The sequence below is a fragment of the Microbacterium sp. Leaf288 genome, assembly GCF_001422925.1.
In the GTDB taxonomy this organism is placed as follows: Bacteria; Actinomycetota; Actinomycetes; order Actinomycetales; family Microbacteriaceae; genus Microbacterium.
Genome location: NZ_LMNI01000013.1, coordinates 115343 through 230685, shown reverse-complemented (window position 1 = coordinate 230685; position 115343 = coordinate 115343). Strand labels below are relative to the sequence as shown.

The 115343-nt window shown below is 70.8% G+C and carries 90 protein-coding genes (1 of these 90 cut by a window edge); 53 read left to right on the top strand and 37 right to left on the bottom strand.

The genetic code is table 11. From position 1 onward, the window contains the following. On the top strand, nucleotides 1-283 hold the 3' portion of the coding sequence (locus ASF40_RS18735; protein ID WP_045298384.1) for a TetR/AcrR family transcriptional regulator. It extends 329 nt beyond the left edge of the window; the window shows 283 of its 612 coding nt (coding positions 330-612); the start codon falls outside the window, past its left edge; its stop codon occupies nucleotides 281-283. A 235-nt stretch (nucleotides 284-518) separates the two neighbouring features. Here the strand turns inward: ASF40_RS18735 and ASF40_RS18730 are convergent, their stop codons facing one another. Genes ASF40_RS18730 through ASF40_RS18715 form a run of 4 tightly spaced genes read right to left on the bottom strand, consistent with a single transcriptional unit; the run spans nucleotide 519 to nucleotide 6102 of the window. Continuing rightward, nucleotides 519-1514: an NAD(P)H-dependent flavin oxidoreductase gene (locus ASF40_RS18730; RefSeq protein ID WP_056371941.1), complete on the bottom strand. Its 996-nt coding sequence runs from the start codon at nucleotides 1512-1514 to the stop codon at nucleotides 519-521. Beyond that, nucleotides 1507-3696, bottom strand: coding sequence for a 3-hydroxyacyl-CoA dehydrogenase NAD-binding domain-containing protein (locus ASF40_RS18725; protein WP_056371940.1), 2190 nt, complete (start codon nucleotides 3694-3696; stop codon nucleotides 1507-1509). The genes ASF40_RS18730 and ASF40_RS18725 overlap by 8 nt, the downstream gene beginning before the upstream one ends. A 40-nt stretch (nucleotides 3697-3736) precedes the next feature. Next, nucleotides 3737-4939 (bottom strand): acetyl-CoA C-acetyltransferase, encoded by a 1203-nt coding sequence (locus tag ASF40_RS18720; RefSeq protein ID WP_056371937.1) that lies wholly within the window; start codon nucleotides 4937-4939, stop codon nucleotides 3737-3739. 11 nt (nucleotides 4940-4950) lie between these two features. Then, on the bottom strand, nucleotides 4951-6102 hold the full coding sequence (locus ASF40_RS18715) for an acyl-CoA dehydrogenase family protein (protein ID WP_056371934.1): 1152 nt from the start codon (nucleotides 6100-6102) through the stop codon (nucleotides 4951-4953). 193 nt (nucleotides 6103-6295) lie between these two features. On the opposite strand from ASF40_RS18715, the gene ASF40_RS18710 reads away from it, so the two are divergent. The 4 genes from ASF40_RS18710 (at nucleotide 6296) to ASF40_RS18695 (ending at nucleotide 10608) form a co-directional block, all read left to right on the top strand. Next, a complete protein-coding gene (locus ASF40_RS18710) occupies nucleotides 6296-7057 on the top strand; it encodes an SDR family oxidoreductase (protein WP_056371932.1) in 762 nt (253 codons plus the stop codon). Further along, nucleotides 7054-8262 (top strand): acyl-CoA dehydrogenase family protein, encoded by a 1209-nt coding sequence (locus ASF40_RS18705; protein ID WP_056371929.1) that lies wholly within the window; start codon nucleotides 7054-7056, stop codon nucleotides 8260-8262. The genes ASF40_RS18710 and ASF40_RS18705 overlap by 4 nt, the downstream gene beginning before the upstream one ends. After that, a complete protein-coding gene (locus ASF40_RS18700) occupies nucleotides 8259-9347 on the top strand; it encodes a phosphotransferase family protein (RefSeq protein ID WP_056371927.1) in 1089 nt (362 codons plus the stop codon). Before ASF40_RS18705 ends, ASF40_RS18700 begins: the two co-directional genes overlap by 4 nt. Before the next feature lie 82 nt (nucleotides 9348-9429). Continuing rightward, entirely contained in the window at nucleotides 9430-10608 is a 1179-nt protein-coding gene (locus tag ASF40_RS18695; protein WP_056371925.1) for a thiolase family protein, read from the top strand. Between the two features lie 41 nt (nucleotides 10609-10649). On the opposite strand, the gene ASF40_RS18690 is transcribed toward ASF40_RS18695, so the two are convergent. Continuing rightward, nucleotides 10650-10880, bottom strand: a complete 231-nt coding sequence (locus ASF40_RS18690; RefSeq protein ID WP_056371923.1) for a DUF1232 domain-containing protein — start codon at nucleotides 10878-10880, stop codon at nucleotides 10650-10652. Nucleotides 10881-11135: 255 nt separating this feature from the next. On the opposite strand from ASF40_RS18690, the gene pulA reads away from it, so the two are divergent. Further along, the gene (gene pulA / locus ASF40_RS18685) at nucleotides 11136-17138 is read left to right on the top strand and encodes a pullulanase-type alpha-1,6-glucosidase (protein WP_082497199.1); all 6003 of its coding nucleotides are present in this window, start codon (nucleotides 11136-11138) and stop codon (nucleotides 17136-17138) included. A gap of 61 nt (nucleotides 17139-17199) precedes the next feature. Here the strand turns inward: pulA and ASF40_RS18680 are convergent, their stop codons facing one another. Continuing rightward, nucleotides 17200-17571 carry a bleomycin resistance protein gene (locus ASF40_RS18680; protein ID WP_056371921.1) on the bottom strand — a complete coding sequence of 124 codons (372 nt, stop codon included), beginning with the start codon at nucleotides 17569-17571 and terminating at the stop codon, nucleotides 17200-17202. A gap of 38 nt (nucleotides 17572-17609) precedes the next feature. Continuing rightward, a complete protein-coding gene (locus tag ASF40_RS18675) occupies nucleotides 17610-17789 on the bottom strand; it encodes a hypothetical protein (RefSeq protein WP_056371919.1) in 180 nt (59 codons plus the stop codon). Nucleotides 17790-17911: 122 nt separating this feature from the next. Here ASF40_RS18675 and ASF40_RS18670 point away from each other — a divergent pair, with 122 nt between their 5' ends. From ASF40_RS18670 to ASF40_RS18660, 3 genes are all read left to right on the top strand, one after another. Continuing rightward, nucleotides 17912-18379 (top strand): winged helix-turn-helix transcriptional regulator, encoded by a 468-nt coding sequence (locus ASF40_RS18670; RefSeq protein WP_056371917.1) that lies wholly within the window; start codon nucleotides 17912-17914, stop codon nucleotides 18377-18379. Beyond that, on the top strand, nucleotides 18376-19758 hold the full coding sequence (locus ASF40_RS18665) for an MFS transporter (RefSeq protein ID WP_082497198.1): 1383 nt from the start codon (nucleotides 18376-18378) through the stop codon (nucleotides 19756-19758). The genes ASF40_RS18670 and ASF40_RS18665 overlap by 4 nt, the downstream gene beginning before the upstream one ends. 106 nt (nucleotides 19759-19864) lie before the next feature. Then, nucleotides 19865-20197, top strand: a complete 333-nt coding sequence (locus ASF40_RS18660) for a YciI family protein (protein WP_056371914.1) — start codon at nucleotides 19865-19867, stop codon at nucleotides 20195-20197. Nucleotides 20198-20249: 52 nt separating this feature from the next. Here ASF40_RS18660 and ASF40_RS20970 read toward each other — a convergent pair whose 3' ends face one another. Beyond that, complete coding sequence (locus ASF40_RS20970) at nucleotides 20250-24086, bottom strand: choice-of-anchor I family protein (RefSeq protein WP_082497197.1); 3837 nt, start codon at nucleotides 24084-24086, stop codon at nucleotides 20250-20252. A 207-nt stretch (nucleotides 24087-24293) separates the two neighbouring features. Between ASF40_RS20970 and ASF40_RS18650 the strand changes: the two genes are divergently transcribed. The 3 genes from ASF40_RS18650 (at nucleotide 24294) to ASF40_RS18640 (ending at nucleotide 27370) form a co-directional block, all read left to right on the top strand. After that, nucleotides 24294-25466, top strand: a complete 1173-nt coding sequence (locus ASF40_RS18650) for an acyl-CoA dehydrogenase family protein (RefSeq protein ID WP_056371912.1) — start codon at nucleotides 24294-24296, stop codon at nucleotides 25464-25466. Nucleotides 25467-25491: 25 nt separating this feature from the next. Beyond that, on the top strand, nucleotides 25492-26391 hold the full coding sequence (gene mmsB / locus ASF40_RS18645) for a 3-hydroxyisobutyrate dehydrogenase (protein WP_056371910.1): 900 nt from the start codon (nucleotides 25492-25494) through the stop codon (nucleotides 26389-26391). Nucleotides 26392-26578: 187 nt separating this feature from the next. Beyond that, nucleotides 26579-27370: an enoyl-CoA hydratase-related protein gene (locus tag ASF40_RS18640; protein ID WP_056371908.1), complete on the top strand. Its 792-nt coding sequence runs from the start codon at nucleotides 26579-26581 to the stop codon at nucleotides 27368-27370. A gap of 141 nt (nucleotides 27371-27511) precedes the next feature. On the opposite strand, the gene ASF40_RS18635 is transcribed toward ASF40_RS18640, so the two are convergent. Continuing rightward, nucleotides 27512-28048 carry a MarR family winged helix-turn-helix transcriptional regulator gene (locus ASF40_RS18635; protein WP_056371906.1) on the bottom strand — a complete coding sequence of 179 codons (537 nt, stop codon included), beginning with the start codon at nucleotides 28046-28048 and terminating at the stop codon, nucleotides 27512-27514. A 180-nt stretch (nucleotides 28049-28228) separates the two neighbouring features. On the opposite strand from ASF40_RS18635, the gene ASF40_RS18630 reads away from it, so the two are divergent. The 3 genes from ASF40_RS18630 to ASF40_RS18620 are packed head-to-tail and all read left to right on the top strand — an operon-like array spanning nucleotide 28229 to nucleotide 31706. Beyond that, nucleotides 28229-29005 (top strand): electron transfer flavoprotein subunit beta/FixA family protein, encoded by a 777-nt coding sequence (locus ASF40_RS18630; protein ID WP_056371904.1) that lies wholly within the window; start codon nucleotides 28229-28231, stop codon nucleotides 29003-29005. Between the two features lie 10 nt (nucleotides 29006-29015). Continuing rightward, entirely contained in the window at nucleotides 29016-29981 is a 966-nt protein-coding gene (locus ASF40_RS18625) for an electron transfer flavoprotein subunit alpha/FixB family protein (protein WP_056372068.1), read from the top strand. A gap of 6 nt (nucleotides 29982-29987) precedes the next feature. Further along, entirely contained in the window at nucleotides 29988-31706 is a 1719-nt protein-coding gene (locus tag ASF40_RS18620; RefSeq protein ID WP_056371902.1) for a cytochrome b/b6 domain-containing protein, read from the top strand. Between the two features lie 10 nt (nucleotides 31707-31716). Here the strand turns inward: ASF40_RS18620 and ASF40_RS18615 are convergent, their stop codons facing one another. Further along, nucleotides 31717-32397, bottom strand: coding sequence for a pentapeptide repeat-containing protein (locus tag ASF40_RS18615; RefSeq protein WP_056371900.1), 681 nt, complete (start codon nucleotides 32395-32397; stop codon nucleotides 31717-31719). A 233-nt stretch (nucleotides 32398-32630) separates the two neighbouring features. On the opposite strand from ASF40_RS18615, the gene ASF40_RS18610 reads away from it, so the two are divergent. The 3 genes from ASF40_RS18610 to ASF40_RS18600 are packed head-to-tail and all read left to right on the top strand — an operon-like array spanning nucleotide 32631 to nucleotide 35445. Continuing rightward, the gene (locus ASF40_RS18610; protein WP_056371898.1) at nucleotides 32631-33896 is read left to right on the top strand and encodes a sensor histidine kinase; all 1266 of its coding nucleotides are present in this window, start codon (nucleotides 32631-32633) and stop codon (nucleotides 33894-33896) included. Continuing rightward, nucleotides 33884-34594: a response regulator gene (locus tag ASF40_RS18605; RefSeq protein ID WP_056371896.1), complete on the top strand. Its 711-nt coding sequence runs from the start codon at nucleotides 33884-33886 to the stop codon at nucleotides 34592-34594. The genes ASF40_RS18610 and ASF40_RS18605 overlap by 13 nt, the downstream gene beginning before the upstream one ends. After that, complete coding sequence (locus ASF40_RS18600) at nucleotides 34591-35445, top strand: DUF4097 family beta strand repeat-containing protein (protein ID WP_056371894.1); 855 nt, start codon at nucleotides 34591-34593, stop codon at nucleotides 35443-35445. The genes ASF40_RS18605 and ASF40_RS18600 overlap by 4 nt, the downstream gene beginning before the upstream one ends. A 151-nt stretch (nucleotides 35446-35596) precedes the next feature. On the opposite strand, the gene cofE is transcribed toward ASF40_RS18600, so the two are convergent. Both cofE and ASF40_RS18590 read right to left on the bottom strand, forming a co-directional pair. Further along, a complete protein-coding gene (gene cofE, locus ASF40_RS18595) occupies nucleotides 35597-36373 on the bottom strand; it encodes a coenzyme F420-0:L-glutamate ligase (RefSeq protein ID WP_056371893.1) in 777 nt (258 codons plus the stop codon). 102 nt (nucleotides 36374-36475) lie between these two features. Further along, nucleotides 36476-36982 (bottom strand): GNAT family N-acetyltransferase, encoded by a 507-nt coding sequence (locus ASF40_RS18590; protein WP_056371891.1) that lies wholly within the window; start codon nucleotides 36980-36982, stop codon nucleotides 36476-36478. A 197-nt stretch (nucleotides 36983-37179) separates the two neighbouring features. Here ASF40_RS18590 and ASF40_RS18585 point away from each other — a divergent pair, with 197 nt between their 5' ends. Beyond that, nucleotides 37180-37740, top strand: coding sequence for a thioesterase family protein (locus tag ASF40_RS18585; RefSeq protein WP_056371889.1), 561 nt, complete (start codon nucleotides 37180-37182; stop codon nucleotides 37738-37740). Between the two features lie 4 nt (nucleotides 37741-37744). Here the strand turns inward: ASF40_RS18585 and ASF40_RS18580 are convergent, their stop codons facing one another. Both ASF40_RS18580 and ASF40_RS18575 read right to left on the bottom strand, forming a co-directional pair. After that, the gene (locus ASF40_RS18580; RefSeq protein WP_056371887.1) at nucleotides 37745-38050 is read right to left on the bottom strand and encodes a hypothetical protein; all 306 of its coding nucleotides are present in this window, start codon (nucleotides 38048-38050) and stop codon (nucleotides 37745-37747) included. A gap of 65 nt (nucleotides 38051-38115) precedes the next feature. Continuing rightward, on the bottom strand, nucleotides 38116-38427 hold the full coding sequence (locus tag ASF40_RS18575; protein ID WP_056371885.1) for a DUF7882 family protein: 312 nt from the start codon (nucleotides 38425-38427) through the stop codon (nucleotides 38116-38118). A 135-nt stretch (nucleotides 38428-38562) separates the two neighbouring features. On the opposite strand from ASF40_RS18575, the gene ASF40_RS18570 reads away from it, so the two are divergent. Next, nucleotides 38563-39348, top strand: coding sequence for an EAL domain-containing protein (locus ASF40_RS18570; protein WP_056371884.1), 786 nt, complete (start codon nucleotides 38563-38565; stop codon nucleotides 39346-39348). Between the two features lie 25 nt (nucleotides 39349-39373). Here ASF40_RS18570 and ASF40_RS18565 read toward each other — a convergent pair whose 3' ends face one another. Next, nucleotides 39374-39631, bottom strand: a complete 258-nt coding sequence (locus ASF40_RS18565) for a hypothetical protein (protein ID WP_056371882.1) — start codon at nucleotides 39629-39631, stop codon at nucleotides 39374-39376. A gap of 41 nt (nucleotides 39632-39672) precedes the next feature. Between ASF40_RS18565 and ASF40_RS18560 the strand changes: the two genes are divergently transcribed. Then, nucleotides 39673-39975, top strand: a complete 303-nt coding sequence (locus ASF40_RS18560; protein ID WP_056371880.1) for a DUF7882 family protein — start codon at nucleotides 39673-39675, stop codon at nucleotides 39973-39975. On the opposite strand, the gene ASF40_RS18555 is transcribed toward ASF40_RS18560, so the two are convergent. Continuing rightward, complete coding sequence (locus ASF40_RS18555) at nucleotides 39967-41919, bottom strand: sensor domain-containing diguanylate cyclase (protein ID WP_082497209.1); 1953 nt, start codon at nucleotides 41917-41919, stop codon at nucleotides 39967-39969. The genes ASF40_RS18560 and ASF40_RS18555 overlap by 9 nt on opposite strands. Before the next feature lie 223 nt (nucleotides 41920-42142). Here ASF40_RS18555 and ASF40_RS18550 point away from each other — a divergent pair, with 223 nt between their 5' ends. Then, nucleotides 42143-42691 carry a hypothetical protein gene (locus ASF40_RS18550; protein WP_235560285.1) on the top strand — a complete coding sequence of 183 codons (549 nt, stop codon included), beginning with the start codon at nucleotides 42143-42145 and terminating at the stop codon, nucleotides 42689-42691. Between the two features lie 49 nt (nucleotides 42692-42740). Here the strand turns inward: ASF40_RS18550 and ASF40_RS18545 are convergent, their stop codons facing one another. Further along, complete coding sequence (locus ASF40_RS18545) at nucleotides 42741-43649, bottom strand: LysR family transcriptional regulator (protein WP_056372064.1); 909 nt, start codon at nucleotides 43647-43649, stop codon at nucleotides 42741-42743. Nucleotides 43650-43813: 164 nt separating this feature from the next. Between ASF40_RS18545 and ASF40_RS18540 the strand changes: the two genes are divergently transcribed. The 8 genes from ASF40_RS18540 to ASF40_RS18505 all read left to right on the top strand — a co-directional run bounded on the left by ASF40_RS18540 (nucleotide 43814) and on the right by ASF40_RS18505 (nucleotide 55713). Next, nucleotides 43814-47569, top strand: a complete 3756-nt coding sequence (locus ASF40_RS18540) for a proline dehydrogenase family protein (RefSeq protein WP_056372062.1) — start codon at nucleotides 43814-43816, stop codon at nucleotides 47567-47569. A gap of 231 nt (nucleotides 47570-47800) precedes the next feature. Then, a complete protein-coding gene (locus ASF40_RS18535) occupies nucleotides 47801-49135 on the top strand; it encodes an ABC transporter substrate-binding protein (RefSeq protein ID WP_056371877.1) in 1335 nt (444 codons plus the stop codon). A gap of 101 nt (nucleotides 49136-49236) precedes the next feature. Beyond that, the gene (locus tag ASF40_RS18530) at nucleotides 49237-50142 is read left to right on the top strand and encodes a carbohydrate ABC transporter permease (RefSeq protein WP_056371876.1); all 906 of its coding nucleotides are present in this window, start codon (nucleotides 49237-49239) and stop codon (nucleotides 50140-50142) included. 7 nt (nucleotides 50143-50149) lie between these two features. Further along, a complete protein-coding gene (locus tag ASF40_RS18525; RefSeq protein WP_082497195.1) occupies nucleotides 50150-51109 on the top strand; it encodes a carbohydrate ABC transporter permease in 960 nt (319 codons plus the stop codon). A 1-nt stretch (nucleotide 51110) separates the two neighbouring features. Further along, nucleotides 51111-52415 (top strand): arabinan endo-1,5-alpha-L-arabinosidase, encoded by a 1305-nt coding sequence (locus tag ASF40_RS18520; RefSeq protein ID WP_056371874.1) that lies wholly within the window; start codon nucleotides 51111-51113, stop codon nucleotides 52413-52415. Beyond that, entirely contained in the window at nucleotides 52412-53092 is a 681-nt protein-coding gene (locus tag ASF40_RS18515; RefSeq protein WP_157549799.1) for a YesL family protein, read from the top strand. The genes ASF40_RS18520 and ASF40_RS18515 overlap by 4 nt, the downstream gene beginning before the upstream one ends. Before the next feature lie 93 nt (nucleotides 53093-53185). After that, entirely contained in the window at nucleotides 53186-54715 is a 1530-nt protein-coding gene (gene arfA, locus ASF40_RS18510) for an arabinosylfuranosidase ArfA (RefSeq protein ID WP_056371870.1), read from the top strand. Then, nucleotides 54712-55713, top strand: coding sequence for an arabinan endo-1,5-alpha-L-arabinosidase (locus ASF40_RS18505; RefSeq protein ID WP_056372058.1), 1002 nt, complete (start codon nucleotides 54712-54714; stop codon nucleotides 55711-55713). Before arfA ends, ASF40_RS18505 begins: the two co-directional genes overlap by 4 nt. 27 nt (nucleotides 55714-55740) lie before the next feature. Here ASF40_RS18505 and ASF40_RS18500 read toward each other — a convergent pair whose 3' ends face one another. Beyond that, on the bottom strand, nucleotides 55741-56757 hold the full coding sequence (locus tag ASF40_RS18500) for a LacI family DNA-binding transcriptional regulator (RefSeq protein ID WP_056372056.1): 1017 nt from the start codon (nucleotides 56755-56757) through the stop codon (nucleotides 55741-55743). Between the two features lie 213 nt (nucleotides 56758-56970). Between ASF40_RS18500 and ASF40_RS18495 the strand changes: the two genes are divergently transcribed. The 5 genes from ASF40_RS18495 (at nucleotide 56971) to rocD (ending at nucleotide 60973) form a co-directional block, all read left to right on the top strand. Next, nucleotides 56971-57405, top strand: a complete 435-nt coding sequence (locus ASF40_RS18495) for a hypothetical protein (protein WP_056371867.1) — start codon at nucleotides 56971-56973, stop codon at nucleotides 57403-57405. Next, nucleotides 57405-57620 carry a helix-turn-helix transcriptional regulator gene (locus tag ASF40_RS18490; RefSeq protein WP_056371865.1) on the top strand — a complete coding sequence of 72 codons (216 nt, stop codon included), beginning with the start codon at nucleotides 57405-57407 and terminating at the stop codon, nucleotides 57618-57620. Before ASF40_RS18495 ends, ASF40_RS18490 begins: the two co-directional genes overlap by 1 nt. Before the next feature lies 1 nt (nucleotide 57621). Continuing rightward, a complete protein-coding gene (locus ASF40_RS18485; protein ID WP_056371863.1) occupies nucleotides 57622-58668 on the top strand; it encodes an NAD(P)-dependent alcohol dehydrogenase in 1047 nt (348 codons plus the stop codon). Nucleotides 58669-58838: 170 nt separating this feature from the next. Then, on the top strand, nucleotides 58839-59723 hold the full coding sequence (ddaH, locus tag ASF40_RS18480; protein WP_056371861.1) for a dimethylargininase: 885 nt from the start codon (nucleotides 58839-58841) through the stop codon (nucleotides 59721-59723). 23 nt (nucleotides 59724-59746) lie between these two features. Further along, nucleotides 59747-60973, top strand: a complete 1227-nt coding sequence (gene rocD / locus ASF40_RS18475) for an ornithine--oxo-acid transaminase (protein WP_056371859.1) — start codon at nucleotides 59747-59749, stop codon at nucleotides 60971-60973. A gap of 28 nt (nucleotides 60974-61001) precedes the next feature. Here rocD and ASF40_RS18470 read toward each other — a convergent pair whose 3' ends face one another. Further along, nucleotides 61002-62639 carry a molybdopterin-dependent oxidoreductase gene (locus tag ASF40_RS18470; RefSeq protein WP_056371857.1) on the bottom strand — a complete coding sequence of 546 codons (1638 nt, stop codon included), beginning with the start codon at nucleotides 62637-62639 and terminating at the stop codon, nucleotides 61002-61004. An 89-nt stretch (nucleotides 62640-62728) separates the two neighbouring features. Here ASF40_RS18470 and ASF40_RS18465 point away from each other — a divergent pair, with 89 nt between their 5' ends. From ASF40_RS18465 to ASF40_RS18455, 3 genes are read left to right on the top strand one after another with little or no spacing between them, the layout of a single operon-like run. Beyond that, complete coding sequence (locus ASF40_RS18465) at nucleotides 62729-64474, top strand: circularly permuted type 2 ATP-grasp protein (RefSeq protein ID WP_235560284.1); 1746 nt, start codon at nucleotides 62729-62731, stop codon at nucleotides 64472-64474. Then, nucleotides 64468-65400: an alpha-E domain-containing protein gene (locus ASF40_RS18460; RefSeq protein WP_056371856.1), complete on the top strand. Its 933-nt coding sequence runs from the start codon at nucleotides 64468-64470 to the stop codon at nucleotides 65398-65400. Before ASF40_RS18465 ends, ASF40_RS18460 begins: the two co-directional genes overlap by 7 nt. After that, nucleotides 65397-66242 (top strand): transglutaminase family protein, encoded by an 846-nt coding sequence (locus ASF40_RS18455; RefSeq protein WP_056371854.1) that lies wholly within the window; start codon nucleotides 65397-65399, stop codon nucleotides 66240-66242. The genes ASF40_RS18460 and ASF40_RS18455 overlap by 4 nt, the downstream gene beginning before the upstream one ends. Before the next feature lie 105 nt (nucleotides 66243-66347). On the opposite strand, the gene ASF40_RS18450 is transcribed toward ASF40_RS18455, so the two are convergent. Together ASF40_RS18450 and ASF40_RS21370 are read right to left on the bottom strand one after the other, a co-directional pair. Further along, nucleotides 66348-67955 carry a DHA2 family efflux MFS transporter permease subunit gene (locus ASF40_RS18450; RefSeq protein WP_056371852.1) on the bottom strand — a complete coding sequence of 536 codons (1608 nt, stop codon included), beginning with the start codon at nucleotides 67953-67955 and terminating at the stop codon, nucleotides 66348-66350. Between the two features lie 49 nt (nucleotides 67956-68004). Then, on the bottom strand, nucleotides 68005-68151 hold the full coding sequence (locus ASF40_RS21370) for a hypothetical protein (protein WP_200919532.1): 147 nt from the start codon (nucleotides 68149-68151) through the stop codon (nucleotides 68005-68007). A 177-nt stretch (nucleotides 68152-68328) separates the two neighbouring features. On the opposite strand from ASF40_RS21370, the gene ASF40_RS18445 reads away from it, so the two are divergent. Then, nucleotides 68329-70848, top strand: a complete 2520-nt coding sequence (locus ASF40_RS18445) for a beta-glucosidase family protein (protein ID WP_200919531.1) — start codon at nucleotides 68329-68331, stop codon at nucleotides 70846-70848. A 134-nt stretch (nucleotides 70849-70982) separates the two neighbouring features. After that, a complete protein-coding gene (locus ASF40_RS18440; protein ID WP_056371850.1) occupies nucleotides 70983-71999 on the top strand; it encodes a LacI family DNA-binding transcriptional regulator in 1017 nt (338 codons plus the stop codon). Nucleotides 72000-72005: 6 nt separating this feature from the next. Here the strand turns inward: ASF40_RS18440 and ASF40_RS18435 are convergent, their stop codons facing one another. The 6 genes from ASF40_RS18435 to ASF40_RS18410 all read right to left on the bottom strand — a co-directional run bounded on the left by ASF40_RS18435 (nucleotide 72006) and on the right by ASF40_RS18410 (nucleotide 79169). After that, a complete protein-coding gene (locus ASF40_RS18435; protein ID WP_056371848.1) occupies nucleotides 72006-72995 on the bottom strand; it encodes a serine hydrolase domain-containing protein in 990 nt (329 codons plus the stop codon). Then, nucleotides 72992-74467 carry a rhamnulokinase gene (locus tag ASF40_RS18430; protein WP_056371846.1) on the bottom strand — a complete coding sequence of 492 codons (1476 nt, stop codon included), beginning with the start codon at nucleotides 74465-74467 and terminating at the stop codon, nucleotides 72992-72994. The genes ASF40_RS18435 and ASF40_RS18430 overlap by 4 nt, the downstream gene beginning before the upstream one ends. Then, nucleotides 74464-76500: a bifunctional rhamnulose-1-phosphate aldolase/short-chain dehydrogenase gene (locus tag ASF40_RS18425; RefSeq protein WP_056371844.1), complete on the bottom strand. Its 2037-nt coding sequence runs from the start codon at nucleotides 76498-76500 to the stop codon at nucleotides 74464-74466. The genes ASF40_RS18430 and ASF40_RS18425 overlap by 4 nt, the downstream gene beginning before the upstream one ends. Before the next feature lie 93 nt (nucleotides 76501-76593). After that, entirely contained in the window at nucleotides 76594-77454 is an 861-nt protein-coding gene (locus ASF40_RS18420) for an alpha/beta hydrolase fold domain-containing protein (protein ID WP_056371841.1), read from the bottom strand. 156 nt (nucleotides 77455-77610) lie between these two features. Then, nucleotides 77611-78777 carry an L-rhamnose isomerase gene (rhaI, locus tag ASF40_RS18415; RefSeq protein ID WP_056371839.1) on the bottom strand — a complete coding sequence of 389 codons (1167 nt, stop codon included), beginning with the start codon at nucleotides 78775-78777 and terminating at the stop codon, nucleotides 77611-77613. Continuing rightward, a complete protein-coding gene (locus ASF40_RS18410) occupies nucleotides 78774-79169 on the bottom strand; it encodes an L-rhamnose mutarotase (protein WP_056371837.1) in 396 nt (131 codons plus the stop codon). Before ASF40_RS18410 ends, rhaI begins: the two co-directional genes overlap by 4 nt. 182 nt (nucleotides 79170-79351) lie before the next feature. Between ASF40_RS18410 and ASF40_RS18405 the strand changes: the two genes are divergently transcribed. After that, nucleotides 79352-80134 (top strand): nucleotidyltransferase domain-containing protein, encoded by a 783-nt coding sequence (locus tag ASF40_RS18405; RefSeq protein WP_056371835.1) that lies wholly within the window; start codon nucleotides 79352-79354, stop codon nucleotides 80132-80134. A 12-nt stretch (nucleotides 80135-80146) separates the two neighbouring features. Here ASF40_RS18405 and ASF40_RS18400 read toward each other — a convergent pair whose 3' ends face one another. The 3 genes from ASF40_RS18400 to ASF40_RS18390 form a co-directional block, all read right to left on the bottom strand. Continuing rightward, complete coding sequence (locus ASF40_RS18400) at nucleotides 80147-80983, bottom strand: carbohydrate ABC transporter permease (protein WP_056372054.1); 837 nt, start codon at nucleotides 80981-80983, stop codon at nucleotides 80147-80149. Nucleotides 80984-81060: 77 nt separating this feature from the next. Then, nucleotides 81061-81993 (bottom strand): carbohydrate ABC transporter permease, encoded by a 933-nt coding sequence (locus tag ASF40_RS18395; RefSeq protein WP_056371833.1) that lies wholly within the window; start codon nucleotides 81991-81993, stop codon nucleotides 81061-81063. 84 nt (nucleotides 81994-82077) lie between these two features. Further along, entirely contained in the window at nucleotides 82078-83400 is a 1323-nt protein-coding gene (locus ASF40_RS18390; protein WP_056371831.1) for an ABC transporter substrate-binding protein, read from the bottom strand. Nucleotides 83401-83665: 265 nt separating this feature from the next. On the opposite strand from ASF40_RS18390, the gene ASF40_RS18385 reads away from it, so the two are divergent. From ASF40_RS18385 to ASF40_RS18375, 3 genes are all read left to right on the top strand, one after another. Continuing rightward, nucleotides 83666-86353 carry an alpha-L-rhamnosidase gene (locus ASF40_RS18385; protein WP_162239875.1) on the top strand — a complete coding sequence of 896 codons (2688 nt, stop codon included), beginning with the start codon at nucleotides 83666-83668 and terminating at the stop codon, nucleotides 86351-86353. A gap of 55 nt (nucleotides 86354-86408) precedes the next feature. Then, nucleotides 86409-89234: a family 78 glycoside hydrolase catalytic domain gene (locus tag ASF40_RS18380; RefSeq protein ID WP_056371826.1), complete on the top strand. Its 2826-nt coding sequence runs from the start codon at nucleotides 86409-86411 to the stop codon at nucleotides 89232-89234. 78 nt (nucleotides 89235-89312) lie between these two features. Continuing rightward, nucleotides 89313-90320: a LacI family DNA-binding transcriptional regulator gene (locus tag ASF40_RS18375; protein WP_056371824.1), complete on the top strand. Its 1008-nt coding sequence runs from the start codon at nucleotides 89313-89315 to the stop codon at nucleotides 90318-90320. 2 nt (nucleotides 90321-90322) lie between these two features. Here ASF40_RS18375 and ASF40_RS18370 read toward each other — a convergent pair whose 3' ends face one another. Then, nucleotides 90323-93181 (bottom strand): FAD-binding and (Fe-S)-binding domain-containing protein, encoded by a 2859-nt coding sequence (locus tag ASF40_RS18370; RefSeq protein WP_082497193.1) that lies wholly within the window; start codon nucleotides 93179-93181, stop codon nucleotides 90323-90325. Nucleotides 93182-93243: 62 nt separating this feature from the next. Between ASF40_RS18370 and ASF40_RS18365 the strand changes: the two genes are divergently transcribed. Continuing rightward, nucleotides 93244-96357: a glycoside hydrolase family 2 TIM barrel-domain containing protein gene (locus ASF40_RS18365; RefSeq protein WP_082497192.1), complete on the top strand. Its 3114-nt coding sequence runs from the start codon at nucleotides 93244-93246 to the stop codon at nucleotides 96355-96357. 112 nt (nucleotides 96358-96469) lie between these two features. Here ASF40_RS18365 and ASF40_RS18360 read toward each other — a convergent pair whose 3' ends face one another. From ASF40_RS18360 to ASF40_RS18345, 4 genes are read right to left on the bottom strand one after another with little or no spacing between them, the layout of a single operon-like run. Continuing rightward, nucleotides 96470-96922 carry an NUDIX hydrolase gene (locus ASF40_RS18360; protein ID WP_082497191.1) on the bottom strand — a complete coding sequence of 151 codons (453 nt, stop codon included), beginning with the start codon at nucleotides 96920-96922 and terminating at the stop codon, nucleotides 96470-96472. Nucleotides 96923-96939: 17 nt separating this feature from the next. Next, nucleotides 96940-98205 (bottom strand): four-carbon acid sugar kinase family protein, encoded by a 1266-nt coding sequence (locus ASF40_RS18355; RefSeq protein ID WP_056371818.1) that lies wholly within the window; start codon nucleotides 98203-98205, stop codon nucleotides 96940-96942. Continuing rightward, nucleotides 98198-99469, bottom strand: a complete 1272-nt coding sequence (locus ASF40_RS18350) for a RuBisCO large subunit C-terminal-like domain-containing protein (RefSeq protein WP_056372050.1) — start codon at nucleotides 99467-99469, stop codon at nucleotides 98198-98200. Before ASF40_RS18350 ends, ASF40_RS18355 begins: the two co-directional genes overlap by 8 nt. Nucleotides 99470-99474: 5 nt before the next feature. Then, nucleotides 99475-101466: a glycoside hydrolase family 127 protein gene (locus ASF40_RS18345; RefSeq protein ID WP_056371816.1), complete on the bottom strand. Its 1992-nt coding sequence runs from the start codon at nucleotides 101464-101466 to the stop codon at nucleotides 99475-99477. Nucleotides 101467-101709: 243 nt separating this feature from the next. Here ASF40_RS18345 and ASF40_RS18340 point away from each other — a divergent pair, with 243 nt between their 5' ends. The 4 genes from ASF40_RS18340 to ASF40_RS18325 all read left to right on the top strand — a co-directional run bounded on the left by ASF40_RS18340 (nucleotide 101710) and on the right by ASF40_RS18325 (nucleotide 105605). After that, nucleotides 101710-103053, top strand: coding sequence for an ABC transporter substrate-binding protein (locus ASF40_RS18340; protein WP_056371814.1), 1344 nt, complete (start codon nucleotides 101710-101712; stop codon nucleotides 103051-103053). A 68-nt stretch (nucleotides 103054-103121) separates the two neighbouring features. Then, on the top strand, nucleotides 103122-104003 hold the full coding sequence (locus ASF40_RS18335; RefSeq protein ID WP_056371812.1) for a carbohydrate ABC transporter permease: 882 nt from the start codon (nucleotides 103122-103124) through the stop codon (nucleotides 104001-104003). Nucleotide 104004: 1 nt separating this feature from the next. Further along, a complete protein-coding gene (locus ASF40_RS18330) occupies nucleotides 104005-104922 on the top strand; it encodes a carbohydrate ABC transporter permease (protein WP_056371805.1) in 918 nt (305 codons plus the stop codon). 20 nt (nucleotides 104923-104942) lie between these two features. Continuing rightward, a complete protein-coding gene (locus ASF40_RS18325) occupies nucleotides 104943-105605 on the top strand; it encodes an aspartate/glutamate racemase family protein (RefSeq protein ID WP_056371803.1) in 663 nt (220 codons plus the stop codon). A 232-nt stretch (nucleotides 105606-105837) separates the two neighbouring features. On the opposite strand, the gene ASF40_RS18320 is transcribed toward ASF40_RS18325, so the two are convergent. Together ASF40_RS18320 and ASF40_RS18315 are read right to left on the bottom strand one after the other, a co-directional pair. After that, nucleotides 105838-106815, bottom strand: a complete 978-nt coding sequence (locus ASF40_RS18320; RefSeq protein ID WP_082497189.1) for a sugar-binding transcriptional regulator — start codon at nucleotides 106813-106815, stop codon at nucleotides 105838-105840. A 179-nt stretch (nucleotides 106816-106994) separates the two neighbouring features. Further along, on the bottom strand, nucleotides 106995-109607 hold the full coding sequence (locus ASF40_RS18315; RefSeq protein ID WP_056371801.1) for an alpha-L-rhamnosidase: 2613 nt from the start codon (nucleotides 109605-109607) through the stop codon (nucleotides 106995-106997). 115 nt (nucleotides 109608-109722) lie between these two features. Between ASF40_RS18315 and ASF40_RS18310 the strand changes: the two genes are divergently transcribed. From ASF40_RS18310 to ASF40_RS18295, 4 genes are read left to right on the top strand one after another with little or no spacing between them, the layout of a single operon-like run. Continuing rightward, a complete protein-coding gene (locus ASF40_RS18310; protein ID WP_056371799.1) occupies nucleotides 109723-110553 on the top strand; it encodes an NAD-dependent epimerase/dehydratase family protein in 831 nt (276 codons plus the stop codon). Between the two features lies 1 nt (nucleotide 110554). Beyond that, a complete protein-coding gene (locus ASF40_RS18305; protein WP_056371798.1) occupies nucleotides 110555-111580 on the top strand; it encodes a LacI family DNA-binding transcriptional regulator in 1026 nt (341 codons plus the stop codon). A 44-nt stretch (nucleotides 111581-111624) separates the two neighbouring features. Further along, on the top strand, nucleotides 111625-113151 hold the full coding sequence (locus ASF40_RS18300; RefSeq protein WP_235560283.1) for an apiosidase-like domain-containing protein: 1527 nt from the start codon (nucleotides 111625-111627) through the stop codon (nucleotides 113149-113151). A gap of 3 nt (nucleotides 113152-113154) precedes the next feature. Next, the gene (locus tag ASF40_RS18295) at nucleotides 113155-115233 is read left to right on the top strand and encodes a beta-galactosidase (RefSeq protein WP_082497188.1); all 2079 of its coding nucleotides are present in this window, start codon (nucleotides 113155-113157) and stop codon (nucleotides 115231-115233) included. The last annotated feature ends 110 nt before the right edge of the window (nucleotides 115234-115343 follow it).

Sequence of the window (115343 nt, the reverse complement as noted above, 5' to 3'; positions counted from 1 at the left end):
GGACTACACGACGGCGTCCGTCCGCAACGCGGGGCAGGTGCCCGAGCACCTGCGCGTGCGCCCCGCCGCCGAAGAGGCGTCCTACAGCCGCATCTGGCGCGACCTCTTCCACGCCGCCCAGGATGCCGGCCAGCTCCGGCCCGACCTCGACATCAACATCTTCCGCCTGCTGCTCCTGGGGTCCATGAACTGGGCCGTGGAGTGGTGGAACCCCCGCACCCGCAGCCTCGACGACCTCGTCCGCCAGACCCAGGACCTCGTCCGCCACGGCGCCGGCGCCTGACCCCGCCCCGTCGACCCCGCAGCCTCCGCTGTTCCGCAGTCACTTTGTGAGGGTCGCGCGCCGTCTGGCCCGCACAAGGTGACTGCGGAACAGTTCCGTCCTCTGTTCCGCAGTCGCTTTGTGAGGGTCGCGACGCCGTGTGGGCCGCACTTTGTGACTGCGGAGCGGGGCTCGGGACAGCGAGGGGGACGGATGCCTCGGGACGAGGCATCCGTCCCGCGGGGGGAGTCCGCCGTCAGGTGAACAGCGACAGGCGCTGCGACAGCACCGCGTGGGCCTGCGACACCGTGTGGCGGACGACCTCGCCGGCGGGCGGGATGTCGTGGATCAGGCCCTGCACCTGGCCCACGGTCCAGATGCCGGCGTCGAGGTCGCCGTTCTCGAAGACCTTGCGGCCGCGGGCGCCGGCGACGAGGTCGCGCACATCGGGGAACTGCCCGCCCTCGGCGAGGATGCGCACCACTTCGTCCGACACGGCGTTCTTCGCGACGCGCGCGGTGTTGCGCAGCGACCGGAAGATGAGGTTCGTGTCGAGCTCGCTCGCCTGGACGATGCGCTCCTTCACCGCCTGTGACACGGGCGACTCCTCGGTGCACATGAACCGCGAGCCCATGTTCACGCCGTCCGCACCGAGCACGAGGGCCGCCGCGAGACCGCGGCCGTCGGCGAACCCTCCGGAGGCGATGAACGGGATGCTGAGGGCATCGGCCGCGGCCGGGATCAGGACGAGCCCCGGCACGTCGTCCTCGCCCGGGTGCCCGGCGCACTCGAACCCGTCGATCGACACCGCCGTGACGCCGACCTTCTCCGCCTTGACGGCGTGCCGCACCGACGTGCACTTGTGGATGACCCGCACGCCATGCTCGCGGAACATCTCCATGTGCGGCTCGGGGTTGGCGCCGGCCGTCTCGACGATCGTCACGCCCGCGTCGACGATGGCGCGGCGGTACTCGTCGTACGGCGGTGGGCTGATCGACGGCAGGATCGTGAGGTTCACGCCGAACGGCTTGTCGGTCAGCGTCCGCGCGCGCTCGATCTCGTTCACGAGATCGGCCGGTGTCGGCTGGGTCAGGGCGGTGATCATGCCGAGGCCGCCGGCCTCCGAGACGGCTGCGGCGAGCTCGGCCCGGCCGACCCACATCATGCCGCCCTGCACCACGGGGTGCTCGATGCCGAGCGCCTCGGTGAAGCGGGTCTTGAGTCGCGGCTCGGCGAGCGTCGTGTCACTCATAGATCTCACCCGCCTCGGCCTTGGCGATCAGCGAGGCCGGCGGAAGGAACCGGTCGCCGTAGCGCTCGGCGAGCTCGCGAGACCGGGCGATGAAGCCGTCCAGCCCGCCCTCGTACTGGTTGATGTACTGGAGCACCCCACCGGTCCACGCCGGGAAGCCGATGCCGTAGATCGACCCGATGTTGGCGTCGGGCACCGAGGTGAGCACGCCGGCGTCGAGGCACGCGACGGTGTCGAGGGCCTCGGCGAACAGCATCCGTTCCTGCAGGTCCTCGAAGGGGAGCACCGTGCGCCCCGAGCCGTACTTCTCGCGCAGGCCCCGCCAGATGCCGACGCGCCGGCCCGACTCGTCGTACTCGTAGAAGCCGCCGCCGGCGCGCCGCCCGGGGCGCTCGGCGTCGAGGACCATCCAGTCCATCACCGCTTCGGACGGATGCTCCACCCACACCGCTCCGGAGGCCTCTTCGGCGGCGCGCGTCTCGAGGCGGATCTTGCGTGACAGCGAGATGGTCAGCTCGTCGAGGAGCTGCAGCGCGCCCGCCGGGTACCCGGCCTGCAGCGCCGCCTGCTCGACCGACGCGGGCTCGACGCCCTCGCCGACCGCGGCGACCGCCTCGGCGATGAACCGCCCGATGACGCGAGAGGTGAAGAAGCCGCGGGCGTCATTGACGACGATCGGCGTCTTGCGGATCTGCTGGACGTAGTCGAACGTCTTCGCGAGCACCTCGTCGCTGGTGCGCTGGCCGCGGACGATCTCGACGAGCGGCATCTTGTCGACAGGGGAGAAGAAGTGGATGCCGATGACATCGTCGGTGCGCTCCACGCCCTCGGCGAGCAGCGTGATCGGCAGCGTCGAGGTGTTCGAGCCGAGCACCGCATCGGGCTCGACGAGGTGCTGGATCTCCTGGAACACGCCCTGCTTGACGGGCACCGATTCGAACACGGCCTCGATCACGAAGTCCACGCCGGCGAAGTCGGCGGGGTCGGCGGTCGGCGTGATGCGCGCCAGCAGCGCCTCGGAGGTCGAGGCCGTCGTGCGCCCCCGCGCGAGCGCCTTGTCCTCCAGCGCCCGCGAGTAGTCCTTGCCCTTCTCGGCCGCCTCGAGGGTGACGTCCTTCAGCACCACTTCGATGCCCGCCTTCGCCGACACGTACGCGATCGCGGCGCCCATCATGCCCGCGCCGATCACGCCGACCTTCTTCGCCCGGTACTTCGGGAAGCCGCCCGGGCGCGAACCCCCGGCGTTGATGTGCCCGAGATCGAAGAAGAACGCCTTGATCATGTTCTTCGCGACCTGGCCGTGGGTGAGCTCGACGAGGTAGCGGGTCTCGACCTTCGACGCCGTCTCGAAGTCGACGTACGCGCCCTCGACCGCCGCGGCCATCGCCGCGCGGGGTGCGGGAAGCGGCGCGCCCTTCAGCTGCTTGCGCAGCGAGGCCGGGAACGCCGGCAGTGCACCCGCGAGCGACGGCGAGTTCGGCGCGCCGCCCGGGATGCGGAAGCCCTTCGCATCCCACGGCTTCACGGGCGCCGGGTTCGCGGCGATCCACGCCTTGGCGGCCGGCACGAGCTCGTCCGCCGACGGCACGAGCTCGTCGACGATGCCCACCGCGAGGGCGTCCGACGGCGAGAACTTCGTCGCCGGCAGGATGACGTCGGTCAGCGCCTTCTGCAGCCCGAGCATGCGCACGAGGCGCGTGATGCCGCCGCCGCCGGGCAGGAGGCCGAGCGACACCTCGGGCACTCCGAACTGCGCGCCGCGCACGTCGGCGGCGATGCGATGGTGCGCCGCGAGGGCGACCTCGAGGCCGCCGCCGAGCGCCGTGCCGTTCATCGCCGCGACGACGGGCTTTCCGAGCACCTCGAGGCGGCGCAGGTCAGCCTTGACGGCGTCGATGTGGGCCGTCTCCTCCGCGGCCCGCGAAGGGTCCGCGGCGCGCAGCAGGTTCAAGTCGCCGCCGGCGAACCAGCTCTTCTTCGCCGACACCAGGATGACCCCGCGGACGTCGTCGCGCTCCGCTTCGAGCCGGTCGGCTGTCGCCTTCAGCGCCGTGACGAAGTGCGGGTTCATGGTGTTGACGCTGCTGTCGGGGTCGTCGAGGGTGATGACGACGTCGCCGTCGGCATCCTGCTCCCACGCGTATCCCTGGTACACGGTCGTGTCGTCGATCGTGGTGCTCATAGGTGTTCTCTTTCCGTGAATCGGTCCAGGCGGATGCGGCTCAGACCCGCTCGATGACGGTGGCGATGCCCATACCGGCGCCGACGCACAGCGTCGCGAGGCCGCGCTTCTGGTCGCGGCGCTCGAGCTCGTCGAGCAGGGTGCCGAGGATCATCGCGCCCGTTGCGCCGAGCGGATGCCCCAGCGCGATGGCGCCGCCGTTGACGTTGACCTTGTCGTGCGGGATGTCGAGATCCTTCATCCACTTCATGACGACGGCGGCGAACGCCTCGTTGAGCTCGAAGAGATCGATATCGGATGCTGCGAGCCCCGCCCGTTCGAGCGCCTTGAGCGTCGCGGGGGTCGGGCCGGTGAGCATGATCGTCGGCTCGGAGCCCGTGACGGCGGTCGACACGATGCGGGCGCGCGGAGTGAGCCCGAGCCGCTCGCCGGCCTCCTTGCTGCCGATCAGCATGAGTGCGGCGCCGTCGACGATGCCCGACGAGTTGCCCGCGGTGTGGACGTGATCGATGCGCTCGACGGCGTGGTACTTCTGCGTCGCCACGGCGTCGAAGCCCGCGTTCTCGCCCAGCGCCTCGAAGGCCGCGGGGAGGTTTCCGAGGCCCGAGGTGTCGGGGCGGCGGTGCTCGTCGGTGTCGAGCAGCGTCACGCCGTTCTGGTCGCGCACCGGCACGACGGATCCCTCGAACCGCCCCTCGCGCCACGCGGTGTCGGCACGGCGCTGCGACTCGGCGGCGTACGCGTCGACGTCGTCGCGCGAGAAGCCCTCGAGGGTGGCGATGAGGTCGGCGCCGATGCCCTGCGGCACGAAGTACAGGTCGTAGTTGGTGGTCGGGTCCTGCGCGTAGGCGCCGCCGTCCGAGCCGATCGGCACGCGAGACATCGACTCGACGCCGCCGGCGAGCACGAGGTCCTCGAAGCCGGAGGCGACCTTCTGCGCCGCCACGTTGACGGCCTCGAGGCCCGACGCGCAGAAGCGGTTGAGCTGCACGCCGGCCACCGTCTCGGGCAGGCCTGCGACGAGCGCCGCGGTGCGCGCGATGTCGCCGCCCTGCTCGCCGATCGGCGACACCACGCCGAGCACGATGTCGTCGATGAGCGCGGGGTCGACCCCCGGGTTGCGCTCGAGGACGGCGTGGATGAGCCCCACGACGAGGTCGACGGGCTTGGTGCCGTGCAGCGCGCCGCCGCGGTTCTTGCCGCGGGGCGTGCGCACGGCGTCGTAGATGTAGGCGTCAGCCATGTGGTCTCTCCTCACAGTCCGAGGCCCCGGCCGACGATCTCTTTCATGATCTCGGTCGTGCCGCCGTAGATGGTCGTGATGCGCGCGTCCTCGTAGTCGCGCGCGATGCGGTACTCGCGCATGTAGCCGTAGCCGCCGTGCAGCTGCAGGCAGCGGTTCACCACCTGCACGAGCTGCTCCGTGGTCCAGAACTTGGCAGCCGCGGCGTCCTCGGCCGACAGCTCGCCGGCCGAGTGCAGGCGGATGCACCGGTCGATGTACGCGCGGCTGACATCGGTCGCCGTCACCATGTCGGCCAGCTCGAACCGGGTGTTCTGGAACGACCCGATCGGCTTGCCGAAGGCCTTGCGGTCCGTGACGTAGGTGAGCGTGCGCTCGAGCACGCCCTCGCTGGCGGCGACCGCCGCGGCCGCGATCGACAGGCGCTCCTGGGGAAGATTGCGCATCAGCCCGATGAAACCGGCGCCCTCGGGTCCGAGCAGGTTCGCGGCCGGCACCCGCACGTCTTCGAAGACGAGCTCGCTGGTGTCCTGCGCGTGCAGCCCCACCTTCTCGAGGTTGCGCCCGCGCGAGAAGCCGGGGGTATCGGTCTCGATCACCAGCAGGCTGAGCCCGCGGTGCGGGTCGTCGCTCGTGCGCACGGCGGTCACGACGAGGTCGGCGTTCTGTCCGTTCGAGATGAAGATCTTCGTGCCGTTGACGATGTAGTCGTCGCCGTCACGCACGGCGGAGGTGCGGATGCCCGCCAGGTCGCTGCCCGTGCCCGGCTCGGTCATCGCCACCGCGACGATGAGCTCGCCCGCAGCGATGCCGGGGAGCCACCGCTGCTTCTGCTCGTCATTCGTGAGATCGGTGAAGTACGGGATCACGATGTCGTTCGACAGCGCGATGCCCGCCATGCCGTCCGACACCGGGTTGTGCGCGAGCTCCTCGCCCATGATCGCGTGGAACCGGAAGTCGTCGGCCCCACCGCCGCCGTACTGCTCCGGGATCGCGAAGCCGAGGATGCCGGCCTCCGCCGCCTTCGTGAACAGCCATCGGTCGACCTTGCCCTCGGCGCTCCAACGGTCGGCGTTCGGCCTGGCGTACTGCTCGACGAACGCTCGCACCACCTCTCGGAACTGCTCGTGGTCCTCGTCGTAGATGTCTCTCTTCAGCGTCATCGCCGAACCTCCGTGTCGCGGATGCGGCGTCATCGCCGCGAAGCATGTTTTTATTATGCATTAGAAACTGGATGCTGCAACCCGGTGCTTCCCGCCGGATCACAGGGTTGTGCCGGTGGGATTTCTTACGCACGATTAAACGCAGGCGCCGTAGCCGCATCGGCGACGACGCCGCTGGAAAGCGAGGACGACGATGACCACAGCGCTCTACGGACGCACCGCGATCGTGACGGGGGCGAGCCGCGGCATCGGCCTCGCGATCGCCTCGCGTCTGGCCGCCGAGGGGGCGCGCGTGTGCCTCACAGCCCGCCACCCCGAGGAGCTCGAAGAGGCGGTCGCGTCGCTGCCGGACGGCTCCGCGATCGGCGTCGCGGGCGGCGCCGACGACCCCGATCACCGGGCCGAGGCGCTCGACCGCGTCGTCCGGGAGTTCGGCGGCATCGACATCCTCGTGAACAACGCGGGCATCAATCCGGTCTACGGCCGGCTCGCCGAGCTCGACCTCGGTGCGGCGCGCAAGATCCTCGAGGTCAACGTCGTCTCGACGCTCGCGTGGACCCAGGAGGCGCTGCGCCGCGGCCTCGGCGAGGGCGCGCACGGCGGCAGCGTGGTGAACCTCTCGTCGGTGACCGGTGCCATGCCGTCGCCGGGCATCGGCTGGTACGGCGTCACGAAGGCCGCGGTCGCGCACCTCACCACGACCCTGTCGGTCGAACTCGCCCCGCGGGTGCGGGTGAACGCGGTGGCCCCGGCGGTGGTCAAGACCCGGTTCGCCCGCGCGCTGTACGAGGGGCGGGAGGAGGAGGTCGCGTCCGGCTACCCGCTCGGCCGGCTCGGTGTTCCCGAGGATGTCGCCGGCGCCGTGGCATTCCTCGTGGGCGACGACGCCTCGTGGATCACCGGCCAGGTGCTCACCCTCGACGGCGGCCTGCTCGGCGCAGGGGGCACCGCATGAGCCCGACGGCGGTCGACGACCTGCGCGGCCGAACACGGGCGTTCATCCGTGAGATCGTCCTCCCGGCGGAGCCGGAGCCCGGCGCGCCGCTCGACGATGCGACCCGCGACAGCCTGCGCGCCGCGGCCCGCGAGGCCGGGGTGTTCGCACCTCACGCCCCCGTCGAGTACGGCGGTGGCGGCATCCCGATCGATCAGTGGTCGCCGATCTTCCAGGAGGCCGGGTACTCGCCGATCGGCCCTGCGGTGCTCAACATCATGGCGCCGGACGAGGGGAACATGCACCTGCTGCACGTGACGGGTACGCCCGTGCAGCGCGAGCGCTACCTCGCGCCGCTGGTGCGCGGCGACATCCGCTCGAGCTTCGCGATGACCGAGCCCCACCCGGGCGCGGGTTCAGACCCTCGCGCGCTCTCGACCACGGCGGCGCGGGTCGACGGCGGCTGGCGGATCACGGGGCAGAAGCGCTTCATCAGCGGGGCGAACGGCGCCGCGTTCGCGATCGTGATGGCGCGCACGCCGGCGGTCGAGGGCTGGGACGAGGGGGCGACGATGTTCCTGCTCCCGCTCGACGCGCCGGGCGTCACGGTCGGCCCCGACATCCACACGATCGAGGGCGCGATCGCGGGCGGGCATCCGTATGTCAGCTTCGACGGATGCCTCGTCCCCGACGACGACGTGCTCGGCGAACCGGGTCAGGGGTTCCGGTACGCGCAGGTGCGCCTCGGCCCCGCACGGCTCACCCACTGCATGCGCTGGCTCGGACTCGCGCGTCGCGCGCACGACACCGCACTCGACAGGGCCAACGCACGCGAGCTCTTCGGTTCGCGCCTGCGCGACCTCGGCGTCGCCCAGGCGCTCCTCGCCGACAGCGTCATCGACCTCGAGACCTCCGATGCCATCATCGACAAGACGGCACGGATGCTGCGCGCCGACGCCCGCGCGGGTGAGGTGCTGTCGTCGGTCGCCAAGGTGCACTGCTCCGAGGCGGTGTTCCGTGTGATCGACCGTGCCGTGCAGCTGTGCGGCGGCGACGGGGTGACCGATGCACTCCCGCTCATCCAGTACCTGAACGAGGTGCGTCCGTTCCGGATCTACGACGGATCGAGCGAGACCCACCGCTGGGCGATCGCCAGACGCGCAGCATCCGCTCGCTCCCGTGACGTCGAGGCGGGCGCGGCCCGGCTCGATGAGGTGATCCCGTGATCGCGGTGCCCGACGGTGTCGAAGCGGTGGCGACCTCGACGGACGCGGCCGGGCTCGAGCGGCCGCCCCTGCTCGTGATCGACGCGGTCGAGGAGTACCTGCGGGGTCTCGGCTTCGGCGATGGAGCGCTCGCGTGGGCGCGCATCGGCGAGGGCCATTCGAACGTCACCTACGCGGTGTCGTACGGCGGGCGCGACCTCGTGCTGCGGCGCGGGCCGCGCCCGCCGCATCCGCCGTCCACCCACGACATGGCCCGCGAGGCGCGCGTGCAGCGCGTGCTCGCCGCGGCGGGCGTGCCGGTGCCGGTGATCGTCGCCGAGTGCGACGACCCCGCCGTGCTGGGCGTGCCGTTCTACGTGATGGAGCGCGTGGACGGGGAGGTCATCACGGATGCTGTGCCCCCGCCACTCGACGACGCCGACGCTCGTCGTGGAATCGGGTTCGCCGCCGTCGACGCGCTCGCCGACCTGCACGCCGTGCCCGTCGACGCCGGCGAGGTCGCCGCGCTCGGACGACCCGACGGCTACCTCGCGCGCCAGGTCGGCCGTTTCGCGGCGCTGTGGGACGTGAACTCGCGGCGCTCGTTCCCCGCGGTGGCAGAGCTCGCCGCGTGGCTGGCCGAGCGCATGCCCGAGACCCGGCGCACCGCCGTCGTGCACGGCGACTTCCGCATCGGCAACCTCATGTACGCACCCGGAGCGCCGGCGCGCGTCGCCGCGATCCTCGACTGGGAGATGGCCACGCTCGGCGACCCGCTCGCCGACCTCGGCTACTTCACCGCGACCTACGCCCGCCCGGGCTCCGCACCCACGCCGCTCGAACTGACACCCGTCACCCGGCTCGACGGGTTCCCCGAGACCGCGGAGCTCGTCGCGAGGTATGCGGCGCGGCATCCGCTCGATCTGTCGATGCTGCCCTGGTACGAAGCGCTCGCCTTCTTCAAGGCCGCTGTGTTCTGCGAGGCGCTGTATACCCGCTGGCTCGACGGCCAGCGCCCCGGAGACACGTTCGGCCCGACCCTCGAGGACGGAGTTCCGCGGCTGCTCGAGGCCGCCCAGGACAGGGCCGCGGCCCTCGGCGCCTGATCCGAGTACGCCGGAATCTCCGAGTTTCGCGGGCGGAGCCGAGGCCGGGAACCCGGCATAGGCTCGACGCAGGAGGTCTCTCATGCCCCACGCCGTCATCGTCGATGTGGTCCGCACCCCGTCCGGGCGCGGCAAGCCCGGGGGAGCGCTGAGCGCGGTGCACCCCGTCGATCTCGTCGCAGGCGTGCTCACGGCGCTGCTCGAGCGCAGCGGCCTCGAGTCGCGGCAGATCGACGACGTGCTGATGGGATGCGTCAGCCAGGTCGCCGATCAGTCCCTCAACATCGCGCGGCAGGCGGTGCTCGCGGCCGGGTTCGACGACACCGTGCCGGCCGTCACCATCGATCGCCAGTGCGGCTCGAGCCAGCAGGCCGCGCACTTCGCCGCGCAGGGCGTGATCGCCGGCGCGTATGACATCGTGATCGCCGCCGGCGTCGAGTCGATGAGCCGCGTGCCGCTCGGGTCCAGCGCCCACGGCGGAACCGTGTCGCACGGCGTCGCCCACCGCTACCCCGATGGTCTCGTGAACCAGGGCGTGTCGGCCGAGCTCATCGCGCAGAAGTGGGGCTTCAGCCGCGAGGAGCTCGACGCGTACTCCGCCGAGTCGCATCGACGGGCGGCGGATGCCTGGACCCGCGGCGCGTTCGACTCCCAGGTCGTGCCGGTCTGGGGCGGCGGCCCCGAGGCCGTCGCGTTCGACGAGACGGTGCGGTCCGGCACGACCGTGGAATCGCTCGCCGGGCTGAAGCCGGCCTTCCGCACCGATGAGCTCGCCGCCCGGTTCCCCGACCTCGATTGGCGCATCACGGCGGGCAATTCGTCGCCGCTCACGGATGCGGCATCCGCTGCTCTCATCATGAGTGAGGAGAAGGCCGCCGAACTCGGCCTCACGCCCCGGGCGCGCTTCCACTCGTTCGCCGTGGTCGGCGACGACCCGATGATGATGCTGACCGGACCGATCCCCGCAACGCGGCGCATCCTCGAGCGCAGCGGCCTGTCGATCGCCGACCTCGACGCGTACGAGGTGAACGAGGCGTTCGCGTCGGTGCCGCTCGCGTGGCAGCGCGACCTCGCCGCCGACCCCGAGAAGCTGAACCCGTGGGGCGGCGCGATCGCGCTCGGCCACGCCGTCGGCGCGTCCGGGACACGCCTGCTCGGCACGCTGGTCGCGTACCTCGAGGCGACCGGCGGCCGCTACGGCCTGCAGACGATGTGCGAGGGCGGCGGCATGGCCAACGCGACGATCATCGAGCGCCTGTAGGGCGCACGCCCGCCGGCGGAGCCCGCACCGGAGGCTGAGGTCTACGGCGCCTGCAGCCGGGACTGCCACCGATGGTGCTCGCGCACCAGGAGCAGGGCGAGGATGCTCCAGACACCGAGGTCGTCGGTGAATCCGAGCGGCCCGAGGACGAGCTCTGGGATCAGGTCGATCGGCGAGACCGCATAGACGACCGCAGCGGTCGCGGCGATCCACGTCGTCGGCGCGACGCGGTGCTCACCGCCCTTGAGTGCCTTGAGGAAGCTCCACCACATGCATCGAGTGTGCGCCGCGATCGGCCGATAGAGGCCCGGCGAGATCAACTCGTGATGCCGAGCATTCGCTGATCGCCGCTGCAAGCGATTGCGTGAACGGGAGGAGAACGGATGCCTCGGCCCGCGGCATCCGCTCTATGAAAGCCTTCTCATGATGTAAGCGCTTGCAATTCTCACGACTCCGCTGTTAGTGTCGGCCGCACAACTGCACCGCGGGCACGTCGGCGTGCCCACCGCCCCACCCCAGGAGCTCCCGTGTCGAAGTCGACCTCAGGACGTGCCCGCATCCTCACCGCCAGCCTTGCCGCGGCGGCGCTCATCGTGACGGGGGGAGTGGTCGCCATCGCGCCCGCTGCCGCCGCCGAGCGCACGTTCGCGCTCGTCGGCAGCCTGCAATCCGAACTCGGATGCGACGACGACTGGAAGCCCGACTGCGCGGCGACCGAGCTCGCCGCCACCGACACCGCGGGCGTCTACGCGGCGGACTTCACCGTGCCGGCGGGCTCCTACGAGTACAAGGTCGCCGTCAACGACGCGTGGGACGAGGCGTACGGGCTGAACGGCGGCGGTGGCAACATCCCGCTGACGGTCGGCGGCCCGGCGGAACTGCGGTTCGTGTTCGACGACAACACCCATCGTGTCGGCGTCGAAGCGAGGAGCCTGCGCGCCGGGTACACGGCCGACGACGATGCGCTCGTCGCCGCGCCGGTGCGGCAGCCGGGAAGCCGGGAGCAGTTCTACTTCGTGATGACCGATCGCTTCGCGAACGGCGACACCTCGAACGACGAGGGCGGGCTCGCCGGCGACCGTCTCACCACCGGGTTCGACCCGACCGACAAGGGCTTCTACAACGGCGGCGACATCGCGGGCCTGCGCGAGCAGCTCGACTACATCGGCGGCCTCGGAACGACCGCGATCTGGCTGACCCCCAGCTTCAAGAACAACCCGGTGCAAGGCGAGGGCGCGAACGCGAGCGCCGGCTACCACGGGTACTGGATCACCGACTTCACGCAGATCGACCCGCACCTCGGCACGAACGCCGAGCTCGAAGCGCTGATCGCCGAGGCGCACGCCAAGGGCATCAAGGTCTACTTCGACATCATCACGAACCACACGGCCGACCTGATCTCGAACACGCAGGGCCAGTACTCGTACATCGACCAGGCGACGGCTCCCTACAAGGACGCGTCGGGGGCGGCCTTCGACCCGGCCGACTACGCGGGCACCGACACCTTCCCCGAGCTGGACGCCGCGACCTCGTTCCCCTACACGCCCGTCGTGAACGACGAGACCGCCAAGGTGCCGGCGTGGCTCAACGACCCGACGCTCTACCACAACCGCGGCGACTCGACCTGGTCGGGCGAGTCGGTCACGTACGGCGACTTCTCGGGCCTCGACGACCTGATGACCGAGCACCCGACCGTCGTGAACGGCTTCGTCGACGTCTACCAGGACTGGATCGACCTCGGCATCGACGGCTTCCGCATCGACACGGCGAAGCACGTGAACTTCGAGTTCTGGGAGACCTGGACCACCGAGGTGCTCGACTACGCGCACTCGCTCGGCAAGGACGACTTCTTCATGTTCGGCGAGGTCTACGACGCCGACCCCGTGAAGCTGTCGCCGTACGTCCGCGACACCGACATGAACTCGGTGCTCGACTTCACGTTCCAGTCCTCGGCCGTCAGCTACGCCGCGGGGAACAGCGCGAAGGGACTGCAGTCCCTGTACGCGGGCGACGACTGGTACACGACGACCGACACGTCGGCCACGGCGCTGCCGACCTTCCTCGGCAACCACGACATGGGCCGGGTCGGCTACATGCTGCAGTCCACGCCGAACGCGCTCGAGCGCGACCTGCTCGCGCACGACCTGATGTTCCTCGGTCGCGGTCAGCCCGTCGTGTACTACGGCGATGAGCAGGGCTTCGCGGGCACCGGCGGCGACAAGGACGCGCGCCAGACCCTGTTCGCGACGCAGGTCGCCGAGTACCAGAACCAGAAGCTGATCGACGGCACCACTGCCGGATCGGTCGACCGCTACAGCACGACGTCTCCGGTCTACCAGCGCATCACCGACCTCGCCGCGCTGCGTGAGGCTCACCCGGCCCTGGTCACCGGCGCGCAGATCGAGCGCTACGCCGACAACGGCGCCGGCGTCTACGCCTTCTCGCGCGTCGACCGCGACGAGAAGGTCGAGTACCTGGTCGCGCTCAACAACACGACGGCCGCCAAGACGGTGAACGTCTCGACGCTCACGGCGAACGCCTCGTTCGCCCCGGTGTACGGCACCGACGCGGGCGTGTCGACGGATGCCTCGGCCGAAGCATCCGTCACCGTCCCGGCGCTGTCCGCCGTGGTCTACCGGGCGAACGCGCTCGTCACGGCACCCGAGTCGCCGCTCGCGATCACCCTGTCGGCGCCCGCTGCGGGCGCGGCGGTCACCGGCTCCGCGCCGATCTCGGCCGACGTCGACGACGAGACGTGGCAGGAGACGAGCTTCGCGTGGCGCGTCGTCGGCTCGGACGAGTGGCACGCGCTCGGCACGGCCGAAGACACCGAGCCGCGCGTCTTCCACACCGTCGACGGCCTCGCGGACGGCACGCTCGTCGAGTACCGCGCGGTGACCACCGACGCCGCCGGCGGTCACGCCGCCGCATCGACGTACGCGTCGGTCGGCAACGCCGTCACGCTCGAGGTGCCCGAAGAGCCCGAGTCGCCGATCTCGATGGTGACCGTGCCCGGAAGCCTCAACTCCGAGATGGGCTGCGCCGGCGACTGGACCCCCGGCTGCGAGGCCGCGAAGCTCACGCTCCGCGCCGACGGCATCTGGGCCGGCACGTTCGACCTGCCCGCAGGCGACTACGAGTACAAGGCCGCGATCAACGGCACGTGGGACGTCAACTACGGCGCGAACGGCGTTCCGGGAGGCGGCAACATCGCCATCTCGCACACCGGCGGCAAGATCTCGTTCTACTTCGACCCGCGCACGAACATCGTGCAGTCGACGGCCGAGGGACCCATCGTGACCGTCCCGGGCAATCACCAGAGCGAGAGCGGCTGCGCGGGAGACTGGGCGCCCGAGTGCCTCGCGAGCCTCATGGCCGACGGTGACAAGGACGGCGTGTACGAGCTCACCCTCGACCTGCCCGCCGGTGCGTACGAGGGCAAGGTCGCGCACGGCATGAGCTGGGCCGAGAACTACGGCGTCGGCGGCACGCCGGGCGGCTCGAACTACTCGTTCACCGCCGAGGACGGCGTGCCCGTCCTGTTCCGCTACACACTGGCCACCCACGTGCTGCAGATCGGCGACGGACTGCCGGGACTCGGCGAGGAGCGCGCGCACTGGATCGACGAGCAAACCCTCGCCTGGCCCGCCGGTCTCGGCGCCGACCCCGCCGAGGCCGCGTGGCAGCTGCACGCGTCGACGGCAGCGACCCTCGCGCTGGACGAGGGCGAGGTCGTCGGCGGTGACGCGATCGGGCTCACCCACGTCGACGGCGGCCTCACGGACGCGCAGCAGCAGCGGTTCCCCGCACTCGCTGACTACGTCGCGCTGCGGGTGGAGGAGGGGACGGATGCCGCAGCCCTCGTGCGCGGCCAGCTGATGGTGTCGCAGCGCGACGCCGACGGCACGATCCGCGCCTTCACCGGGGTGCAGATCCCCGGCGTGCTCGACGACCTGTACGCCGACGGGGTGGCCGACGCCGACCTGGGCGTCACGTTCCAGGGCAAGAAGCCGACGTTCCGTCTGTGGGCGCCCACCGCCCAGAGCGCGACGCTGCTCACGTGGGAGGCCGGCGCCGACGGCGACCCCGTGCGTCACGAGGCGGCGTGGGACGCGGCATCCGGTGTCTGGAGCGTCGCGGGAGACAAGGCGCTGAAGGGCGACGAGTACCTGTGGAAGGTCGTCGTCTACGCGCCGACCACCGGCGCGATCGAGACCAACCAGGTCACCGACCCCTACTCGGTGGCGCTCACCACGAACTCCGAGCGCTCCGTCGCCGTCTACCTGGCCGACAAGCAGTGGCGCCCGAAGGGCTGGGAGAAGACGAAGGCGCCCGTGATCGACCGCCCGGTCGACCGCGCGATCTACGAACTGCACGTGCGCGACTTCTCGATCACCGACGAGTCGGTGCCCGAGGCCGAGCGCGGCACCTATCGTGCCTTCACCCGTGACAGCGCGGGCACGAAGCAGCTGCGCCAGCTCGCCGACGCCGGCATCAACACGGTGCATCTGCTCCCGACCTTCGACATCGCCACGATCGAGGAGGACCGCTCGAAGCAGGCCGTGCCGGACTGCGACCTCGCGTCGTACGCCGCCGACAGCACCGAGCAGCAGGCCTGCATCCAGCAGGTCGTCGACGCCGACGGCTTCAACTGGGGCTACGACCCGTTCCACTACACGACGCCCGAGGGCTCGTACGCGGTCGATCCCGAGGGCGGGGCGCGCGTGGGCGAGTTCCGTGAGATGGTCGGCGCGCTGCACGGCATGGGCCTGCAGGTCGTGCTCGACCAGGTGTTCAACCACACGTCGGCCTCGGGACAGGCGCCGACGTCGGTGCTCGACCAGGTCGTGCCCGGCTACTACCAGCGCCTCAACCTCGCCGGAGGTGTCGAGACCTCGACGTGCTGCCAGAACGTGGCCACCGAGCATGAGGTCGCTCAGAAGCTCATGGTCGACTCGGTCGTGACCTGGGCCCGCGAGTACAAGGTCGACGGCTTCCGCTTCGACCTCATGGGCCACCACTCGAAGGAGAACATGCTCGCGATCCGCGCCGCGCTCGACGAGCTCACGCTCAAGGGCGACGGCGTGGACGGCACGGCGATCTACCTCTACGGCGAGGGCTGGAACTTCGGCGAGGTCGCGAACAACGCCCTCTTCGAGCAGGCCACGCAGGGGCAGCTCGGCGGCACCGGCATCGGAACGTTCAGTGACCGCCTGCGCGACGCTGTCCACGGCGGCAGCCCCGTGGCCGGCGAGACGATCCAGCAGCAGGGCTTCGGCACCGGCCTCGGCACCGACCCCAACGGCGCGCCGATCAACGGCACGACCGAGCAGGCCCTCGCGGACCTCGCGCACCAGACCGACCTCGTGAAGCTGGGACTCGCGGGCAACCTCCGCGACTACACGCTGACCGACCACACGGGGGCCGTGAAGGCGGGCGACGAGCTCGACTACCGCGGCTCGCCGGCCGGGTACGCCGACCAGCCCGACGAGATCATCACGTACGTCGACGCGCACGACAACGAGACGCTGTACGACCTGTCGGTGCTGAAGCTCCCTGCCGACACGACGATGGCCGATCGCGTCCGCATGAACACGCTGTCGCTCGCGACCACGGCGTTCGCGCAGACCCCGTCGTTCTGGCACGCCGGCACCGAGCTGCTGCGCTCCAAGTCACTCGACCGCAACAGCTACAACTCGGGCGACTGGTTCAACCGCATCGACTGGACCGGTCAGGAGTCGACCTTCGGGTCGGGTCTGCCGCGGGCGGCCGACAACGAGACGTCGTGGGCGATCAAGAAGCCCCTGCTCGCGAACCCGGCGAACAAGCCGGCGGCGTCCGACATCGCCACGGCCGAGGCATCCGCTCTCGATCTGCTGCGCGTGCGTGAAGAGGTGGGGCTGCTGCGTCTCGGGTCTGCCGAGCTGATCGGCGAGAAGGTCACGTTCCCGAACAGCGGACCGGATGCTGCACCCGGCGTGCTCACGATGCTCATCGACGACCTCGTCGGCGACGACGTCGATCCCGAACTCGAGGGTGCGCTGGTGGTGTTCAACGCGGGAGTCGAGCCGACGACCCAGACGATCTCGTCGCTCGCCGGTCGCTCGTTCTCGCTGACCCCGGCTCTCGCGAACGGCTCGGACGATGTCGTCAAGACGACCACGTGGGATGCCTCGACCGGCACCGTGACGGTGCCCGCGCGGTCCGCCGTGGTGCTGGTCGACCGTGAGCCGGTGGCCACGACGACGCTCGTCGCGCCGACGAAGCTGCTGGTCAAGGCGGGCGGCGGCATGACCGTCGCGGGCAGGGTCACCGCCGCCGACGGGTCCGCGCCGGTCGGCACGGTGACCATCACCGACAACGGCAAGGTCGTGGCGAGCGTCGAGCTCACCGCGGCGGCGAAGGGCAAGGTGGCGGTCGACGTGAAGCTCTCGAGCCGTGGGGTGCACCTCATCCGCACGATATTCACCGGCGTCGGCGACTACGAGGACTCGCGGGCGGCGATCCCCGTCCCCGTGCTCGTCTACTGACGCGTCCTGCCGGGCGGGCGCATTCCGCCCGGCAGAGCTGTCAGGCCGGCTCGGCGCGAGCTCAGGGGAGTGGGGACCCGATGCGCAGCAGATTGCCGTTCCGGTCGACGACCGCGAACTCGTACATGCCGTAGTCGGTGTCGACCGGGGCTTCGATGCGACTGCCGGTCGGCGGGTCGGGCTCGACGAGGCCGGCCCATTCGTGGTGGAGCCGCCTCGCATCGTCGACGTACAGGTAGCACATCGAGGCGGTGGTCAGCGGGTCGACCGACGGATCCTCGGAGAAGTGCAGCTCGATCGCGCCGCGGCCGATGATGAGGTACTGCCACTCCTCGGGCGGGGCACCGCGGTTCTCGAACCCGAGCCGTTCGAAGAACGAGAGCGTTTCGGCGAGGTCGCGGCTGAGGAGGATCGGGACGGCGCGCTCGCTCATCCCGGCAGGCTAGCGCGACGCCCCGCGGGTCGACAGTGCTAGAGGAGCTCCATCAGCTGCGGGCCGAACACGGCCACTGCGGCTGCGGCGACGCCTGCCGCTCCGATCGCGGCGATCGTCACGACGACGATGTTGCCGCCGATCGTGAGGAGCAGTGCTGCGGCGGTGGACAGCTCGCGGTGGCGGGTGACCGGGACAGTGGATGTGGTGCTGACCATGCCTTCGACGCTACGGAGCGGACCGCGCGGCCGCGTCAGCCGGGAGTCTCATACGGGTCCCCCCGGAGGATGATCTCTGCGGCCCACTTGACAGCGCGAGCTTTCTTCAAGAAAGTTGGCCCATGCCGCTCCGCTCCGACTGGTCGGGCTCGACATGCCCGATCGCCCACGCCGCCGACGTGCTCGCCGACCCGTGGGTGCTGCTGATCCTGCGCGAGACGCTGTCGGGGCGTGCCCGTTTCGAGGAGCTGCGCGACGCGACCGGCGCCGCCGACAGCGTTCTCGCGCGGCGCCTGCGCGGGATGGTCGACGCCGGTCTCCTCGAGCGCGACCGCGCGTCGGGCTACCGCGTCACCGAAAAGGGTGCGCAGGCGCTCCCGGTGCTGCACGCCTACGCGCGGTTCACACAGGCGGTCGACCCCGATGGCCCGTGGGGCCTCACGATCGCCTGCGCGCGGTGCGGGACGGTGGCGGATGCTGCGGACTGGTGCGCGTCGTGCGCCCTGCCTCTCGACGCCACGACCACGACGTGGGCGCGGCGCAGCATGGGCGGACAGCCTTTCCGCCTGCATGTGGGAGCTGCAGCATGAGCAGGGCCGACGAGCGCGAGGAGGGGGCAGCCGGGCCCACGCGCCCGCAAGCTCCGCTCGACGCGCCAGCGGCGAGTGGAGGGGGCGTGGGGACCGTTCCTCGCGGCCGTCGGATCCATCCCGCCTGGCTCGTCGCCGCCACCGCGCTCGTCGCGCTGATCGGCGCGGCGGGCTTCCGTGCGGCGCCCGGCGTCCTGATGCTGCCGCTCGAGGAGGAGTTCGGCTGGTCGCTCACCGAGATGTCGGTCGCCGTCACGCTGAACCTGCTGCTCTTCGGGCTCACCGCCCCCTTCGCCGCCGCGCTGATGGAGCGGTTCGGCATCCGCGCGGTGACGTCGACCGCGCTCATTCTCATCGCAGCGGGGGCTGCGCTCACGGTGTTCGTCACGGCGCCGTGGATGCTGCTGCTCACGTGGGGGCTGCTGATCGGACTGGGCACGGGCTCGATGGCGCTCGTGTTCGCGGCGACCGTGACCGACACGTGGTTCGCGAAGCGGCGAGGGCTGGTCTCGGGCGTGCTCACCGCCGGCAGCGCCACAGGGCAGCTCATCTTCCTGCCGGTCATCGCCGTTGCAGCCGAGGACTACGGGTGGCGTATCGCGTCGCTCGTCATCGCGAGCGGAGCGCTGCTGGTGGTGCCGCTCGTGCTCGCGCTGCTGCGGGATCGGCCATCGGATCTCGGCGTCGGCCGCTACGGCGAGCCCGACGCGCCTCCGGTCGAGCGGGCGGCCGTGCCGCCCGTCCGCGCCGCGCGCGGTGAGGGCGCCGCCGCGATGGCGCTGCGGGCGCTGCGCGATGCGTCGAAGGTACGGGCGTTCTGGGCCCTCGTCGTGGGATTCGCCATCTGCGGCGCCACGACGAACGGTCTCGTCGGCACCCACTTCATCCCGAGCGCGCATGATCACGGGATGCCGCAGACCACCGCCGCGGGACTGCTCGCGGTCGTCGGCATCTTCGACATCGCGGGAACGGTCCTCTCCGGCTGGCTGACGGACCGCGTGAACCCGCGCATCCTCCTCGCCGTCTACTACGCGGGTCGCGGCGTGAGCCTGCTCTTCCTGCCGAGCCTGCTGTCGTCGACCGTGCAGCCGAGCATCGTCGTGTTCATCGTCGTCTACGGACTCGACTGGGTCGCGACCGTGCCGCCGACGATCGCGCTGTGCCGCGAGATCTTCGGCGACCGCGGGCCGTTGGTGTTCGGCTGGGTGTTCGCCGCGCACCAGGTGGGGGCAGGTATCGCGTCGGTGCTCGCCGGCATCGTGCGCGACCAGACCGGGCAGTACACCGTCGCGTGGTTCGCGGCGGCCGGTCTGTGCGTCGTCGCGGCGGTGATCAGCGGTGCGATCGCGCGCCGGCCGCGGTCGCGTGTGCTGCGGTGAGGACGCGCCGAGAGAATCCTGTGCGGAAGTGTCGACATCGTCGTCGGTCATGCGACGACCGGAGTGAGGCTGGCGGACGGCCGCCCACAACCGGAAGGATCACCCCATGAAGTACATGATGTTCGTCGTCACGTCGCTCGAGCCCGATGCCGAGACCGACGAGTCCGACGTCGACCTGTGGGTCGACCCGCTCGACGCCAGCGGCAAGCGCGTCATCGGCGAGGTGCTCGCACCGCAGGCCGACTCCACGGTGGTGAAGGTGCGCGGCGGGAAGGTGCTCACCAGCCGCGGTCCGTACGTCGAGACGGCCGAGGTCATCTGCGGCTTCGACATCCTCGAGGTCGAGAACCTGGAGGAGGCGATCGAGATCGCGTCGCGGCATCCGATGGCACGAAACGGCCAGCTCGAACTGCGCCCGTTCATGGTCTGGGACCAGTGACGCGAAGAGGCGGCCCCCACCCGGAGGTGGGGGCCGCCTCGTGTGCGGTGTGTCAGTCCGTGGTGCTCTCGCGACGCTTGCGGATCACGAAGAGCGCGGAGCCTGCGACCATCAGCAGCGCTGCGCCGCCGACCGCGATGCCCCACGGGAACTCCGAGCCGGTCGCGGCGAGGGCCCCGGGAGCCACGACCGTGACGCCCACCTCGATCGGGTCGAGACCCGCCGACGTGATCACCAGGCGGTGGTCGCCGAGCGCGATGTGCGACAGGATCGCCACGGTGAAGCTGAGGCGGCCCTGCGCGTCGGCGGCCGGAATGCCCGAGACCACGACCGGGTCGCTGAACAGCGTCGCGGCCACCGTCTGGCCGGGCTCGAGGCCCGAGAGCGAGACGCGCAGCGTGCCACCCTGCTCGACGCGACCGGAGCCCACGTCGACCCGCGCCCAGTCACCGCCGCTCTGAACGCCCGCCGCCGGCGGGTTGCCGCCGGGGTTCACGGGCGTGGGCGGGGTGGTGGTGCCCGGGTCCGTGCCCGGGTCCGTGCCGGGGTCCGTGCCGGGGTCGGTGCCCTCGACCGGAGGCTGCTCGCCGATCAGGTACGCGCGGTTCGCGGGCGACGGCGCGACCGGTCCGCCGGCGGCGGCGAAGAAGTCCACCGTCGCCTGGAGGTCGATCTGACCCGAGTCGAGCACGTTCGTGCCGTCGGCGAAGGAGAAGAAGTTGTCGCCACCGGCCGAGAGGAACGAGTTCGTCACGACGCGGAAGGGGTCCGTCGGGTCGACCTCTTCACCCTGGTACTGCATCGACACGACGTGCGCACCGCGGGTGGCAGCCGGGTCGTACTCGAACGTGAAGCCCTTCGAGACGCCGAGGGCGAGCTTCGGGCGCGACGCGCCGTCGGGCTGCCACTGCTGCTCGAGGATCTCCTTGATCTGCGCGCCCGTCAGGTCGAGCGTGACCAGGGTGTTGCCGAACGGCTGGACGTTCGCGACCTCGCGGTACGACATCGCGCCGTTGTCGTCGCCGAACAGCAGGTCGTTGCGCAGGCCGCCCGGGTTCATGAAGGCGATCTGCGCGTCGGCGCCGCCGTAGGCAGGGTTCTCGCTCGTCGCCCACAGGTAGACGTCGGCGACGGTGTTGCCGAGCGTGGAGTGCGCGCCGCGGTCCTCGCTGCCGGTCGAGGTCTTGCCCCGGAGGATGTCAGCCGTGATCGAGCCGACCTGCACCTGGCCCTTCTCGTTCGCGACCTTCACGGCCTCGTCGACGATCGACGTCGTCTCGGCCTGCGGGTACGCGACGTGCTGGCTCACGACCGAGTCGTACAGCGACACGGTGCCGCCGGTGATCGACCCGAGCTCGCCCGACTCGGTCAGCTCGATGTCGAGCGTGCCGAGCGCGGTGCCGTACTGGTGGGCCTGGATGACCGGGCGACCGCCGATCTCGTGCGCGTACCGCTGGTGGGTGTGCGCCGAGACGATGGCGTCGATGTCGCCGGAGGCGTTCTGGACGAGGTCGCCGAACGCGTCGTCTGACTGGCTGGCCTCGAGCGCCGAGCCCGCGGCCCCTTCGTGGGCGAGCAGGATGACGACGTCGGCGCCTTCCGCCACAGCATCCGCCGCCGCGTCATTGGCCGAGTCGACCAGGTCGCGGAACTCGATGCCGGCGATGCCGTCGGGGCTCACCATGCCGGCCGTCTGCGTCGTGACGACGCCGACGAACGCGATCTTCGTGCCGTTCACCGTCTTGATCGTGTACGGCTGCAGCGCGTGGACGTCCGTGCCCTTCTCGAACACGTTCGCGCCGAGGGCGAAGTCGCTCATCGCATCGGCGTTCTCGTCGCCCTCGTAGCTCGGGATGACGTCGTTCACCAGGTCGTCGAAGCCCTGGTCGAACTCGTGGTTGCCGACCGCGCTGGCATCGAGGCCGGCCGCGACCAGCGCGTCGATCGTCGGGTCGTCGTCGTCGATGAACGACTCGAACGCCGTGGCGCCGATGTTGTCGCCGGCCGAGACGAACAGCGTGTTCGGGTTCTGCTGACGGTACTTGTCGACCGCGCCCGCGAGCACCGCCGCACCCGCGACTCCGCCGGTCTCCTGCACGAGGCGCCCGTGGAAGTCGTTGATCGTCAGCACGCGCACGTCGGGCTGCGAGGCGGTGAGCTGCGCGACGTCCCACACGGTGGTGGTGCCTGAGACCTCGCTGCCCACGACGAGCTGCGGGGTGCCCGTCGACGAACGCAGCGCCGAGATGAACTGGATGCCCTCGGGGCCGAGGTCGCCGGCCGCGGAAGTCTTCACATCCTGCGTGAAGTCGCGGTTGTTGACGTAGGTGACGTACTGCGCTGCCGCGGGGTCGGTGATGTCGTAGACCATCACGCCGCCGACGCGCTCGAGGCCGACGAAGGCGTAGATCTTGCCGCCGACGACGCCGACCGTGACATTCTCGGGCTCGGGGCCCTTGTCGTCGCTGCGGTCGTTGCTGTTGTTGTTGTCGTTGCTGGCGTTGAAGACCAGGTCCGGGATCTGCGACGTGATCTGCTCGAAGTCGTCGCCCGAGTCGAACACCAGGTTGCCCTTGGTGTCCCAGATCGAGAACGAGCGACCGCCGTAGGCGTACAGCTCGCTGTAGCAGTCGGCGCCGTCGGCCTTGCCGAGGTCGGTGACCACCTTGAGGCGACCGAGGACGTCGTCCTTCTGGATGTTCGCGATCTCGGAGAGCGGCCCGGTCGCGCAGATGCCGGCGAGGCCGTCCTTGCCGAGGTCCTTGATGCGGGCCTCGTCGATGAAGTACGAGTCGGTGTCTTCCACGCCCCACTCGCGCGCGTCGCCCTCGTTCGCGGTGACGAGGTACGTCGCGGTCTTGCCGCCGACGGTCGCCTGGAACGACTGGATGCCGTCGGGCATGTAGAGGCCCTTGAGGCCGGGGTAGGTCTTGATGTTGACGGTCGGAGCGCCCTGCGGATCGCGGTCGCTCGCGTCGAGACCGTTGCCCGCGGCGCCGTAGTCCTTGTACCCGAGCGGGAGGATCGAGGTGACCTCGGCCTTGGTGAGGTCGATGACCGCGATCGCGTTGGCCTCCTGCAGCGCCGCGTACGCCGTGCTGCCGTCGACCGTGATGTACTCCGGCTCGAGGTTGCGGCTCACGCGGTTGGCAGTGAGCGGCTTGTCGCCCTGGTCGGGTGCCGCGACGTCGGGGCCGAACACGCGCACCTTGGCGTCGAGCGGCTTGGCGCCGCCGGCCTCGAAGGCGCCGAAGCCGGCGGTCTTGACCGCACTCTGGGCCGGGGCGGCGACGCCGGCCGGAAGCGTCACGACGCTGACCGAGCCCTCGGGGTCGAGCGAGAAGTCGTCGGCAGGCTCACCCTCGTTCGCCACGACCGCGTACTTGCCGTCCTTCGAGACGGTGACCATGTCGGGAAGGGCTCCGACCTCGACCTCTCCGAGCACGGCTGCTTCGGCCGAGTCCTTGTTCGCGTCGAAGAACACGAGGTGACCCTTGTCGGTCTTCTGCTCGGCCTCGAAGGCGACGACCCCGAGTCCGTCGTCGCGGACGGCGAGGGAGTTCGCGACGCCCGTCGAGGCGATCGAGAACAGCTCGGTCGGGTGCTCGGGGTCGGTGTTGTCGAGCACGACCACCGTGCCGGCCTGCGCGTTGACCACGAACAGACGGTCGCGGTAGGCCTGGACGATCTCGGCGGCGGACTCCCCGTAGACGCCGGACTCGTGGGTGCCGAGCGGGGTCAGCGCGAGTGCGGCGTTCGGGGCGGAGTCGCTGAAGTAGTCCGGAACGAGCGCGGCGGATGCCGCGGTGCTGCTGGTCAGCGCGAGCGCGCAGACGGCCGCGGTCGTCGCGGTGAACGCGACGGCGCGGCGGAGAAGATGCGAAGGCATGCGTGTCCTCTTGAGGGGGTGACGGGTGCGACACGGAACGGAACCCAGCGTCCAGACCGAATCGGTTCGAGCCTCTCTAGCGAAGGTGACCCAAGGGTGAACGGGATACGACGACCAGGGTGCACGGATTACCGAGCAATTACATGGATGTCCTAGTATTCTGGAAGTCGTGACGAAGCCGTCACCCTGACTCACCGGAGAGACGTAATGGACGCCACCCCTGTCCCCGTGCTCGCTCCCGTCGCCATCAGCGAGGACGAGCGCGCCGCCATCATCGAAGCCGTGCGCGATTTCGCGCAGTCCGAACTCGCGCCGCACGCGCTGGAGTGGGACAGGGCATCGCACTTCCCTCGCGAGACGCTGGGTCTCGGCGGCGAGCTCGGTCTCGGCGGCATCTACGTCCGCGAGGATGTCGGGGGCTCGGGCCTTTCGCGCTCCGATGCGGCCGCGATCTTCGAGGAGCTGGCGAAGGGCGACCCCGCCATCGCCGCCTACATCTCGATCCACAACATGGTGGCGTGGATGATCGACACGTACGCCACCGACGCTCAGCGCCAGGAGTGGCTTCCGCTCCTGACCTCGATGCAGGGCTTCGGCAGCTACTGCCTCACCGAGCCGGGTGCAGGGTCCGACGCCGCCGCGATCGCCACGAGCGCGATCCGGTCGGGCGACGAGTACGTGCTGACCGGAGTCAAGCAGTTCATCTCCGGCGGGGGCGAGGCATCCGTCTACATCGTCATGGCCCGCACGGATGCCGATGCCGGCGCCCGCGGCATCACCGCGTTCCTCGTGCCGGCCGAGACCGCCGGGCTGTCGTTCGGGCAGCTCGAGCACAAGATGGGCTGGAACGCCCAGCCGACGCGGCAGGTGATCCTCGACGAGGTGCGCGTGCCCGTCGCGAACATCCTCGGCGGCGAGGGCCAGGGGTTCAAGATCGCGATGTCGGCGCTCGACGGCGGCCGCATCAACATCGCCGCGTGCTCGCTGGGCGGCGCGCAGTGGGCCCTCGACCGCGCGGTGACCTACGTGCACGAGCGCTTCACGTTCGGCGAGCCGCTCGCCGAGAAGCAGGCCGTGGTGTTCGCGCTCGCCGACATGGCCACCGAGCTGCGCGCGGCGCGGGCGTTGGTGCGCGATGCCGCCGCCGCCCTCGACGCGAAGGCACCCGACGCCTCCATGCAGTGCGCGATGGCCAAGCGGTTCGCCACGGACGCAGGCTTCACCGTCGCGAACCAGGCGCTGCAGCTGCACGGCGGCTACGGTTACCTCCACGAGTACGGGATCGAGAAGGTGGTGCGCGATCTGCGTGTGCATCAGATCCTGGAGGGGACGAACGAGATCATGCGCGTGATCATCGGCCGCCAGCTGCTCGCGCACTGACGATCTCAGGACGAGGAGGTCCGACATGAAGGTCGCATTCCTGGGGCTCGGCCATATGGGCCTGCCCATGGCGCGGAATCTCGCCGGCAGCGGACACGAGGTCGTCGGCTTCGACGTCTTCCCCGCCGCGGTCGACGCGGCGCGCGAGGCGGGGCTGACCGTCGCGGATTCGGGGACGGATGCCGCCACCGCCGCGGACGTCGTCATCACGATGTTCCAGACCGGCGCGCAGGTGCTCGAGGCCTATCGGGGCTCCGGCGGGGCACCGGGACTCCTCGGGGTCGCAGCATCCGGAGCGCTGTTCATCGACTGCTCGACGATCGCCGTGGACGAGGCGCGCGCCGCGCACGCGCTCGCCGAGGCCGCCGGGCACCGCTCGCTCGACGCCCCGGTGTCGGGCGGGGTCGTCGGCGCCGAGAACGCCACGCTCGCGTTCATGGTCGGCGGCACGGACGTCGACTTCGAGGCGGCACGGCCCCTCCTCGAGGCGATGGGCCGCCGCGTCGTGCACTGCGGAGGTGCCGGGCTCGGCCAGGCCGCGAAGGTCTGCAACAACATGATCCTCGCGGTGTCGCAGATCGCGGTGGCCGAGGCGTTCGTGCTGGGGGAGCGGCTGGGACTGTCGCACCAGGCCCTCTTCGACGTCGCGTCGAACGCGTCGGGCCAGTGCTGGGCGCTGACGACGAACTGCCCCGTGCCGGGTCCGGTGCCGACGAGTCCCGCGAACCGCGACTACCAGCCGGGCTTCGCGGGCGCCCTCATGAACAAGGACCTGGGGCTCGCCGAGCAGGCGATCGAGCTCACCGGGGTGGATGCCCGCATGGGCATGCTCGCGCGCGAGATCTACGCCCACTACGCGGACGGCCCCGGCGCGGGCCAGGACTTCTCCGGCATCATCAACTCGATCCGCGAGTTCTCAGACTGACCCCCGCCCCCTGCCCCCCGCGGTCGCTTCTGCGGTGCCGCCCGCTCAGTACGGGGCCCGCCGTCGGCGCCCGAATGCGTTCTCCGCTCCGCAGTCAGTTTGTGCGTCGACATCCAAAGAACACCCGCACGAAGTGACTGCGGAGCCGAGGCTTTACGATCAGGACGACTCAACCGAAGGAGCAGAGATGACCGAGGACCGGGCGACCGAGTACGAGACGATCCTCGTCGAAACGCGAGGCCGGGTCGGGTGGATCACCCTCAACCGGCCGGAGGCGCTCAACGCGCTCAACTCGCAGGTGTGCCGCGACGTCGTGGCCGCGGCATCCGTCTTCGATGCCGACGAGGGGATCGGCGCGATCGTCGTGACCGGCTCGGAGCGCGCGTTCGCCGCGGGCGCCGACATCAAGGAGATGGAGTCCAAGAACGGGCTCGAGATGCTGATGGGCGACCACTTCGGCGGCTGGACGCAGTTCGCCGCCGTGCGCACGCCGGTGATCGCGGCCGTCTCGGGCTACGCGCTCGGCGGCGGGTGCGAGCTCGCGATGATGTGCGACATCATCCTCGCGGCCGACACCGCGAAGTTCGGGCAGCCCGAGATCAACCTCGGCGTGATCCCCGGCATGGGCGGCTCGCAGCGCCTCATCCGCGCGGTCGGCTACTACAAGGCCGCCGAGCTCATCCTCACGGGACGGATGATGGATGCTGCGGAAGCCGAGCGGTCGGGACTCGCCTCGCGCGTCGTGCCCGCGGCCGACCTGCTCGCCGAGGCGCAGAAGACCGCTGAGGCGATCGCGTTGAAGAGCCTCCCGTCGCTGTACGCCGCGAAGGCCGTGCTGGACGCCGCGCTGGAGACCCCGATGGCCGAGGGGCTGCGCCTCGAGAAGCACGTGTTCGCGAGTCTCTTCGACACCGAGGACCAGAAGGAGGGCATGGCCGCCTTCCGCGAGAAGCGCGCCCCGGAGTTCAAGGGGCGCTGATGTGGCTCCGACATCCCGGTCATTGAGCGATCTTGCGAGTCGAATCGCCTCGAGCTCGCGGACTGTGCCGGGTTCGGGGCGTTTCGTCTCGCTCGTTCCTCGCTCGCTCGACGACCGGCGGTCGGGCTCTCGATCGCCCGGTCAGAGGGGGTCGGGCTGAGGACGGGGCTCGGTGAAGTCGCCGGCGTCCTTGCGGAATCGCGCGATGATCCGCACGAGCTCGGTCGTGTCGGCGTCGGTGAGCCCGGGATCCTCGAAGACCTCGGTGTTGAGGGCTGTGGTCGCGCGCTCCACGATCTCGCGCCCGGTGTCGGTGAGCACGAGCATCGCCGCGCGGCCGTCGCCGGGGTGCGGCTCGCGCGAGACGAGACCGTCGCGGGCCAGGCGGTCGACGGTGTTCGTGACGCTGGTCGGGTGCACCTGCAGGCGGGCGATGGCGCTGGCCATCGGCATCCGTCCCTCCCTCGTGAAGCCGAGCAGGCGCAGCATCTCGTACCGCGCGAACGACAGGCCGAACGGCTTCAGAGCGGTGTCGATGCGCGCGAACAGCAGCTGCTGCGCGCGGATGATCGAGGTCACGGCGGTCATGCCCGCGGCGGCGTCCTCCCAGCCATGGGCGATCCACTGGCGCTTGGCTTCGGCGATCGGGTCGACCGGAAGACGCTTGGGTGCTGCCATGTCGACCTCCTCGCTCCACCGTACCGGTCGACCAGGCTGACAACGGACACGCGGATGCCGCGAAACGGCGGCTTATGTATACACACGGCGGGCAACGGGTCGGTCATCGCCGGTTCATTTCGCGGGATTGGGTACATTGCGGCGCGAGCCATAGACTCGTGCCCAGCGTGAGGAGATCGTATGAAGATCGTCGTCCTGGTCAAGGAAGTCCCGGATACCTATGGGGATCGCAAGCTGTCGCTCGAGACCGGCCTGGCCGATCGCGGCGCGAGCGAGACGGTGCTCGACGAGATCGGTGAGCGGGCGCTCGAGGTGGCCCTGTCGTACGCCGACAAGACGCCGGACACCGAGGTGGTCGTGCTCTCGATGACGCCGGAGTCGTCGGCGGCGACGGTGCGCAAGGGGCTCGCGATGGGCGCCGCGTCGGCCGTGCAGGTCGTCGACGAGGGACTGCTCGGCGCCGACCTGGGACTCACCGCCGAGGTGCTCGCCGCGGCGCTGCAGCGCACCGGGTTCGACCTGGTGATCGGCGGCAACCTGTCGACCGACGGGGTGGGCGGGATCATCCCCGCGATGGTGGCCGAGATCCTCGACGTGCCGTCGGCGACGTACCTCAGCTCCGTCGAGATCCGTGACGGCGAGGTGCTCGGCGCGCGCGCCTCGGACGGGGCGACGCTGCAGGTGACGGCGGCGCTCCCGGCGGTGATCTCGATCACCGAGGCGCTGCCCGACGCGCGCTTCCCCAACTTCAAGGGCATCATGGCGGCGAAGAAGAAGCCGTTCGAGACCCTGTCGCTCGCCGAGCTCGAGATCGATCCGCACGATCCGGGTGCGTCGCGGTCGATCGTGATCGCGCTCAGTGAGAAGCCGCCGCGCGAGGCCGGCGTCAAGATCGTCGACGAGGGGGACGCGGGCCAGAAGCTCGCGGACTTCCTCATCCAGAACAGGCTCGCGTGAGGTGGCACCCATGACGTTCGCAGATGACTCGATCCTGGTCCTCCTCGACACCACGCCGTCGGGCGGGCTCGCCAAGACGGCGGCCGAGCTGCTGGGCGCGGCCGCCTCGGTGGGCACGCCGGTCGCAGTGCTCGTCGGCGATGGGGCGTTGGCGGCGGATGCTGCCGCCCTCGGCGCCGCGTCGGTGCTGGTCGCGCCGGCCGGCGAGGGCCTGTCGGTCCCGCGGGTGGACGCGCTGACGGAGGCCGCCGACCTGGTGCGCCCGGACGCGATCCTGGTGGCGAACTCGGTGGAGGGCCGCGAGGTCGCCGGCCGATACGCCGCCCGCACCCGTTCGGGCGTCGCGGTGGATGCCGTCGGCGTCTCGCGCGACGCGGAAGGCGTCGTCGCGCACCACTCGGTCTACGGTGGCGCGTACAACGTCGACTCGGCCGTCACGTGGGGTGCGCCGGTCATCACGATCCGGCAGGGCTCGATCGACGCCCGCGCCGACGCGGTCGCCGGGGTCGAGGCGGAGCCGCTCGAGGTGCGCGCCTCGAGCCGTCGCGCCGCGACCGTGACCTCGGTCGACGAGGCCGTGGTGTCGTCGACGCGCCCCGAGCTGCGCGGCGCGGCGAAGGTGGTGTCGGGTGGGCGCGGACTCGGGTCCGGCGAGAAGTTCGAACTCGTCGAGCAGCTGGCCGACGCGCTCGGCGCCGCGATCGGCGCGTCGCGTGCGGCCGTCGACGCCGGCTACGTGCCGTACTCCTACCAGGTCGGGCAGACCGGCGTCTCGGTGTCGCCGCAGCTGTACGTCGCGCTCGGAATCTCGGGCGCGATCCAGCACAAGGCCGGCATGCAGACCGCGAAGACCATCGTCGCGATCAACAAGGACGCCGACGCCCCGATCTTCGAGATCGCGGACTTCGGCGTGGTCGGCGACCTGTTCACGGTCGTGCCGCAGCTGATCGCCGCGCTCGAGGCGAAGAAGGCGTAACCCGGTATGGCGACGTTCGGTTCCTCGGTGCGCCGCGGCCTGCCACGCGTGCCCGGCGGCGAGCCCTGGCCGCCCGCCGGCGCCGCGCCCGGCGCGAACGGCAACGGCGCGGGGCCGGCAGCCGAGGTCGCCGCCGCCCAGGTGGCGCAGCAAGGGAATTCGGATTCCTCGACCCCGCGCGTCGCGGCCCTCGGTCATCCAGTTCCGCAGTCGGTTCTGGCGGGTGCGCAGGAAGATGCCGCGCCGAAGGTGACTGCGGAACCGCGGGATGCGGTCACGCTGCGCCGGGGTCTGCCGCGCGTGCCCGGTGGAGAGCCCTGGCCGCCCGCCGGGGAAGCGCCCGTGGTTCCGCAGTCGCTTGCGGCGGGTGCCGAGACGGATCATGCACCAGAAGTGACTGCGGAACAGCTGGGGCCCGACTCGACGGCGGTGCCGCAGCGAGTGCCGGCCACCACGCGCGCTGCGGGACCGGGATCAGCTGCGACCGCGGGCGGCGACGGTGCCACGGCACTGCGGCGCGGTCTGCCCCGCGTCGCAGGCGGCGAGCCGTGGCCGCCGGCCTCCGTCGCCCCTCCCCGTTCCTCGCTCGTTGAGCGAGCGAGGAACGAGCGAGTCGAAACGCCCCGGGCCGACGAGCAGCCCGAGGCGGGCGACGTTTCGGCGCCGGGCGCGGGAGCACCTCACGCTCAACGACCGGCGACCGCGACGGGCGTGCCGCTGACGCAGCCGCTGCCGTTCCGGCGCACGGTGTGGGCCGGTGCCACCGCCAAGACCCATAGCGCGGCGAAGGCGGAGCCGAAGCGGATCGGACCGTTCACCCGTGGCCAGTGGGCCGGCGCGGTGATCGTCGGCGGCGCCGGACTGCTGTACGCGGCCGGCATGGCGGTCTTCGCGGTGCGCTGGCTGCTGTCGACCGAGTGGGGCGTGGACTTCCTCGCGGCCTACCCGGGCGAGTACCACCTGCCCGAGGGAGCGCCGGTCGGCATCCCGGCGTGGCTCGGGTGGCAGCACTTCTTCAACGTGTTCCTGATGGTGCTGATCATCCGCACCGGACTGCAGGTGCGCACCGAGAAGCGGCCGAGCGTGTTCTGGTCGCCGCGCAGCAACGGCCGGCGCAAGATGAGCCTGAACCTCTGGTTCCACCAGTCGCTCGACATCCTGTGGATCGTCAACGGCGTGATCTTCGTGGTGCTGCTGTTCGTGACCGGACAATGGATGAAGATCGTGCCCACGTCGTGGGCGGTGTTCCCCAACGCGGTCTCGGCGGCGCTGCAGTACGTGTCGCTGGACTGGCCGACCGAGAACGGGTGGGTGAACTACAACTCGCTGCAGCAGCTGGCCTACTTCGCCACCGTGTTCCTCGCCGCACCCCTCGCGATCGCGACGGGGGTGCGGATGAGCCACGTCTGGCCGAAGAACGCGACCGGGCTGAACAAGGCGTACCCGGTGGAGTGGGCGCGCGCCGTGCACTTCCCCGTGATGCTCTACTTCGTGGTCTTCATCGCGGTGCACGTGTTCCTGGTGTTCGCGACCGGGGCGCTGCGCAACCTCAACCACATGTACGCGGCGCAGGGCTCGACGGATCCGAACGCGTACGCAGACAACTGGACCGGATTCTGGTTCTTCGTCGCATCCCTCGTCGTGATCGCCGCCGCCTGGGTGGCCGCGCGGCCGCTCGTGCTGGCGCCGATCGCCCGCCTGTTCGGCAAGGTCTCCGGCCGCTGACGCGACCGGGCTACTCGACGACGATGCCGGCGAGGTCTGCGAGGGCGGGCGCCATGAGCTGCAGCTGCTCGGGCGAGATCGTCGCGCCGCGGAGGCCCGCCATCCCGACGATCTGACCGAGGTCGGCCCCGCGCAGGTCGACGTCGGTGAGCCGGGCGCCGCTGGCGTTCATCGTGCCGATGCGGGCGCCGTCGAACGCGACGCGGCGGGCCGAGGCATCCAGCAGGTCGATCTCGTCGATGGTGCAGTCGACGAAGGCGACGTCGAGCAGCTCGGCCCCGCGGAGGTTCACGTAGCCGAGTTTGCAACGGGTGAATCGGATGCCTCGCCAGGCCACGTCGTAGGCCTCGACGGAGCCGAACCGGCTGTCGCGGAGCTCGACATCGCGCCAGCCGCCGCGTGCGGCCGAGACCGCGGGCACGTTGGCGCCGGCGAAGACGGACTCGACCAGGTGGGCGCCGCGGAGCGCCCATGTTCCGAGATCGAGGCCGTCGAACCGGCACGCCTCGACGGTGGCGCCCGACTCGAGCTGCCAGGCGTCGCGGGCGATGCCCGAGTACACGACACCGTCGAGGCGCCCGGCGTCGAGCATCTCGTCGTCGCCGGGATCGAGCGCGCCCAGCGACGATTCGTCGAAGTCGAAGGAGGGAGGCTGGGTGCCCTGGGTCTTGCGGGATCTGGCAGCTGGCATCGCCGCAACCTTAGCCCGTGCCGCCGACGCCCGCCCGCGGAGGTGTGTCGCTTCGGGTCTGGGGCGCGCCGCGTGCATTCGGGGCGCGCGGCACGCGCCCCGAGCGGACGTCGTGCGCCCCGAACTCCACAGCGATCCGTCCCGAGGCGGCTCTGGGGAGGGGGGATAACCCGAAGAGAAGTCTCCGGGTGCCTCGGGCGCGCGGCGCGGCGCGCGCGCCTAACTTTGGTGACATGACCTCCTCGGACTCTCCTCCCGTCCGCCCGGTGACGCGGCCGGCCCAGGTGGCGGGCGCCATCGCGCAGCTCGCGGCCCTCGGCGTCGTCGGCGCCGCGGCCTTCTCCCTCCTCTTCACGCTGCTCGGCGTCGGCATCGGCCTGGTGTTCGTGATCGGCATCGGCCTGGTGGTGCTCGTCGGGCTCGTCTACGTGCTCTTCGCGCTCGGCTGGCTCGAGACCGAGCGCGTCGAGGGGCTCTACCGGTTCGGGCTTGCGCGGCTGCGTCCGCGGACCAGCGGCCGCCCCGGCTTCGGCGGGTTCCTGCGTACGATCTGGATGCAGGCGATCGATCCCGGCACGTGGCGCGCGATCGCGAACCTCGCGATCGCGACGATCCTCGGGTGGGTCGTCGTGGCCCTCGCCGGACTCCTGGTCTCGGGCGCCGTCCTCGTGTTCGCGCCGCTGTTCGCCGACGCGAGCGCCGTGCGGCTCGCGCGCACCGGCATCGAGGTGCCCCTCGCGTGGGCGGTCCCCGTGGGCATCTTCGCGGCGCTCTTCTCGGCCGCCGCGCTCATCGGACTCGGCGTGCTGCACGGCATCATCGCGCGGGCGATCATGGTGCCCTCGCGCGAGGCCCAGCTCGCCGCCGCGGCACGCATGTCGAGCCAGCAGCACGCCGGCGCGGTCCGCGCCGCCGACGTCGAGCGCACGCGCATCGAACGCGACCTCCACGACGGCGTCCAGCCGCGACTGGTCTCGGTCGGCATGACCCTCGGGCTCGCGCAGCAGAAGATCGACGCCGACCCCGAGGCGGCCAAGGAGCTGATCTCCGAGGCGCACACCTCGACGAAGGCGGCCATCACGGAACTGCGGCAGCTGGCCCGCGGCATCCACACCTCCGTCCTCGACGATCGCGGTCTCGACGCCGCCATCTCGGCCCTCGTCGCGCGGTCGGTGGTGCCCGTGCACACCGATGTGCGCCTGGACGGCCGCTGCAGCCGTGACACCGAGGCCGCCGCCTACTTCGTGATCGCCGAGGCCCTCACCAACGCCGCCAAGCACTCGCGGGCGACCGAGGTGCGCGTGGTCGCGCGACTGCGGGCGCCCGGGACGCTCTGGGCCCGCGTCGAAGACAACGGCGTGGGCGGCGCGCGGGTCATCCCCGGCGGCGGCCTCGACGGCATCGTCAACCGCGTCCTCGCGGCCGGCGGCGAGGCCCGCATCGACAGCCCCGCCGGCGGTCCGACGAGCGTGGAGGTGAGCATCCCGTGCGCATCCTGATCTGCGAGGACTCGGCGCTGCTGCGCGCCGGCCTGGTGCGGGTGCTCGAGGACTCCGGCCACGAGGTGGTCGCCGCCCTTCCCGACGCGTCGCGGCTCGACGAGACCGTCGACGAGACGGCGCCCGACCTGTGCATCCTCGACGTGCGGCTTCCGCCCACGTGGGTCGACGAGGGCATCCGCGCGGCCCTGTCGCTGCGGGCGCGCCTGCCCCAGCTCGCGGTGCTCGTGCTCTCGCAGTACGTCGAGGAGCGCTACGCCGCAGACCTGATCTCGTCCAGCGGCGGAGCCCTCGGCTACCTCCTGAAGGACCGCGTGGCCGACGTCACCGACTTCCTCGAGGCGATCGAGCGCATCGCGGCCGGTGCCACGGTGCTCGACCCCGAGGTGGTCGCGCAGCTGCTCAGCCGCAGGACGAGGGACGAACGGATGCTGCGCCTCACCGAACGCGAGGCCTCGGTGCTCGCGCTCATCGCGGAAGGACGCTCCAACCAGGCCATCGCCAAGACGCTGCACGTCACTGAGGGCAGTGTCGAGAAGCACATCACCGCGGTCTTCCAGAAGCTGGACCTCGAACCCGACGAATCGGGCAACCGGCGCGTGCTCGCCGCGATCGCCCACCTCGAGCACGGCGGCCCGACGCCGCCGGCTCCCCCCACACCCAGCGGCCGTGGGCCGCAGACAGGAACGAACCGATGAGCACGACCCTGACCCCTCCTCCCGTGGTGCCGGGCACCCCCGCCGAGCCGCCGCGGCCCTCCTCTGGAGGATCGCGCGCCGTCGCGATCGTCGTGATCGTGCTGGGCGGCATCGTGCTGCTGGGCGCGGCGATCTCGGCCGCCGTCGGGACCATCGCCTCGGCCTCGGTCCACACCTCCACCCGCACGGCCGACGCCGCCGGCGTCGAGGAACTCGACGTCGACGCCGCGGCCGGCACGCTGCGCGTCGAGTTCTCGGACGTGCGGGAAGCCGAGCTCGAGGTGACGAGCTCATGGGGCGCCGGAGACTGGAGGCTCGAGCGCGACGGCGACACGCTGCAGGTCTCGTCGCCCGACCGCGACTGGTTCGGCTGGCGCGGATGGTTCGGCGACGGGGGAGCGGATGCCGTGCTGCGGCTGCCGGCGTCGCTGGAAGGACTGGACGCCGACATCTCGCTGGCGGCCGGCGAGTTCGTGACCGACGGCGAGTTCGGCCAGCTGGACCTCTCGCTCGCGGCCGGCTCGTTCGACGTGACGGGATCGGCGGAGTCGCTCAGCGCGGACGTCAGCGCCGGACGCGGAACGCTCGAGCTCGACGGCGTGCGCGAAGCCGACCTCACCGTGAGCGCGGGCTCGCTCGACGCGACCCTGACCGGCACCGCGCCGGACGCGGTCGAGCTCGACGTGAGCGCCGGTTCGCTGCGGCTCACGGTGCCCGAGGGCGAGTACGACGTGCGCGCGGAGGTCTCGGCCGGTCAGTTCGACAACAGCATCGGCTCGACGCCTGGCGCGTCCCGCACGATCGACGTGCAGGTCTCCGCGGGCCAGGCCGTGCTCAAGTCCGGGAGCTGACCGCCCCGCATCGAAGTCCGGGAGCTGACCGCCCGCACTCCTTCCGACCCGTCGTCGCGGCTCTGCGACGGCGGGTCGGTCCGCGTCTTCGGGGTCCGCCACCCCCGTTCGAGGAAGTCGGCGGGGCGATCGGGTGGCGCGGGATCGGGGGTCAGGAGGAGACGGATGCTGCGCCCGCGGCGAATCCCTCGGCGTAGGCCTCGTCGGCGCCGAGGCGGAACATGTCCTTCTCGAGCGGGCGCACGATCGAACGGGCGCCGGGAAGATCCAGCGCGCCGACGAGATCGGCGCGGCCGCGCACCACGGCGACGGGGCGCCGGGTCGCCTTGCCCTTGACGAGGTCCGCTGCGGCCGCGAGCTCGTCCCCGACGCACGGCATCGTGACGACGAGCGGGCGGCCCTCGGCATCCGTCCCTCCGCGCAGGTCCTCGAAGACGTGCACGCCGCCGGCGCCGATCGCGTGATCGGTCTGGCCCTCGCGCCAGGCGCGGCCGAGCGTGTCGGAGACGATGACGCCGACCTCGGCGCCGAGGCGCTCGCGCAGGCCCGCGGCGATGGCCCGTGCGGAGGCGTCGGGGTCGACGGGCAGCAGGAGCACCGTGCCCTCGGGCGTATTGGACGCGTCGACGCCGGCCGCGGCCGAGACCATGCCGAGGCGGTTCTCGACGATGCGCGTCGTGGAGCCGTGGGGGGTGGTGCGGGATGCCACGACCCGCACGGTCTCGGAAGTGATGGCGTCTTCCCGGTCATCGGCGATGACGAAGCGTCCCTCCGCCTTCGAGACGATCTTCGACGTCACCACGAGGATGTCGCCGTCCGTGAGCTCGTCACCCGCCGCGCGGGCGATGACATCGACGAGGTCGGCGCCGGCCTCGATCTCGGGAATGCCCTCCAGGGGCCAGACGGTGAGCGCGGTGCGAGGCGGCATGGGTCCAGTCTTCCGGATGCGCGGGCGCTCCTGCTCCGCCGTCGGAAACGTCGTGGGGGCGTATCCGGCGAACCGGACACGCCCCCACGGGACAGCGGTGGATCAGCGCACGAAGCGCACCTCGGTGAGGGTCTCGCCGAGGAAGGGCTCGGTGTGCGTCGCGCCGTCGAGCGCGAAGCCGTTGCGCGTGTAGAAGCGGTGCGCGCGGGGGTTGTCGTCGGCGACCCACAGGTACAGGCCCTCGGCGGGCTCGACGACCGCGTCGAAGAGCTTCTGGCCGATGCCGGTGCCGTGGTGGGCGTCGAGCAGGTAGATGAAGTACAGCTCGCGGAAGCGCGGCGCGTCCTTGTCGCGGGCGGGGCCGGAGCCTGCGAATCCGACGATGTCGCCGTTCACGAGGGCGGCGAACATCTTGAACTCGGGACCCTGGACGGCCCAGTGGGTCCAGAGCTCGGCGAGACGCTTGGGCGAGACGGCCTCGAGGGCGGCCTTGCTGATGAGGTGGTCGTACGTCTCGTGCCAGGCGGTCGCGTGGACGCGCCCGAGGGCCTCCGCGTCGACGTCACGCACCGGACGGACGACGATGTCGGTCTGGGTTTCGGCTTCCATGGCCAGACTCTACGCGCGTCGGCGCGAGACCCGAAATCGGGGCAACGCCCGGTGAACGAGGGGTGACGAACGGATGCTGCGCCCCGGAGGATCTTCGAATCTCACAGCGCACCGATCTGAGCGGGCGCCCGACGGAAGCTGTCGGGAATCCACAACCGAATCGGCGGACTCGTCGAGGATCGCTACGATCGCACCTCGTGAACGTGATGTGGCGGACCCTGATCGTGATGGTGACCGCGCGGCGGAGGCTGCGGCGCGGCGGACGACTCGGTCCGAGCGAGATCAGCCGGATCCGGCTCACGACCCTGCTCACCGACATCGACCTTCTGCGTCACATGAACAACGGGCGCTACCTCTCGCTGTTCGACCTCGGCCGGTGGGACCTCCTCGTGCGGACGGGCCTGTGGGACGTCATGAAGACCTACGGCTGGTACGCCGTGGTCTCGAGCGAGACGGTGACCTTCCGCAAGTCGCTCAATCTGTGGCAGAAGTTCGACGTCGAATCGCGCATGATCGGGCACGACGACAAGGCCGTCTACCTCGAGCATCGTGCGGTGGTCGGCGGCGAGGTGTACGCCCGCGCGATCATCCGCGCCCGCATGATGAAGCGGTCCGGGGGGACGCTGTCGCACGAGGAGCTCTTCGCCGCGATCGGCCGCCCCGAAGGGGTCCCAGAGGTGGATGCGTGGGTGCACGACTGGGCGGCAGCATCCGCTCTGCCTCCCACGCGCGCGGAGGCGCCCAGCGTCTGGGGCTGAGGCGTCAGCGCAGGATCGCCGTCGCGATCAGCGACATCGCGGCGAGGATGCCCACGTTGATGGTCGCGAGCAGCAGGGTCCAGTAGCGGCTCGGCTGCAGGTGGGTCCAGCTGCGGTGATCGACGGCGTCCAGCGCGGCGTCGAGGGAACGGTAGCGGCCGAGGGTCCGGCCACCGCGAGTCGCCACATAGCCGCGTTCGTCCCGCGTCACCCCGCCCACCTGGCGCCCGAAGCGGTCAGCGGCCCAGGAGCCGCGCTCGGGGGTGGACCAGTGGATCTCACCAGCCCGGTCTTCGGTGTGCTGTGTCATGCGTCCACGCTAAGCACGCGTCGACGCCGACCCCGGGTCTTGACAGGAACGCCGGCCGCGCCTATTTACGGTGCTGCGGGGTTGTCGGGCTCGGGCACGATCGTGAGGCCCGCGGGTGAGTTCGCCGCTTTGGCGAGGGCGTCCACCCACGCGGGATTGAGGCGAGGCTGGCGGCCGCCGAAGTACTCGAACGCCAGCGAGACGTTCGGGCTCAGCCACACCGAGGTGCGTCCGAGGCCGGCGCGGGTCGGGTCGCTCCACGTGAAAGGGAACGACTCGCCGCGTCGCAGCTTGGCCCAGATGACCGCCTGCAGATGCGCGAGGATCCGATCGTCGATCGACGTCGTGACGCGGGTGTCGTAGGTGAGCGTGCCCATCGGTCCCACCTTAGCCCTCGGGGCATCGTGACGTGTCGGATCGCGTCTCCGGCCGAGAGTGCGCGACATCGTACGCCGTTTCGCCGCATTTGTCTGGTGTTGCGCCTCGACGCGAACGTCCTCGACGCTGGTGGCATGCCCCGTCCCCTCCAGCTCACCCGTGACTTGCGCGCCGCGCTCTCGACCGGCGAGCTGTGGATCGCCTTCCAGCCGCAGTACGACCTGGATCCGGCGGGCCCACCCGACGCCCCGGAGCCGACGGACCCCGTCGCCGTCGAGGCGCTCTGTCGCTGGACCCATGCGCACCTCGGCGCGGTCCCGCCCGACACGTTCATCCCCCTCGCGGAGCAGGGGCACTTCCTCGACGAGGTGGATCTGCAGGTGTTCGACCGGGCGGCGGAGCGCGTGATGCGGTGGCGCGGGTCGGGACACCCGCTCGGTCTCGCGGTGAACGCGTCTCCCGCGCACTTCTCCACCCGGTACGCCGACACGGTGGTGGCGCGGCTGGACCGGCTCGGCATCGACCCTGCCGGCATCACGATCGAGATCACCGAGGCTCCGACGCCGCAGCTGCGTCCGGAGATGCTCACCGCGATGCAGACGCTGCGGTCCGTCGGGGTCTCGATCTCGGTCGACGACTACGCCGGCGGTGACACCACCGTGGCGATGCTGGAGGCCCTTCCGATCGACGAGGTGAAGATCGACCGATCACTCACGCAGCGGACGGATGCCGAAGCCGACGACGCGATCGCCGCCGTGGTTGCGAGCAGCGCCGAGCACGGATGGCGGGTGCTGGCGGAAGGCATCGAGACCGTGGCCCACCTCGAGCGCTCCCGCCGTCGCGGCTGCCACCGCGGGCAGGGCTACCTGTGGGGGCTCCCGATGCCGTCCGACGAGATGGACGAGCTGCTCGCGGTCTGACCGGACCGGAGCGCGCGGCCCCGCTTCAGAGCCCGTAGTCGGCGAGGTCCTCGCTCTGCTCGTCGCTGGGCGCCGGCGTGTCGCCGACCTCGAACTGCGACCACGTCACCGGCATGCCGGGGGAGAACAGGATGTCGACTCCCGGGCCCCCGCGCAGCGGCGGGATGTTCACATAGCCGCCCCCCGCCTTGATCGCCTCGAGGATCTTGGTCTTCAGCTCCGACACGGGGTCGGGAAGGAAATAGTCGCGTCCATCCACGGTGAGCCGGTTCACGATCGCCATCGCACCAGCGTACCTGCGCCACCCGCCCGTAGGATCGACGCGTGGGCATACTTCACTACGGCGCACCCCCGGCGTCCTTCACGATCGACGATCGCACCCTCGCTCACCTCGAGCTGGTCATCATGGCGAAGCTGCGGCGTCGGGAGAACCTGTCGTTCGCCCACGTCGACGAGCACACGTCGCTGCGTCAGGCCGTCTGGATCTCATCGGTGACGCCGCTGCGGTTCGAGTACGAGGGGCCGATGCCCGAGATCAACCGGCTCTGGCTGCAGGATCTGATCGACGCGGCGAACTCGTCGTCCGGGCTCCGGGTCGTCCCCGAGCCCGACCTTCCGTCACGCTGAGACCCGACCGCCACCGTCGCGCTTCGCGCGGTACATCGCCGCGTCCGCGGCATCCAGCAGCCCTCCGGGAGAGATCCCGCGCTCGGCTGCGACGACGCCCGCGGAGGCGCCCACGGCGACCTCGACGCCCCGTACCGTGATCGGCTCGGCGATCGCGGCCAGCGCCCTTCCCGCGATCGCCGCGGCCTCCTCCGGCCCTGCGCTGACGCACACGATCACGAACTCGTCGCCGCCCAGCCGTACGACCATGTCGGAGCTGCGGGCCACCCCGCTCAGCCGGCGGCCGATCGCGGCCAGGACGGCGTCGCCCATCTCGTGGCCGTACGTGTCGTTGATGAGCTTGAAGTCGTCGAGGTCGAGGAAGACGACAGCCACGGCGGCGCCGGAGCCCTGCAGCAGCTCGTTCAGCCGGTCGTCCAGGAAGCGGCGGTTGTGGAGACCCGTGAGTGCATCGCGCAGCGCGAGCTCCGCGAGCTCCGCCTGGGTGCGGGCGACCATGGCCGACCTGATCTCCTCACCGAGGTCCGAAGCGTCCTGGGCGTGTTCACCCCACGGGAGGCTTCGACCCGTGACGCTCTCGCGCCAGGCGGAGAACGACCGGCGAGGGGAGAGCGGCGTGTCGCGGTTCTCCGGTCGCTGGTCGCCGAGCCAGTCGACCGTGCGCGAGACCTCGCTGCGTACGAAGACGAGCGTGTCGCCGTCGCCGCCGAGCGGGACGATGAGAAGGCCGGCGACGCCCGGCACCTCCACCGCGAGGCCCGGCCGTTCGATCGGAAGCGCCTCCCACAGCAGTCGCCCCGGGCCGAGCTCGTCGATCACGGCGAACAGGCGAGCGGGGGGCGGCACGACGCCCACGGTGTGGACCGTCTCGCCCATCCGCAGCAGGGCGCCGTCTGCGGGAACCACGTCGAGCACGGTCCGCTCGCCGCTCATCAGCACGGTGCCGACGTCGCCGCGCCCGTAGAGCGGGGCGATGATGGCGATCCGCCGCTCGCGCGCCTCGAGCTGCCGGCGCAGGCGCCGGATCTGCTCAGCAGCGGCGAGCTGGGTCACGACCTGGGTCGCCATCACCTCGAGGGCCCGGCGCAGCAGCACGGGCAGACGTCGGGGGGTGCGGTGAGCGCACGTGAACATCCCCACGAGGCGGTCCTCGATGACGAGGCCGAACGACACCGTCGCCGCCTGCCCCATGTTGCGCATGAACTGGAGGTGGTGCGGTGACACGGCGCGCAGCTCGCTGCGCCCGAGGTCGAGCGGGGCGTCCTCGGGAAGGAGCGTGTGCAGGGCGAGGCCCGGGTCCTCGGTGTCGGCGATCACCCGTGAGCGCTTCTCGATGTACAGCGCACGCGCCTGCGCCGGGATGTCGGAGCCGGGGAAGTGGAGTCCGAAGTACGCCTCCATGCCGGGTTCGCGCTCGTCGGCCACGACCTGCCCGTGCCCGTCCTCGTGGAACTCGTAGCACATGACCCGGTCGAAGCCCGTGATGTCCTTGATCTCGCGGGCTGCCTGCTGCCGCAGTTCGTCGGGGTCGGTGACCCCCGCCAAGCGCTGGATCGCGCCGACGACTCCGGTGCGGACGTATTCGAGCTCCGGCACCACGGGCTCGAGCTCGACGACGAGCGGGACGGTGCCGCGATGTGCGATGACGTCGTAGACGCCGCCCTCGAACTCCGCGCGCACCGGATCGACGGCCAGTCCCTGGCTGATCGCCCAGGAAAGCGTGTCGCTGCCCGCCTCGCGCAGGTCGCGTCCGAGCCAGTGCTCGACGTTCTCGCTCGCGACGACCACGACTCCGGTCGCCTCATCGATGCCGAAAAGGGCGCCGTGCGCCTGGATGCGTCCGATCGTGCGGATCTGCTCCTGCGAGCATTCCTGGAGGCGGAGCGTCTCCGCGTCATCGCGGGGACGGTCTCCGTCGAAGACGAGGGCGGGCGTGTCGGTCAACGCGGGTCCTTCGGGGGCGTGGCGGGTGGTGGCGAACTGCGTCGGCGAGAGCACTCATCCTATGCGTGAGGGGGTCCGGAACCTAAGAATCCCCGGTGCAGCGCCGGGCCTAGCGCACGCACTGCCGGTGCGCAACGGGTTTGCCGCTCGCCGGGTGCGGAGGTTGCCTGGCAGTGGTGGCGCCGGCCGAACCCCGCCGGCGTCGGAGGGAGAAGGAGGAGCCGTGGATACGACCACCCTGATCTGGATCATCGTCGGCGTCGTCATCGTGCTCGCGATCGTCGTCGTCGCCCTGCTGCTCACCGCGCGCGGGCGCCGTGAGCGTCGCCGGGAGCACCAGCACGATCGCGCCGAGAAGATGCGCGAAGACGCGCGCGAGACCGAGCTGCAGGCCCGGCAGCACGAGGCTGAGGCGGCACGTGCCCGCGCGGACGCCGCAGCCGCCGCGGCGGCCGCGGAGGACGCCAAGGCGCGGGCGGCCGAAGCGTCGATGGAGGCCGAACGCCGCGCGGGACGCGTCGACGACCACCGCGCCGAAGCCGAGGACCTGCGTCAGCAGCACGCAGAGGCGATGCGCAAGGCCGACGACGTCGACCCCTACGTCGACGGCACCGATGCCCGCAACGCCGCCGCCCCGTCGGCCGCAGCCCACATGGGCGAATCCGCCGGCGACCGGGACACGGTGCTCGAGGGCGCCGAGCGCCGCCGTGCGAACACGGACGAGCGGCCGCCGACTCCGCCGGAAGGGCACGAGCACACCGAGCGCACCTGACCGGGAGGCGGATGCTGCGACCCCGCCACGGCGCGGCCTTCGGGTCCCGCTAAGAGCCTGGGGGCCCAGCATCCGTCCGCCGCAGCGGAAACGCGTCGTGCAAGGCGCGCCGAACCTCCAGGATGCCCGCGCGTGCCCGCGACGCGGTGCGCTGCGCGGTGAAGATCTCGCGCGCGGGGCGACCGGGCAGATCGAGCAGCGACACCGGGACCGCCGACCCCTCCCACAGCAGATCGGGCAGCACGGCGACCGCTTGTCCCGCCGCGACCAGACGCGCGTGGGCCGACAGATCGGCCAGCTCGTACCGCACGTCGGGTTCGAAGCCCGCGGCGCGGCACTGCTGCACCGCCCACAGGCGGGCGGCGGTGGCGGCGGGCTCCATCACCCACGGGCGATCGCGGAGGTCGTCGAGCGAGCGTGCGGGATCAGCGGATGCGACGGCCAGATGGATCGGGTCGGTGCCGAGAGGGTCGCGCTCGAGACCCGATGCGTGGGCCCGCGTGTGCCCGGGGTACTGCTCAGCGATCACGAGGTCGACGCCCCGCGCCGTGAGCTCGAACAGCCCGAGCTCGGGAGGCATCTCGACGAGCTCGACGCGAAGATCGGGTGCGCGTTCGGACAGCAGTCCGAGCGCGGCGGGCACGATGGCGAGTGCGGCGGTCTGCATGACCGCGACGCGCACCGGCGCGAGCCCCGGGTGCAGGGACTCGAGCTCGCCACGGGCCTGCTCGTCGAGGTCGAGTGCCCGCGCGGCGTGCGCCGCCAGGACGCGTCCGTGCTCCGTGAGCCGCACCCGCCGCCCTTCCGGCGCCAGCAGCGCGACGCCGGCCTCCTTCTCGAGCTGCGCGAGCTGCTGGGAGATCGTGGACGGACTGTACGAGAGTGCGTCGGCGACGGCTGCGAGCGTGCCGCGCAGCGCGAGCTCGTGGAGCAGTCTGAGACGACGCAGCTCGAACATCAGCATCCCATCGATAAATCCGAACGATATCGATCGTAGATGATCGCTTTTCACGAATAAATGGATGCCTCACCCTTGACCTCATGCAGCAGGTGAACCCGATCGCGCACATTGAGGTGCAGGCTGGAACCACGGAGTCCGATGACGTGACAGCGGGAGTGCGAATGCAAGGACGACCCGACGAGCACGTGGCCGGTGAGGCGGTCGCCCTCGCGCAGCGGTGGATCGCCGAGAGCGCCGAGGTCGAGGTCGACCCGGCGGCGCAGCGACTGGCCGGCGTGCTCAAGGACCCGAACGGCCTGCCGTTCACCATCGGGTTCGTCGACGGCGTGATGCGTCCCGAGAGCCTGTCGGCCGCAGCATCGCATCTGCATCGCGTCGCGCCTCTCGTGCCCGGGTTCCTGCCCTGGTACCTGCGCGGCGCCGTCCGTGTGGGCGGCGCGGTCGCGCCGGTGCTGCCGTCGCCGGTCGTGCCGATCGCACGGCGCGTGCTGCGTGAGATGGTCGGGCACCTCGTCGTCGACGCGCGTCCCGACAAGCTCGGCCCCGCGATCGCCGCGCTTCGTGAGAGCGGCGCGCGGCTCAACCTGAACCTCCTCGGCGAGGCGGTGCTCGGCGAGCAGGAGGCGCTGCGCCGGCTCGAGGGCATCCACGAGCTCATCCGCCGGCCGGACGTCGACTACGTCTCGGTCAAGGTCTCGGCCATCGCGAGCCACATCTCGATGTGGGCGTTCGACGAGGTCGTCGCCAAGGTCGTCGATCGACTGCAGCCTCTGTACCTGACGGCGGCCTCCCCGACGAGCTCGGTGAACGGGCCGACGTTCATCAACCTCGACATGGAGGAGTACCGCGACCTCGATCTCACGATCGCGGTGTTCACGCGCCTCCTCGAGGATCCGCGCCTGCGGCACCTCGAAGCCGGCATCGTGCTCCAGGCCTACCTGCCCGACGCCCTGCCCGCGCTCGAGCGGCTCACGGCGTGGGCGCAGGAGCGCGTCGCGAACGGCGGCGCGCGCATCAAGGTGCGACTCGTGAAGGGTGCGAACCTCGCGATGGAGCGCGTCGACGCGGTCATGCACCACTGGAGCCTCGCCACGTACGGCGAGAAGGTCGACTCCGACGCGAACTACGTGCGGTGCCTCCGCTTCGCACTCGACAAGGAGCACACCCGCGCGGTGCGGATCGGCGTCGCCGGACACAACCTCTTCGACATCGCGTACGCCTGGCTGCTCGCCGGCGAGGCCGGTGTGCGCGACCATGTCGAGTTCGAGATGCTGCTCGGCATGGCGCAGGGCCAGGTCGAGGCGGTCACGCGCGAGGTCGGCCATGTGCTGCTGTACGTGCCGGTCGTGCGTCCCGACGAGTTCGACGTCGCCATCAGCTACCTGGTGCGACGCCTCGAGGAGAACGCCTCGAGCGACAACTTCCTGTCGGCGGCCTTCGACCTCGCCGACGACCCGGCGATGTTCGACCGTGAGCGCGACCGGTTCCTCGCCTCCCTCGCCCGCGCCGACGACCCGACGCTCGCGACCGGCGCGAACCGTGTGCAGGACCGCGCCGCCGAGGCGATCGCGACCGCCGACCCCGAAGCGGCCCCAGCCGACTCCCCGCGCGCGCAGGCGCGCCTGCGCCGGTCCGCCGCGGCGTCCGACGAGGCCGGTCTGACCCAGGCCGTGATCGGCATCGCGCGCTCGGCGGTGCCGGGCGACACCGCCCCGGTCGAGCGGTCCGTCCCCGAGCAGGTGTTCGGCGCCGAGGCGTTCGTCGAGACCGCGGTGTTCGCTCCGCGCGAGTCCGCCGCCCGCGTCGCGGGCGCGCCGGGCTTCCGCAACACCGCCGACACCGACCCGGCGCTGCCGGCGAACCGCGCCTGGGCGCGCAGCATCCTGTCGCGCATCGAGACCTCACGCGCCGGCGACGCGACCGTCGAGGCGGCCCGCGTCGCCGACGAGCGCACGCTGCAGGGGATCGTGGCCCGCGTGCGCGACGCCGCCTCGGCGTGGGGCGCCCTCCCCGCGGCCGAGCGCAGCCTCGTGCTGGCCGCCGCCGCGCGCGCCCTCGAGGCCCGTCGCGGCGAGCTCATCGAGGTCGCAGCCTCCGAGACCGGCAAGGTCTTCGCCGAGGCCGATGTCGAGGTGAGCGAGGCCGTCGACTTCGCGAACTACTACGCCGCCACCGCGCGCGAGCTCGACCGCGTGAGCGGCGCCGTGTTCGAGCCGGCCCGGCTCACCATCGTCACGCCGCCGTGGAACTTCCCGATCGCGATCCCCGCCGGCGGTGTGCTGGCGGCGCTCGCCGCAGGATCCGGCGTGGTCTTCAAGCCTGCACCTCAGGCGCGGCGCTGCGCCGCGGTCGTCGCCGAAGCGCTCTGGGAGGCGGGCGTTCCGCGCGACGTGCTCGCGCTCGTCGACATCGACGAGGGCGGTCTCGGGCAGACGCTGCTGTCGCACCCGGACGTCGACCGGGTGATCCTCACCGGCGCGTGGGAGACGGCGGCCCTGTTCCGCTCGTGGCGCCCCGACCTCCCGCTCCTCGCCGAGACCAGCGGCAAGAACGCGATGATCGTCATGCCGACGGCGGACCTCGACCTCGCGGCATCCGATCTCATCAAGAGCGCGTTCGGCCACGCCGGCCAGAAGTGCTCCGCCGCGTCGCTCGCGATCCTCGTGGGTCCGGTCGGCCACTCGCAGCGCTTCGCGCGTCAGCTGGTGGATGCTGCGACCTCCCTCCGCGTCGGAGTGCCGTCCGACCCGCTCAGCGAGGTCGGCCCGGTCGTCGAGGTGCCGCGCGGCAAGCTGCAGTGGGCGCTGACCACCCTCGACGAGGAGGAGAAGTGGCTCGTCGAGCCGACGCGCGTGGACGCCGCTCCCGAGTACGACGGGCGGCTGTGGACCCCCGGCATCCGCACCGGCGTGCAGCCGGGCTCGCGCTTCCATCGCGAGGAGTTCTTCGGGCCCGTCCTCGGAATCATGCACGCGTCGTCGCTCGCGCATGCGATCGAGCTGCAGAACGCCGTGGCCTACGGCCTCACCGCGGGGCTCTACACGCAGAATCCCGACGACCTCGCGCTGTGGCTCGACCGCGTCGAGGCGGGAAACCTCTACGTCAACCGCGGCATCACCGGCGCGATCGTGCAGCGCCAGCCGTTCGGCGGCTGGAAGCGCTCGTCGGTCGGCGCCGGCGCCAAGGCCGGTGGCCCCAACTACCTCGTGGGCCTCGGCCGGTGGCGCGCCACCTCCGGCGCCCCGACGTCGGCGACGCTGCACCTGCGTGGTCTCGACACCCGCATCGTCGCCCTCATCGAGGCGGCGCAGCCTTCGCTGGACTACGAGGCGTTCGAGTGGCTCCGCCGGGGCGCCCTGTCGGACGCCATCGCGTGGGACCGCGAATACGGCCAGGTGAAGGACGTGTCGGGCCTCGGCGTCGAGCGCAACCTCTTCCGCTACCGCCCGATCCCGGCCGTTGCGCTGCGCGCCACGGCCGACGCCTCGTGGCAGGCCGTGCTGCGTGTGGTGATCGCGGGACTCCGGGCGGGCTCGCGGCTGACGCTCTCTGCGCCGGTCGGTCTTCCTGCCGCGGTGCGCCGAGTCCTGGCCGAGGAGGACGTCGCCGTCTTCGTCGAGACCGACGAGCAATGGCTCGAACGCCTCAGCGCCGTCGACATCGTCGCAGCGGCCGCCGATGCTGACCCCGAGCCGCGGCCCGCGCGCGTGCGACTGATCGGCCAGCCCGACTCGGTCGCGGCGCTGCACACCGTCGTCGCGCAGGCCATGGGCGGTGATCCCGATCTCGCGGTCTACGACAACGAGGTGACCACCGCCGGCAGGCTCGAGCTGCTGCCCTTCCTCCACGAGCAGTCCGTGACGATCACCGCTCACCGTTTCGGCAACCCCGACCCCTGGAGCGAGTCCGTCATCTGACGTGTGGATTCCGGATGCTGCGACCCGCGGCATCCGGAATCCACACGTCGCGCTTCTACAACGTTAGAACTTTCTGGGCGCTTCGGCTTGACATCGCCTCGGCTCGCGTCGCACACTGTTTTCCACCAAGTAATTCCAACGTTGTAAATCAACGACGGCACCCCCACGGTCAGCGACGATCGATCTCCTGATCCGAGCGCTGACCACCACAGCACTACGAGAGGAAACGTGATGACGAAGTCACGGAAGTCGGTCGTCGCCGCAGCGGCGATGCTCGCCGCCGGCGGCCTGATCCTGTCCGGCTGCGCCGGCGGCTCGGGCGACGGCGGCAGCGAGCAACTGACCTTCATGTTCCGCGGCAGCGACGCCGAGAAGGCGGCCTACACCGCGGCCATCGAGCAGTTCGAGAAGGACAACGACGTCGACGTCAAGATCATCATGACGACGGCCGACGAGTACAGCACCAAGCTCAAGGCGGCGATCACGGGCAAGCAGGTGCCCGACGTCTTCTACGTCGACCCGGGAAGCGTGCAGGCCTACGTCAAGACCGGCATCATCAGGGACATCACCGAGGATGTCGAGAGCGACGAAGACCTCGACCTCGCCAATGTCTGGCAGTACGGCGTCGACAGCTACCGCTTCGACGGCAAGCTGATGGGCCAGGGTGCGATCTACGCGATGCCCAAGGACGTCGGCCCGTTCTCGTTCGGCTACAACCGCACGATGTTCGAGAAGGCCGGCATCCCGCTCCCCGACAAGGACACCCCCTACACGTGGGACCAGTTCGTCGACGTGGCCAAGCAGCTCACGCAGGACACCAACGGCGACGGCACGCTCGACCAGTGGGGCACCGGACTCAACGTGCAGTGGAACCTGCAGCCGTTCGTGTGGTCGAACGGCGGCGACTGGCTGAACGAGGACCGGACCGAGGTCACCGTCGACAGCCCCGAGTTCGCCGAGGCGCTGCAGTGGTTCGCAGACCTGTCGAACGTCGAGGGCGTCACGCCGTCCACCGCCGACGCGCAGACGCTCGACACCTACCAGCGCTGGATGCAGGGCCAGATCGGCTTCTTCCCGGTGGGTCCGTGGGACGTGCCTGTCTACGAGAAGCTCGACTTCGACTGGGATCTCATCCCTTACCCGGTCGGCGCCACCGGTGAGACCGCGACCTGGACCGGCACCCTCGGCATCGCCGTGAGCGAGAGCACCAAGGACCCCGAGACGGCCGCGAAGCTCGCCATCTACCTGTCGACCGACCGCACCGCGCAGCAGTCGCTCGTCGACGCCGGTGTGCAGATCCCCAACCTGATCGACATGGCCAACGAGTGGGTCACCGCGTCGACGCTCCCGCCCGAGAACAAGCAGGAGTTCCTCGACATCGTCCAGGACTACGGCCGTGCGCTGCCCGCGAACACCACCTACAGCGCCGAGTGGTACGACGAGCTGTTCAAGAACATCCAGCCCGTCCTCGACGGCGAGCAGACCGCCGCGGACTACCTGGAGGAAGTCCAGCCGCGCATGCAGGAGATGCTCGACAAGGCCAACGCCGACGCCGGCATCGGCTGATCCCGGAACGGATGCCGCGGCCCGTGCCGCGCCGTGATCTTCGGCCGCGCCGGGGCGCGGCATCCGTCCCCTCCTCCTGCTTCTGAAGAAACGAGGTCCCCATGTCGACGACGACACCCGTCCGCCGTTCGCGGCTGCACCGCCGCGAGCACCGCGCGGCCCTCGCGTTCGTCGCGATCCCGGTCATCGGGTTCCTGGCCTTCACCGGCTACCCGCTGGGGTTCTCGGTGTACGCGTCGTTCACCAAGTGGAACGGCCTGAGCGAGCCGGTGTTCAACGGGCTCGACAACTTCGTCGAGATGGCCGCCGACCCGTACTTCTGGCAGGCCATGGGCAACACGATCTTCTACATGATCGGCATCCCGATCGGCCTGATCCTGTCGCTGATGCTCGCGCTCGCGCTCAACCGCAAGATGCGCGGCACCACCTTCTTCCGCACGGTCTACTACGTGCCGGTGATCTCGTCGCTGGCAGCCGTGGCGATCCTCTGGCAGTGGGCCTACAACGGCGACTTCGGCCTGGTGAACCAGGTGCTCGCGCTGTTCGGCATCGAAGGCCCGAACTGGCTGCAGAACGCGGCGACCGTGAAGCCGGCGATCATCATCATGGCCGTCTGGAAGGGCCTGGGCTACTCGATGCTGCTGTACCTCGCGGCGCTGCAGTCGGTGCCCCGGCACCTGTACGAGGCCGCCGCGCTGGACGGCGCCGGCGCGTGGGGCCAGTTCCGCCACATCACGGTGCCTCTGCTCAGCCCGGTCACGTTCTTCCTCGTCGTCACGAGCATCATCGGCGGCGCGCAGATCTTCATCGAGATCAACATCATGACCCCCACCGGCGGCCCGGAGTTCAGCTCCGCCTCGATCGTCTGGTACATCTGGCAGAAGGCGTTCAACTACCTGCAGATGGGCTACGCGACGGCGATGTCGGTGGTCCTCGGCCTGCTCGTCTTCGTCGTGACCGCGATCCAGTTCCGGCTCAACCGCCGCTTCCAGTTCTCGATCGACTGAGGCCATCATGACGCTCACCACCCCCGACACCCTGTCCGCGCTCGACGCGGAGGTCACCGGCAAGCCCCGGCGTCTGCCCAAGCGCCGTCTCGGCCGTCCCACCGGCAACACCGCCGGCGTCCCCCGCCGCGCATCCGCATCGCGCCGCTTCGTGAACGTCGTGCTCATCGCCCTGCTGTCGATCGGCGGCATCGTGATGATCGCCCCGCTGCTGTGGACGTTCAGCACCTCGCTCAAGACCCGCGAAGCCGTCTTCGCCCTGCCGCCGCAGTGGATCCCCGATCCCGTGATGTGGGAGAACTACGTGCGGGTCTGGTCGGCCGGACCGCTCCTCTCGGGCATCGTGAACTCGATCATCGTGTCGGCGACGGTGACGATCATCGGCACGGTCACCTCGATGCTCGCGGCCTTCGCGTTCGCGAAGCTGCGCCTGCCCGCCAAGAACCTGCTGTTCCTGCTGCTGCTGTCGGCGATCATGATCCCGTTCCCGACGATCATGATCCCGCAGTTCAAGGTGTTCGCCGACCTCGGCATGGTCGACACCCTGTGGCCGCTGATCCTTCCGGGCGTCTTCGGCAACATCGTGATGATCTTCTTCATCCGCCAGTACCTCGACTCGGTTCCGGACTCGATCATCGAGGCGGCCAAGATCGACGGCGCCGGCTACCTGCGCATCTTCTTCACGCTGATCTTCCCGGCGATCCGGCCGGCGATCGCGGCGCAGTTCATCCTGTGGTTCATGGCGGTCTGGAACGACTACCTCGCGCCGATCATCTACCTGAACTCGCCCGAGAAGCAGACGCTGCAGCTCGTCATCGCGAGCTTCAACGCGACCTACGCCAGCCAGACGGACTACCCGCTGATCATGGCGGCGTCGTTCATCGCGCTGATCCCGGTGCTCGCCGTGTTCATCATCTTCCAGCGGCAGATCATCGAGTCGGTCGCGCTGACCGGGGCGAAGGGCTGAAATGGCGTTCCCGATCGCAGACCCGACCTCCGACCCGACGACCTGGGGTGCGCGCAACGCGCACGACCCCACCGTGGTGCGCGGCGACGACGGCCAGTGGTACATGTTCTCGACGGATGCCGCCGCCGGCGTCGACGCCATCCCCGCGGGCGTCCACGTGCGCACGTCGCCCGACCTCGTCCGCTGGACGTTCGTCGGCACCGCCCTCGACGGCGTCCCCGCTCCGGCCCTCGCGCACACCGGCGCCGCAGGGCTCTGGGCGCCCGAGGTCGTGCGCTGGCCGACAGCCGACGGCTCGCCGTGCTGGCACATGTACTACTCGGCCTCCACGTTCGGGTCGCGGACGTCCGTCATCGGACTCGCGACGGCCACGTCCCCGGCTGGGCCTTGGACGGATGCCGGACCCGTCGTCTCGACCACGCACGACGTCGACGGGCACAACGCCATCGACGCCGCCGTCGTCTTCGACCGCGCGGGGCGCCCGTGGTTCACGTACGGCTCGTTCTTCGGCGGCATCCACATCCTGCCGCTCGATCCCGCGACGGGCTTCGCGCAGCGCCCCGGCGAGACCGGCACGCTCATCGCCCGCCGCCCGGCGAGCGTCGACGGCGCCGTCGAGGGCGCGTACATCGTGTACCGCCCCGAAGAGGACCGGTACGTGCTGTTCGTGTCGTACGACTCGCTGTTCGACAGCTACAGCGTGCGCGTCGCGGTGGCCGACGAGGTGACCGGCCCCTACGTCGACCTGAACGGCCGGTCGCTCACCGACACGGCGGGCGATGCGCCGGATGCCGTGGGCACCAAGATCCTCGGCGGCCACGTGTTCCCCGGCGGCACGGCCTGGATCGCACCCGGTCACAACTCGGTGTTCCGCGACGGCGATCGGCTCTTCGTCGTCCATCACGTGCGCCGGGCCGACGACCCTACGCGGCACGAGGCGCAGATCCGCCGGGTGCACGTCACAGCCTCGGGCTGGCCGCTGGTGTCGCCGCACCCGTTCGCCGGGTACGAGGCCGAGCGCCTGCCGCAGGCCGAGGGCGTCGACGGCGACTGGAACGTGGTGCGCCTGGACCCGGCTCGGCGCGGGGTGGAGGCATCCGTTCCCCTGCGCGTGATCGCCGCCGCCCGGACCGACGGCGACGCGGTGACGACTCCTCTCATCGTGCAGGCGGAAGGCGGCGACATCGTGCTCGACGCGGTCGTGTTCGGCGCGCGGGACCCGGTGGCCGAGCGAGCCGTGCTCGCATTCGCCGGGCTGGACGCCGAGGGCATCGCGTGGACCGGGTCGAAGGCGGTGACGCCATGATCACCGAATACGGCTGGGCCGGCCGCGTGATGGCGTGGCTGCGGATCGTCGCGGGCCTCATCGTCGTGAACCTGCTCTTCCTCGCCGGAACCGTGGTCGGCCTCATTGTGCTCGGCGTCGCGCCGGCCGCACTAGCCGCGACGGCCTGCCTCACCCGCATGCGCGACGGCGACGCAGAGACCGGGCTCGCGCGTGAGTTCGCCGCCGTCTACCGCGCGCAGTTCTGGCGCGCGAACCTGATCGGCCTGCCGTTCGGGGTCGTCGCGGTGCTGCTCGCCGCCGACACCGCGGTGCTCCCGGCGCTCGACGGCGTCGCGGCCTCGGCGCTCGCCGGGTTCACCTGGGTCGTGGGTGCCGTCGCCGTGCTCGCGTTCGCCTGCGCGCTGACCGTGGCCGTCCGCTACGACGAGAGCGCCGGCGCGGTGCTCCGCTACGCCGCGGTGCTGCCGTTCACGTCGCCCGTCATGAGCCTCGTCATGCTCGTGAGCCTGGCATCCGGCGCGGTCGCGCTGGCCCTCTTGCCGGTGCTCGTCCCGCTCATCGGATTCGCCGTGCTCCTCTTCGTCGCGGGGTGGTTCGTCGACCACCGACTCGCCGCGCTCGACCCCGACCACCCCCGCGCCGGCGACCGCCGACGTGACCCCGCACCTTCGGCCGGGGCATCCGCCATCCCCTGATCGCCCGCGGGAACACCCCTCGCTTGCGGCGCACCCGTGCCGGAACGTCCCTGCCGTGCTGCCCGCAGCCGGCCCGTCCCTGGAGAAGAGAACGTGACCATCACGACCACCACGACTGCCCCGACCGCCACGGCCCGTGTCTCGGTCGACCGCGAGGCCGTCGTCGCACCGATCGACCGCCGCATCTTCGGCTCGTTCGTCGAGCACCTCGGCCGGTGCGTCTACGACGGCATCTACGAGCCCAGCCACCCGACGGCGAACGAGGACGGCTTCCGGCTCGACGTCGTCGACCTCGTGCGCGAGCTCGGCTCGACCACCATCCGCTACCCCGGCGGCAACTTCGTGTCGGGCTTCCGCTGGGAGGACAGCGTCGGGCCGCGCGACCGGCGCCCCGTGCGCCGAGACCTCGCGTGGCACTCGCTCGAGACCAATCAGGTCGGCGTCGACGAGTTCTCCCGCTGGCTCAAGCTCACCGGCTCCGAGCTGATGATGGCGGTCAACCTCGGCACGCGCGGCATCGAGGCGGCCCTCGACCTGCTCGAGTACTGCAACCACCCGTCGGGCACGACCCTCAGCGACCAGCGCATCGCGAACGGTTCGGTGGAGCCGCACGGGATCCGCATGTGGTGCCTCGGCAACGAGATGGACGGCCCCTGGCAGACGGGCTACATGACCGCCGACGACTACGGCAAGCTCGCCGCGCGCACCGCCCAGGCGATGAAGGCCGCCGACCGTGACCTCGAGCTCGTCGTGTGCGGCTCGTCGGGCTCGGCCATGCCGACGTTCGGCGACTGGGAGCGCACGGTGCTCGAGCACGCCTACGACCACGTCGACTTCATCTCCTGCCACGCGTACTACCAGGAGCGCGGCGGCGACCTCGCGTCGTACCTCGCGTCGTCGCTCGACATGCAGTACTTCATCGAGACGGTCGTCTCGACCGCCGACCACGTCGGCAACAAGCTGAAGTCTTCGAAGAAGATCAAGCTCTCGTTCGACGAGTGGAACATCTGGTACCTCGACGAGCACCGCGAGTCCGACGAGGTGAACGCCGAGTGGCGCTATGCGCCGCGCCAGCTCGAGGACGTGTACTCGGTGGCCGACGCCGTCGTGCTCGGCAACCTGATGATCACGCTGCTGAAGAACCACGACCGCGTCGCCTCCGCCTCGCTCGCGCAGCTCGTCAACGTCATCGCGCCGATCATGACCGAGCCGGGCGGGGCGGCGTGGCGCCAGACGACGTTCTTCCCGTTCTCGGTGACGTCCCGCCTCGCACGCGGCGAGGTGCTGAAGCCCCGCATCGACGCCGGCAGCTACGAGACGGCGGTGTACGGCGATGCGCCGCTCGTCGACTCGGTGGTCACTTTCGACGGAAGCGCCGCGGCGGTGTTCCTCGTCAACCGCAGCCAGACCGAGGCCATCGAGGTCACCGTCGACGTGTCCGAGCTGGGGGTCGCCACCGTGGCCGAAGCCCTCACGCTGTGGGACGACGACGTGTACGCCAAGAACACACTCGCCGACCAGGAGCGCGTGGGGCTCAAGTCCCTCGACGGCGTCGTCCTCGACGACGGCACCCTCACCGTCACCCTCCCGCCGGTGTCGTGGTCGGCGATCGCCCTCGCATGACCCGTGCGGGCCGGCGGGCGGCGGCCGCAGCAGCCTTCGTCGCGGTCCTCGCGCTCGCGACCGGATGCGCGGCGGCGCCCGCCGTGCCCGCCCCCACGGGCGACACCTTCGTGCACGACCCCGCGTTGGTGGTGGGGGAGGAGGGCGAGGCGTCGCTCTTGTACTCGACCGGCGACGGGCGGATCGGCGACGGCAACATCCAGATCCGGCGGTCGCCCGACGGCGTGGACTGGGAGGACGCCGGCACGGTGTGGGACGAGAAGCCCGCATGGCTCGTCGAGGCGGTCCCCGGCGTCGACAACCTGTGGGCCCCCGAGCTCTACGAGCACGACGGCACGTGGTACCTGTACTACTCGGCGTCGACGTTCGGCAAGAACACGTCGCTGATCGCGCTCGCCACGAACACGACGCTCGACCCCGAAGATCCCGGTTACGAGTGGGTGGACCGTGGCGTCGTGATCGAGTCGGCGGGCACCGACTTCAACGCGATCGACCCCGGCATCGTCGAGGACGAGGACGGCGAGCCCTGGATGGCGTTCGGCTCGTTCTGGAGCGGCATCCGCATGGTGCCGCTCGAGTGGCCGAGCGGGCTGCGCGCCGATGAGTCCGAACCGCTCCTCATCGCCGACCGGCAGCTGCCGCCCAACGCCATCGAGGCGCCGTACATCCTCCCTCACGACGGCTTCTACTACCTGTTCGTCTCGAAGGACTTCTGCTGCAAGGGCGTCGACAGCACGTACTCGATCGCGGTCGGCCGCTCCGAGTCCGTGACCGGTCCGTACGTCGACGCCGAGGGCGTCCCGCTCCTCGAGGACGGCGGCACCCCGGTGCTCGTCTCCGACGGCACCCGGGTGGGTCCGGGCGGCCAGTCGGTCTCGGCCGGGCTCCTCGCGTTCCACCTCTACGACGCCGACCTCGACGGCCAGTTCCGCCTCGGCGTGCTGCCGCTCGCGTGGCGGGACGGCTGGCCGACCGCGGAGTGGCCGGCGCGGGACTGAGCGGACTCTGCGCGGCGTTCCCCGGGTTCAGCGGGGGACGGCGGGCGCGGACTCGCGCTGCACGATCTCGAAGTCGGCGAGGAGCAGCCGCGGCGGGACGTCGAGGCCGCCCATGCGCTCGATGAGCGTCGAGACGGCCGTGCGCGCGATCCAGTCGCTGCCGGGATCGACGGTCGTGAGCGAGGGGATCGAGTACTGCGCCTCGTCGATGTCGTCGAAGCCGAGCACGGCGACGTCATCGGGCACGCGCAGGCCCGCCTCCTGCAGGGCGCGCATCGCGCCGAAGGCGAGCGTGTCGTTGAGGGCGAACACGGCGTCGAAGCGCACGTCGCGCTGGATGATCTCGCGCATGGAGCGCGCGCCGTTGGCGCGGTGCCACTCGATCGACGGACCGATCAGCCGCCCGTCGAACGGGATGCCACGTGCCTCGAGCGCTTCGCGATATCCCTGCAGGCGCAGCGCGGCCGAGCCGATGAGCTCTCCTTCGTGGGCGCCGACGATCGCGATACGGCGGCGACCGGAGTCTATGAGGTACTCGGTCGCCGCGCGGGCCGCCTCGACGTTGCGCATCGTGAGGTGGTCGGTCGGGCCGTCGAAGATGCGCTCGCCCAGCAGCACGAGCGGGTAGTCGACGTCGAGGTGCGCGACGTCGGACTGGCTCATCTCGAGCGGACTGAAGATGAGCCCGTCGCTCATCTTGCGCCGGGGGCTGGCCAGCAGGTCGAGCTCGCGCTGGCGGCCGCCGCTGCCGGTCTGCTCGATCGTGACGACGAGACCGGATGCCTCGGCAGCGGCGATCACGGCGGCGGCGAGCTCTGCGAAGTAGGCGAGCGCCAGGTCGGGCACTGCCAGCGCGATCGAGCCGGTGCGGCCGGACCGGAGGCTGCGTGCGGTGAGGTTGGGCGTGTAGTCCAGCTCCGCGATGGCGGCCTCGACCCGCTCCTTCGTGGTGGGGCGGATGTGCGGGTAGTCGTTGATGACGTTCGACACCGTCTTGATCGACACGCCGGCGAGACGGGCGACGTCGTGCAGTGTGGCGGCCATCGTCACATCCCCCCTCGTCGAGAGATCTCGACGTGATCAGATCCTACAACGTTGTAGGAGGTCCACCGCGTTGCGCCCCTCATTGTGGCCGAGTCGAGGCATCCGTATCAATCGATCGGATCGACCGCGATCGGATGTAAAGAATTCTTGACAGCCCGCGACGGTGGTCCTATCTTCGATGTAAAGAATCCTTTACACCATCGGGGAGGGGTCATGGTCTACGAAGAGCGCAACATCTGGGCGAGCCTCATCGTCAGTGCGATCGGCATGGTCGTCTACGCCGTGATCGTGCTGCAGCAGGCCGACGGAGGACCGCTGACCGACGTCGACTGGGTGCCGATCATGCTGTGGATCATCGGCGCCAGCATCGTCGGCGCGATCGTGGTGAGCATCGTGTGGGGGATGCTCGCCGGCATGCGCGACCCCGACGGCGTGGGCAAGTCCGACCAGCGCGATCGTGACATCGCGCACATGTCGACCCGCGTCGGCCAGGCCTTCCTCGTGATCGCGGGACTCGGCGTCATCATCCTGTGCGCGTTCGAGGCCGACTGGTTCTGGATCGCCAACGCCATGTTCTTCGGGTTCGCGCTGTCCTCGATCGTCGGCGGCATCGCGAGCGTCATCGCCTACCGCCGCGGGCTCGTCTGATGGTCAAGCCCACCAAGGTCACCAACACCATCCGCGCCGTACGCGAGGCCGCGGGGATCACCCAGGCAGAGCTCGCGCGCCGGGTGGGTGTCACCCGGCAGACCCTCATCGCCATCGAGCAGGGCCGGTACTCGCCGACCCTCGAACTCGCCTTCCAGCTCGCCCGCGCCTTCGGCGTCGGACTCGACGACCTCTTCGACTACCCGGAGGAATGACATGACGAAGCCGCTCCGCGGGCCCGCAGCCCTGCGCACCGACTCCATGCCCGCGTGGACGCAGCATCGCTACGGCGGGGCCGATGTCGTCGCGCTCGAGAACATCGACGTGCCGGCGCCGCGCCGCGGCGAGGTGCTCCTGCGCCTGCGCGCGACGGGCCTCAACAACGGCGACATCCGCGTCATGCGCGGGGAGCCTCTGCTCGTGAGGCTCGCGTTCGGCGTGCGCCGCCCACGCCAGGCGGTGAGGGGGATGGATGCCGCCGCCACCGTCGTCGGGATCGGTGACGGCGTGACGGAGCTCGCCGTCGGAGACGAGGTCGTCGGCGAGCTTCCCGCCGGCGGCGGCCTCGCACGCTTCGCCGTCGCGCCGGTCGGGCGGCTGGTGCGACGCCCCGCCGAGCTCGACGCCGCGGTCGCCGCAAGCCTGCCGGTCGCCGGTGGCACGGCCTGGCAGGCGCTGCAGCTCGGTGCCGTCACGGATGCCGCGCCCCCGGGCGCGGCGCCGCAGCGGGTGCTCGTGATCGGCGCCTCGGGTGGCGTCGGCACCTTCGCGGTGCAGCTCGCCGCCGGTCGCGGCGCGGAGGTGTGGGCGCTGTGCGGACAGCGCAACCTCACGCTCGTCGAGGGACTGGGCGCGTCGCACACGTTCGACTACCGGCACGTGCAGCCGGGGTCGGCCGAGCTCGGAGAGGGGCGGTTCGACGCCGTCATCGACATCGCCGGCACCGCTTCCCAGCGGGACCTGCAGCGGCTCGTGCGCGACGGAGGCCGGGTCGTGCTCGTCTCCGGCGAGGGCGGTCGCGTGCTCGGGCCGATCGGGCGCATCGCCGCCGCCGCACTGCGCTCGATCGGCTCGAAGCGCCCGCTGCGCCCGCTCGCCGCGGTCGCCAAGCCCGACGTGCTCGCCGAGCTGCTCGCGCTCGCCGCGGCCGGGAGGCTGAGTCCCGTCATCGAGCGGCGCTACCCGTTCGCCGAGGCGGACGCCGCGCTGGCACGCGTTGCCGACGGCCACGTGGCGGGCAAGGTGGTTGTCCTCGCGGAGTGACGGGGTGCAGCGGGGCCCACGCGCCAGTCGAGGAGGCGTGGGGGCCCGCGGCCGCATTTCCGGGCCGTGCGCAGCGGCCGTGAGACAATGGACGAGGCGTGCCCGGTTGACGGCTTCCTCAGCTCCGCCGGGCCTCTGGACAGCGTCCGCCGCGCCTCTACAGGAGCAAGATGTCCACGCAGAACACCGCGCCCGCCACCGCCCCGGTCACCGGGTCCGCCACCGGCCGGATCCAGCAGATCCGCCGCTACCTGATGTGCCGCCCCGAGCACTTCACGGTGAGCTACACGATCAACCCGTGGATGGAGCCGGCGAACCCCACCGACACCGCCCTCGCGGTGCGCCAGTGGCAGGCCCTCTACGACACGTACCTCGCGCTCGGCCACGAGGTGCACCTCATCGACCCCATCGAGGGTCTTCCCGACATGGTCTACACGGCCAACGGCGGGTTCGTCATCGACAACGTCGCGTACGGCGCGAAGTTCCGCTTCCAGGAGCGCGTCCCCGAGGGGCCCGCGTTCATGGACTGGTTCCGTGACAACGGCTTCGAGGTCGCGGAGCCCGTCGAGGTCAACGAGGGCGAGGGCGACTTCCTGCTCGTCGGCGACACGATCCTCGCGGGCACCGGCTTCCGCTCGACCGGCGACAGCCACCGCGAGCTCGCCGACGTGTTCGGCAAGGAGGTCGTGAGCCTCAACCTCGTCGACCCGCGGTTCTACCACCTCGACACCGCGATCTCCGTGCTCGACCCGATCGAGGGCCCCGGTGGCGTCGAGAAGGCCAACATCGCGTACCTCGAGCACGCCTTCGACGAGCGCAGCCAGGCGATCCTCGCCGAGCGCTACCCCGACGCGATCCGCGTCGCCGACGCCGACGGCGCCGTGTTCGGCCTCAACTCGGCCAGCGACGGCCTGAACGTGATCATCTCCCCGCGTGCGACGGGCTTCGAGGCTCAGCTGCGCGAGCGCGGCTACAACCCGGTGCTCGTCGACCTGTCCGAGCTGCTGCTCGGCGGCGGCGGCATCAAGTGCTGCACGCTCGAGCTGCGACGCTGACCCGCGCGAAAGAGGAGTTCCTGATGACCGCCGCCTCCACCTCACTCGACGCCGCGATGAGCCAGATCATCGCCGCCGAAGAGGAGCACGTCGCCCACAACTACCACCCGCTCCCGGTCGTGATCTCGCGCGGCGAGGGAGCATGGGTGACGGATGTCGAGGGCAAGCGCTACCTCGACCTGCTCTCGGCCTACTCGGCCCTCAACTTCGGGCACGGGCATCCCGCGATCCTCGCCGCCGCGCAGGAGCAGCTGAACCGCCTCACGCTCACCAGCCGCGCGTACCACAACGACCGTCTCGGGCCCTTCGCCGCGGCGCTCGCCGAGTTGTGCGGCAAAGACCTCGTGCTGCCGATGAACACCGGCGCCGAGGCGGTCGAGACCGGCATCAAGGTGGCCCGCGCGTGGGGCTACCGCGTGAAGGGCGTCGCTGCGGACGCCGCGAAGATCGTCGTCGCGCACGGCAACTTCCACGGGCGCACCACGACGATCGTCGGGTTCAGTGACGACCCGCAGGCGCGCGCCGACTTCGGTCCGTTCACGCCCGGCTTCATCTCGGTGCCGTTCGGCGACGCCGCGGTCATCGACGCGGCGATCACCGCCGACACGGTGGCCGTGCTCATCGAGCCGATCCAGGGCGAGGCGGGGGTCATCCTCCCGCCCGAGGGCTACCTCAAGAAGGTGCGTGAGATCTGCACCCGCCGCGGGGTGCTGTTCATCGCCGACGAGATCCAGTCCGGCCTCGGCCGGGTGGGGGAGACGTTCGCGTGCGACCGCGAGGGCGTCGTTGCCGACGTCTACCTCCTCGGCAAAGCGCTGGGCGGCGGCATCCTTCCGCTCTCGGCTGTCGTCGCCGACCGCGACGTGCTCGGGGTGATCCACCCGGGCGAGCACGGCTCGACGTTCGGCGGCAACCCGCTGGCCGCGGCCGTGGGGCTCCGAGTGGTCGAGATGCTGCAGACCGGCGAATTCCAGGGCCGCGCGAAGCTCCTCGGCGAGCACCTCGAGGCGAAGCTCCAGGAGCTCGTCGGCCACGGGGTCACCGCGGTGCGCGTCGCGGGCCTTTGGGCCGGCGTCGACATCGACCCCGAGGTCGGCACCGGGCGCGAGATCGCCGAGCGTCTCATCGGGCGCGGGGTTCTCGCGAAGGACACCCATGGCCAGACGATCCGCATCGCGCCGCCGCTCGTCGTGCGCGCGACCGAGCTGGACTGGGCGGTCGAGCAGCTGCGCTTCGTGCTCGCGGGCTGAGGCGCCCGCGGTGGGGTTCTGCGGCGGCTCAGCTCACGTCGACGTTGAGCTGCTGCCACCCCGTCGCGCCGTCGGGCGCGGGCCACGCGTCGGCCTCGGTCTGCAGCTCGCCCGCGGTATTGGTCGCCCGGCAGCGGATCTCGTGGGCCCCGCGCTCGGCCGTCCAGGGGATCGACCACTGCACCCACGTGTCGTCCGAGATCGCCGATGCGAGGGTCGCCTCACGCCACGGCCCGCCGTCGACCTGCACCTCGACCTTCGCGATGCCCACGTGCTGCTGCCAGGCGACACCTGCGATGGTGGTGTCGCCTGCGCTCAGTCCCTGGCCACTCCGCGGCAGGTCGATGCGTGACTGCAGCTTGATCGGTCCCTTCGCCGACCACCCGCGCGTCGTCCAGTACGCGGTGGCCTTGTCGAACCGCGTCACTTCGAGCTCGGTGACCCACTTGGTCGCCGAGACGTAGCCGTACAGCCCCGGGACGACCATGCGCACCGGGAAGCCGTGCTCCGCCGGCAGCGGTTCGTCGTTCATCCCGACCGCGAGGATCGCATTGCGGCCCTCCTCCTGCAGCACCTCGAGCGGCGTGCTCGCGGTGAAGCCGTCGATCGAGCGCGACAGCACCATGTCGGCGTCGGACGTCGGCCGGGCGCGTTCGAGCAGCCGGCGGATCGGATACCCGAGCCACTTCGCGTTGCCGATGAGGTCGCCGCCGACGGGGTTCGAGACGCACGCGAGGGTGGTCCAGCTCTCCTCGAGAGGAAGGGCGAGCAGCTCGTCCCACCCGATCTCGACCTCGTTCTCCACGAGCCCGTGGATCCGCAGGCTCCAATCGCTCGGGTCCACCTGCGGCACGACGAGTGCGGTGTCGATGCGATAGAAGCTCGCGTTCGGGGTCACGACCGGCGTCATGCCGGTGAGGTCCAGCTGCGCACCGGCGGGCACCGCGGGCGCCGCGACTGCGGGCGCGGGAAGACGCAGCGCCTGACGCACGGCGGTGACGGTGCGCGCGCCCGCCTGCAGCGCCGTCCCCGCGATCGCCGCGAGGACGCCTGCGGCCGCGGCCGCACCGGTCCAGGCCAGGAACCGGCGGCGTGTCGTGGCGACCGGCATGCGCGAACCCCCCTCCGGTCCGTCCGGCACGGAGGGCTCGGCGTCCGGCGATGCGCCGGCGTCGTCACCGGCGGGTGGGGAGACCGTCCTCGCTCTCGCGAGCTGCGTCAGCAGCGCGAGCGCGGTCGCTGCGATCAAGCCCGCCGCCAGCGAGGGCAGCCAGGCCAGAGCCACAGGCTCGGGCCGCAGCATCGCCAGCAGTGCGGCACCCGCGCCGAGCGCGGCGAACACGACGACGCCGTACCACGGCCGTCGCAGCTCCAGCACGCCCACGAGTGCCGCCAGGACGAGCAGCACCACGGCGATGCCGATCAGCAAGGCGAGCTTGTCGGCCGTGCCGAACAGCGTGATCGCGGCATCCTTCGCCCACGGCGGCGCGAGGTCGATGAGTGTCCCGCCGATGACGGCGAACGGGCTCGCGGACGGTGCGACGGTCGCCGCGATCAGTTCGCCGATGCCGGCACCGAGGACGACGGATGCCACGCCCGCGGCCGCGCCGGAGAGCGCCGGGGCTTTCGCGGCGACGCGGGTGGAGGCATCCGCCTCACGTGTCATAGCGGGAGCATACGTCCGATCCGCCCTGTGCGGACCAGGAGAACGGCTCGGAAACACGAGCGCAACGAAGGCCGCATTAGGCTCATGTCATGGGTGATCTGTTCGACGGCTACGGCTCCACGCTGGCGCCGCGCAAGACGCCCTCGGGGGTACCCGCGTTCGACGAGATGTTCGGGAGCCCGGCCCACCCGGGTGCGCCGGCCGAGTCGCGTGAGGCCTATCGAGAGCTCTACCAGGCGCTCGCGCAGATGACCCAGGAGGAGCTGCGCGGCCGCACCGATTCCCTCGCGAGCTCGTACCTCGCGCAGGGCGTGACGTTCGACTTCGCCGGCGAGGAACGGCCGTTCCCGCTGGACGCCGTGCCGCGCGTGATCACGTACGACGAGTGGTCGCGCATCGAGGCCGGCGTCAAGCAGCGCGTGCGCGCGCTCGAGGCGTTCCTCGACGACGCGTACGGGCACCAGTTCTGCGTCCGCGACGAGGTGCTGCCCGCCGGACTCATCGCAAGTTCGCAGTACTTCTACCGTCAGGCCGCCGGCATCCACTCCGCCAACGGCGTGCGCATCCAGGTGTCGGGAATCGACCTGATCCGCGACGAGCACGGCGAGATGCGCGTGCTCGAAGACAACGTGCGCGTGCCCTCCGGCGTCAGCTACGTCATCTCGAACCGCCGGGTCATGGCCCAGACCCTGCCCGAGCTGTTCGTGTCGATGCGGGTGCGCCCCGTCGGCGACTACCCGAACAAGCTCCTCGCAGCGCTGCGCGCCTCCGCACCTGCGGGCATCGAAGACCCGAACGTCGTCGTGCTCACCCCCGGTGTCTACAACTCCGCCTACTTCGAGCACACGCTGCTGGCCCGGCTCATGGGCGTCGAGCTCGTCGAGGGCCGCGACCTGCTGTGCATCGGCGGCAAGGTCTTCATGCGCACGACCCGCGGGCCCAAGCGCGTCGACGTCATCTACCGCCGCGTCGACGACGACTTCCTCGACCCGCTGCAGTTCCGCGCCGACTCCATGCTCGGGGCCCCCGGGCTCATGCTCGCGGCGCGTCTCGGCAACGTCACGATCGCCAACGCGGTGGGCAACGGCGTCGCCGACGACAAGCTGCTCTACACCTACGTGCCCGACCTCATCCGCTACTACCTGGCGGAGGAGCCCATCCTCAAGAACGTCGACACGTGGCGCCTCGAAGACCCGAACGCGCTCGAGGAGGTGCTCGACCGCCTCGACGAGCTCGTCGTGAAGCCGGTCGACGGCTCCGGCGGCAAGGGCCTGGTCGTGGGACCCGATGCCTCGCCTGCCGAGCTCGAGAAGCTCCGCAAGAACCTGCTCGCCGACCCCCGCGGATGGATCGCGCAGCCGGTGGTCATGCTGTCGACGATCCCCACCCTCGTCGAGGACGGCATGCGTCCCCGTCACGCCGACCTCCGCCCCTTCGCGGTCAACGACGGCGAGGACGTGTGGGTGCTCCCCGGCGGCCTGACCCGCGTGGCGCTCCCGGAGGGACAGCTCGTCGTGAACTCCAGCCAGGGCGGCGGCTCGAAGGACACCTGGATCGTCGGCGGCTCCGCGCCGGGCCAGGTCGAGTACGGCCACGGACGAGGCGTGCCGGAGCTCGTCGCCGACCAGGCCGCGACCGTGACCGAGGCGATCCCCATCATCTACGACCCGCAGACGGAGCCCACCCACTCGCCGCACGACCGCCCCCGCTCGCGCGTCGAGCAGCAGGAGCAGCAGCAGCAGGCTGCGGAGCAGGCTGCCGAACTCCCGGTCGTTGAGCGAGCGAGGAACGAGCGAGACGAAACGCGCCGAGCCTCCGAGGAAACGTCATGCTGAGCCGCATCGCCGAGAGCCTCTTCTGGATCGGGCGTTACATCGAGCGCAGCGACGGCACCGCCCGCATCCTCGACGTGCACCTGCAGCTGCTCCTCGAAGACCCGTGGATCGACGAGGACACGGCCTGCCGGTCGCTCCTCAGCGTCATGGGCTCCGCCGTGCCCGACGGCGTGGACCAGGTGCGCCGCGAGGACGTGCTCGCACGTCTCGCCGTCGACCGCATGAACCCGTCGAGCATCGCCTACGCGCTCACCGCCGCGCGCGAGAACGCGCGCCGCGCGCGCGAGATCGTCTCGAGCGAGCTGTGGGAGACGCTCAACACGACGAACGCCCGCATGCCCCGACGCCTGCAGAACGACCGCGTGCACGAGTTCTTCCAGTGGGTGCGCGAGCGTGCGGCGCTCGCCGTCGGCATCGTGGACTCGTCGACGAGCCGCGACGAGGCCTGGCAGTTCTTCACGCTGGGGCGCAGCATCGAGCGCACCGACATGACCGCGCGCCTGCTGGCCACGCGGTCGCTGACCGAGGCATCCGGTCCGTCGTGGACGACCATCCTGCGCTCGTGCGGCGCCTACGAGGCGTACCTCCGCACCTACCGCGGCATGCCGAGCGCGCGCAACGCGGCCGAGTTCCTGCTGCTCGACCGCCTCTTCCCGCGCTCGATCATCTACTCGATCCAGCGCGCCGAGGAGTGCATGAGCGCCATCGACCCGCGCGCCGACCGCGTAGGCCACTCCAACACGGTGCTGCGGGCCCTCGGCCAGATCCGCAACGACCTCGAGTACCGGCCGATCTCCGAGATCCTCGGCGAGCTGCCGACGCACATGGACCGCGTGCAGACGGTCACGCGCGAGGCATCCGAAGCCATCCGCGGCCGGTTCTTCCCGACGCAGGCCGAGCCCAGCTGGATCGGAGAGATCTCATGAAGCGCCTCCGGATCGAGCATCAGACCGGCTTCAGCTATCAGGGCGACGTCACCGCGTCGTACAACGAGGCGCGCATGCTGCCGGGTTCCACCGACAGCCAGTTCGTGCTCAACTCATCGCTCGACATCGAGCCGTCGACCTCCGTCAACCAGTACGTCGACTACTTCGGCACGCGGGTCGCGGCGTTCGACGTGCTGTCGCCCCACTCGTCGCTCACGATCACCGCACGTTCGCTGGTCGAGGTGCGGCCGCGGCCGCTCGAGCACATCGACGTGACGTGGGAGGGCCTCGCCCGCGAGGCGGCCCGCTCGCTCGAGACCGTCGAGCAGATGTCGCAGACCCGACGCACCCGGCCGCACGAGGAGGTCGCCGAGCTCGCACGGTCGATCGCCGCACAGCACGACCACCCCGGCCGCGCCGCGCACGCGATCGCCGTCGCCATCGGCGACGCCGTCGAGTACATGCACGGCATCACCGGCGTGCACTCGACCGCGGCCGAGGCGTGGGAGGCGCGAAAGGGCGTCTGCCAGGACATGGCCCACATCGCCCTCGGCGCGCTGCGGGAGGTCGGCATCCCGGCGCGGTACGTGTCGGGCTACCTGCACCCGCGGCCGTCGGCCGAGGTGGGCGTCGCGGTCACAGGCGAGTCCCACGCGTGGATCGAGTGGTTCGCGGGGGAGTGGCAGGGGTTCGACCCCACCAACAACATCGAGATCGGCGACCGGCACGTGCTCGTCGGCCGGGGCCGCGACTACGGCGACGTGCCGCCGCTGCGCGGCGTCTACGCCGGCCCGTTCAAGAGCAACCTGCACGTCAAGGTCACGATCACGCGCGAGGTGTAGTCGACGGCGTCACCCCTCAAGGATCGGAGGCGAGAATCGGATGCCTCGGGCCGAGGCATCCGATCTCCGCCGGATCTCCGGGTTCCGGGCGACGGATGCTGCGGCTCAGGCCGGTTCGGCGGCTTCGACCTCGATGCGCTCCTCGTCGCGCGGCCTGCCGCTCCCGAGCGAGAGCGTGGCCAAGAGGCCCACCGCGAGGAAGCCCGCGGCGGCGAAGCTGGCGTACTTCGTGCCTTCCGAGAACGCGGCCTTCGCGTCGTCGGCGAACTGCTCTGTCTGAGGCGATTCGGCGAGGCCCGCGATCGCGCCGCCGGCGCTGTCGACCACGGCCGAGACGACCTGGTCGCGCTGCTCGGCGGGGATCGCGCGGTCGTCGAGCTTCGCCGTGAGCACCGCGGAGGTCGTGGAGAAGAGGATCGTGCCGAGGATGGCGATGCCGAGCGCCGCCCCGAGCTGGCGTGCCGTCGACTGGGTTCCCGAGGCCTGGCCGCCCTCGGCGGTCGGGACGTCGGCGAGCACCACGCCCGTGAGCTGCGCTGTGGCGAGCCCGACGCCGAATCCGTACACGAAGAGTGCGGGGATCAGCGGCACCCATGAGGCGTCCGGCGCGATGACGAAGCCGACCGCTGCGATGCCGATGATCTCGGCCACGATGCCGACGCGCACGATCCACACCGGTGCCACGCGTCCGCTCAGGGCCCCCGCCAGTCCGCTCGCAGCGAAGGAGCCGATCGCGAGGGCGAGGAGGATCAGGCCGGTCTGGACGGCCTCGAACCCGAGCACGAACTGCAGCCAGAGCGGAAGTGCGAGGATCAGCCCGAACTCGCCGAGCGAGACCACCATCGCGGCGACGTTGCCGTTGCGGAACGAGGGGATGCGGAAGAGCCCGAACGCGATGACCGTCGGCTTGCCGACCCGGCGGCGATGAAACCCCCACCAGATGAACGACACGACGCCTAGGGCGGCGATGGCGAACGCCACGGCGACGGGGGAGATGTCCCATGGCCAGGTCCATCCGCCGATCGTCAGTTCCTTCTCGGCGGTGAGCCAGCCGTAGGTGCGTCCTTCGATCAGCCCGAACACGAGGGCTCCGACGGTGATCACCGACAGCAGCGCGCCGAAGAGGTCGATCGACACGGCATCGCCGCGCGATTCGTCCACGGTCAGCAGCACCCCGACCACGATGGCGATCCCGAGCGGCACGTTGATGAGGAACGCCCAGTGCCAGGAGAACTCGGTCGTCAGCCAGCCGCCCAGCAGCGGGCCGACCGCGGCCATACCGCCGATCGTCGAGCCCCAGACCGCGAAGGCGACGGCCCGCTCGCGGCCCCGGAACGTCGCGTTGAGCAGCGACAGCGTCGTGGGGAGCATCATGGCGCCGCCGACGCCCTGGATGAAGCGCGCGCCGATCAGGAGTCCGCCCGTCGTCGCCAGCGCGGCCCCCACGGAGGCGAGGGTGAAGATGACCACGCCGATGAGCAGCATCCGTCGTCGTCCCCATCGGTCGGCGAGCGCGCCGAAGACGAGCAGCAGTGACGCGAAGACGAGGGTGTACGCCTCCTGCACCCACTGCACCTCGCTGGACGTGATTCCCAGATCGTCGACGATGGCGGGGATCGCGACGTTGACGATGGTGGAGTCGACGATGATGAGCGCGACGGCGACGCTGATGAACACCAGCCCCGCCCAGCGGCGGCGTGAACCCGAGGTCATATCGCTAGCTTATCTAGCGATATCACCTCGATCCAGACCTTCCCCACCCTCAGGCAGGAGGGCTGTCGGGGTCCAGCGTCTCGAGCGTCTCCTCCTCGACGGGGTTGTCGGCCTCGAGCTGTTCCTCGGTGGTCTTGTCGCCGCCCAGCGGGCTGTCGCCTTCAGGGGCTCGGTCGTCGGTTCGCCGTTCGTCCATGGCGGTCACGCTAGCGGGGGACGGATGCTGCCGCCCGGGGCTTGACGGAGGCCTGCAGGCAACTTCGGAATCTGCGGAAAGTTTCCTTGACGTTCGATGATGAAACGTGTCACCGTAGAGCGGTCTACACAACGTAGAGCGATCTACGGATCGACCTCAAGGGAGAGGAAAAGCACAATGATGTCGCCTCAATCCACCAACCTCGCGCGAAATCCGCGCGCGCGCCGACGTACCACGGCGCTCCTGCTCGGCGCCGCACTGATCGCCGCGGGGGGAACTGTCGCGTTCGCGGCACCCGCTGCAGCCGCCGACTGCGCCACCGTCCCCTGGATGGACACCTCGAAGTCGGCCGACCAGCGGGCTGAGGCGCTGCTGGCCGCCAGCACGCAGCACCAGAAGTACCGCTGGCTCGTGGAGCAGCCCGCGAACAGCCCGCAGCAGACGACCTGGTCGGGCGGCGTCGTCTACCCCGTGCAGGTGGACTGCACACCCACCGTCATCTACTCCAACGGTGCCGAGGGCGCACACGGCAAGGCGGGCACCACCGCATGGCCGGGGCCCATCGCCATAGCCGCCTCCTGGAACCTCGAGCTCAATGAGCAGAAGGGCGCGATCCACGCGGACGAGGCGTTCGACAACCGCAGCAACGTCATCCTCGGCCCGGGCGTCGCCAGCGGACGCACCCCGCTCTCGGGTCGCAATGCGGAGTACTTCGGCGAGGATGCACTGCTCTCCGGCCTCATGGGCGCCGCGAACGTCCGCGGCATCGAGGACGGCAGCAGCCCCGACAAGCCGGTCATCGCCAACCTCAAGCACTACGTCGCGAACGAGCAGGAGCTCGACCGCAACAACAGCTCCTCGAACATCGACGAGCGCACGTTCCGGCAGGTGTACGACCTGCCGTACGAGATCGCGATCAAGGAGAGCGACCCCGACAGTCTGATGTGCTCGTACAACCAGATCAACGGCATCTGGTCGTGCGAGAACGACATCCTCACGACGAGCCTGCGCGACAAGATGGGCTTCGACGGCTACGTCATGAGCGACTTCGGCTCGGTCCACTCGACCGGTCCGTCGCTCATGGCCGGCCTCGACCAGGAGCTCAACCGCCCGATCTGGTTCACGCCGGCTCGCCTGGACGCGGCTCTGGCGGCGGGGCAGATCACCCAGCAGCGCATCGACGAGGCCGCGTTCCGGGTCGTGCGCACCTATATCAAGGAGGGGCTGTTCGATCACCCGCTCCCCGCGACCTCGAAGCCCGTCACCGCGACGGACGAGTCCCGCGCCCTGGCGCGCGAGCTCGCCGAGGAGAGTGCCGTGCTGCTGAAGAACGACGACGGCATCCTGCCCCTCGACGACGGACCACTGACGGTGGCGGTCGTCGGTCCGACGGCCTCGAAGACGCCGACCGGCGGCATCAGCTCCGCGCAGGCGTGCTCGGCCGGCGGATTCGGTGCGGGCGGCGTGCTCAACTGCGCCAACGTCGTCGATCCGCTCACGGCGATCACACAGCGCGTCCAGGCCGCGGGCGGAAGCGTCGTGTACAACAACGGCGCCGACCTCGCCTCGGTCGCCGCGACCGCTGCCCAGGCCGACGTCGCCATCGTCTTCGGCTACATCCGCACGGGCGAGTTCGCCGACACGGCGGACCTCCGCCTCGACTCGAACGGTGACGCGCTCGTGCAGGCTGTCGCCGCGGCGAACGACGACACCGTGGTGGTTCTCAACAGCGGAACCGCGGTCGAGATGCCGTGGATCGACGACGTCGACGCGGTGTTCAGCAACTGGTTCGCCGGTGAGCAGATGGGCCCCGCCCTGGCGGCGCTTCTCTGGGGCGACGTCAACCCGTCGGGCAAGCTGCCGATGACCTTCCCCAAGTCGGTGACAGACACGCCGACCGGGAGCGACCCGGCACGCTACCCCGGCATCTTCTCCAATGGGTCGACGACCCGGCCCGCCGGGTCGACGGAGGCGCGCCAGGTGAACTACACCGAGGGTCTCCAGGTCGGCTACAAGTGGTACGACGCGCAGGGCATCGAGCCGCTGTTCGAGTTCGGGCACGGCCTGTCGTACACGTCCTTCGCGTACAGCGACCTGGCGGTCGACCACGTGGACGACCCCGCGACCGGTGACGTGCTGTCGAAGGTGTCGTTCACGGTGACCAACGCCGGCGCCCGCGCCGGTGCGGAGATCCCGCAGGTCTACCTGACGCTGCCGGACGCGGCCGAGGAGCCCGGCAAGCGGCTCGTCGGCTTCGACCGCGTCGAACTCGCGGCGGGTGCGAGCACCCGGGTCGAGGTCGTCGTCGACTCGACGGCGAGCAACCAGCCCTTCTCGATCTGGGATGTGGACGCCGACACGTGGACCGTGCTGGACGGCGAGTACACCTTCGCCGTCGGATCGTCGTCGCGCGATCTGCCGCTCACACAGGACGTCTTCGTCGACCGTGTCGCGCCGAAGATCACCTCGATCACGGTCGACGGCAGCCAGAAGGTCGTGGTCGCAGCGTCGGACGAACTGAGCGGCGTCGCGCTGATCGAGTACTCGACCCAGAAGAACAAGCAGGATGCCTCGGCATGGGCCCCGTACACGGGACCGCTGCAGGTCGACGCGAAGAGCACCGTCTCGTTCCGCGTCACCGACAACAGCGGGAACGTCAGCGAGATCGTCCAGGTGAACCGCAAGGACCTGCGCTGAGACCCCGGGGGCGGCACTCCCTGGGTCGCCCCCGGACCACCGTCCGCCCCGTGGTGCCGCCACGGGGCGGACGACGCTTTCCCGGGCGCACCGGGGTACGTTTGCCCTGCAGGTCTGCACCGACGAGGAGAAGAATGACGGATGCCCCCTCCCCGCGCCACGCGACGATCGAGGACGTCGCGCGGACGGCCGGCGTCTCTCGTGCCGCCGTGTCGAAGGTGCTGCGCAACGCCTACGGCGTGAGCGACGGGATGCGCGAGCGGGTGACGGCCGCGATGACCGAGCTGAACTACCGTCCACGGATCGCGGCACGGGCGATGCGCGGACGCACGTACACGCTCGGCATCGAGCTTCCGGATCTGGCCAACCACTTCTTCGCGCGGATCGCACGCGGTGCCACGAGCGCCCTCGAAGGAACGCCGTACCAGCTCATCATCGCTCCCGCCGAAGCCGGGTCGCGCGAGGGCCTGCGGGCGCTCGAGGCGCTGGTGGACCGTCAGGTGGACGGCGTCATCGCGGTGTCGCCGCGCGTCGACGAAGCGGGGCTGGAGCGGATCTCCGGTTCCGTTCCCGTCGTCATGTTCGGGCGCCACGACACCTCCGACCGGTATGACGTCGTCGCGGGCGACGACGCCGCGGGGGCGCGTGCGGCGATGCGGCACCTGCTCGATCTCGGCCACCGCCGGATCGCGCACCTCACCCTGCACGAATCCGGCGCCTTCGAGCCGTTCCCGCACGGCGTGCGCCTGCGCGAGTACGAGGCGGCCATGGCGGCCGCCGGGCTCGGCGAGCACACTGCGGTCTGGCGCACCGACGAGGGCGAGGGGCCGTCCTCGGACGTCGTTCGCCGCATGCTCGCGGACGGGACGACGGCCACCGCCGTGTTCGCGGCCCACGACGAACTCGCCTTCGGCGCGATGCGCGCCGCGAAGGAGGCGGGGGTGCCGCTCGCCGTGGTCGGGTACGACGACGTTCCCATGGCCTCTCACCCCGCGCTCGGGCTCACGACCGTGCACCAGCCTGGTGAAGCGATGGGCGCGCGTGCCGTCGAGATGCTGCTGGAGCGCATCGCCGGGCGCACTGAGGCGATGCACGAGATCTTCGAGATCGAGCTGAAGGTGCGCACCTCCACGCGCGCTCCTTCGAGCTGAGAGAGATCAGCGCGCCGCGACCACCGCGTTGTCGAGCTCGTCGAGATCGACGCCCGGCCGCTCGGCCTGGTTGGTGAGCAGCACGAAGGCGACGCCCGCGCTCGGATGCACCCAGAACTCGGTGCCTGCCCATCCGCCGTGGCCGTACACATCGCGGTCGATGAGGCCCGGGGCGCGCGTGCGCAGGTTCCACGTGAAGCCCCAGTCCTGCCCGCGCTCGGCAGGGTACGGCTCGAGGCGCGGGATGTCTGCGGTGAGCGGGCGGCGCATCATCGCGAGGGTCGCCGGCTGCACGACGCCGCCGGCCTCGCCCTGCCCGATGCGCAGCAGCGCCGAGCCGAGCGCGAGGAGATCGCCCGCCGTGCCGATCATGCCCGCACCGGGGTTACGGTGGCTCGCGAATCCGCGCATGTCCAGGCCCAGACGCTCGGCGTCGACGACCGTGTGCGGCTCGACGGCCGGGTCGAGCGTGAGCCCGGTCGCGCCGAGCGCGGCGGCCCACTCCGTGACATCGGCATCCCACGTCCGCCCGGTGGTGTGTCGCACGAGCTCGGCGATGCCGTCGAACGCCACCGTCGAATAGCGCGAGGCGTTGCCGGCGGCGAAGTCGCGGCCCGGCGCGAGCAGCGCGGCGCGCAGCCCCTCGGCGGGGTCGAGCGTGGGTTCGCGGATGCCTGAGGTGTGGCTTGCCAGGTGGCGGAGGCGCACGACGTCGTCGCGGCCGGCTCCGAACGCGGGCAGCGCCGCGCTGAGCGGCGTCTCGGTGGTGAGCAGGCCGCGCTCGATCGCGCGTGCGGCGGTGAGGCCGGTGAGCACCTTGGTGATCGAGAACAGCCAGTACGGATCCTCGACCTGTGCCGTCCGTCCGTCCGTCGCGCCGAACGCGTCGAGCGCGACGACGCCGTCGGCGGTCGCGATGCCCACGACCGCGCTGGGCAGGCGCCCCGCCGCCACGTGCCGTCGCGCCCAGTCGAACGCGGCGCCGTAGCCGGTCACGAGCGGGGCTCGTACCGCTCGGGAGACACGGATGCCGCCACCACGCGCCGCAGGTCCTCGAGGGTCGCGTCGGGGCCGAACCAGCCGTGCGCGCGCGCCTGCACGAGCACATTGCCGAGCGCTGTCGCCTCGACCGGACCGGCGAGCACCGGAAGACCCGACCGGTCGGCGGTCGCCTGGCACAGGAGCCTGTTGAGGGCGCCGCCGCCGACGATGTGGATCACGTCGATGTTCCGGCCCGAGAGCCGGGCCGCCGTCGCGAGCGCGTCCGCGAACGCCTGGGCGATGCTCTCGACGATCGTGCGGGCGAACGCCGCGCGGGTCGTCGGCACCGACGCACCCCTCTCGCCGAGCACCGCCGCGATGCGCGCGGGCATGTCGCCCGGAGCCGACAGCCGCGGGTCGTTGGCGTCGAACAGCGCGATGTCACCGGACACGGATGCCGCGGCATCCAGCAATTCCGGAAGGTCCATCGCCGCGCCGTCCTCGGCCTCCCAGGTGCGCACGGCCTCGCTCAGCAGCCAGAGGCCCGTCACGTTGTGGAGGAAGCGCACGCGTCCGTCGACGCCGCCCTCGTTCGTGAAGTTCGCCTCGCGGGCCGCGTCGCTCACGACGGGCTCGTCGAGCTCGACGCCGACCAGGCCCCACGTGCCGCACGAGATGTAGGCCGCGTCGGGGGTGCTGAGCGGCACCGCGACGACGGCTGAGGCGGTGTCGTGCGAGCCGACCGCGATCACCTCGAGGGCCGCGCCCACGCGCTCGCGGGCTTCGCCGTGCAGTGTGCCGAGAGGGGCGCCAGGATCGACGAGGGCGGGAAGCACGGATGCTGGAATCCCCAGCTTCGCAGCCAGTTCGAGGTCCCACGCGCCGGTGTTCACGTCGACCAGCCCGGTGGTGGACGCGTTGGTGCGCTCGGCGACGCGCGCGCCGGTGAGCAGGAACGCGACGAGGTCGGGAACGAGCAGCGCAGAGCTCGCGTCCTGGAGCATCGACTCGACCACGTACTGGTACAGCGTGTTGAACGGCAGGAACTGCAGTCCGTTGCGACGGTAGAGCTCGTCGAACGGCACCCGTGCGTGCACCATCTCGACGCCGCGCGCGGTGCGCTCATCGCGATAGTGGAACGGCTCGCCGAGCAGCTCCTCGCCGTTCACCAGGCCGTAGTCGACGGCCCACGAGTCGATGCCGATGCTGGCGATGCCGCTCTCGCGACGCAGCGCCTCGGCGAGGCCGTCGACGATGTGCCGGTACAGCGCCGAGAAGTCCCAGTGCAGGGAATCGTCGGCCCCGGGCACCGGACCGTTCGGGAAGCGCGAGACCTGCTCGAGCCGCAGCATCCCGTCGTCCACGTAGCCGAGCATCACGCGTCCGCTGGTCGCACCGAGATCGACGGCGGCGACGACGCCGCCGCGGACCGGGGCGGCGTCTGCCGCAGCCCCGGTCGCTGAGCCGGTCGAGATCGAATCCGTCATCGCAGGAAGGCGGCGGCGACGCCGGAGTCGACGGGGATGTGGAGGCCCGTGGTGCGGCTGAGCTCGGGGCCGGTGAGGACGTAGACCGCGTCGGCGACGTTCTCGGGGACGACCTCGCGCTTGAGGATGGTGCGGTTCGCGTAGAACTGACCGAGGTCCTCTTCCTTGACACCGTAGGTGGCGGCGCGGTTGGCGCCCCAGCCGGCGGCGAAGATGCCGGAGCCGCGCACGACGCCGTCGGGGTTGATGCCGTTGACGCGCACGCCGTGCTCGCCGAGCTCGACCGCGAGGAGGCGCACCTGGTGGGCCTGGTCGGCCTTGGTCGCCGAGTACGCGATGTTGTTCGGGCCGGCGAAGACGGAGTTCTTCGACGAGATGTAGATGACGTCGCCGCCGAGCTTCTGCTCGATGAGGATCTTCGCCGCCGCCTTCGACACGAGGAACGAGCCCTTGGCCATGACGTCGTGCTGCAGGTCCCAGTCCTTCTCGGTGGTCTCCAGCAGCGGCTTCGACAGCGACAGCCCGGCGTTGTTGACGACGAGGTCGACACCGCCGAACGCGAGCACGGCGGCGTCGAAGGCAGCCTGGATCTGGTCGGCGTCGGCGACGTTCGCGGCGACCCCGATGGCGACGTCGGTGTTGCCGAGTTCGGCCGCGGCGGCCTGCGCCTTCTCGAGATCGAGGTCGGCGACGACCACGCACGCCCCCTCGGCCGCCAGGCGGACGGCGATGGCCTTGCCGATGCCGGATGCCGCGCCCGTGACGAGCGCGATACGGCCCTGGTGGGTCTTGGGCTTCGGCATGCGCTGCAGCTTCGCCTCTTCGAGGGCCCAGTACTCGATGCGGAACTTCTCGGCGTCGGAGATCGGCGAGTACGTCGACAGCGCCTCGGCGCCGCGCATCACGTTGATCGCGTTGACGTAGAACTCGCCGGCGACGCGGGCGGTCTGCTTGTTCGCACCGTACGAGAACATGCCCACGCCGGGGATGAGGACGATGAGGGGGTCTGCGCCGCGGATGGCGGGGGAGTCTGCGGTCGCGTGCGCGTCGTAGTACGCCTGGTAGTCGGCGCGGTACTCCTCGTGCAGCTCCTTCAGGCGAGCGATCGAGTCCTCGACCGACGCGTCGGCCGGCAGGTCGAGGATGAGCGGCTTGACCTTGGTGCGCAGGAAGTGGTCGGGGCAGCTGGTGCCGAGCGCGGCGAGCTCGGGAGCGCGCTCGGACGCGAGGAAGTCGGTGACGACGACGGCGTCGGTGAAGTGGCCGACCATGGGCTTGTCGGTCGACGCGAGACCGCGGATCGTCGCGGCGAGAGCGGCGGCCTTCGCGCGGCGCTCGGTCTCGGGGAGGGCCTCGAAGCCGGCGCGGACGCCGCCGAACGGGTCGGCCTTGCCGTTGGCGTCGATGTACGCCTGCGCGGTCTCGATGATCCAAAGCGAGTTCTGCTCGGCCTCGTCCGACGTGTCGCCCCAGGCCGTGATGCCGTGGCCGCCGAGGATCGTGCCGATCGCCTGCGGGTTCTGCTCCTTGATCGCCGCGATGTCCAGACCCAGCTGGAACCCAGGGCGACGCCACGGCACCCACACCACCTTGTCGCCGAAGATCTTCGCGGTGAGCTCCTCGCCGTCCGCGGCGGTCGCGATGGCGATGCCCGAGTCGGGGTGCAGGTGGTCGACGTGCGCCGCGTCGACCAGGCCGTGCATGGCGGTGTCGATCGACGGCGCCGCGCCGCCCTTGCCGTGCAGGCAGTAATCGAACGCGGCGACCATCTCGTCCTCGCGGTCGACGCCGGGGTAGACGTCGACGAGGGCGCGCATGCGGTCCAGGCGCAGCACCGCGAGGCCGGACTCCTTGAGCGTGCCGAGGTCGCCGCCCGAGCCCTTGACCCACAGCAGCTCGACGGGCTCACCGGTGACCGGGTCGGTCTCGGTGCCCTTCGCCGACGTGTTGCCGCCGGCGTAGTTCGTGTTCTTCGGGTCGGCGCCGAGGCGGTTCGACCGGGAGATGAGGTCGGAGACGGCCGGGTTGGTCATGTCGTGTCCTTCGAGTTCTTGCTGCTCCGCAGTCGGTTTGTGCGGTTCGCGGGCGGATTGAATTGGCAGAAGCTGACTGCGGAACAGGGGTGGCTAGAGGTGGGCGGCGGGAATCGAAGCGGGGAGGGCGGCGAGGAGGGTTGCGAAGCGCCCGATGGTGACGGATGCTGCGGCCTCGTGCGGCCGGTTCAGATGGCCGTGCTCGGTGCCGGGCTCGGTCACGACGTCGACCGGACAGCCGGCGGCGCGCAGGGATGCGGCGAACGCCTCGCCCGAGACGCGGAGCTCGTCGACGTCGCCGTTGACGATGAGGGTCGGCGGGAACTGCACCAGGTCGACGGGGCGCGCGAGGCCGGGGATGGCGCCGAGCGGGGCGCGCTCGACGGAGCCGCCGAGGTAGTTCTCGTACATGGCGCGCACCACGTCGGCGCCGAAGCGGTCGGCCCCGGGCTGAGCGTCGAGCGCGGCCCGCAGCGCGGCGTCGGGCGCCGGCTGCACGGCCAGCAGCGTCGGGTACGCGAGCAGCACGAGCGCGGGGAGCGCCGCGCGCCGCTCGATGAGGCGCAGCGTCGCACCCGCGGCGAGGTTCCCGCCGGCACTCGTGCCGCCGATGGCGATGCGGTCGCGATCGACGCGCAGGCGGCCGGCATTCTCGGCGAACCACGACCACGCCGTGAGGATGTCATCGGATGCCGCGGGGTAATGGTGCCCGCCGGGCGGCCGGCCCGCAGCATCCGTCGTCCATCCGTCCGGAACCGGCGCGAGGCGGTAGTCGACCGACACGACCGTCGTGCCCCGCGCGGCGAGCTGAGACGCCACCCAATCGGACTCGGGCATGTCGAGGTCGCCGAAGGCGAAGCCGCCGCCGTGCGCCCACACCAGTCCGGTGCCGTTCGGCTCTCGCGCGGGGTAGACGCGCACCAGTCCGTCGCCGGCGGAGTAGGGCTCGCTCATGTCGGTCCTTCACATCGTTGTTCCGCAGTCACTTTCTGCGGCTTCGGATCGTGCTGCTTCGCAGTTTCTGACTGCGGAGCGGCCGATCTGGTGGTGCACCGGGGGCGCGGGGATCGGCATCCCACGCCCCCGGTGGGTCTGGGCGCAGCCGGCGGGTCAGGCGCCCCAGCCGGCCTGCGTGCCGCCGACGCGGTCTGCGGCGATCTGCTGCTGGTAGCCGGATGCCGCGTACGCGGCCATCGGGTCGGCCGCGAGTCCGCGCGACTCGCGCCACTCGGCGAGGGCCGGACGCACGTCGGTGTAGAAGGCGTCCATGAAGACGGCGTTCGCGGCGAGCACGTCGTTCGCCTGTTGCGCGGCCGCGAGGGCGTCGCGGTCGACGAGGAGGGCGCGGGCGGTCATCTCCTGGACGTTGAGCACCGAGCGGATCTGGCCGGGGATCTTGTCTTCGACGTTGTGGCACTGGTCGAGCATGAAGGCCACGTCGGGGTTGTTGAGACCTCCGCCGCGCACCACCTCGAAGATGATGCGGAACAGCTGGAACGGGTCGGCCGCGCCCACGATGAGGTCGTCGTCGGCGTAGAAGCGCGAGTTGAAGTCGAACGAGCCGAGCTTGCCGAGGCGCAGCAGCTGCATGACGATGAACTCGATGTTGGTGCCCGGCGCGTGGTGGCCGGTGTCGAGGCAGACCATCGCCTTGTCGCCGAGCGAGACGACCTGGGCGTAGGAGGTGCCCCAGTCCGGGACGTCGGTGTGGTAGAACGCCGGCTCGAAGAACTTGTACTCGAGCACGAGACGCTGTTCGTCGTTCAGGCGGTCGTAGATCTTCTGCAGCGAGTCCTGCAGGCGGTCCTGGCGGGCGCGGATGTCGGCCTGCCCCGGGTAGTTCGAGCCCTCGGCGAGCCAGATCTTGAGGTCGCGCGAGCCGGTGGCATCCATGATGTCGATGCACTCGAGGTGGTGGTCGATCGCCTTGTTCCGGATGCGGTCGTCGTGGTGCGTGAGCGCCCCGAACTTGTAGTCCTCGTCCTGGAACGTGTTCGAGTTGATGGTGCCGAGCTCGACGCCGAGGTCCTCCGCGTGGCGGCGGAGGTCCGAGTAGTCGTCGACCTTGTCCCACGGGATGTGCAGGGCCACGCTCGGCGCGAGCTTCGTGTACGCGTTGACCTGCGCGGCATCCGCGATCTTCTCGTAGGGGTCGCGGGGCGTGCCGGGCGTCGTGAACACGCGGAAGCGCGTGCCGGAGTTGCCGAACGCCCAGCTGGGCAGCTCGATGCCCTGGCCTTCGAGTGCGGACAGGATGTCGGGTGACAGCGTCGTCATGATGCGGTGCTCTCGTTCTCGGATTCGGCGACCGCGGCCTGCGCCGCGGTCAGTTGGTCGTGGAGGTTGAAGACTTCGGTGAGGGGTGTCGCGGCCTGGTCGGGGCGGCCCTCGAGGCCGACGAAGAACCGGCCCATCTCGGCCTCCCAGCGAGCGGCGACCTCGGAACCGGCGAGGTAGGCCTGTGCGGCCTCGTCGTCGTCGGTCTCGTAGTAGCCGATCAGGCGCCCGCCTTCGCCCAGGAAGAGCGAGTAGTTGCGGCGACCCGAGGCGGCGATCTCGGCGAGCATCTCGGGCCACACCGGCGTGTGGCGGGCGATGTACTCGTCCAGCAAATCGGGTCGCACCGTCAGCTGGAAGCAGACGCGCTTCGTCGCGGTCGCGCTGGTCATGGGTCGGACGCCTCTCGGGTGGGCGGCGATGTCGGCTGCGACACCGCCGGAGCAGTGAATCGTTTCAAAGATAAACGGCGAGCGTGCTTTCCGCAAGTGGGAGAGCGCTTTCCGTTGAATCGTACGACGTGGACAGCCGTGTGTCGATAGCGTGAGAGCCGATTCGACGCGAGGGAGCACGGATGGAGCATCAGGAGAGGGCGCTGGCCGCCTATGTGGAGTCGGTGCGGGAGCAGCCCGGCGCGCTGGGCGTGGTGCTCGTGGGGTCGGTCGCGCAGGGCAGGGAGCGCGAGGACTCCGACGTCGACGTGTACCTCGTCGTCGACGACGACCGCTTCGCCGCCGAGACCGCGCAGGGCCGGTTCGCGTGGATCGACCGGCAGGAGCTCGACTACCCGGGCTCGTACATCGACATCAAGCTCGTGAGCCCGTCGTATCTCGCCACGGCCGTCGAGAAGGCCGACGACCCGACGCGGGCGTCCTTCCTCGGCGCGCGGGTGGCCTGGAGCGTGCTGTCGGGTCTCGACGAGACGATCGCCCGCATCGTCGAGCTTCCGGATGAGGTGTGGGACGACCGCGTTCGCTCGTTCGTCGCGCAGGCCCACCTGTACGGCGGCTACTTCCTGTGTCAGGCTGTCGAGCGTGGCGACGGATTCCTCCGCCGCCACGCCGGACTCCACCTGGCGCTGGCTGCGGCGCGCGCGGCGCTCGCGGCGAACCGCGTGATGCTTCCGGGCCCGAAGTACATCTCGAAGCTGGTCAATGCCGTTCCGACGCCCGCCGGCTTCGTCGAGGCGTGGAGTCAGGTCGTCGACGAGCCCGGCATCGATGCCGCGGGCGAGCTGATGCGCATCCTCGACGAGTGGGTCGGGGACGGCCTCACCCCCGACGAGGCGCTGTCGACGTTCATCCGCGACAACGAACTCGCCTGGCTCCGGGGGAGCGTCCCCGCGGAGTTCTGGTGAAGCCACCACGCATCACCCCTTGACCGCTCCGCTGGTCATGCCCGCGACGATCTGCCGGTTGAAGAAGACGTACATGATCAGCGGCGGGATGGTCGTCAGCAGGATGTACATGAACAGCAGGTTGAACTGGCTGACGGTCTGGCTCTGGAAGTTGTAGAGACCGAGCTGCACCGTGGGGTAGTCGTTGCCCGGCAGGAAGTACAGCGGGTTCTGGAAGTCGCTGAAGACGAAGACCGCCTGCACCACGATCACGGTGACGATGACCGGCTTGAGCAGCGGGAGCACGACCGCGAAGAACAGCCGCATGGGTCCCGCGCCGTCGATGATGGCGGCCTCGTCCAGCTCCTTGGGGATTGTGGCGACGAACGCGCGGAACAGCAGGACGCAGAACGCGAGTCCGAACGTGGCCTCGATCAGGATCATGCCCGGGATGGTCTTGAACAGCCCGATGCCCTGGAGCACCCAGATCGTGGGCACGACGGCCGGCGGCACGATGAGCGCGGCGAGCACCATGAAGTTGATGACCGGGTTCCAGCGGGAGCGCTTGCGCTGCAGCACGTAGCCGACCATTGCGGCGAACACCACCATGATGGCGCAGCTGAAGACGGTGATGATCGTGGTCCAGAGGAAGGCCCACAGCACCTGGTAGTCGTTCTTCTGCAGCACCTCGACGAGGTTGTCCCAGAACAGCCACTCCGTCGGCAGGCTGAACTCGACGAGTCCGGCTTCCTGCGAGGTCTTCGAAGACTGCAGGAAGACGAAGACGAACGGCAGGATGAAGACCACGACCGACACGATGATCGCGATGATCCCGACGAGGTACTTGCGAATCCAGCGGCGCGCCGTCATCGGGCGGCGGTCCTCCTTGGGACGGCGGCCGCCGCGGAGCTTGCGGGCGTCGGCGGTGGTGATTCTCTCAGTGACGGTCACAGCTCCGCCTCCCTTCTGTTCAGGAGCCAGGACACCGGCACCATGACGGCGGTGACCACCAGGAAGAGGATGACGTTGCCTGCGGTGGACAGGCCGAAGAAGCCGGCCTGGTACTGCTTGTAGATGACCGACGCGATCACGTCGCTCGAGAAGCCGGGGCCGCCCTTGGTCATCGCCCAGATCATCGCGAACTCGCGGAGACCGCCGATGAGGGACAAGATGATCACGGTCGCGGTCGCGGGGCGGACCAGCGGCAGGGTGATGTTGCGGAAGATCGACCACGCTCCGGCGCCGTCCATGCGGGCGGCCTCGAAGTACTCGTGCGGGATGGCGACGATGCCGGCCATGAAGATGAGGGTGGCGATGCCGACGCCCTTCCAGATGTCGACGCCGGCGACGGTGAGCAGGGCGAGGTTCGGGTCGGTGTACCAGCCGGGCTCGGGCAGGTTGAAGAAGCCGAGGATGTTGTTCACGACGCCGTGGAACGGGTCGAGCAGCGCCTTGAAGGTGAGGCCGACGCCGATCGTGGAGACCAGCACCGGGAAGAACACCACGGCGCGGAGGTAGCCGCGGCCGAGGATCGGGCCGGTCAGCAGCAGCGCCAGCGCGAGGCCCAGCACGACCTTCGCGGCCGAGGTCACGAAGCCGTAGATGAAGGTGTTGATGAAGCCCTGGACCAGCTGGGGCTCCTGGAAGAACTGCACGAAGTTGTCGAAGCCGATGAACTGGACGTCGAACAGCGTCCAGCGCGTCAGCGAGAAGTAGAAGGACGCGAACGTGGGCACCGCGAAGAACACGATGAACAGCACGGCGGCGGGGATGTAGAACCAGGTCGGGTACGGGCTGCGGATGCCCTTGCGCTTCGGGTCGGTCTTGCCCGATCGGGTGGCGGGCGGTGCCGCGCCGGTCGGTGCTACTGCGGTCGTCATTTGATCACTCCTTTGTGAAGAGGGGCCGGCGGCGTGCCGCCGCCGGCCCCTGTGTTACCTGATCTCAGCGGATCCGGATGCGGTTCACCAGCCCTCGAGGCCGAGCTGCTGGGCCTGCTTCTTCACGTCCTCGTCGTACTGCGCGGCACCGTCTTCGGCGCCGGTGATGCCGGAGCCGACGGCGACCGTGATGTTCTCGAGGTTCGGTCCCTTGATCGGGGAGAGGAACTCGAGCGCGGAGCCGGTCTTGCCGGAGTCGAAGTACGCCTGGATGTCGTTCACCAGGTCGGGCACGTCATCGGGCAGCGTGCAGGCACTGGTGACGTACGGGCCGGCGATCGAGCCGCCCTCGTTCTGCACCTGGCAGCCCTCGTCCGAGTTCGCGAACGCCACGAACTTCTTGGCGGCCTCGAGCTTGTCGCCCTCGGTGGACTTCGCGATGTAGATCGCGTTCGGCTGCCACATCGTGATCGACGTGTCAGCGGCGTCCGCGGCCGGCAGTGCGAACACGCCGATGTCGTTGACGTTGTCGGGGTAGTCCTGCTGCACCGCCGAGATCGTCGCCGACAGCATCGGGTACTGCGCCCCGGCGCCGGTCGCCAGCGCGGCCATCGCCTGCGCGTTCGTCATCGAGGGGAAGTCCTCGTTGAGGAGGCCCTTCTCGAAGACCTCTGCGCCGTGCGTGAATCCGGCAAGAGCCGGCTCCTCGACGTACTTCGCGTTCGGGTCGTTGGCGGTGTACTCCTCGGCCCAGTCGGGGTTGACCGCCGACACGTTCGCGAAGTCGCCGAGCACGAACAGCTGGCTGGTCCAGGTGTCACCGAACGACTGCAGGATCGGGGCGACGCCGCCGCCCTCGGCCTTGATCTTCTCGCTGTTGGCGATGAACTCGTCCCAGGTGGTCGGGATCTCGAGGCCGAGCTGCTCGTAGACCTTCTTGTTGTAGAGCACGGCGCCCGCGAACGAGGTGCCCCATGGGGCGCCGTACAGGCCGTTGTCGGTCGACACGACCGCCTTGAAGTCGTCGGTCAGGCCGCTGACCCAGTCCTCGTCGCTCAGGTTCACGAGCGTCTGGTCGGGGTTCAGCGCCTGCAGCAGCGAGCCCGAGTTGTAGTGGAAGACATCGTTCATCGAGTCGGTCGACAGCTTCGTCTTCATCAGGTTGTCGCCCTCGGTGCCGCCCGGCTGCGTCTCGAGCTTCACCGTGATGTCGGGGTTGGCCTTCTCGAACGCCGCGATCAGCGCCTTCGCCTGGTTGGTGTTGGCGTCGTCGCTCTGGGTGAGATAGCTGATCTCCACCTTGCCGTCATCGGAACCGCCACCGCCGCTGCACGCGGCCAGCGGCACGGCGAGTGCCACGATGCCCGCACTCGCGAGGAGCACTCTCCGGGTCGAAGAGCTCTTCATCTTTACCTCCTTGTAAAGCCGAGCGGATGGTCCGCCCACGCTGCCGGAATCCCTGGTGCTGCGTTGAGAGGGTCGCTGCCCTGGTGGCATTGAAACCATTCAACCCTCGTAAGGTACGTCCGTTCCGGCATGGGGTCAACAGTGGGATCAGAACTGATCCGTCACGATCGTGTAACGGTCTACACTTCGATTGACAAGAACCATGAATCGTTTCACGATTGTGGAGCGGGTCGGCGACGCGGCCGACCTCCGAAAGGACCCAGCCATGACGGCTCTTCCCTCTCCCACCGCAGTCGACGACGCCGTTCGGATCGTCGGGCTTCGCTCCCAGCACGGCCCCGGACTGCTCGGCGTCCCGCGCACCGGGCTGCGCCTGAGCTGGCGCACCGAGAGCGACGATTCGGATGCCCGTCTCGTCGGCTATCAGATCGCCGAAGGCTCTGAGGGAGCCGAACCCACGATTGCGGAGCCGGTCGCCGACGCCCGGACGGTCGGCATCGCCATCCCGGTCGAACTCGCCGCCCGCGAGCGTCGTGCCTTTTCGGTGCGCGTCGCGACGCCGCGCGGCTGGAGTGCGTGGAGCGAGCCGCTGGTCGTCGAAGCCGGCGTCGACGGACCGGGGCTCGAGGCATCCGTCATCGGCGCCGACACCTCGCCCGACGGGCCCGTGCCGCTGCTGCGCACCGAGTTCGTGCTCGACGGAGCGCCGACGACCGCCCGGCTGCGCCTGTCCGCACTCGGTCTCGTCGATGCGTGGATCAACGGCGTCCGCGCGACCGACGCCCTCCTCACACCGGGGTGGACGTCGTACCAGGAGCGCATCCTCGTCGACACGATCGATGTCACCTCCCTGCTGCGTGCGGGCGCGAACGTGATCGTCCTCGCCGTCGCCGACGGCTGGTACCGCGGCAGCTTCGGGTTCGCGCGGCGCCAGGCGATCTACGGCGACCGCACCGGGGCGCTGGCGCAGCTGGAGGCCGACGGCGAGATCGTGGCGAAGACGGATGCCTCGTGGCAGACCGGATCCGGACCTCTCCGCAGCGCCAGCATCTACGACGGCACCGTGACCGACCTGCGCCTCGACGACCCCGCCGTGCACGAGCCCGGGTTCGCGGGCGACGGCTGGGTCGCAGCATCCGTCGTCGCCTTCGACGCGACGCGATTCGAGCCCCGCTCTGCGCCGCCGGTGCGGGTGGTGGCGGAGCTGCCGATGGCGCCCACGCACCACGACGGACGTACGCGCCTGGACGGCGGGCAGAACCTGTCGGGCTGGGTGCGCCTCGTGGTGCGCGGCCGCGCGGGCGATGTCGTCACGGTCCGCCACGCCGAGGTGCTCGAGCCGTCGGGCGACCTGCACGTCAAGGCGCTGCGGTCGGCCAAGGCCACCGACGTCTACACGCTCGACCGCGACGGCGAGCACACGCTCGAGCCCGCGTTCACGTTCCACGGCTTCCGCTACGCCGACGTCGAGGGTGCCGAGGTCGTCTCGGCGACAGCGGTCGCGATCTCGAGCGACCTCGCGCCGCGGAGCACCTTCGCGTCGTCGCACGAGGCGCTCGACCGGTTCCACTCGAACGTCTTCTGGTCGCAGCGCGACAACTTCGTGTCGGTGCCCACAGACTGCCCGCAGCGCGACGAGCGGCTCGGCTGGACCGGCGACGCGCAGGCGTTCGCGGCGACGGCGAACACCCTCATGGACACCGAGTCGTTCTGGATGTCGTGGCTGCGCGACCTGGAGATCGACCAGACCGACTCCGGCGGGGTGCCCGCGGTCGTGCCCGACATCATCCGCCCGCAGGACATGCTCATGGGCGGCGTGCCCACCGAGAACATGGGCCGTGCCGGATGGGCGGATGCCGCCACCATCGTGCCGCTCGCGGTCTACGAGTCCTACGGCTCGACGGAGGTGCTCGCGCGTCAGCGCAGCAGCATGCGGCGCTGGGTGGAGCACCTGCGCCGCCGCGCGGGCGACGGCGTCGTGCTGCCGGGCGGCGACTTCCAATTCGGCGACTGGCTCGACCCCGACGCCCCCGGCGAGCGGCCCTGGGAGGCCAAGGTCTCGAGCGACTTCGTGTCGAACGCGTTCTACTCGTGGTCGGCGCGCCTGCTCGCCCGGGCCGAGCGCATCCTCGGCGACGCCGACAGCGCCGACGACTACGAGGCCCTCGCCGACCGCGTCGGAGCCGCGACGTTCGCACGCTGGGGCGAGGAGGCGATCCTCACTCAGAGCGGTGCGGCGATCGCCCTCGAGTTCGCCCTGGCGCCCGCAGAGCGGCGCGCCGAGATCGCGGACGCGCTCGCCGAGAACGTGCGCCGCGAGAACGGCCGCATCGCGACCGGCTTCCTCGGCACGCCCCTCGTGCTCTTCGCGCTGTCGAACTCGGGCCACCTCGACGAGGCGTATCTCATGCTGCTGCGCCGTGACGCCCCGTCGTGGCTCTACCAGGTCGACCGCGGTGCGACGACGGTATGGGAGCGCTGGGACGCCATCCTCCCCGACGGCAGCATCCACTCCGGCGCCATGGACGCCCTTCCCACCGAGGACGCCTCCGAGGACGAGACCGGCATGCTCTCGTTCAACCACTACGCGTACGGCGCGATGATCGACTGGGTCTACCGCACGGTGGCGGGCCTCGCCCCCGATGCCGACGACCCGGGGTACCGAACCGTGCACGTGGCTCCGCGCCCGGCCGTGGGGCTCGAGCACGCCTCGGCGTCGATCCAGACCCCGCAGGGGCGTCTCGCGATCGACTGGCGCGTCGACGGCGACGTGTTCGAAGCCACCCTCGAGGTGCCTTTCGGCTCGCGCGCCGTGCTCGACCTCCCGGTCACCGCGGGCTCGGCGACGACCGTCGACGGCGCTCCTGCACCCACCGAGCTCGGTCACGGCACGCATCGCATCACGGTCACCGCGCCCGCCGTCGCGACGCCCGGCGCCGTCATCCCGGCCTGATCGCGGCATCCGTCAGACCTTTCCCCACCCCCAGACCACACACCCGAGGAGTGCCATGAGCAGCCCCGTTCCCCACATCGTCATCGACGCGCCATACCGCAGCGACGTCGTCGCCTCATCGACCCCCGAGATCGGCTGGCGCACCGAGACCGACATCCCCGGGTGGCTGCAGGCCGGGGCCGAGGTCGAGGTCACGCGTGCCGGCGAGGTGTCGTCGCACCGTGTCGACGGCCGCGCGTCGACAAGGATCGCGTGGCCGTTCGCCCCGCTCGCCGCGCGCGAGGAGGCCTCGCTGCGCGTGCGGGTCACCGGCGTCGACGGCGCCCTCGGCGACTGGAGCGAGCCGCGGCGCGTCGTCGCCGGGTTCCTCGCCGAGGGGGAGTGGCAGGCCGTGACGATCGGCCTCGCCGCGCCCGCCGCGAATGCCCAGCCCGCGTACCTGCGGACGGAGTTCGACGTGACCGGCCCGGTGGCACGCGCCACGCTCTACGCGACGGCACTGGGCGTGTACCAGGTGGCGATCGACGGCGTCGACGTCGACGACCAGGTGATGAAGCCCGGCTGGACGCCCTATGCGCACCGCACCATCCACGAGACCACCGACGTCACCGCTCTCGTCGCGGAGGGCCGCAACGCCATCGGCGTGCGCCTGGCCGGCGCGTGGGCGACGGAGAGCTTCGGGTTCCGCGAGAACGCGCGTCCCCTCTACGCCGACCAGCCGCGCTTCGCGGGTCAGCTGCTCATCGAGTACGCCGATGGGTCGAGCGAATGGATCGTCACGGATGCCTCGTGGCAGGCGTCCACCGGACCCCTCACGGCGAGCGGGCTCTACGCGGGCGAGGACCACGACGCCCGGCTCGCCCTCGTCGACCGCGACGGTCGGGGTTTCGCCGAGGCGGGGTACGCGGCCGACAGCTGGGCGCCCGTCGCCGAGCTCGACGCACTGCGCACGCCCGAGGCGCGGGTGTCGCCGTTCGTACGACGCGTCGAAGACCTCGCGGTGCGCGAGGTCATCACCACCCCGAGCGGCAGGACCGTCCTCGACTTCGGGCAGAACCTGGTCGGCCGCCTCCGGATCCGGGTCTCAGGTCCCGCGGGCACGGTGATCACGCTGCGGCACGCCGAGGTGCTCGAGCACGGCGAGCTCGGCACGCGGCCGCTGCGCGCCGCCGCCGCGACCGACCACTACACGCTGTCCGGCCAGGGCGCCGAGGAGTGGGAGCCGGAGTTCACGTTCCACGGCTTCCGCTACGCCGAGATCGACGGCTGGCCGGGCGAGTTCGACCCCTCCGCCGTCACCGCGGTCGTCATCCACAGCGACATGGAGCGCACGGGCTGGTTCGAGGCATCCCATCCCCTCGTCAACCAGCTGCACGAGAACATCGTGTGGGGCCTGCGCGGCAACTTCCTGTACCTTCCGACCGACTGCCCGCAGCGCGATGAGCGTCTCGGCTGGACGGGCGACATCCAGGTGTTCGCGCCGACGGCGTCGTTCCTCTACGACGTGCGCGGTTTCCTCGACTCGTGGCTGCGCGACCTCGCCCTCGAGCAGGTCGACGGCGTGGTGCCGTTCGTCGTGCCGAACGCGCTCGGCGTCGCCCGCCCCGCCGCGGCGTGGGGCGATGCCGCCACGATCGTGCCGTGGGTGCTTCACGAGCGCTACGCCGACGTCGCCACGGTCGAGCGCCAGTACCCCAGCATGAAGGGCTGGGCGGACGTGCTCATCGGGCTGGCCGGCCCGCGCCGGCTGTGGGAGGGCATGTTCCAGTTCGGCGACTGGCTCGACCCCGACGCGCCGCCGCACCTGCCTGCGAACGCGAAGACCGATGCCGACATCGTGGCGTCGGCCTATCTCTTCCGTTCGGCGGACGCCGTGGCCCGCGCCGCCGCGCTCCTCGGCAAGGACGACGAGGCCCGGGAGTACGGGCAGATCGCGGAGGAGGTGCGCGCCGCGTTCCTCGCGGAGTACGTGACGCCCGCCGGGCGCATGATGTCGGATGCGCAGACCGCGTACGCGATGGCGATCGTCTTCGACATCGTCCCCGCCGACCAGCAGGAGGTGCTCGGCGCCCGGCTCGCCGAGCTCACACGCCTGTCGGGCTACCGCATCAGCACCGGCTTCGTCGGCACGCCGATCATCCAGGACGCCCTCACGCGCACCGGCAACCTCGAGACCGCACGCCGCCTGCTGGTGCAGACGGAGAACCCGTCGTGGCTGTACCCGGTCACCATGGGGGCGACCACCATCTGGGAGCGGTGGGACTCGATGCTGCCCGACGGATCGATCAACCCGGGTGAGATGACCTCGTTCAACCACTACGCGCTCGGCGCGGTCGGCGACTGGCTGCATCGCGTCGTCGCGGGCCTCGCGCCCGACGCGCCGGGATACGAGCGGATCCGCATCCAGCCGCGCCCGCTCGCCGAGTTCGACCACGCGTGGGCCGAGCACCTCACGCCGTACGGCACCGCGCGTGCGGGCTGGTCGCGCCAGGGCGGCGTCATCCGCGTCGAGGCCACGGTGCCGCCGAACACGACCGCCGTCGTCGTGCTGCCCGACGGGCGTGAGCTCGAGGTCGGCTCGGGAACCCACGAGTGGGAGGTCGCCGACACCGCGCCGGCGGCCGCCGCCTCGCGCATCGGCCTGGACTCGACCCTCGCCGCCGTCATCGACGACCTCGAGGCCTACGAGGCCATCGGACAGGTGCTCGAGGCCTCGAGCCCCGAGGCCGCGCACGGCTTCCGCACGCACACGAAATGGTCGGAGGCCCGCGAACTCGGGGAGGCGCTGTTCATGCACGCCGGCCCCGAGACGCAGCAGGAGATCGCCGCGGCGCTCGCCGCGCTGTCGGCGCAGCGCGAGGGGGCGACGGCCGATGCCTGAGGCCGGACGGGGCGCGGGGGAGACGGCTTGCCCCGTGCCCTACACTCGCGGGAAGCGGATCTGAACACTGGGGGCGTCATGGTGGTGAGCGTGCGCGATGTCGCGGCTGCGGCATCCGTTTCCGTCGGCACGGTCTCGAACGTGCTCAATCGACCCGAGAAGGTGTCGCCCGCGACCGTCGAGCGGGTGACGCAGGCGATCGAGGAGCTCGGCTTCGTGCGAAACGACGCGGCCCGGCAGCTCAGAGCCGGGCGCAGCCGCAGCATCGCCCTGATCGTGCTCGACGCGGGCAACCCGTTCTTCGCCGAGGTCGCCCGCGGGGCCGAGGACCGCGCCGCCGAGGCCGGGATGAGCGTGCTGCTCGGCAACAGCGATGAGCGCTCCGACCGCGAGGACGCCTACCTCGATCTCTTCCGCGAGCAGCGGGTGAACGGCGTGCTCGTCACGCCTGTCGACGGCGACCTCGCCGGACTCGCGCGGCTGCACGCCGGCGGAGTGCCCGTGGTGCTCGTCGACCACGAGGACTCCGCGCGGGCGTTCGGATCGGTCTCGGTCGACGACGTCGAGGGCGGCTACCTCGCGGTCTCGCACCTCCTGTCGACCGGGCGCCGGCGCATCGCCTTCATCGGCGGTCCTCGCACGATCCGCCAGGTGGCGGACCGGCTCGAGGGCGCGCGTCGCGCCGTCGCCGAGGTGGAGGGGGCGACCCTCGAAGTCGTGGAGATGTCGGCGCTGTCGGTGCTGCAGGGGCGTGAGGCGGGAGAGCTCCTCCGCGGACGCGCCGCGGCAGACCGGCCGGACGCGGTGTTCGCCGCGAACGACCTGCTCGCCGTCGGCGCGCTGCAGGCGTTCACGCTCATGGCCGATCTGCAGGTGCCGCGCGACATCGCGCTGATCGGCTACGACGACATCGACTTCGCGTCGGCGACCGTCGTGCCGCTGAGCTCGATCCGCCAGCCGGCGCACCTCATCGGGTACACCGCCGTCGACCTGCTCCTCAAGGACCTCGAAGAGCCCGACGGCGACCACGCGCGCACCGTGCGCTTCCAGCCCGAGCTGGTGGTGCGGGAGTCCACGGCCGGCTGACCTCACCGGGCCGAGGTCGGCCGGGTCGCCTCCTCGAGCAGCTCGAGCACGTGGCGGTAGTCGGCTCCCGTCGCGCGCGTCATGCCCAGCTCGCACGTGCGGTTGCACGACGCGTGCGCGTCGGCGCCCAGGGCGCGCACCTCGGCGGCCTCGGCGGCCGTGGCGGACGCGGTGAGCTCGGGATGCAGCATCCCGCGGTCTCCGGCGAAGCCGCAGCACGACCACGCGTCCGGCACGACCACCTCGGTGGCGACGGCTTCGGCCACGCGGCGCAGGGCGGGGTCCAGGCCGAGCTGCGTCGACGAGCACGTGGGGTGCAGCGCCAGCGAGCCGACGAGCGGCATCACCTCGCCCAGTCGGGGGAGCAGCACGCGCTCGGCGAAGGCGACGGCGTCTTCGACACGGGCGTCGACGCCGGCATCGGCGAGCAGGTGGATGAAGCCCTCGGTGCAGCTCGAGGCATCCGTCACGATCGTGAGTTCGCCGCCGTGCGACGCGTCCGTGATCGACGCGGCGACCCGGCGGGCCATCACCTCGCGCCCGCCCGCGTGGCCCTTCGAGGTCCAGGGTGTGCTGCAGCACAGCGCGTCGACGCCGTCCGGCACCGCGAGCCGGACGCCCGCGCGTTCGGCGAGCCGGCGGAACGCCTCGGTCACCCCGACCCCGTCGCCCGCGGCGCCGAACATCGCGTTGACGCAGGCGGGGAGGAAGACCGCGACCGGCGCTTCGTCGCCCGTGCCGACGCCGGCGCCGAGGCGTGAGCGCGCGCGTCCGCCGCGGGGGAGGTCGTCCGAGTAGCGCGGCACGGTGTCTGCGCCGAGCACGGCGCGGCCGAGGTCGGTGACGGCGCCGACAGTGCGGGCCGGAAGGCGCTCGGCCACCGTGAGGCCGAGGCTCGCGACCCGGGTCGCCCCTGCCCACGCGTGCGCGGCGCCCTTCCACGCCGCGTTCGCCGCCGGGCCGGCGTCCTCGCGGCGCAGGCGCTTCACGAGGGTCCCCGTGTTGATCAGCACGGGGCACGCGGTCTGGCACATGCCGTCGACGGCGCAGGTGTCCACGCCCGCGTAGTCGTAGTCGCGTTCCAGCTCGCGCACGAGCGCGTGATCGCCGGATGCCTCGGCCCGGGCGATCGCGCGCCGCGTCACGATCCGCTGGCGCGGCGTGAGGGTGAGGTCGCGGCTCGGGCACACCGGTTCGCAGTAGCCGCACTCGACGCAGCGGTCGGCCTCCTCCTCGATCGGGTCGGCGAGCTTGATGTTGCGCAGATGCGCCTCGGGGTCGTCGTCGATGATGACGCCCGGGTTGAGGATCCCGGCCGGGTCGCACAGTCCCTTGAGCTCGCGCATGACGTCGTAGAGCTCGTCGCCGTACTGCCGGCGCACGTACGGCGCCATGACGCGGCCGGTGCCGTGCTCGGCCTTGAGGTTGCCGCCGGCGTCGAGCACGAGCTCGACCATGTCCTCGGTGAACGCACGGTAGCGGGCGAGCTGATCGGTCGACTCGAAGCGGTCCGTGAGCATGAAGTGGATGTTGCCGTCCTTCGCGTGCCCGAAGATGACGCTGTCGTCGTAGGCGTACCGCTCGAACAGCGTCTGCAGCGTCGCGCACGTGGGCGCGAGGCGGTCGACGGGCACGACGACATCCTCGAGCAGTGCCGTGGTGCCGCTCGGGCGCGCACCGGCGACCGAGGCGTAGAGGCCCTTGCGCAGCTTCCACGCGGCGGCGCGCGCCGCCGGATCGGACGAGAAGGATGCCGCGGCCTCGAGCGGCTGCCCCGCGAGGGTCTGCGCGCCCCGCGCGACGAGCTGTGCGAGCTCGTCGTCGTCGTGCGCGTGGAACTCGATGAGGAGCGCCGCCTGGTCGCGCACCGTGAGCCCCGTGATCTCGCGGGGGGCTCCGGCGAGCGACTGCCCGACCCGGAGCGACGTCGCATCCATGAGCTCGAGCGTCGCCGCCCCCGTCGCGACGAGCTCGGGGAGGGCGCGCGTCGCGGCCGCGAGATCGGGGAAGACCGTCAGCGCCGTCGCCATGCGCGGCAGGATCGGCACCGTGCGGTAGGTCGCCTCCGCGACGAACGCCAGCGTCCCTTCGCTGCCGACCACGAGGTGCGCGAGCAGCTCTGCCGGGGTGTCGAAGTCGAGGAACGCGTTGACGGCGTACCCCATCGTGTTCTTCATCGCGAACTGCCGGCGGATGACCTCGACCGACCGCGGGTTCGACACCACCCGTTCGCGCACCCGCATCAGGCCGTCGACCAGATCAGGCTCGGCGGCGCGGAGTGCCGCGTCGGCATCGGGCGCACCCGAGTCGACGACCGTGCCCGACGGCAGCACGAGCACGAGCGACTCGAGCGTCCGGTACGTGTTCTCGGTGATGCCGCATGCCATGCCGCTGGAGTTGTTGTTGACGACCCCGCCGATCGTGCAGGCGAGCTCGCTCGCCGGGTCGGGGCCGAGCCGGAAGCCGTGCCGCGCGAGCCGTGCATTGACCTGTCGCACCGTCGCGCCGGGCTGCACGCGCACGCGGCGCCCGCCGTCGAGCACGTCGATGCGGCGGAACCGCTGCCGCACGTCGACGAGCAGCCGGTCGGTCGATGCCTGGCCCGAGAGGCTCGTGCCGCCCGAGCGGAACGTGAGGCTCGTCCCGCTGCGGCCGGCCTCGCGCATCACGCGGCCGACCTCGGCCGCGTCGGCGGCGACGAGCACCGCCTCAGGGGTGAGCAGGAAGTGGGAGGCGTCGCTCGCGTACGCGACGCGGTCGATGGCGCGGGTCCTGAGGCGCGATGCCTCGCCGACGGCGTGCGCGATTGCGTCCACAACGCCGGCGGCGGGCAGGGTCGCGGGGGCGGCGCTTCTTGCCATGGGGACTCCTCGCTGAGCTAGACTGCAATCACATTCAAGAGAGAATGGATATGCAAGCTCCTATGGACATGCAGACTAGCGGATCGTCCACCGTGATCTCCACTGGGCCCGACCTCTCCCGCGATGGCGTCGAGCGGTACTGGGAGAGCACCGCTCCGGGAGCGGGACGACGGATGCCGCGGGCCGACGCCGTCAGCGATGCCGCGACGGTCGACCTCAACGGGGTGTGGCGCTTCCGGCTCTCACCCACGGCGGCGGGCACGGGGTCGGCATGGATCGCCGACGACTTCGACGATGCGGGCTGGGACGCGATGCCGGTGCCGTCGCACTGGGTGCTCGAGGAGTTCACGCCGCTTGCGGGCGGCCCCGCGCGCCGCATGCTCGGCACCGACGAGGGGCCGCTCTACACGAACACCGCCTATCCGATCCCGCTCGATCCGCCTCGCGTCTCGACGGAGAATCCGACCGGCGATTACCGGCTGGTCTTCGACGTCCCCGCGGGCTTCGGCCCGGCGGTGCTGCGCTTCGAGGGCGTCGACTCGTGCGCGAAGGTCTGGCTGAACGGCGAGGAGCTCGGCTGGTCGACGGGCAGCCGCCTGCCGTTCGAGTTCGACGCACGGGTGCGAGCCGGGCGCAACGTGCTGTGCGTGCGCGTGCACCGCTGGTCGGCAGGCACGTACCTCGAGGACCAGGACATGTGGTGGCTCCCGGGCATCTTCCGCGACGTGCAGCTGCGTGCGCGTCCGGCCGGTGCGATCGACGACCACTTCGTGCACGCCGACTACGACGCCGCGACGGGCATCGGCACGCTGCGGGTGGATGCCTCGACCCGGGCCGTCGTCGAGATCCCCGAGCTCGGCATCCGTGTCCCGGCCGGCGAGACCGTGACGGCTCCCGTCGAGCCGTGGAGCGCGGAGCGGCCGCGCCTGTATCGCGGGACCCTGCGCTCGAGGGGCGAGACGGTCGAGCTCGCCGTCGGGTTCCGGCACGTGGAGGTCGTCGACGGCGTGTTCACGGTGAACGGGCGGCCCGTCACGTTCCGCGGCGTCAACCGGCACGAGCACCACCCCGACACCGGGCGCACGCTCGATCGCGACACGATGATCCACGACATCGTGCTCATGAAGCGCGCGAACATCGACGCCGTGCGCACCAGCCACTACCCGCCGCATCCGGAGTTCCTTCGCCTGTGCGACGAGTACGGACTGTGGGTGATCGTCGAGGCCGACCTCGAGACGCATGGGTTCATCTACGAGGGATGGGCGCACAATCCGCCCGCGCTGCCCGAGTGGCGCGACGCGGTCATGGACCGCCTCGTGCGCACGGTCGAGCCGCACAAGAACCACCCGAGCATCGTCGTCTGGTCGCTCGCCAACGAGAGCATGACCGGCGACGGCTTCGCCGAGATGCGCCGCTGGCTCGACGAACGCGATCCCTCGCGCGCCGTGCTCTACGAGCGCGACCCGAGCTATCGCGACTCCGACTTCTACTCGCTCATGTATCCGTCGCTCGAGCTGCTCGACCAGATCGGCCGGCACGAGGAGCCCCGCGGGGGGCGGCTGAGCATGCACGGCATGGTGTTCACCGACTCGGGCGGGGTCGCGCCGCTGCCGGAGGGTGTCACCGAGGCCGACGAGGAGCGCCGGCGCGCCCTCCCCTTCCTCCTCGTCGAGTACGCCCACGCGCAGGGCAACGGCCCCGGATCCCTGCAGGACTACTGGCGCATCATCCGCGCCCACGACCGCCTCTGCGGCGCGTTCGTGTGGGAGTGGATCGACCACGGCTGGAACGCCGCGACCGACGACGGGGTGCCGTTCGTCATGCACGGCGACGACGTGGACTACGAGCCGCGCGGCGGCCGGTTCAGCCTCCACGGGCTGGTGTTCAGCGACCGCACGCCGACCCCCGGCCTCGTCGAACTGGCGAAGGCGCACGAGACCATCAGGATCACGGTGGAGGGCGACGCCGTGCGCGTCGAGAACGACCGGCACACCGCCGACACCGCGGACGTGGCGTTCCGCTGGGCGGTCGAGGCCGACGGCGAGAAGGCCGCGAGCGGCCCGCTGCCGGTTCCCGTCCTCGCACCGGGGGAGTCCGTGGCGGTCTCGATTCCGGATGCTGCCGCCACGGCTCTCGCGTCGGGCGCCGGCGACATCGTGCTCACCGTCGAGGCGGCGCTCGCCGCGGACGAGCTGTGGGCGCCGGCCGGGCACGTCGTGGCGTGGGGGCAGCGTGCGCCCGCGCCCGCGGACGCAGGCACCGGGGCCGAGAAACCGCAGACCGATCGAGACACCGCGCGTGCCGTGGCTTCCCCGCAGCTTCGTGATGTCTCGCGCACCGCCGGCGAGATCCGGCTCGGATCGGCCACGTTCGATGCGACGACGGGCCGCCTGATGCGGCTCGGCGATCTCGAGCTCGACGGCCCGGTGCTCGACCTGTACCGCGCGCCCACCGAGAACGATCACGGCCAGGGCGAGACCAACAACATCGCCGGCGTCTGGCGAAAGACGATGCTGCACCGGCTGCTGCATCGTGTCGACGACATCGACACGGGCGACGGACGGCTCCGGGTGAGCGGGCGCACGGCACCGCGCACGCACCCGCACGGCGTCGCCTGGACGATGACGTGGACCGCCGACGGCGACGGGCTCGTGCTCGAGGTCGACGCCGACTTCGTCGGGCCGTGGACGGACACCCCCTACATGCGTCGCGACATCCTCGTCCCGCGGCTCGGTCTGCTGTTCGGCCTTCCCGGCGCCGCCGAGCGGGTGACGTGGTTCGGCCGGGGCCCGGGCGAGACGTACGTCGACTCGTTCGAGGCCTCACGTGTCGGGCGCTACGGCCGGTCGATCGACGAGCTCCAGGTGGCGTACCCGGTGCCGCAGGAGAACGGCAACCATGTGCAGACGCGGTGGCTCGAGGTCGCGGGCCCGGGCATTCCCCCTCTGCGGGTCGAGGGTCGGCCGGAGTTCGACTTCACCGCCCGCCGCTGGACGTCGCACGACCTCGATCGCGCCGCCAAGCCGCACGATCTCGTCGACTCGGGTCGGGTGTGGCTCAACATCGATCATGCGCAGCAGGGTGTGGGCTCAGCATCCGTCGGTCCTGCTCTTCCGGAGAAGTACCGGATCCCGCGTGAGCGCACGACGTGGAGCGTGCGGCTCGAGGCACGCTGAATCCTCCGCCGGCGCACACCCCGCGCGCGAACCTCGGAGACCCGGCGAGAATCGGACGGATCCGGGCCCCCGCATCCGAGACTCGCGGGATCCCCGATTCTCGCGGGTCGCGTCAGAAGCCGTGGCTGAGCAGAGTCGCGCCCGCGCCCGCTCGCAGCGCGCCGAGCGCCTCGCGCTCGTACTCGGGCATGCGGTCGGGGAGGGCGTCGAGGTCGAACCAGGCGAGCTCGGCGCACTTGCGCGGCTCGAGGATCTCGGGCTCACCCTCCCACTCGTCGCACACGAAGAACCAGTCGACGCGCTGCTCGATCGGGTTGTCGGTGCCGTCCGTGCGCTGCATGACCGTGACCGGCGTCAGCGTCGCGGCGGCGAGGGCCACCCCGAGCTCCTCGCGGACCTCGCGGATCGCGGCGTCGACGGCGGTCTCGCCGAGCTCGACGTGGCCCGCGGCGCCGGCGGCCCAGCATCCGTCCATGTAGCCGGTGTTCTGACGCAGCTGCAGCAGCACCGCCCCGCCGCGGCGGAGATAGACGTACGAAGAGGGGACGACGGAGAAGCGGGTCACGGCGACCCAACCTACCGTCAGCCGAGCTCGGCGACGTCGGTGAAGAGGGCGTCAGCCCCCACCTGCCCGCCCTTGAGCAGCAGCTCGAGTCCGTCGACGGCGGGGTCCGCGGCGTGCGCCCGCAGCAGCACGACGTTGCCCCACGGGTTCGCGGCGATCGAGAGCGACTCCACGCCGAGCAGGCGGGTGACGCGGCTGGACGTGTCCCCACCGCACACGATCACACGGCGCGCCGCTTCGTCGCGGGCGACGGCGGAAATGACGGATGCCGCCGCCTCCGCGATCGCCTCGAGCACGGGGCGGTCGCCGGTCGAGGTCGCGTCGGCGTCGTCGGAGGTGAGCACGACGCCGCGTCCGGCGCGCAGCGCGGCGATCACGTCGGGCACGACGGCCTCCCTCGCAGGCCCGCCGAGGGGCAGCGGCTGCACCAGCCAGCCCGCGGCGGCCGCGGCATCCGCCTGCCGGCGCGTCTGAGCCGAACGGCTGCCCGACACGACGAGCACCGGCCCCGCCGAGGGGGTGGAAGCCGGGACAGCGGGGCCGCTGCGGGGGTCGGCGGCGGCGATGCCGTGGGAGAGACCGCCCGAGCCGATCGCGAACACCGGAGCGGGGAGCGCCGCGACAGCCTCGCCGACCGTCACGAGGTGCTCGTCGGTCAGGGCGTCGAGGACCACCGCCGACTCGGCGGAGCTGCGCAGCAGCGCCTCGAGATCGTCGAAGGCGACGAGCGGGATGGAGCCCACGGGCAGGTCCGTCTGGCGGCCGATGTGGACCGCGAGGTCGGCCTCGGTCATCGGCGTCGAGGGGTGGTGCGACATCGTCGGCTGCCGGTCGAGCCGGTACACCGTGCCCCGCTCAGCGGCGAAGTGCTGGCCGAACAGCGTGTACCGCCCGAAGTCGGGCTGCGCGAACAGCATCGGCACCGGGCGCTCGCCGAACGATTCGCGCGCGAGCTCGACGACGCGGCCGAGACTGCCCACACCCGGCGCGGAGTCGGCCGTGGAGCACGCCTTGTACTGCACGATCGCCGGGTCGAGCTCTGCGAACGCGGCGAACACCGGGCGCAGCTCGGCGTCCATCTCGTCGGGCGCGAGGGAGCGCGAGATGCCGGCCACACCGACCACGTCCACCTCGTCCGCCGCGCGACGCAGGGTGGCAGCATCCGGGAGTCCCGTGAAGAGCCGCCCCGTCCAGCCGCGCCGCGCGAACTGCAGGAGCGCGTCGACGCTGCCGGTGAAGTCGTCGCCGTAGAAGAGGGCGGCGCCGCGGGCGGCTCTAGGCACGGACCGGACCGAAGAGCTCGGCGGCCCGGCGGAGCGCGGAAGAGCTCTGGTAGGCATCGTCGATGCTCTCGCCGCGTGCCGCCGATGCCCATGCGTCGCGCATGCTCGCGACGCCGGCTGCCGCGCCGTCGGGATGACCGTGGATGCCGCCGCCGGCGAGCACGAGGAGGTCGGTCGTGCCGACCGCGGCATAGGTGGCGTGCGCGAGCCCGCCCCACTGTCCCGACGACAGCACGGGGAGCGTCGGCGTCAGGCCGAGGAGGGGCTCACGCACCGCGGCGATGGAGTCGAGCACCTGTTCGTCCGTCTCGTAGAACTTGTTGCTGATGCCGTTCGTGTGCAGGTGGTCGGCGCCGGCGAGGCGCGCGAGCTTCTGCCACGCACGGAACCCTATCCCGACCTGCTCGGAGCGGCCGAACGAGCCGAACATCGCACGGTGTCCGTGGATCGGTACGCTGCTGTGGCTGCGGAGGAACTCGAGGCCCGGCACTCCGATCAGGTTGATGCACGCCATCACGCACGTGCCGCCGGCGGCCACCACGAGGTCGTGGTTCGCCTCCAGCCGCCCGATGTCGTCCGTGATGTTGAACGCGTACATGGGCTTGCGGCCGGTGCGGTCGGCGTAGCGCTCGAGCACCGGCATGACCGCGGCGACCCGCTCGGCCAGCGGCGCGCTCGGCCCGTTGCCCTGCAGCTCGTCGTCCTTGATGAAGTCGATGCCCGATTCGGCGAGCTGACCGACGACCTCGGCGAGGTCGGCGGGGGACAGGCCGATGCTGGGCTTGACGATCGTGCCGATGAGCGCGCCCTCGGGGCGGCCGACCAGCCGGCGCGTGCCCTCGACCCCGAACGCGGGGCCGGGGTAGCGCTCGGCGAACGCCGGCGGCAGCTCGAGGTCGACCAGCCGGATCGCCGCCAGCTCCTTGATCTCGAAGAGGTTGCCGGCGACGGCGGCGAGCAGGTTCGGAAGCGATGGGCCGAAGTTGTCGAGCGGGAACCGCAGCCGCATCCGCGCACGCCGCCGGAGGGCCGGGTCGCCGACGGCTCCCGGCAGGGGCGAGGCGCCGGTGAGGGGCAGCTCGTCGAGGGACTCGACCTGGGCGGCGAAGCGCGCGCGCACCTCGTCGGACTCGCGCTCGACGCGGACGAACGTGCCGGTGGACTGCTCGCCGGCGAGGACCTCGGCGGCCTGCCGCAGGGGCAGCGAGGTCTCGATGATGTACGTCGCGACGACGTGCGGGGACGTGAAGGATGACGAGGACATGCGCGTCACCAGACCAGCGGGAGCCAGACCGACATCTCGCCGGCACCGCGATTGCCCCACGCGAAGTAGGGGATCAATCGCACAGGTGCCGTCGCGAGCGCGGTGTCTGCGAGGTCGTCGTACAGCGCGTCCTCGTCGGACCCGGGAAGGATGACCGCCTCGGTCTCGAGGGCGATCACACGATGGCCGGCGACCTCGGCCTCGACCGCGGTCAACGCCGCGCCGCGCCGGAGCGCGACCTGTTCGAGCACGACCCTCTCAGGAAGATCGGCGGTCTCTACGCAGTACACGACAGGTCCGCGGCGCACGGCGACCTGGTTGGTCGCCTCCTCCGCGAGCCGATGGGCGCGCAGCACCCGCACCGGCATCGGCAGCGTCAGTGCGACGACGTCGCCGGCCCGCCACTCGCGCTCGATGCGCGTGTACGTTCCTGGCTCGGTCACCGCCACCGCGGCGCCGTTCACCGTGAGCGTTGCGCCCGACGACCAGCCGGGGATGCGGAGGTGAAGGGGGATGCCGCCGGCTGCGGCATCCGTCACGGTGAACGTGATCTGCTCGCTCCAGGGGTAGTCCCCGTCTTCGCGCAGCGCGAGACGGCGCCCGTCGCCGGACGTCACGTCGAGCGTGCTGCCGCCGTAGAGGTGGACGAACACGCCCTCGTCCCCGATCGACGCCGCACGCTCGTGGAACCGCGCAAGCGTGCGCGCGATGTTGGGTGGGCAGCAGAAGCAGCTGAGGTACGGCTCGCGCAGGCGCTCGTCCGACGGCGGGGGCACCGGCACCGGGTGGAGGGCGGTGTCGCCCGGCCGGCGAAGCGGGTAGGGGAGGTCCCGCACCTGCCGCAGCGCGTTGGTGTAGAAGTACTCGGAGCCCGCGAGGCTGATGCTCGACAGCAGGCTGTTGAAGGCCACCTGCTCGATGACATCGGCGTAGGTCGCGTCGCCCGTGAGCGCCAGCATCCGCTCGCCCCACAGGATCAGGCCGATGTTCGCGCACGACTCGTTGTGGGCCGTGGTGTGGGGCAGCTGGTACGCGCGACCGTAGGCCTGGTGCACGCGGCTGATCTGGTTCTGCCACGGCGAGCCGTCGGGGGAGGCCCCGTCGTAGAGCGCGCCGGCACCACCGGTGATGTACAGCTTCGTGTCGACGACGTCGCGCCACAGGTTCTCGAGCACCGCCTCGAGCTCCTCGTCACCGGTCTCGGCGACGAGGTCGGCGAGACCCGCGTAGAGGTAGTTGGCCCGCACGGCGTGGCCGGCGACGACCGTCTGCTCGCGGACGGGGACGCGGTCCTGGTTGTCGTCGCCGCCCTCGAAGTCGTCGCGGACGCGGATGAACGCCTCCGACAGGCGCAGGTACTGCTCGTCGCCGGTCGCGCGGTAGAGGTCGATGACCGCCATGTAGTGCGAGGGGCAGATGGCGCTGCGAGCGAGCTCGAGCGGCTTGTTGGTCGCGAGGTCCTCGAGGAAGGCCGCCGCCTTGCGGGCGGCGTCCAGGAGCGTGGTCGACCCCGTCACCTCGTAGTGGCGGACGCCGGCCGTGATGAGGTGGCCGAGGTTGTACGTCTCGAAGTTGAAGCGGTCGGCGAGCGCCAGCACGTCCTCGTGGTTGCGCGTCGAGATGAGGGTCGGCGTGTGGAGGTAGCCGTCCTCGCGCTGCACCGAGGCGATGAGCCCCGCGATCTCTTCGATCCGGGCGGCGAGCTCGGGGTCGGGGTCGGTCTCGAGGCGCGCGATGGCGGCCTCGAGCCACTTGTAGAAGTCGCCGTCCATGAAGGGCGGTCCGGCGTGCGCGCCCTCCTCGAGTCCTGCGGCGATGCGGAAGTTGGTGAGCCCGGCGCTGACGGCCGGGTCGCTCAGGGAGGACCAGATCTGCGGGATGGTGACGTCGCGCGTGCGGTCGTGGACGTCTCCCCAGAAGCCGCTCGCCCAGCGCGCGCTGTCGGCGCCGAGGGGTCGCAGCCGGGCATGTGCCCTGGTCGCGGTGGTGGCGGTCATCGTTGTTCCTTCCGAGTGGCGTTCAGTCTCGTGCTGGTCGCTGCGTCGCGGCAAGCCTGGGCTGATCCGAGTGAGAGGAGACAGCTCTGCAACTTCTCGCAACGCTGCATGGAAATGCAGTCTAACCCCTGAATCGTCTCAAAGTGAATAGAATTTCAGTACTGACTGTTGACACACGTCGAAATCGTGCCTACTGTCGTGCTCGTACCTTTCACCCGCATGGTCGTCGTCAAGGAGGACGCTATGAACACCCGCAGCAACCGCCGCCGCATCGCGGCGCTGGGAATCGCACTGGCCGCGGTGCTGCCGCTGGCCGCCTGTGCCGGTAGCAGCGCGCCCGACACCGGATCGTCGGAGGGTGGCGGCGCCGGCGCCGGCGGCACCGATCCCGAGACCTTCACCGTCATGACGGCGAACGAGAACCCCGTGCTGGAAGAGCAGCTCACCGCTCTCTCCGAGGGTGCCTGCAAGGCCGAGAACGAGGCCCTGCCGCTCGAGCACCAGAAGGTCGCGCAGGCCGACACCGTCCAGAAGGTGACGCTCCTCGCCAGCCAGGGTGCCCTGCCGACGCACACCATCGCGGGCACCGCGCTCATCCGCCCCGACGGCGACCTCAACGCGGCCGGACTGGTCGGCGACCTCAAGGCCGCGCTCGAGGGATCCGGCGCGTGGGACAACGTGCTCCCCGCGGCGGCGTCCACCGTCGAGCAGGTCTACGGCGGCATGTTCTCGATGCCGTACCAGTACAACGTCGAGGGCATCTTCTACAACAAGGAGATCTTCGCCGACAACGGCATTGAAGAGCCCCAGACCTGGGACGACCTCCTCGACGCCTCCGCGACGCTGCAGGATGCCGGCATCACCCCGATGACCGAAGCCGGTGCCGCCGGCTGGCCCCTCACGCGCATCATGGGCATGTACATCTTCCGCAACGTCGGCCCCGACGCCATGGCAGCCGTCCGCGACGGCGATGCCAAGCTGACGGAGCCCGAGTACGTCGCGGGCGCGCAGGCGCTCGCGGACTACGCCGAGGCCGGCTACTTCGGCGAGGGCTTCTCGACGCGCGACGGCGACACGTCCTCGAACATGTTCCTCACCGGCAAGGCCGCGATGACCTACGACGGATCCTGGCTGCTCAGCGCGATCAACGACCCCGAGCGCAACCAGATCGGCGGCGAGAACGTCGGCTTCATGCCGTTCCCCGAGGTCGACGGCGGCAAGGGCTCGATCGACCAGTACGCCGCGAACGCCGGCGCGCCGATGATCATCAACGCCGAGCAGTTCGGCCCGAAGGTCGTCGACTGGGTCAGCTGCATCGCCGAGAACTACGGCCAGCAGGCCCTCCAGGACGCGGGCGTCATCTCGGGCTTCACGGTCAACGGCGACGTGACCGACATCTCGGAGAACACCGCGGAGATCCAGGAGCGGATCGCGGGCATCGACCAGACCGTACTGTGGTTCGAGGCGCTGATGGACTCGAAGAGCAACTCGCTCGCTTCGACCAACGCGACGCTGCTGACGACCGGCCAGATGACCGCCGAGGACTACATGACCCAGCTCCAGGCGAGTATCGACGCCAACGGCTGAGACCCCGTACCGGCTCCCCGGGCACTCGCCCGGGGAGCCGGCTCTTCGAGAGAGAAAGCAGTTCGCAGATGAACTCGATCTTCGGAGATCGGAAGACGATCTTCATCCTGCTGGCACCGGCCCTGGTGCTCTATACCCTGCTCAAGGTGGTGCCGGTCGGCTGGTCGCTCGGCCTCTCCTTCTTCGAGGGCAACTCGCTCCGCGGGTTCGAGTGGGTGGGCGTCCAGAACTTCATCACCTTCTTCAGCGACCCGAACGCCCTGCAGTCGATGTGGGTGAGCGTCTTCTTCGCGATCGTCGCCACGATCGGCCAGGTCGCCCTCGGCTACGGCCTCGCGCTCCTGTACGTCTTCGTCCTGCGCAAGGGCTCGACGCTCGTGCGGACGTTCGTGTTCTTCCCGACTGTGCTCCCGACCGTCGCCGTCGCGCTGCTGTTCCGCAGCTTCGTCGCCGTCGGCGAGAACCAGGGACCGGTCAACGACATCATCAACTTCTTCGGCGGCGAGAGCGTCGAGGTGCTCGCCTCCACCGTGGGCACGATGACCCTCGCGATCCTCATGACGCTGTGGAGCTCGATGGGCTTCTACGCCGTCCTCCTCTACGCGGGACTCCTCGACATCCCCGAGGAGGTCATCGAGTCCGCCCGTCTCGACGGCGCCAACGGCCTGAAGCTCGTCCGCCACATCGTCGTGCCGCTGTCGCTGCCGATCCTGCTGTCGTCGATCATCTTCAGCCTCAACGCGACGCTCAAGGTCTTCGACAGCCTGCTCGCCCTCAACGGCGGCGGGCCCGGCACGTCGACCGCGCCGATGACGCTGTATATGTACCGCACCGCCTTCGAGTACGCCGAGTACGGCTACGGCTCGACGATCGCCGTCCTCCTCACCGCGCTCTGCCTGGTGTTCACCCTGGCGATCTTCCGATCGTCGCGCCGCAAGGCGGAGGTCTGACATGACTCTGACGCACACCGACAAGGCCGCGTACACCGTCGCGACCCCGACTGTCCGCAAGCCCAGCCCGGGTCGCGCCCGGCGCACCGCGGTGAAGGCTCTTCGCCGCCTGCCGGTCTGGATCCTCGTCGCCGTCCTGATGGTCGTGGTGCTGTACCCGCAGGTCTGGATGGTGCTCGGCTCGTTCAAGACGCAGTCCGAGTTCCTCTCGAACCCGGCGCTGTCGCTGCCCGAGACGTGGAACTTCGACAACTACGTCACCGCCCTCACCAACGGCAACGTCGCGCGCAACTGGCTCAACAGCGTCCTGGTGACGATCCCGTCGGTCATCTTCATCGTCTTCATCGGCGTCGCCGCCGGGTACGCGCTCGAGGTGATGATCTGGAAGGGGCGCAACGGGGTCCTGCTCTACATCCTCGCGGGCATCATGGTGCCCGGCCAGATGATCCTCGTCCCGCTGTTCATCACGTACTTCCGCATCGGAATCACCGACACGCTGTGGCCGCTCATCATCACGTACACCGTGATGGGACTCCCGCTGACGACGTTCCTGATGGCGACGTACTTCCGGTCGGTGCCGCGCGAGATCTTCGAGGCCGCGACCGTCGACGGCTCGGGTCCGCTGCGATCGTTCTTCGTGATCGGCGTCCCGATGATGAAGAACGCGATCCTCACGATCGGCCTCGTGCAGTTCTTCAGCGTGTGGAACGACCTGCTGATCGCCCTGACGTTCACGACCCGACCGGAGCTCGCGACGATCCAGGTGGGCCTCTTGAGCCTGAGCGACGAGTACGGGTCGACCCAGTACGGTCCGCTGTTCGCGGCCGTCAGCATCAACATCGTGGTGCTGCTGATCCTTTTCCTCACGCTCAACAAGAAGATCATGGCCGGCATGTCCGGCGGCGCCCTCAAGGGCTGAGAAGCTGAAAGGCTGGCTGCATGAGCTCCTCCGCGCCACGCATCGCGTTCCTCCACACCGGAGCCGTCAACATCGCGCCGTTCGGCGCGCTGGCGGCGGAGTTCCTCCCCGGCGCGACCGTCGTGAACTACCTCGACGACCGCATCGTGGCCGACCTCGGCGACGATGCGCGTGCGGACTCGGTGCCCGAGCGCATCGGCGACCTCGTGCGCGCGGCGGCGGCCGGGGGAGCGGATGCGGTGATGTTCACGTGCTCGTCGATCTCCGAGCTCGCCGCTCCCGCCGCCGCGGCGGCAGGAGTGCCCGTCCTCCGCGTCGATGAAGCGATGGCGGATGCTGCGGTGCGCAGTGGTCGCCGCATCCGCGTGCTCGCGACCCTGCCGACGACGTGCCGTCCGACCCTGGGCCTGCTGCAGGAGCGCGCCGCGCTCGCCGGCGTCGAGCCGGAGTTCACGAGCGAAGTCATCGAGGGCGCGTTCGCGGCCGTCGCCGGCGGGGACCGCCCGACCCACGACCGCCTCGTCGCCGCCGCCATCGAGCGCGGCGCTGCCGAGGCTGACGTCATCGTGCTGGCGCAGGCCTCCATGGCCTCCGCCGCCGAGGCCGTGTCGGTCGACGTGCCGGTTCTCACGAGCCCGCGCCTGGGCGTCGAGCGCCTGGCGCAGTCCCTCGCCGCTCGCTGACCCCGTCGCCCGCCGCCCGCCGGCGGGTCTGGGCGCCCCCGTACCGTGAGACGACAGAGCGCGGACGAGACCCTGGGGTTCACCCGGGGTCTCGTCCGCCAATTGTCGTCTCACCGAAACAGGGGATCAGCGTCGAGACCTGGGGTGACGGCCCCGGTCTCGACGAGGATCCTCTGTCTCGGCGCCTAGGAAGGCGGGGATGGATGCTGCCGCTGGGGCGCGGCGCGAGTCGTCAGCGGTCGGCGAGGGCCTCGGCCGAGCGCAGGTCGGTCACGAGCGTCGTGACCCAGTCGCCGGCCAGGGCGCCGTGGATCGCCTCGAGCTTGCGCTCGCCGCCGGCGATGCCGACGCGGCGCGGGATCCGCCGGAGGTTCTCGACGGTGATGGCGATGATGCGGTCGTCGAGCGCGCCGCGCACGAGCGAGCCGTCCGCGCGGAAGATGCGGTGGCAGATGTCGCCGACGGCGCCCTGGTCGAGCAGCGCCTGACGCTCCTCGGCGGCGAAGGCGTTGCCGCTCGCGGCGAGGGCGTCGGAGGGCTCGATGCTGCCGATGCCCATGATCGCCATCGTGAGCTCGTTCCAGTGGCGCGCGACCTCCTGCATCGAGGGGTCCTGCAGCAGGCTGTCGCGGATCGCCGGGTCGCCGACGACGCCCGGAGCCTGCACGTAGACGGGCTCCGCGCCGAGAGTTCGCGCGAGTTCGCCGAGCAGCCGGTTCGAGTGGCTCTGCGCCTCCGGGGCGCCGACGCCGCCGAGCAGCTGCACGACCTCGGTCGCACCGCGCACCGTGAACGGGCGCATGCGGTCGACCATCGCGAGGATCGTCTGGCTCCACGACGAGACGCCGATGCGGTCGGCGCCCGAGAGGGTCGCCTCGAGGTAGGCTGCCGCCCCCGCCCCGAGCGAGGCCAAGAGCTCGCCCTCGTCGGCCTCAGGGTCGACGTCGACGATGACGGCCTCGGCGAGGCCGTACTTCTCCTCGAGCTGCTCCTCGAGCTCGGCGTAGACGCCCGGGGCGACGGTGACGATGGTGCGCACGATGCCCACGGACTCCGCACGCTTGAGCAGACGGGAGACCTTCGCCTGTGAGATATTGAGCGCGGCCGCGATGTCGGCCTGTCGTACGCCGCGCTCGTGGTACATACGCGCGACCTTCGTGAGCAGGCGCACCTGCCCGTCCGCGGGCCGGGTGTAGGGCGTCAGGGGCACGGCGTCTCCGATCGTGGCGATCCAGTGTGTATTCGGATTCGCTAACGAAAGGATATTCACTCTCCGCGCCGAACGCCACCCCCGACGACATGGGGATTCACACAGCGATCGGGGATTTCGGATGCCGCGGGCCGCAGCATCCGAAATCCCACACGGTCAGCCGGGGACCGGACTGTGGATCAGGCGGGGACGACGGCCTCCGCCGGCACGGGCACCACGCGGGTGTGCGTGCCCGGAGCAAGCGTCTCCTCGTCGGCGCCGTCGAGGTCGAGCACGGCCTCGGCGCCGACGGGAACCGTTGCCTGGACGTGCAGCTGGCCGTCCTCGATGCGCCACGAGATCGCCGCCTCGCCGTACGCGGTGAGCTGGCGCGCCGACGCGGACGTCAGCCCGCCGCCGGGGCGCGGTGCGAAGCGGATGCGGCGGTAGCCGGGGGCGTCGGGGGCGAGCCCGCCGATGACCCGGTGCATCCAGTCGGCGACGGCGCCGAGCGCGTAGTGGTTGAACGACGTCATCTGCCCCGGGTTGACGGTGCCGTCCGGCAGCAGCGAGTCCCACCGCTCCCACACCGTCGTCGCACCCTGTTCGACCTGGTACAGCCACGAGGGGCACTCGCGCTCGAGCAGAAGGTCGTACGCAGCCGCGACCTGGCCTCCCGAGCTCAGGGCGTCGGAGACGAGCGGCGTGCCGACGAAGCCCGTCGCGATGCGGTTGCCCGCGGCGTGCACGAGGTCGGCGAGGCGCGTGGCCGCAGCATCCCGTTTCACCGGATCGGTGATCAGGTCGAACTGCAGGCCGAGCGCGTACGCCGTCTGGGCGTCGCTGGTCATCGTGCCGTCGGCGTTCACGTACGCGGCCTCGAAAGCCGCGACCACCTCGTCGGCGAGCGCGTCGTAGTGCGCCCGCTCGTCGGCGAGTCCGAGCACCTCGGCCATGCGCGCCACCGTCCGCGCCGACTTCGCGAAGTACGCGGTCGCGACGAGGTAGCGGTCGGTGAGGGCGTCGGCGGGGTCGTCCGGCGGAGCGGCCGGGTCGAGCCAGTCGCCCAGCTGGAAGCCCGAGTCCCACAGCCGCGAAGGCCCCGCGAGGCGCTCGAGCAGGTCGACCCAGCGGTGCGCGCTGTCCCACTGTGCCTGGAGCACGCCCACATCGCCGAACCGGTCGTAGAGGGTCCATGGGAGCAGTGTCGCCACGTCGCCCCACGCGGCGCCCGGACGCATCGGCGTCCACGCCTTGTCGGCGGGGATCACCGGCACGTACCAGGGCACGGTGCCGTCGGGCAGCTGCTCGATCGCGAGGTCCTGCAGCCACCCCGAGAGCATGCCCGACACGTCGTAGAGGGTGGAGGCCGTCGGCCCGAAGACCTGGATGTCGCCGGTCCAGCCGATCCGCTCGTCGCGCTGCGGGCAGTCGGTGGGGATGTCGACGAAGTTCCCGCGCATGCCCCAGCGCACGTTCTCGTGGAGGCGGTTCAGCGCCGGATCCGAGGACTCGAACCAGCCGGTGCGCTCGAGATCCGTGTGGTAGACCCGGGCGACGAGGGCGCCGGCGGCGGCATCGGCGTCGAGGTCGCCCGGCCAGCCGGTGACCTCGACGTAGCGGAAGCCGTGGAAGGTGAAGCGAGGTTCCCACTCCTCGACCTCGCGGCCCGCGAGCGTGTAGTTGTCGGTCGAGCGCGCGGCGCGGAGCGGTCGCGTGTAGATCTCGCCGTCCTGCATGACCTCCGCGGTGCGCAGGCTGACCGTGGTGCCGGCCTCGCCGGAGACCCGGATCCGCACGCGGCCCACCAGGTTCTGCCCGAAGTCGAGGATGCGCGAGCCGCTCGGCCCGGTGAGCACCGCGACCGGCTGGACCTCCTCGGTCGAGCGCACCGGCGGAGCGGTCGGCGCGACGAGCGTCGCGGGGTCGCGGTGGCGCTCCTGCACTCCCTCCCACGCCGAGTCGTCGTAGCCGGGGGTGGACCAGCCGGGCAGCTCCTCGCGGGCGTCGTAGTCCTCGCCGTCGTAGATGCCGCTCGCGAGGATCGGGCTCGGCGCCGAACGCCACGAGTGGTCGGTCGCGACGATCTCGCGGGATCCGTCGCTGTAGGTGAGCTCGAGCTGGCCGAGGAACGACTGGTCGTCGCCGTACAGGTTGCGGAAGCCGCCGCGCCAGCCGAGGCGACCGCGGTACCAGCCGTCGCCGAGCCACGCGCCGAGCGCATTGGGGCCGGGCGTCACGAGGTCGGTCACGTCGTAGGTGTAGTAGCGCAGGCGCTTGCCGTACACGGTCCAGCCGGGCGAGAGTGCGTCGTCGCCGACGCGGGCGCCGTTGAGCTCGGCCTCGTACACGCCGTGCGCGGTCGCGTAAAGGCGGGCGCGCACGAGTCCCTCGCGCACGTCGAAGCCACGGCGCACGAGCGAGGGGCGCCGCTGGTCCGACATCGGGTTCTCGTTGCGGGTCGCTCCCACGGGCCGCGCGACCCAGCTCGAGGGCTCGAGCAGTCCGGCCTCGAGGACGGTGGGGACGGATGCTGCGGACCACGCGCCGTCCTCACCGCGCACGGAGATCCGCACCGAGACGATCTCCCGCGAGCGCAGCGGCTCGGCGGGCCACGCCACGAGCACCTGCTCGCCGGAGTCGACGACGTAGGTGGTGACCTCGCCGCCGCGGTCGACCTCGACCGAGTACGAGGCCTGCCGCCAGCCGGCCGGCGCCGAGGCGACGCGCCACGAGAGCCGCGGCATCCGTTCCCCGATGCCGAGCGGCTCGCGATGGTGTTCGATGCGGGGTGCGTCGACGATGACGGACATCGGGGTCCCTTCCAGGAGAACTGAAACGTTTCGGTTTCAACGTGTACAGTGAGTGTCGCACCGAATTCGAAACGTTTCAAGCTGCGGTCGGGGTGCGGGTACACGGAGGTACGGCATGCGGATCGGCGTCACCGGCAGTGGAGGCAAGCTCGGGCGGGCCACGGTGGAGCGGCTGCGCGCCGCCGGCCACGTCGTGTCGGGCTTCGACCTCACAGGCACGCCGGGCCCCGGCTTCACGCGCGTCGACCTCACCGACTTCGGCCAGACGCTCGACGCGTTCCTCTCGGTCACCGCGCGCCATGACGGGCTCGACGCCCTCGTGCATCTCGCGGCGATCCCGGTGAACGGGCTGGTGCCCGATGCGGCGACCTTCCACAACAACGTCACGGTGTCGTTCAACGCGCTGTTCGCCGCGCATCGCGCCGGCATCCGCACGATCGTGCTGGCGTCGAGCATCACCGCGATGGGCTTCCCCTTCGACGAGGCGCCGCCGTCGCTGCCGGTCGACGAGACGTACACGAGCGCGAACAACACCTATGGTCTCGGCAAGGTGGCGGAGGAGGCGATCGCCGCCCAGCTCGTGCGATGGACGCCCGAGACCTCGATCACCGCCCTGCGCTTCACCAACGTGGTCGCACCCGACGAGTACGCGACGTTCGAGCGGGCCGCCGAGCCCGGCTACCGCCGCGACCTCGTGGGCTCGTGGGTCGATGCGCGCGACGGGGCGCTCGCGGTCGCCCTCGCGCTGGAGGCCGCCGAACCCGGGTTCGAGGTGTACAACGTCGCGGCGCCGGAGTCCGGCAACGCGCAGCCCTCCCGCGAGGTCGCCGAGCGCTGGTTCCCCGGCACCCCTGTCGCCTCCGACCTCGGCGAGTTCGAATCGCTCATGTCGACCCGCAAGATCCGCGATCGCCTCGGGTTCGTCGCCGAGCACGACTGGCGCTGACATGTCGCGCCCCGGCATCCGCCAGGTGGCCGCCCGCGCCGGTGTCGCGGTGGGGACGGTCTCGGCCTACCTCAACCACCCCGACCGGGTGTCTGCCGAGCGGGCGCGCCGCATCGCCGAGGCGATCGACGAACTCGGCTTCGTGCCGTCCAGCGCCGGCCGCCAGCTGCGCCTGGGCGTGAGCAGCCTCATCGGCTACCTCTCGCCCGACGTGAGCAACCCCCACTTCAGCGAGATCGCCCAGGAGGTCGAGTACCGCGCCGAGCGGCTCGGCATGACGGTGTTCTTCGCCCACTCGCACGGCGACCGCGAGCGCGAGGACGCGTACCTCGAGGCGTTCGAGCAGCGCCAGGTGCGCGGCATCCTGGTGTCTTCGTTCCAGCCGATCGAGGCGAGACTCGCCGCGATGCGCGAGCGCGGCACGCCCTCGGTCCTCGTCGGCCGGCGGGCGTGCGACGACCTCCAGCCGTCGGTGTCGATCGACGACGTCTCGGGCGGGCGGCAGGCGGGCGAGCACCTCATCGCGATCGGATGCCGCCGCCTCGCCTTCGTCGGCGGTCCGCTGCCCGTGCAGCAGGTGGCCGATCGGCTCGAGGGGGTGCGCAGTGCGGCGGCGGCAGCATCCGTCGACGCTCCCGAGGTGATCGAGGTCGCCGAGCGGTCGATCGCGGTCGGGCGCGCGATCGGCGCGGCTCTGGCTGCGCGCCCCACGGCCCAGCGCCCGGACGCCGTGTTCGCCGCCAACGACGTGCTCGCGCTCGGACTGCTGCAGGCGCTCGTGGCCGGCGGCGTCTCGGTGCCCGGCGAGGTCGCGCTCGTCGGGTACGACGACAACGAGTTCGCCGAGGCATCCCTGATCCCGCTCACGAGCGTTCGCGCGCGTCACGACGACTTCGGTGCGGCCGCGGTCGACCTGCTGTTCGAGGCGATCGAGCTCGGGACGGGCCCGCGCGCCGACGGCGCCGCGGCGCAGCGCGTCTACGAGCCCGAGCTGATCGTGCGCGAGAGCTCGCGCCGCGCGCACTGAACCCACCCCACCTCACACGGATACGACATCGAAGGAGAATCCCCGTGTCCTCAGCGCTGCGCGCTCCCCAGTCCGAGCTGTACCGCCCCGTCGAGCTGACCTTCAGCGGCACCGACGTGATCCCCGCGGACCGCACGCCCGTCACCGTGCACGCGCGGCACGAGGCTTCCGGAGCCGAGCGCGCGGTCCCCGGCTTCTGGGACGGCGGCACCACCTACCGCGTGCGGTTCGCCCCCGACCTCGAGGGCGAGTGGTCGTGGACGAGCGAGAGCACGGATGCTGCGCTCTCGGGCCGTTCCGGCACATTTGAAGTGGTGCGCGGCACCGACCATGGGCCGGTGCGTGTCGCGCACCGCTTCCACTTCGCGCACGCCGACGGCACGCCGTTCCGGCCCGTCGGTGCGACCGCCTACAACTGGCTCCACCAGGACGAGCCGCTGTTCTCGTCGACGGTCGGCGCGATCGCCGAGGCGGGCTTCAACAAGTTCCGCTTCATGGTGTTCCCGCAGGGCGGCGGGTACATCGAGCACCTCCCGACGCTCATGCCGTTCGAGAAGACCGACGGGCGCTGGGATGTCACCAAGCCCGTGCCGGAGTTCTTCCAGCGCCTCGACCGCGCCGTCGAGGTGCTCGGGGAGCGCGGCATCCAGGCCGACGTGCTGATCTACAACGCGTACGACCGCGGCCAGTTCGGGCTGAACGAGCTCACGGAGGAGGAGGACGCGATCTACCTGCGCTACCTCGTCGCTCGGCTCGCCGCCCACCCGCACGTGTGGTGGTCGCTGTGCAACGAATTCGACCAGCTCGAGCGCCCGGACGACCGCTGGGATCGCACCGGCGAGCTGCTCGCCGAGATCGACCCGTACGACCACCTCCGCTCCATCCACAACTGGATCGAGCTGTACGACAACAACCAGCCGTGGGTCACCCACGCGTCGATCCAGAACGGCGCGGTCACGACCGACTTCGGCCGCGCGAACCTCTACCGCGACGTCTATGGCAAGCCCGTCGTGCTCGACGAGATCAAGTACGAGGGCGACATCCCCGACCGCTGGGGCCACCTCGACGCCGAGCAGCTCGTGCACCAGTTCTGGATCGCCACGGTCGCCGGCACGTACGCCTCGCACGGCGAGAGCTTCGTCACCGAGTCGGGCAGTCTCCACATGGTCGAGGGCGGACCGCTGCGGGGCGACTCTCCTGCACGGCTGGCGTTCCTGCGCGAGATCCTCGAGGAGGTCGACGGCGCGGGCCTCGACCCGATCGACAAGTGGGACGATCCGGCGTATGTCGCCGGCATCCCGCGCCGCCTCTACGTGCAGTACCTCGGCGCCTCGGCACCGGCGACGTGGGACTTCCGCCTCCCGATCGGCTTCCCGGGCGAGCGGCCGGAGCCCGGCGACCGGTTCGAGGTCGATGTCATCGACACCTGGAACATGACCGTCACCCCACTCGGCCGGACCTTCACGCTCGACGATGTGCAGCGCAACGACGCCTACGATCGTGCCTCGGCCCCGGTCGAGCTGCCCGAGGGCGAGGCGCTCGCGCTGCGCATCACGCGGGTCGGGGACTGAGCCGTGGCATCCGTCGATCGCCTGCGCGCGTGGCGGGGCGGCCCGCGGCTCGGCACGGCGTACTACAACGAGTACCTGCCCGATCCGGACAGGCTCGAGACCGACCTCCGGCTGATGACGGATGCCGGGATCACGTGCATCCGCGTCGGCGAGTCGGTCTGGTCCACGTGGGAGCCCCGCGACGGCGAGTTCGACCTCGAGTGGATGACGCCGATCCTCGATGCGGCCGAGCGCCACGGGATCGCGGTCATCCTCGGCACCCCGACCTACGCGGTGCCGCCGTGGCTGGCGCGCGCACATCCGGAGCTCGCGGTCGTGCGCCGCGACGGCTCGCCGGTGCCGTGGGGCGGGCGGCAGGAGGCCGACTACACGTCGGAGCTGTTCCGCGGCTACGCCGAGCGGGTGATCCGGGCCGTGATCGGCCGACACGGGCGCCATCCCGCCGTGATCGGCGTGCAGCTCGACAATGAGGCGGGCCTGCACCTCATCCACAACGACGCCGTCGTGCAGCGCTTCCGCGAGTGGGTCGCGGAGCGCTACGGCGACGTCGAGACGCTCAACCGGGAGTGGGGACTGACGTACTGGTCGCACCGCATCGCCGACTGGGACGAGCTGTGGGCGCCGGCCGGCAACACCACGCCGGCCTACGACCTCGCGTGGCGCCGGTTCCAGTCGGAGCTCACGGCGGACTTCATCGGCTGGCAGGCCGGCATCGTCCGCGACCTCGTCGACGACGACACCTTCCTGACGACGTGCATCGCCTATCAGCGCCCCGCGATGGACGACGTCGCGGTCGGCGCGCGGCTCGACATCGCGAGCGGCAACGCCTACTACCTCGCGCAGGACGCGCTCGATCTCTCCCTGGAGGGGGCGGGCGGGAACTGGTACGCCGACGACGTCCCGCAGCTCGTGCTCATGGCCGACCGCATGCGCGCCACGACGCAGGGGCCGTTCCTCGTCACCGAGACGGGTGCCGCGTCGATCGGCCCCGCGTGGCTCACGCGCCCGCCCTATGACGGGCAGCTCGCGCAGGCGGCCTGGCTGCTGGTCGCGCGCGGCGCGCGGCTCGTGTCGTACTGGCACTGGCACACGCTGCACTCGGGCGCCGAGGTGCACTGGGGCGGCATCCTGGGCCACGACCTGTCGCCAGGGCGTGTCTACGACGAGATCTCCGGGATCGGCCGGCAGTTCGCCGCGGCGGCGGAATGGCTGACGGATGCTGCGCCCGACGCCGACCTCGGGCTCGTGTCCGCGCACGACAGCGAGTGGATGATGGCGTTCGAGCCGCCGCTCGCGGCCGGGTCCGAGGGGGACCGCGGGTCGTACGCGCGGATCGTGGGTGCCTTCGGCCGCGCCGCGATCGATGCCGGGCTGCAGGTCGGGTACGTGAACGAGCGTCAGCTGCCCGAAGCCGACGAGCTCGTGCAGCGCTACCCGGTGCTCGTGGTCGCAGGGCTGGTCGCGGCACCCGATCCGACCCTCGAGACCCTCGCGGAGTACGCGCGTCTCGGCGGCCGGCTCGTGCTGGGCCCGCGCACGGGGTACGGCGACGACGAAGGCCGCATGCGCACGGCGCTCGCGCCGGCGATCGTGGGTGCCGCAGCGGGCGTGGGCTACCGGGAGTTCGCGGCGCTCGCCGCGCCGGTCGACGTGGTCCGGGACGGCGAGATCGTCGGGAGCGCCCACGGCTGGGTGGATGGACTCGAGCCCGACGGGGCCGAGGTCGTGCTCGGCTACCGGCACGAGCTGTTCGGACGGTGGGCCGCCGTGACGCGACGGGATGTCGGCGCGGGCTCGATCACCGTGGTGGGCTCCCTTCTCGACCGCGCGACGCTCGCCGAGGTGATCGGCGACGTGGCGGGATCGCCCGACGGGATCCTCGCGGCGCGGCCGAGCTCGGTCACGGCGCACTCGCTCACGGGAGAGCGGGGCCGCGTGTGGGTGGTCCACAACTGGTCGCCCGAGCCCCGTGCCGTCGTGCTCGGCCGGGCCGCAGCATCCGTCCTCGACGACGCGGTGTTCGCGGCGGGGGACGAGGTCACGCTCGCGCCCTGGGATGTGCGCGTCTGGCGCGAGGCCTGACCGCGCTCACGCCAGGTCGGCCCGATGCGGCGGATCGTCCGTCGGAAGCGGCACGTGTGGCCGACTCGGCGCGGGCCGGGGAAGGTCGAGTCGGCTCTCGATGCCGTGTC

Bases quoted from the DNA above. Each gene is read 5' to 3' on its own strand.
- ASF40_RS18730 (WP_056371941.1), bottom strand. From the start codon at position 1,514: ATGAGTGACACGACGCTCGCCGAGCCGCGACTCAAGACCCGCTTCACC.
- ASF40_RS18725 (WP_056371940.1), bottom strand. From the start codon at position 3,696: ATGAGCACCACGATCGACGACACGACCGTGTACCAGGGATACGCGTGG.
- ASF40_RS18720 (WP_056371937.1), bottom strand. From the start codon at position 4,939: ATGGCTGACGCCTACATCTACGACGCCGTGCGCACGCCCCGCGGCAAG.
- ASF40_RS18715 (WP_056371934.1), bottom strand. From the start codon at position 6,102: ATGACGCTGAAGAGAGACATCTACGACGAGGACCACGAGCAGTTCCGA.
- ASF40_RS18710 (WP_056371932.1), top strand. From the start codon at position 6,296: ATGACCACAGCGCTCTACGGACGCACCGCGATCGTGACGGGGGCGAGC.
- ASF40_RS18705 (WP_056371929.1), top strand. From the start codon at position 7,054: ATGAGCCCGACGGCGGTCGACGACCTGCGCGGCCGAACACGGGCGTTC.
- ASF40_RS18695 (WP_056371925.1), top strand. From the start codon at position 9,430: ATGCCCCACGCCGTCATCGTCGATGTGGTCCGCACCCCGTCCGGGCGC.
- ASF40_RS18690 (WP_056371923.1), bottom strand. From the start codon at position 10,880: ATGTGGTGGAGCTTCCTCAAGGCACTCAAGGGCGGTGAGCACCGCGTC.
- ASF40_RS18680 (WP_056371921.1), bottom strand. From the start codon at position 17,571: ATGAGCGAGCGCGCCGTCCCGATCCTCCTCAGCCGCGACCTCGCCGAA.
- ASF40_RS18675 (WP_056371919.1), bottom strand. From the start codon at position 17,789: ATGGTCAGCACCACATCCACTGTCCCGGTCACCCGCCACCGCGAGCTG.
- ASF40_RS18670 (WP_056371917.1), top strand. From the start codon at position 17,912: ATGCCGCTCCGCTCCGACTGGTCGGGCTCGACATGCCCGATCGCCCAC.
- ASF40_RS18665 (WP_082497198.1), top strand. From the start codon at position 18,376: ATGAGCAGGGCCGACGAGCGCGAGGAGGGGGCAGCCGGGCCCACGCGC.
- ASF40_RS18660 (WP_056371914.1), top strand. From the start codon at position 19,865: ATGAAGTACATGATGTTCGTCGTCACGTCGCTCGAGCCCGATGCCGAG.
- ASF40_RS20970 (WP_082497197.1), bottom strand. From the start codon at position 24,086: ATGCCTTCGCATCTTCTCCGCCGCGCCGTCGCGTTCACCGCGACGACC.
- ASF40_RS18650 (WP_056371912.1), top strand. From the start codon at position 24,294: ATGGACGCCACCCCTGTCCCCGTGCTCGCTCCCGTCGCCATCAGCGAG.
- mmsB (WP_056371910.1), top strand. From the start codon at position 25,492: ATGAAGGTCGCATTCCTGGGGCTCGGCCATATGGGCCTGCCCATGGCG.
- ASF40_RS18640 (WP_056371908.1), top strand. From the start codon at position 26,579: ATGACCGAGGACCGGGCGACCGAGTACGAGACGATCCTCGTCGAAACG.
- ASF40_RS18635 (WP_056371906.1), bottom strand. From the start codon at position 28,048: ATGGCAGCACCCAAGCGTCTTCCGGTCGACCCGATCGCCGAAGCCAAG.
- ASF40_RS18630 (WP_056371904.1), top strand. From the start codon at position 28,229: ATGAAGATCGTCGTCCTGGTCAAGGAAGTCCCGGATACCTATGGGGAT.
- ASF40_RS18625 (WP_056372068.1), top strand. From the start codon at position 29,016: ATGACGTTCGCAGATGACTCGATCCTGGTCCTCCTCGACACCACGCCG.
- ASF40_RS18620 (WP_056371902.1), top strand. From the start codon at position 29,988: ATGGCGACGTTCGGTTCCTCGGTGCGCCGCGGCCTGCCACGCGTGCCC.
- ASF40_RS18615 (WP_056371900.1), bottom strand. From the start codon at position 32,397: ATGCCAGCTGCCAGATCCCGCAAGACCCAGGGCACCCAGCCTCCCTCC.
- ASF40_RS18610 (WP_056371898.1), top strand. From the start codon at position 32,631: ATGACCTCCTCGGACTCTCCTCCCGTCCGCCCGGTGACGCGGCCGGCC.
- ASF40_RS18600 (WP_056371894.1), top strand. From the start codon at position 34,591: ATGAGCACGACCCTGACCCCTCCTCCCGTGGTGCCGGGCACCCCCGCC.
- cofE (WP_056371893.1), bottom strand. From the start codon at position 36,373: ATGCCGCCTCGCACCGCGCTCACCGTCTGGCCCCTGGAGGGCATTCCC.
- ASF40_RS18590 (WP_056371891.1), bottom strand. From the start codon at position 36,982: ATGGAAGCCGAAACCCAGACCGACATCGTCGTCCGTCCGGTGCGTGAC.
- ASF40_RS18580 (WP_056371887.1), bottom strand. From the start codon at position 38,050: ATGACACAGCACACCGAAGACCGGGCTGGTGAGATCCACTGGTCCACC.
- ASF40_RS18575 (WP_056371885.1), bottom strand. From the start codon at position 38,427: ATGGGCACGCTCACCTACGACACCCGCGTCACGACGTCGATCGACGAT.
- ASF40_RS18570 (WP_056371884.1), top strand. From the start codon at position 38,563: ATGCCCCGTCCCCTCCAGCTCACCCGTGACTTGCGCGCCGCGCTCTCG.
- ASF40_RS18565 (WP_056371882.1), bottom strand. From the start codon at position 39,631: ATGGCGATCGTGAACCGGCTCACCGTGGATGGACGCGACTATTTCCTT.
- ASF40_RS18545 (WP_056372064.1), bottom strand. From the start codon at position 43,649: ATGTTCGAGCTGCGTCGTCTCAGACTGCTCCACGAGCTCGCGCTGCGC.
- ASF40_RS18540 (WP_056372062.1), top strand. From the start codon at position 43,814: ATGCAAGGACGACCCGACGAGCACGTGGCCGGTGAGGCGGTCGCCCTC.
- ASF40_RS18535 (WP_056371877.1), top strand. From the start codon at position 47,801: ATGACGAAGTCACGGAAGTCGGTCGTCGCCGCAGCGGCGATGCTCGCC.
- ASF40_RS18530 (WP_056371876.1), top strand. From the start codon at position 49,237: ATGTCGACGACGACACCCGTCCGCCGTTCGCGGCTGCACCGCCGCGAG.
- ASF40_RS18525 (WP_082497195.1), top strand. From the start codon at position 50,150: ATGACGCTCACCACCCCCGACACCCTGTCCGCGCTCGACGCGGAGGTC.
- ASF40_RS18520 (WP_056371874.1), top strand. From the start codon at position 51,111: ATGGCGTTCCCGATCGCAGACCCGACCTCCGACCCGACGACCTGGGGT.
- ASF40_RS18515 (WP_157549799.1), top strand. From the start codon at position 52,412: ATGATCACCGAATACGGCTGGGCCGGCCGCGTGATGGCGTGGCTGCGG.
- ASF40_RS18505 (WP_056372058.1), top strand. From the start codon at position 54,712: ATGACCCGTGCGGGCCGGCGGGCGGCGGCCGCAGCAGCCTTCGTCGCG.
- ASF40_RS18500 (WP_056372056.1), bottom strand. From the start codon at position 56,757: ATGGCCGCCACACTGCACGACGTCGCCCGTCTCGCCGGCGTGTCGATC.
- ASF40_RS18495 (WP_056371867.1), top strand. From the start codon at position 56,971: ATGGTCTACGAAGAGCGCAACATCTGGGCGAGCCTCATCGTCAGTGCG.
- ASF40_RS18490 (WP_056371865.1), top strand. From the start codon at position 57,405: ATGGTCAAGCCCACCAAGGTCACCAACACCATCCGCGCCGTACGCGAG.
- ASF40_RS18485 (WP_056371863.1), top strand. From the start codon at position 57,622: ATGACGAAGCCGCTCCGCGGGCCCGCAGCCCTGCGCACCGACTCCATG.
- ddaH (WP_056371861.1), top strand. From the start codon at position 58,839: ATGTCCACGCAGAACACCGCGCCCGCCACCGCCCCGGTCACCGGGTCC.
- rocD (WP_056371859.1), top strand. From the start codon at position 59,747: ATGACCGCCGCCTCCACCTCACTCGACGCCGCGATGAGCCAGATCATC.
- ASF40_RS18470 (WP_056371857.1), bottom strand. From the start codon at position 62,639: ATGACACGTGAGGCGGATGCCTCCACCCGCGTCGCCGCGAAAGCCCCG.
- ASF40_RS18465 (WP_235560284.1), top strand. From the start codon at position 62,729: ATGGGTGATCTGTTCGACGGCTACGGCTCCACGCTGGCGCCGCGCAAG.
- ASF40_RS18460 (WP_056371856.1), top strand. From the start codon at position 64,468: ATGCTGAGCCGCATCGCCGAGAGCCTCTTCTGGATCGGGCGTTACATC.
- ASF40_RS18455 (WP_056371854.1), top strand. From the start codon at position 65,397: ATGAAGCGCCTCCGGATCGAGCATCAGACCGGCTTCAGCTATCAGGGC.
- ASF40_RS18450 (WP_056371852.1), bottom strand. From the start codon at position 67,955: ATGACCTCGGGTTCACGCCGCCGCTGGGCGGGGCTGGTGTTCATCAGC.
- ASF40_RS21370 (WP_200919532.1), bottom strand. From the start codon at position 68,151: ATGGACGAACGGCGAACCGACGACCGAGCCCCTGAAGGCGACAGCCCG.
- ASF40_RS18445 (WP_200919531.1), top strand. From the start codon at position 68,329: ATGATGTCGCCTCAATCCACCAACCTCGCGCGAAATCCGCGCGCGCGC.
- ASF40_RS18440 (WP_056371850.1), top strand. From the start codon at position 70,983: ATGACGGATGCCCCCTCCCCGCGCCACGCGACGATCGAGGACGTCGCG.
- ASF40_RS18430 (WP_056371846.1), bottom strand. From the start codon at position 74,467: ATGACGGATTCGATCTCGACCGGCTCAGCGACCGGGGCTGCGGCAGAC.
- ASF40_RS18425 (WP_056371844.1), bottom strand. From the start codon at position 76,500: ATGACCAACCCGGCCGTCTCCGACCTCATCTCCCGGTCGAACCGCCTC.
- ASF40_RS18420 (WP_056371841.1), bottom strand. From the start codon at position 77,454: ATGAGCGAGCCCTACTCCGCCGGCGACGGACTGGTGCGCGTCTACCCC.
- rhaI (WP_056371839.1), bottom strand. From the start codon at position 78,777: ATGACGACGCTGTCACCCGACATCCTGTCCGCACTCGAAGGCCAGGGC.
- ASF40_RS18410 (WP_056371837.1), bottom strand. From the start codon at position 79,169: ATGACCAGCGCGACCGCGACGAAGCGCGTCTGCTTCCAGCTGACGGTG.
- ASF40_RS18405 (WP_056371835.1), top strand. From the start codon at position 79,352: ATGGAGCATCAGGAGAGGGCGCTGGCCGCCTATGTGGAGTCGGTGCGG.
- ASF40_RS18400 (WP_056372054.1), bottom strand. From the start codon at position 80,983: ATGACGGCGCGCCGCTGGATTCGCAAGTACCTCGTCGGGATCATCGCG.
- ASF40_RS18395 (WP_056371833.1), bottom strand. From the start codon at position 81,993: ATGACGACCGCAGTAGCACCGACCGGCGCGGCACCGCCCGCCACCCGA.
- ASF40_RS18390 (WP_056371831.1), bottom strand. From the start codon at position 83,400: ATGAAGAGCTCTTCGACCCGGAGAGTGCTCCTCGCGAGTGCGGGCATC.
- ASF40_RS18385 (WP_162239875.1), top strand. From the start codon at position 83,666: ATGACGGCTCTTCCCTCTCCCACCGCAGTCGACGACGCCGTTCGGATC.
- ASF40_RS18380 (WP_056371826.1), top strand. From the start codon at position 86,409: ATGAGCAGCCCCGTTCCCCACATCGTCATCGACGCGCCATACCGCAGC.
- ASF40_RS18375 (WP_056371824.1), top strand. From the start codon at position 89,313: ATGGTGGTGAGCGTGCGCGATGTCGCGGCTGCGGCATCCGTTTCCGTC.
- ASF40_RS18370 (WP_082497193.1), bottom strand. From the start codon at position 93,181: ATGGCAAGAAGCGCCGCCCCCGCGACCCTGCCCGCCGCCGGCGTTGTG.
- ASF40_RS18365 (WP_082497192.1), top strand. From the start codon at position 93,244: ATGGACATGCAGACTAGCGGATCGTCCACCGTGATCTCCACTGGGCCC.
- ASF40_RS18350 (WP_056372050.1), bottom strand. From the start codon at position 99,469: ATGTCCTCGTCATCCTTCACGTCCCCGCACGTCGTCGCGACGTACATC.
- ASF40_RS18345 (WP_056371816.1), bottom strand. From the start codon at position 101,466: ATGACCGCCACCACCGCGACCAGGGCACATGCCCGGCTGCGACCCCTC.
- ASF40_RS18340 (WP_056371814.1), top strand. From the start codon at position 101,710: ATGAACACCCGCAGCAACCGCCGCCGCATCGCGGCGCTGGGAATCGCA.
- ASF40_RS18335 (WP_056371812.1), top strand. From the start codon at position 103,122: ATGAACTCGATCTTCGGAGATCGGAAGACGATCTTCATCCTGCTGGCA.
- ASF40_RS18330 (WP_056371805.1), top strand. From the start codon at position 104,005: ATGACTCTGACGCACACCGACAAGGCCGCGTACACCGTCGCGACCCCG.
- ASF40_RS18325 (WP_056371803.1), top strand. From the start codon at position 104,943: ATGAGCTCCTCCGCGCCACGCATCGCGTTCCTCCACACCGGAGCCGTC.
- ASF40_RS18315 (WP_056371801.1), bottom strand. From the start codon at position 109,607: ATGTCCGTCATCGTCGACGCACCCCGCATCGAACACCATCGCGAGCCG.
- ASF40_RS18310 (WP_056371799.1), top strand. From the start codon at position 109,723: ATGCGGATCGGCGTCACCGGCAGTGGAGGCAAGCTCGGGCGGGCCACG.
- ASF40_RS18305 (WP_056371798.1), top strand. From the start codon at position 110,555: ATGTCGCGCCCCGGCATCCGCCAGGTGGCCGCCCGCGCCGGTGTCGCG.